Origin of the sequence: Pseudomonas sp. yb_9 (genome assembly GCF_043103635.1) — a bacterium.
GTDB classification, from domain to species: domain Bacteria; phylum Pseudomonadota; class Gammaproteobacteria; order Pseudomonadales; family Pseudomonadaceae; genus Aquipseudomonas; species Aquipseudomonas monteilii.
In genome coordinates this window covers 114,241-223,619 of the sequence record NZ_JBICKA010000007.1, presented here as the reverse complement: position 1 = coordinate 223,619, position 109,379 = coordinate 114,241, and the positions used below count along the sequence as shown (strand labels likewise).

The following is a 109,379-nucleotide window of genomic DNA, read 5'->3' as shown; positions in this document are numbered from 1 at the left end:
GAGGCAGAGGGCGAGGCGGGTCATGGCTCGATCCTCTTGAACTCGACGACCCAGACCCAGGGGTTGCCGTTCCATGATTCATCGCCGTTGATGCTGCTCCAGAGGCACTCGAATAACTGGGCGGCAGTCAGCGTCTCGTCGGCGTCTGGCGCGCGGCGGAGAAAGCCAACACCTTCGGCCTCGGCCTGCTCCTCACTGATGTCCTGCAGCAGCTCGACTCGCACTGCGGTGATTTCCAGCAGGATGCGGCTAGCCCAGCGCGGCATGTGGATCGAGGGGCGCCCTCGGCCCTGCGAGATCATTGCGCAACCTGTCTGCCGGACACTTCCATCGGCAGGGTACATGATGGGCTCGCCCTGGCTCAGGTCGCGCGGTGCGATCGAATCGAGTTGAGCATCTGCCAGCCAAGCCTCGCGAACCCACAGGCGGTCACCGAATTGGCCGTAGGGGCAGACAATCGGGTGCTCAGTACCTTGAGCATCCATGCCGCTCTCGTCAAAAGTGTGCATGGGGCGCCAAGACTCGTCTTCCTGCTGGTGAAGCTCGAAGCTGCTATCAGCGCTCCGCATGCTGGGCTTGATCTCGCGCCGTGTGACAGTCTTCTGGCCGTTTAGGATGGCGCGGACCATATGCCCGCTGAACAGGATCGGGCGTTCCTTTGCTTGAGACATAGCTTCGCCTTGGCCGCCATATCGCGGCAGTGAATAGAGGGGAGAGGGGAAAGGTTTTACTGGAAAATTTGCACGGCTTTAGTAGGCTGACCGAAACGTCAACTCTCCTCCTTCTAGAAGGCCCGGCCATGCGAAAACGCGGTAAGGTTTACTGGGAATGGGCCGATCCCGCGTTGCATTTCCGCAACTACGATGAGCGCCTTCCCTGCGGTACTTTGATCAACATTCAGGTGCGTGTTTCAAAAGAGAACATCACCCAATTGTTCTTCGGTATTTACGGCCCAAAGGGGCTGATGCTTCTCGAGGAAAACTACCCAGAGCGCAAAGGTCAGACGATGACGGCTGCTACGGCTTGGGCGCTGCAGCGCGCCAACGACTGGATAGCTGAGCACGCATCCAACTTTCGATGATCGAATAGAGGGGAGAGGGGTTACAGCTTAGGAGTACAAATGTGCTTCGTGCCGATTACGGAGCTGCCGCTTCGATTTGATGTCACAATGAATGTACAGGGACATCGGCACGTATTCTCGAGCCAGCCCTTTAGGACATCAGTCCAATGCTAAGCAACGAAGATTTTCGCTACACGGCTCATCGGCACCTCCTCGAATTGGATGCCTCAAACTCCAGGCTCAGGTACCTAATTTCTAAAGGCGAGATTGACGGCGTCCCCTGGGATGATGCTGTGGTCTGGCACCAAAATGCATATGACGCATGGGTCATCTTTCTGAGCCAGAAAACACAGCCTTCGTTACTGGTCTGATTCGAAGTCGCAGAGGGATCTGCGATTTTCAGTAGAGGTCCGGCTCAGAACGTTCTGTTAGTGCAGCCCTGGCAATGGAGCCGTCTTCGACGAACCAAGCCTCGGAGTCATGCCACAGCACGTTCGCTGGCTCGCCGCTCACGGTGTCCCAGTCGCTGCCAATGTCCTCAGCGAAGTGGTCCCGGTCGGCGTAGAACTTCAGCGCTTCTCGTAGCCGCTGAACCTCGCCGGTATCGGTCATTGGGCCCAAGCCAATCACAGGTAGGTTCATCTCTGCCGCATCCCTCTCTGCCTCTTCTTTGGTCCACCAGAAGGCAGTACCAACCATCCAGGCTATAGGCTCGGGGTGGGGCTGGGGGACTGGCCGGGCTAACAGAGTAGTCAGCGAATCGATTGAGTCCTTGTTCATGCAGTGCTCGCAGATTGTGCACTGGCAAGTCTTGGAGCATTCGGCGCCGGTGCACTCGTCGGGCATCAGTCCGCATTGAGGGCAAGATTCGCACTCGCACGACTGGAATGCCTGATCTTGGCAGATAACGAGGCAATCGCGGGCCGCTTCCAAGCTGAAGCGCGGCACGCTGACCATCTCTGTGTTGCTGGATCGGTTTTCTGTGGGCATGGGTAACCTCAAGCGATGCGTTCAAGTTGTTATTGGATGCGCCGGCCAATCCAGCGGACGACGAACACGGCCTTGCTGTTGCCGATCGCCTTGTAGCGAGGGCCACCGGGGCATTCATCGGCTGGCTTGCCGCGATATGGGATGCGGGTGTGGTCACCATCAAAGCCCTGGAGCAATTCGCACTCCCGTGGTGTGAGGCGCCGAACTTGGGAGTAGGTATGCACTGCCTGGACTTCAGCCCGAGCCTCCAAGGTGTAAGTGTGCTCGGCTTGTACGCCTACGCCATCTGGCCCGCTGGCTGGATTCTCCCGCAGCGCACCGGCCTGAATAGCGTGGGCCACGATTGGCTGGCCACGGCCGGTGCCGTCCTCGCTTGCGTCGAAACCCTCGGCCTTCAGAGTGTGGGTAATCTCGCCGGTGATGCACACTGCGACCTGGCCACCGGCGTTGGGATGGCTGGAGCCGTGGCCCATGGCACGAAGCGTTGGGGCCAGGTCTCCGGCATCGGCTCCGTGGTCCTTGCAGCTAAAGGCGAGTAGTGCGTTCTCCTGCCCGCTGTTCCTGCCCAGAGGGTGAGCCAGGCCTTTGAGCACATCCGGGTCCTGCGTGCCGTGCACGACCAGCATGCCGTTCTCGGCGTCCTGCTGGGTGGCGCTGCCTGCAGCTTTGCCATTCGCCTGGAGCGTGCCTGATACGACGAATGCCTCGGATTCAAAGTCCATCCTTCCGCTGGCGCTGGCGCTGGCGCATGCGTTGCGAGCTGGTGCCACATCAATTGGCCCGGAAGTGTTGTTTCCACCGAAGACGGTCAGGCGGCCGTCGCGGGCAACCACGACATCCTCATGGCCTGCATCGAGCGCCGGGTCAAAGATAAGTGCGTACTTCAATCGACTGAATGCTCGATCAGGCCGTATTCACGTACTGCGCATCAGCATCCTGGTTGAATGGTTCTGTGGGGTGGCGGCAGTCGCAGCGGTCTCACTGCTGGGGACACTCCCACCCACCCCGCTCAACTGATGCAAGTGATCGCTGTAACGCCAGCGCTTTGGCGTAACAGACCACTCACCAGATAGAACGCAGATCCCTTTTAGAAATCGAAGGTCACCCCGGCATACAGAGCTCGACCGTCACCCGGCGAATGCAGCGAGGCATCGGCGCCATCGGGGTCGTACCAGACGTACTCGTAATAGCGGTTGGTCAGATTCTTCAGTTGCAGGTCTACGCTCATGGTTTCGCTGAGTTTGTAGATGGCACCCAGGTTCATCAGTACGTACCCGCCGTACGTGCCCTGGGTATTCTCACGCTCCAGGTAGTAATTGGTCTGGCCGTTCGCCCAGGCGTTCAGTTGCAGGGCAGGGGTCGCCTGGTAGCTGATGCCGGTGTTCCACAGGTGGTGCGGCACGTGGTCGATTTCCTTGCCTTTGCTGTCGGGCAATGCGCTGCTCGGCTCAAGGATCTTCGAGTATTGCCAGGAGTACGACATCCACATCTCGGTGCGCTCGTTCGGATGCAGGTTGACCTGCAGGTCGTAGCCCCAGCGCCGGGTTTCACCGACGTTGTCCGATTCGCCGCTGGGGTCGTTGAGGCGGCGGCTGACTTCACCGGTGGCGTCCTGGCGCCAGTAGGCCACGCGGCCATCGATCCAGCTGGCAGGTGTGAACTTGACGCCGGTTTCCCAGCCCTCGTTGATCGACGGGTCAAGGTCTTCGTTGCGCGGCGGCACCTTGTAGGCCGCCGCACCGGTACCGACCTGGAAGGTGCGCCCCCAGTTGGCGTAGACACTGGCGAAGCGCCAAGGCGAGTAGACCACGCTGAGCTTGGGCTGCTTGATCAGCCCATAGTCGTTGATGTCGTAGTCCTGCCCGGTCATCTTGTTGGTGAAGTCGCCACTGATCTTGTCCACCCGGTAGGCCGGCACGATCTTCAGTGATTCGAACGGCTCGATCTCTGCCTGCACGTAGGCCCCGACGGTGTTGAAGTCGAAGTCCTGGTCGCGGGTCTGGGCCTGACGCACACGTTCCACGGTGCGATAGCGCTCGCTGCGGTTCTGCTGCTTCTGCACATCGCTGCCGCCTTCCAGGGCGAAGGCGTGCAGCCAGTCCACCTGCGGCCGCCAGGTTAGCGAGGTGATGGCGCCGTACTGGTCTTCGTAGGTGTCGCGCTCCTGCTGTGAGCTGGTGCGCCAGTACTGGGTCCAGCGGCGGTCGTCGAAGGTGTTGAGGTAGGTCTTGGCCGACCAGGACAAGTTGTCGGTCAAGTCCGTGTCGAAGTGCACGCTGACCTGGTTCATCCGCCGTGTGCCTTTGTCCGTGGCGTTGTAGGCGTTGCTCATGCGCGGATGATGGCGGGCATCGTCTTCGGTCAGGTAGCCGGCCTCTTGGGCTTCGGACTCGTAGTGGCGGGCGATCAGGCCAAGGCGGTAGCTGCCATCGTCAGGGGTGTAGAACCACTTGCCGCCGAAGCTGTAGCGCTCGGTGTCGGCATGGTCGCGATAGCCGTCGACCTGCTGGCGACCGAAGAAATAGTTCTGCGTCCAGTTGCTGGTCTCGATGCCCTTGGCCAGTTGCACTTCGCGGGTGTTGAAGCTGCCGTAGCGCACGCGCGCCTTGTTGTAGTTGCCGCCGGTGCGGGTGTTTATGTTGACGTTGCCGGCGATGTTGTTCAGGCCGTAGCGTGGGTCGCTGGTGCCGCGCACCACTTCGATGCTGTCGATGTCCATGGGGAACACCGAGTCGATGAAGGGCATGTTGCCATCGTTGGTGTTGCTGGGGATGCCATCGATCAGCAACTTCACCGCGTTCACTTCGCCTTCGCCATTGAAGCCGCGGAACGACAGTTTGCCCGAGGTGGTGCCCTGGTTGAACTCGGTGAGCATCACCCCGGGCGCGCGGCTGAACAGTTCCCAGCTATAGGTCACGGGCATTTTTTCGAGGATATCGCCGCCCAGGATGTCCACCGAACTGAGCACGCTGCTGGTGGCCAGCGGGCCGCTTTCATTGCCGGTCACGGTGACCGCGCCGAGGGTGAGGGTGGAGTTTTCAGCGGGCAGTGTTTCAGCAATGGCCAGTGACATGGGGCTGAGGCTGTACAAAGCGAGCACGGGCAGAACGGCACGTGCGGTGCAACGGAACGCAGACATGAGTGGTTTCCTGGAAACGGTCGAGCAGGGCTGCACACCGCAGTCACGGGGCAGCTGTGGGCAAGCAACGACGGTTCAGGCCAGGGGGGAGGCGCGTGGGTTCAGCTTTGGCCACTGTTCGCGTGGCAGTGGCAGCCTGTGGCTGTCACCGAGCAGCAGTGCGTCGGGCCAGAAGCGGGGGAACAGGTGGCGATAATAGTCGCTGGCCAGCAAGGCATGCCCGGCGTGTCCGCAACAGCAGTCGCCCGCCTGGTTTTTCGTTGCCGGCTGATCGTCGAGTTGCGGCAACTCGGCCTTGAGTTGGGCCAGCAGTGACTTGGGCAGGCTCTGCGCACCGTGCAGGCTGCAGAAGCTACCGAGGATCAGTGACTGGCTATCGATGCGGGGTGTTTGCAAGGCACGGTCGAGCGGCATCGCCAGCAGGTTGAACAGCACGGCGAAGCAGGCCAGCAGATAGAAGTGTGCGCGAGCACGTGCAGCCATGAAACCCCCGAACGAATGAGGCGTGCATTAAGCCGCATCCCTTGCGGGCTGTAAAAGTTCACGGGTGCGCCATTTTGTCGCAGGCGCACCCGCAAGGGGGGTCAATGAGTGCGCATGCCGGCAGCTAGCATGAACAATCGGATCAGCCAGGCGAACAGGCCCAACGCCGTGACACTGCCAGCCCAGATCAACGCCAGCCAGGCCAGTCTGCGCCACAGAGGCTGCTTCACGCTCGAGGTCATCACCTTATGCTCCTAGTGGTAGCCGTCTTCATGGGTCACCTTGCCGCGGAACACGTAGTAGCTCCAGAACGTGTAGCCGAGGATGATGGGCAGGATGAACAGCGTGCCCACCAGCATGAAGCCTTGGCTTTGCGGCGGCGCTGCGGCATCCCAGATGCTGACCGAAGGCGGGATGATGTTGGGCCACAGGCTGATGCCCAGCCCGCTGTAACCCAGGAAGATCAACGCCAAGGTCAACAGGAACGGGGTGTAGTGTGCATTGCGTGCCACGGCACGCAGCAGCCCGTAGAAGGTGACCACTACCAGGAGGGGCACCGGCAGGAACCACAGCAGATTGGGCATGCTGAACCAGCGGGCGGCGATCTGCGGATAGGCCAGTGGCGTCCACAGGCTGACCACAGCGATGACCACCAGCAATACCAACGCCAGCGGCCTGGCAACATCGTGCATGCGCTGCTGCAGCGGCCCTTCGGTCTTCATCACCAGCCAGGTGCAACCGAGCAAGGTGTAGGCGACCACCAAACCCAGGCCGCAGAACAGGCTGAACGGCGTGAGCCAGTCGAGTGCGCCGCCGGCATACCTGCGCTCGACCACCTTGATGCCTTCGATGAAGGCGCCCAGGGCAACGCCTTGGGAGAAGGTCGCGACCAGCGAGCCGCAGATGAAGGCCTTGTCCCAGAGATGGCGCTTGGCGGGTTTGGCCTTGAAGCGAAATTCGAAGGCTACGCCCCTGAAGATCAGGCCCATCAGCATCAGGATCAGCGGCAGGTAGAGCGCTTCGAGCACCACCGCGTAGGCCAGGGGGAAGGCACCGAACAGTGCCGCCCCGCCGAGGATCAACCAGGTCTCGTTGCCGTCCCAGACCGGGGCGACCGTGTTCATCATCACATCACGGTCACGCTCGTCCTTGACGAAGGGGAAGAGCATGCCGATCCCCAGGTCAAAGCCATCCATCACCACATACATCATCACCCCGAAGATGATGATCACCGCCCAGATCAGTGGAAGGTCGATGCCCATGTCAATTCACCTCTGCCTGGTAATCGTCGGCGGCGGACAGCGGCCGCGCCGGGGTATGTTGCTGGCCGGGACCGCCTGGGGTGTGATGGTCGCCCTCGCCAGGTTTCGGCCCTTTGCGCACCAGGCGCATCATGTAGCCAAGGCCGGTGCCGAACAGGGCGAAATACACCACCACGAACGTCACCAGGGTAATGCTGAGTTGGGTGGCGTCATGGTTCGAGACCCCGTCGGCCGTGCGCAGCAGGCCGTAGACCACCCACGGCTGGCGGCCGATCTCGGTGGTGAACCAGCCTGCAAGGATCGCGATCAGCCCCGACGGCCCCATCCACAGCGTGAGGTAGAGGAACGGCCGCGAGCTGTACAACGTGCCGCGCTTGCGCAGCCACAGGCTCCACAGCCCCACGAAGATCATCAGCAAGCCCAGCCCGACCATGACCCGGAACGACAAGAACACGATGGTCGAATTCGGCCGGTCCTCAGGCGGGAACTCCTTCATCGCCGGCACCTGCTTGTCCAGGCTGTGGGTCAGGATCAGGCTGCCCAACGCCGGAATCTCGATCTTGAAGCGCGTGGTCTCAGCCTTCATGTCGGGGATGCCGAACAGGATCAGCGGGGTTGGCTCACCCGGCACGTTCTCCCAGTGGCCTTCGATGGCGGCGATCTTCACCGGCTGGTGCTTGAGCGTGTTCAGGCCATGGAAGTCACCGATCACCGCCTGGATCGGCGCCACTATCAGCGCCATCCACATGGCCATCGACAGCATCTTGCGCACCGCCGGGTTGTCACGACCGCGCAGCAGGTGCCAGGCCGCCGAAGCGCCGACGAAGAAGGCCGTGGCAACGAACGCAGCGGTGGCCATATGCATCAGGCGGTAGGGGAAGGAGGGGTTGAACACCACCGCAAACCAGTCCACCGGCACCACCCGGCCATCAATGATCTCGTGCCCTTGTGGCGTCTGCATCCAGCTGTTGGACGCCAGGATCCAGAAGGTCGAGACCAGCGTGCCGAGCGCCACCATGCAGGTGGAAAAGAAATGCAGGCCCCGGCCGACACGGTTCCAGCCGAACAGCATGACGCCCAGGAAACCCGCTTCGAGGAAAAAGGCGGTCAGCACCTCATAGGTGAGCAATGGGCCGGTCACGGCGCCGGCAAAGTCGGAGAAGCGGCTCCAGTTGGTGCCGAACTGATAAGCCATGACCAGGCCGGACACCACCCCCATGCCGAAATTGACGGCGAAGATCTTCGACCAGAAGTGATAGAGGTCGCGGTAGACCTGCTGATTCGTTCGCAGCCACAGGCCTTCGAGCACGGCCAGGTAACTGGCAAGGCCGATGGTGATGGCGGGGAACAGGATATGGAAGGAAACGGTGAAGGCGAACTGGATTCGAGCCAGGTCTAGCGCCTCGAGCACGCTCATGATGATGGAGCCTCACAGGGTGGCGCACCTTGGCGCCGTTTTCGGGAAGCAGAGCCCGGGTCCTGGCCGGCTCAGCGTTGCTGTCTGGGGAAATGACACGGGCCATTGCGATGGCGGCGCCACTGTAAGGACGGTGGCGGGTGTGACCAACTGCGACAATCTGTCCCTGAGGGGCACCCGCGCGGGTGAATCGAGGCCTGTTACGTGAGGTGTGACGGCTTGTCGCAGAGAGGGCAGGCCGAGGTTGGTGCTTCTGCGGGGCCTTTTTCGATGCTAAAGTTGCGGCCCATGAACCGCCTGCCTTCAAACCGTCCCCTCATTGCCTGGGCACTGTACTTCTGTGTCCTGTTCAATGTACTTGGCTGTGGCCTTTCCCACGGGCAGGCATTGGGATTGGCGCTGAATGGATTCGGCGGTGCGTTCTGCAGCCTTGGTGGCGATACTGGCCTGCTGAAAGCCAAGCAGGACAACGCCTTGGCGGGCGACCTGAGCATCCCCTTCAGTTGCCCGATGGGGGCGGTGGCCTTTCTAACGCTGGTTTTTCTGATTGCCGTCGCCTGGCTGCTGGCCAGCCGTGAGCGCCGGCCATTGCCGCGCGAAATCCGCAGCCAGGCGCCGCCGCGTTATTGCTGGCCCTCGTCCAACCCTCGCGCTTCACCTCTCTGACGCTACCGGCGCCTTGGCGCCCTGGCGGGCCTGTGCCTGCCCTTAGCACTCCAGACCGGCAGTGCATGCCTTGCATGTAACTGCTGGCTGGTTTGACCGTCGTTGGAGAGAGGCCCTCATGACCTGTCGAATCTCCACGCCCGCGCTACCTGGCGAGGCGTGAACATGCGCCGTTGCGGCCTGTGCGCACGTACCTGGGACAACCTCTGGGTCGCCGCGCTGCTAGCGATGCTGCTCAAGGTGCTGGCATTGCCGATGGCCAGTACCCTGGGCGACCTTAGCCTGCAGCAATTGCTGGCGGGCAGCTACTGCTCGTCGGGCGGCGTACAGCCGGCGATTCCGGACAAGGATGGCAACCTAAGCCCGAAAACGGCCGACCCCGGACATTGCTGCTGCGCCCAGGGCGGCCCGGCACCCATGCCTGCTGCATTGGTCCTGGCAGGCTTTGCCTTGCCTGCGCTGCCTGTCGACCGGCAACCGGCTGTTGGGCTGCGTTCGCCCCGGCACCGCTGGCCATCGATCAACCCCCGTGCCTCCCCGACGGCGATCGCCTGACCTGCAAGGACCCAGGCCGCACCCGCGAAAGGCGGGGCGTCGGCCTGCCGATGGCTAGCCGTACCCAGGAGCACACGATGTCTCGTACCCTGACCGCTTCAGCGCTGCTGGAGCCTTCCGCTCGTCCGTCGCGCAGCGGCGAATTTCTGTTGCCGTTTCCCGACTACCCCTGCAATGCCCGCAGCTTCGTCAACCTCGATGCACGCCTGCTGCCTTACTGGCACACGCTGTTCGATGTCTGCCCAGGGCTGCTCAAGCTTGATCCGCCAGAAGGCCTGGAGTTGTTCCGACGATTCATGACCTGGGCATACCGACACCATCCGGCGCTGGACTGGACCTATTACATCAGCGTTTGCCGTTGGTTACTGAACTCTCCTTACCAGGCACGGGTGACGGAGGAGCATATCGAAGCCTTCATGGTGGCGGCGGCGGCGTTGTGGGTCGCAACTGACGTGTCCCAGGCCCGTGGCCTGGTGCTGGCCTGGCAACCGATGGATGAACGGGTGGTGGAGTGGAAAACCGGCGTTCGCCCGGCGCTACCAACGCCCCAGGCGGATGAAGACTTGCCGCCACCCCCGTGGGAATTTTCCTGGAGCCCGCTGAGCGCCAAGGGCGCGAGCAGCTTCCGGCGTTGGTTGCCGGTGCCCGGCTAAGCCAAGCCAGGACCTGGGCGGCAATACGCCGCCCGTTTCCCACTTCACTGAATACCTAGCGAGATACTGACGATGGACGTACTCCAAGCCATGCGCGCGTTCAGTTGCGTGGTTCAGGCCGGCAGCCTGACCGGCGCGGCCGAAAGTCTGGACACCACGACTGCCAGCGTTTCCCGGATGCTCTCCAACCTGGAAGCGCACTTGCATATTCGTTTGCTCAACCGCACCACCCGCCGCATCGCCCTGACCGAAGCCGGCAACCGTTACCTGAAACGCTGCCGTGTGATCCTCGAACTGGTGGATACGGCGGAGCGCGAGATACACCGCACGCTGGATTTGCTCGCCAACGGGCTGCCTCACACGCGAGCAGGCTCAGCACTGCAACTGGGTGCTTGCTAGTCCGGCAAGTCGTCGCCGCTGGCCAGCGGACGTACCGGTGCATCGACCTTGACTTCGACCTGGGCCAGGGCGGTGATGGCGAAGCTCGTCAACAACATGCCCAACAGCAATCCATTGGCTTTGCGCAAGCCTTTGAACATGAAAGGTTTCATTGGCAGCTCCTTGTTTGATTGATCGCGGCAGCCTTCGTTATCGAGGCTGATAGGCCATTTAGCGTAGTCGCTGCTGTATCGGGCCGCGGCCGGGGTAATGCCGTACGCTGCGGTGCGACAGGCTGCCGCAGTTTTCCCTGCGCCACTGCTGGGCGCCCGTGGGGCCAACGCTTACCACTCACTGCGACGGGCTGTCGCAGTGGGGAGCGCCGCAGGCAACGCCTAGCATGGGCAGAGCCTGCTTTGCCGTTGTCCCATCCACGCTGCACGGCAGGCAACCCACAGCGGCCCTTCTTCGGATGGGCCGCTTTTTTCAGGCTGGGAGAGCCGTCATGGACCACGAACTGCTGAAAATCGTCTGGTGGTTATTGATTGGCGTGATGTTGATCGGTTTTGTGCTGGGCGAAAGTCTGGACGTGGGCGCGCGGGTGCTGGTGCCGTGGCTATCGGGGCAAGGTGCCGAACCGCTGCAGCCGTCTGCGGCCGCGCCTCAGCCTATCAACCTGCTGTGGTTGCTGGCCCTGGGATGCACGCTTGCGCTGGTCTGGCCATCGCTCGGTGGCCTGGCCTGCCTGATGACAGGCTTGGTGAGCCTGCTGATACTGCTGCGCCGATCTGCCTGGCAAGCCGCCCGACCGCGCCAAACCTGGAGAGTGTTGGCAATCGGCCTGCTGCCGGCAGCTCTGTTGGGGGGCATGCTGGGCAACCTGCTCCTTGGGTTGCCATTCAGTCGCTGTGGTCAGGCGGGTATGCAGTTTCACGGCTCTTTGGCCGGTCTCTTCAGTCCGTTCGCCTTGCTTTCAGGTGTCGTGAGCCTGGCGATGGTCTGCCAGTGTGGCGCTACCTGGGTGATGCAGCGTGGTGGCCACTCCCTGTATCAGCCAGCAAGCCGGGTTGCAGGCGTTGCGGGCGTGATGTTCCTGGCCAGTTTCATCGTGGCTGCGATAGGGCTGGCAGCGAACGCACGCGGTTACAGCTTGTGGGCCGTGGAGCGTCCGGCCACCTTGTGCGGGCCTGGCGCGTTCGTGGTGCTGGCCAACAATCCAGGTTGGCTGGCCAATTTTCAGGCCTGGCCTGCAGCCGGCCTGGCACCAGTGCTGGCCTTGTCTGGCACGCTCATGAGCCTGTTCGCCTGCACCCATGCCCGGCCTCGCATGGCGCTGTTGGGCAGTGGCCTGACAGTAGGTGCAACGCTGTGCAGCGCAGGGCTGGCGTTGTTCCCCTTCATCTTGCCTTCCAGCGTGCAACCGTCTGCCAGCATGACCCTATGGAGCGCGGCCAGTGACGAAAGAACCTTGGGTACCCTGCTGATTCTCGCCAGTGTACTGCTCCCGATGTTGCTGGCTTATACCCTGGCTGCCAGCCTCAAGGGTTCGGACCGCTGTGACACACAAGCCGGGCTTGAAAAGCCCCGGCCTGTTCATTAGTGATTCCCGTGGGCAGCGTCCTTGTCGACCTTGACCACGCCCTGGAACAGCGCGAACTGCTTGACCCGCTCGGTTGGCTGTTCACTTTCGGCCTGGCGCACGGCCTGGCTCAGCCGGGCCGCGTCCTGTTCGCCGAGCCCCGCGCTGCGCAGGGTAGCCGGGTCGAGCAACGAATCGCCGGCGCACAACACCACCCGCCAGCCATGAGGCCCCTTGCGAAGCAGCGCGCGGCCGCCGCGCTGGTCCTGCAGCCAGCCGGCCACCGCATGGTCGCCTTCGACAGTCACCGGGCCGACATCCAGCGGTGCGTCGGGGCGTTCGAAGTTGTGCCGCATCAGTTGCTGGATGCTCTGTTGCTCGCTGGCGGTGTCGGCCATGGCCAGCAGCGGGCTGCAGGCCAGCAGCAAGGCAAGGATCGGTGCTTTCATCTGCGTTTTCCTTTATGAGGCTGCCGACGACTGTCGGCAGCGTCCGGTGGCGGGCTCAGAAGCCCATCTTCACACCCAACTGCGCCGAAGTGCCGGGCATCGGGTAGTTGGTGCGGTAGGCGTAGTTTCGGTCGAACAGGTTCTCCACGGCGACGAACACTTCGCCGACCTTGCCCAGCGCCGGCACGGCGTAGCCCACGCGCATGTTGACCACGGTGAAGCTGTCGACCTTGGAGAAGTTGCTGGCACCGGCGGTGCGCTCTTCGGCCAGTACGTACATGTCTTTCTGGTATTGCGCGTCTGCCGACAGGCGCCAGCGGCCGATCTCGTAGGTGGTACCCAACGACAGCGACTTCTGCGGCGCATAGGGCAGGGTCTTGAGCGACGGGTCGAGCCAGGTGAAACCGACGAAGCTGCTCCAGTTGCTGGTCCAGCGCTGCTGCCAGGTGGCTTCGGCGCCCTTGACGTTGTAGTCGCCCAGGTTGATGTAGGACGGGCTCGACACGGTCGGCGGGAAGGCAAACAGGTAGCGGTCCTGCAGCTTGTCCTTGAACACCGCCAGGTCGAGGGTGGCGCTGTCGATCGGGTTGAAGCGCACGCCCAGCTCCTGATGGTCGAGCTTTTCGGGCTTGAGGTCTTTCCAGGTTTCGCCCAGCGCCGGGATCAGGCTCGACATCACCGAGGCCTCCAGGCCCGGATAGTTGATGCCGCGCGAGGCATTGGCGCGGAATTCGACATTGTCCGACGACAGCAGCAGCCCGGCGTGGGGCGCGGTGGCGCTGTCGAAGACATTGTGGTCGTAGGTGCGTACGCCCGCCGATGGCGTCAGGGTCCAGCGGTCGTTGAGGGCGAAGGCATGGCTGACGGCGATATGCGGTGAGGTCACGCGCAGGGTAGGGGCGTCGAACTTCGCCTGCGGCGCTGGGGCAATGCGCTTGAAGTGCACTTCGCCCTTGCTTTCGTCGACGTCCAAGCCCAACGCCACTTCGCCGCCTTGCCAAGGGCGCAGTTGCTCTTCCCAGCGAATGCCCTGAAGGGTGAAGTCGCTGATGGTGTCGCCGTCCAGGCCGGTCTGGTCAAGGGCGGAACCACGGCCCTCGTTATGGTAGAGCTTGAGGCTGCCATTACCCCAATCATGCTCGTGGGCCACAGACAGCGAGGTCAGGGTGCCACGGGTGTTGAATTCGCCGTTCTTGGTCTCTGGCAGGCCTTTTTGGCCGGGATCGGAGACCTGGTTGTTGGCGTGCAGCACCAGCAAGCCGGTGCTCCAGTTGTCGTTCAGGCGATAGCCCAGGCGTGCCATGCCGTTGTTCAGGCGGCCGTCGCCATCGCTGCGGTCACCGTCCGAGTGGGCGGCGCCCTGTGCCAGGAGGTAGTCGAAGTTGCCTTCGCGGCCGATCAGGCTGGCCTGTTCGGTGGCGGTACGGAAGCTGCCACCGGTCAGTTGCAGTTCTCCGTGGTGGTTATCGCCCTGTTCGGCCACTTTGGGCGTGAGGTCGATGGCGGCGAAGGTGTTGCCGAACTTCTGCGGCTGCGGGCCCTTGTACACACTGATGCTCTGCATGGCATTGATCGGCAGCAGGTCCAGCAGCGGGTGGCCCCACACCCCCATGTAGAACGGCACGCCGTCGATGTAGGTCTTGATCTCGCTGCCCGGGCGGCTGGCACCCATACCGCGGATGTACACGGCGCCACCCTCGGCGCCGCCGAACGAACCGACCGGGTTGAAGCGCGACACCACCACGCCAGGGGTGCGGCGCAGGGCGGAGGACAGGTCAAGGGCGTTGAGGTCGCGAATCTGCTCCTGGCCGACCACGGTGGTCAGGCTGCCGAAGCTGTCAACGTTGTTCTGGTCAATGACCGAAGTGCCGACCACTGTGGTTTCCGGCAGCTCTACGCTGTCGGTCTGGGCCAGTGCGGTACCACTGGAAAGGGCAAGTGCGGCGGCGCAGCAAAGCGTCTTGTTCTTCATGCTCTGGGTGTTCCTGTTGCGATAAGTCGAGACGGGCCAGCCCCGCGCGCATGGCGGCATCCCCAGGTGCATAGAGCCAGGGGCGTGGGGCGGGTCAGGGACAACGGATCAGGCCAGGGCAGGCGAGGCGCGGGGGTTGGCTGCGGGCCACAGGCGACGGGGCCAGGCTGCCGGGGCAGCGGGCAGGCGGTCATCGAGCGCAGCGTGTGCGAACGGCAGGTCTGGCAGCAGGGGCGTGAACGCCAGGCCCGCGTGGCTGCACAGTGGACAATCGAGCGTGGTATTGGCGGCCAGGTTCTCGCCTAGCCATTGTTCGAAACCGATGGGGCCAGGCGGCGCACCAGCGTGGCCGCAGAACGCGCTGCCGGCGCCATTGAGCGCCAAGCCGGTGGCCTGACCGTGGCCGATGCCACAGTGCAGCACGGCGAACAGCACGCTGGCATAGAGTATCCAGGCGAAGGCGTGGTGACGTCCTGCTGCTCGATGCATATCCTTTGCTCGATGGCCGCTACGGTTGAATGGGGCGAGGCGCGAGTCTAGCAACGCTGCTCGATTGCGCAGGGTGCGACAGTCTGCCACACCCTGCCGAGGCGACTATTGTTTCGCAACCGCTCGGCAAGGGGTGTGGCGGATTGTCGCAGAAGAGTCTAGAAAGCCTTGTGCGGATTGCCAGGCGAGAATCGCAGTCGGCATCCGCCCACCTCCAACGCCACGGATCCGGTGCATGAACCACCCCCCGACACGACGCGCCATCATTGCCTGGGCCTTGTACTTCAGTGTGCTGTTCAACGTGTTCTCCTGTGGCTTGGGTCATGGGCAGATGCTCGGGTTGGCGCTCAACGGCATCGGCGGGCAGTTCTGCTCGCTCGGCAGCGACACCTCGGCGCTGGCCGTCAAGGACCTTTCGGCCTTGCCCGACAGTGGGTTGGCAACGCCGTTCAGCTGCCCGCTCTGCGCGGCGGGCTTCATGCACCTGGTGTTCCTGGCTGCACTGGCCTGGCTGCTGTCGAACATCGACCGGCGCGCTTTCGCCCGCGCGCCCTTCGGGCATGCGCCGCCTCGCTATTGCTGGCCGTCCTCCAATCCTCGCGCCTCTCCCCGCTGAATCTCACTGCGCCGCACGGGCCTGTGGCCGTGTGCGCGTCTGCGGCCCATGGCAAAGGGTACAGGGCCGAACAGGTGGCTTGCGGGTTGAACGCGCAAGCCGTTAGCCAGCGGAGCGGGTGGCGGGCCAGCAAGGTCGCACGTCGCTTCATGGAGGAGTGCCGGCGATGGACGCTACCTTGCAAGTGGCGAATGAAACGCGTGGCATACGCTAGCGTCGACCTGCGCCGCGTTGCCCCGGATGCCCCGTTGCAGCGCCTGCGCGCCGTGCCGGCGAGCGCGCCACAAACACTGGCCATCGAGGACGACCTGCTGCTGTTGCGCCTCGATGCCAGCCACTCGGGCACCGGCGTGCAGCGCACCTGCGAACTGCTCGGCGGGCCGCTGCTGTGTCTGACGTTCCTGGAGCAGGGCCATGTGCAGTACGCCGACCGCAAAGGCCGCTGTTGGCGTTTCGAGGCGGGGCAGAGCATCGCCCAATTGCTGCACGCGCCACAGCAGGCCAGTCGCTTTAGGTTCGGCAGGGGCGCTTGTGGTCTGCACCTGCTCGTCGGTGAGCGCACCTTGCGCCGTTACCTGGGTGATCAGCAGGCTTGGCGCCTGCTGAATTGCCAGGGCGAGGCGCCGCTGCTGCAGCATGCTACCAGCCGTGATGCGTGTAGCCACGTCCAGGCTCTGGCCACGCGCCTGGCGCAAGGGCAATGCGCGCCACTGGACATCCACATGCATGTGCTGAACCTGTTGAGCCACCCCCTGCGCCAGCTAGCCGTGTCGTCCCAGGCCACGCCGCTGTTGCCTGCTGCTCAGGTCAAGCGACTGGAGCACGCCCGGCAACTGTTGCACGACGAGCTCGACCAGCCCCTGACCGTTGCGTTGCTGTGTCGCCGTGTCGGCCTCAGTGCGGCGAAGCTCAAGCAGGGCTTTCATGCACTGTTCGACACCACGCCTTATCGCATGCTGCTGGACCTGCGCATGCGGCGCGCGCATGTCTTGCTTCAAGAGGGCTGCCAGGTCGCCCAGGTGGCTTACCGGGTTGGCTACAGCCACCCCAGCAATTTCAGCGCGGCCTTCAGTGGCTATTTCGGCTTTGCGCCCAAGGAGGTCGGCAAGCGCGGCGCTGTGCCGACGTAATCCATACGTATCAGAACGCAATTCATATGAATCCAAGCCGTCAACGGATGGGCGCCTCCGTTGGGCTGGCGAACAATAGGCAGGCCCTAAGCCAAGGAGCTTCACGATGAAACTTCCCGCACTGGTTGATGCCTGCGCCCAACTGAGCAGCGAAGAGATTTCCCGCTACAGCCGCCACCTGTTGATTCCCGACGTCGGGCTCGACGGCCAGCGCCGGCTCAAGAGCAGCAAGGTGCTGGTCATCGGCGCCGGCGGGCTTGGCTCGCCGACTTTGCTGTACCTGGCGGCCGCTGGCGTCGGCACGCTCGGCATCGTCGATTTCGACGTGGTCGAGGCGTCCAACCTGCAACGCCAGATAATCCACCGCCAGTCCACCTTGGGTCAGGCCAAAAGCGACAGCGCCGCCCAGGCCATCGCCGACCTCAACCCCTTCGTCAACGTGCGTCGACACACCCTGCGCCTGGAACCGGAAAATGCCTTGGCGTTGTTCGCCGAATACGACCTGATCCTCGACGGCACCGATAACTTCGCCACTCGCTACCTGGTCAATGACGCCTGCGTGCTGGCCGGCAAACCTTATGTCTGGGGTTCGATCTTCCGTTTCGAGGGCCAGGTCACGGTGTTCTGGGAACAGGCGCCGGGCGGCGCGGGCCTCAACTACCGCGACCTTTACCCCGAACCGCCGCCTCCGGAGTTGGCGCCGTCCTGCTCAGAAGGTGGGGTGCTGGGCATCCTCTGCGCGTCGATCGGCTCGATCATGGCCACCGAGGCGATCAAGCTGATCACCGGCATCGGCGACACATTGCTGGGCCGCCTGATGGTCTATGACGCTCTGGACATGAATTACCGCCAGATCCGCCTGCGCCGCGCGCCGGACCGGCTGCCCATTACCCGATTGGAGGACTACCAGGCCTTCTGCAGCGGTGTATCGCAAGCCCCGGTGACGGTGCCGCAGGTCAGTGCCATGGAACTGAGCCGGCTGATGCGCGAAGACCCGGCCGTGATCCTGATCGATGTGCGTGAACAGACCGAATGGGACATCGCACACATCCAGGGCGCACGCCTGATGCCCAAGACCGACCAGTTGGCCGGGCAGCTCAAGGCCCTTTACGCCAGCGATACGCCCCTGGTCGTGCATTGCAAGTCCGGCGCCCGTTCCCGGGCGGTAGTGCTGCAATTGCAGGCACTGGGCTTCACCCAGGTGCGGAATCTGCAAGGCGGCATCCTGGCCTGGATCGATGACGTCGAACCCGATCTGCCACGCTACTGAAAGGAAGGAGCCTCCCATGCTGATCATTTCCAGGGCGTTGCTCGATGCCGCCATTGCCCATGCACAACAGCAACATCCCCTCGAAGCCTGTGGCGTGATGCCCGGCCGGCAAGGCACTGACCGGCCTTCGCGTTGGGTGCCCATGGTCAACCATGCCGGGTCGCAGACCTTCTTCCAGTTCGAGCCTCGCGAGCAGTTGCGGGTGTGGCGCGAAATGGACGCGCAGCAAGAAGAACCGGTGGTGATCTATCACTCACACACGTCCAGCGATGCCTACCCGAGCCGGGCCGACATCGACTTCGCCAACGAGCCGCACACGCACTACCTGATCCTGTCCACCGTCAGCGGTTGCGAATACCCGGTGCGCAGTTACCGCATCGCCAATGGCCAGGTGATCGAAGAGAGCCTGCGCATCGTCGACGTCGATACCCGCGCGGCCTGAGCCGCGCCGCCTCCTTCCTTATTTGATCGGCCATTGGCCGAGGAGTACGCCATGCCGGTTTTTGTCAGTGTTCCGACCCTGTTGCGCAGCTACACCCAGGACAGCAAACGCGTGCAAGCGCAAGGCACGACGGTGCGCGAGGTCGTCGACGACCTCGAACGGCGCTACCCGGGCATTCGCTCACGGCTGATGGATGCGCAGCAATTGCACCGCTTCGTCAACCTGTACCTCAACGACGAGGACATCCGCTTCCTCGACAATCTGGACACCGTCGTGGCCGACCGCGATGAGCTCACCATCCTGCCTGCCGTCGCTGGCGGTGCACAATGAATCAAGCGGCGACGCTGCACGGCTGTCGCCTGCTCGGTGCGTTCGCCGATGAGCATGATCCCTTGCAGCGAGCCCTGGCGATGCAGGCGAGGGCGCTGGGGATTGCCGTCGAGTCTGTATCCGACGCAGGACGCGAACAGATCTATTGCCTGCAAGGTCAGGGGCTGGCCCCCACGCATTGCCGACTCACCGGCTGGGACGACGAAGCGACTCGGGCCATCAGCGAATTCACCCTCCAGGCTGCCTGCGGGCTGATGGCGGTGCACGGCCGGGCCAGTGGGCAGGCCCGGGCCATCGACCTCGACTATCTCGCTCATGTGGTCGCGAGCCTGGCATTGACCGGGTTGATGGCGACGGCGTTGGCGCGTCTGCGCGGTGGCCAGGTGACGGACTGCAGCGTGTCGCTGCCAGGCGCCGGTCTGCAGTGCATCAGCCAGTACCTGGCTGGAGCAACGGCCGAGGAGGGTGCCGAGCGATTGCCAGCGGGGTGCTCGTCTGCCCGCTTGCGGCCACCCTTTGTCAGTGCCGATGGCGTGGTTTTCGAGCTGGAAACCCTGGATGCCGGGCCGTGGCTGGCATTCTGGGACGGCCTGGGCGTTGCCCGGGCCGACAGCAGCAAAGGCTGGCAGGGTTTTCTGCTGCGCTATGCCCGCGCCATTGCACCGATGCCCGAGGCGTTATGTCGGACGCTGGCGAGCCTGCCGTATGCGCAGGTCGTCGAGCACTGCACGGCGGTGGGAATGGCCGTCACGCCAGTCCATCAACCTGGCCAGCGCGATACCCTGACGCCAGTTGGTGATACGCCTTGGGCGTTCAAGCTGCATCCGGTGGCGGTGCCGTCGCGCCCATGCAACCAGACCCTGCCATTGAGCGGCTTGCGCGTCATCGAGTCGTGCCGGCGTATTCAGGGGCCGTTGGCCGGCCATTTGCTGGCGATGCTCGGGGCACAGGTCACCCGCCTGGAAATGCCCGGCGGCGATCCGCTGCGTGGCATGGCGCCGCTGGCGCAGGGCTGTTCGGTACGTTTCGATGCGCTCAACGGCCTGAAGGCAGTGGTCGAACTGGACCTGAAGTCGGCCAGCGAGCGTGAGCAACTGCGTCGGAACATCGCCGAGGTGGATGTGTTCCTGCACAACTGGGCCCCTGGCAAGGCCGAGGAGCTGGCGCTCGATCAAGCGGACCTGGCCCAGGTCAATCCCGCGTTGATCTATGCCTACGCCGGTGGTTGGGGCAATGCCCAGGTGCCCGTCGGGCTACCGGGCACCGACTTCACCGTGCAGGCCTGGTCGGGCATCGCCCACCTGATCGGCCAGGGCGAGGGCAACCCCGGCGGCTCGTTGTTCACCGTACTGGATGTGTTCGGCGGGGTGATCGCCGCCCAGGGCATCGTCGCCGCGCTGCTGGCCCGGCATCTGCACGGCCATGCCGGGCGCGTGGACAGCTCGTTGCTCGGAGCCGCCGATCTGCTGTGCCGCTCGCGGATGACGCGTACACGCCCACTGAGCGCGGGCGTGTTCCGCTGCCAGGACGCCAGCCTGGCGATTGACTGCTGCGCCCCTGAGCACCTTGAAACCCTCGCACGCGTGTTCGACTTCCCCATGCCGTGCGCGTGGCAGACCCTGCGCGAGCCGTTGGCGCTGCAACTGGCCCGGCAGCCGGCCGCCCACTGGCAGGTGCGGTTGCTGGCCGCAGGCGTGCCCGTGGCGATCGTCCGCCAGGACCTTGCCGAACTGCAACAAGACCCACGCTTGGCGCCTTGGCTCGCGCCTGGCCGTTATACCCGCGTGCTTTCCCCATGGAGGTTCACATGAACGAATCCGGCATCATCGATCTGGTCCCCGTCACCGCCAGGCAGGCCTGGCGCGAGGCCGGCTGGTACGCCGACCGGCCATTGTTCGAGTTGTTCGAGGCGCACGTGATGGCCGAGCCCGAGAAACCGGCAGTACTGACCCTGGACGGGCAGGTGAGTTACCGCCAGCTCCACGACCAGGCCCTGCGCCTGGCCCGTGGTCTGCGTGAGCGTGGCGTTGTGGCGGGTGATGTGGTCGCCTATCAACTCGGCAACGGCTGGCAGTGCTGCGCCATCGACCTGGCCGCTGCAGTGCTGGGCGCGGTGGTCGCGCCGTTCCCACCAGGGCGCGGGCGGCTGGATATCGAAGCCTTGCTCAAGCGCTGCTGTGCACGGGCGGTGATCGTCGCGCCTTGCCAGGGCGAGGTAGACCTGTGTGCAGTGGTGGAATCGCTGCGCCCTACCTTGCTGGGCTTGCGCGTGCTGGTGGTCGACGGCGACGAGCGTCAGGGCTGGTCGACCTTGAGCGGGTTGCTGGCGTCGGAACCACTGACGGCGGCCGAGCGCCCCCAGGTATGTCCCGACAGCCCAGCGCGCTTGCTGGTGTCTTCCGGCACTGAGTCCGAGCCCAAGCTGGTGGCCTATTCGCATAATGCGCTGGTCGGTGGACGCGGGCGCTTCCTGCAACGCCTGCATCTAGAGGGGCAGGCTTTACGCGGGCTGTATCTGGTTCCACTGGGCTCGGCGTTCGGTTCCACCGCCACGGCCGGGTGCCTGGCTTGGCTAGGGGGCTCGCTGGCGGTGCTGGCGCACTTTGACGTAGCAGATGCCATCCGAGCCATCGAGCAGTTGCGCCCGACTCATGTGTTCGCCGTGCCAACCATGTTGCAGCGGATCGCCGCCGAGCCGGCACTGACCCAGGCAGATCGACGTAGTCTGGTGGCGCTGGTCAGTGGCGGAGCATTGATCGACGGGCAGAGCATCCGCCGCTGTGTCGAGGCGTTCGGCTGCCCCGTGGTGAGCCTGTACGGCTCGGCCGACGGGGTCAACTGCCACAATCTGCCGGATGACCCGCTGGATGTAGTGTTGAACAGCGTTGGCAAGCCTAACCCCAGCGTCTGCCAGATCAAGATCGTCGATGACGAGGGCCACGAACTGCCTGCGGGCGAAGTCGGCGAGATCAAGGCCCGCGGCCCCTTGAGCCCGATGCAGTATGTCAACGCGCCCGAGCTCGATCAGCGCTATCGCGATGCACAGGGTTGGGTGTGTACCGGCGACCTGGGGCTGATCGATGGGGAAGGACACCTGGTGCTGGCCGGGCGCAAAAAGGACGTGATTATTCGCGGCGGCGCCAATATCAGCCCGGCGCAGATCGAGCGGCTGGCCACCGCGCACCCGGACGTTGTCAGTGCCGCCTGCGTGGCGGTGGCCGATGCCGAACTGGGCCAGCGCGTGTGCATCTGCCTGAGCCTGCGCCAGGGCGCCCGGCGTTTTGCCCTGAAGCACCTGACCGACTACCTGGGCGATCAGGGCCTGGAGAAGAACAAATGGCCGGAGTACCTGCGCTTCTACCGCGAATTGCCCCTGAGCCCCGCCGGCAAGGTGGACAAGAAAGCGTTGGCCGCCGACCTGGCGTTCCTGCAACGCACCCTGAACATTGCCTGCTGAGGAGCGCGCATGCCTGAGCATGATCAACTTCATCCCGTGGCCCGGCGCATTCGCCGGTTCGTGGACCAGCGGCTGTTACCGCTGGAGCCATGCCTGGACGCAGGCGATGCCAAGGCCGAGGACTGCCTGGCGCAACTGCAGCAGGCGGCTCGCGATGCCGGCTTGTGGGGGCAGGCCAACGGCCTGGCGCCAGGCCGGCTGCTCGACTACCTGCCCTTGGCCGAGCAGGAAGGCAGGTCTGAATACGGGCCGGCCGTGTTCGGTGCCGAAGCCGTGCTGGACGGCTACATGCTACGTCACGCCAACCCACGCCTGCAGCGCGAGGTGCTTGCGCCCGTGCTGGCAGGGGAGGCGCTTGCCAGCTATGGCATGTCCGAGCCGAACAGCATCGGCTCGATACCCGCGACGCTGACCACCCGCGCCCGTTGGTGCGGTGACCACTGGCAACTGGACGGCGAGAAGTGGTTCATCTGCCGCGCCGAGCAGGCGGCTTTCATCACCGTGGTGGCGCGTACCGCCGAAGGGCCGGTGGAGCGAGCCCTGAGCCTGTTCGTGGTGCCTGCCAGTACACCGGGGGTGGAGGTTGGTGAGCGGATGAAGGTGCTGGGGCGCTATCAGGGGCAAGCGCCGGTACGCCTGAACGCGGTCCGGCTCGCAGAGGATCAGGTGCTCGGCCAGGTGGGCCAGGGATTCGCGCTGATCCAGGAGCGCCTTGCCCTGGGCCGGCTGCTGCGTGCGGCGCACTGGCTGGGCATGGCCCAGCGCTGCTTCGACCTGATGGGCGCGCGCATCGTCTCGCCCCGTGGTGCCTTGGCGCGGCTGGCGGACAAGCAACTGGTGCGTCTGCGCATGGTCGAGGCGTACCGGGCCATCCATGCCGCGCGGTCGTTGCTGCACGATGCCGCGACCCGGTTCGACCAGGGCCGGAGCAATGACCTGGAGGCCAACCTGGCCAAGCTGGCTGCTTCGCGGGCCTTGAGCCTGAACGTCGATTCGGCGATCCAGATCCACGGCGCCGAAGGCTTGACCGACGGTACGCCACTCTCGGGGATTTACCGGCACGCCCGCGCCACCCACTTCATGGATGGCACCGACGATGCGCTGGTCAGTGCCCTGGGGCGACAGCTGATCGGCGCCTATCAAGAAGGAGGCGGGGTGAATTTTGCCGCGCCTTCTTCGTCTCCCATGAACTGGACAGGTTCAGTGGACGAGGACGGCCCCCATGCAGACTGATCACGTGCTGACCCGCCAGCCTTCCACCTGGCTGTTGCGCAGCTTGCTGGGCGCGGCCATGGCGCTGCCCATGCTGGTGTTCTATGCCATCGGCGCGCTGGGGCCTTTCCTGGTTGCTGACCTGCAGGTACCCGAACACTGGCTGGGTTACCTGACCATGAGCGCTTTTGGCCTGGCTGCGTTACTGTCGTTGGGCGCCGGGGCCATCGTCGAACGGCTGGGCGGGCGTCGGGCGCTGGGGCTGTTATTCGGCTGTTGCGCCGCGGCCTACACCTTGGCTGGCGTATTGCCGGGGTTTCTCGGGCTGGTGCTGGCGCTGGCCGTGTGTGGCGTGGCCCAGGCCTTGGCCAACCCGGCCACCAACCTGCTGATCGCTGAACAGTTTCCCGTGGCCGAGCGGGCCGCGACCGTGGGTTTCAAACAGGCCGGCGTGCAAGTGTCGGCGCTGTTCGCGGGGCTACTCTTGCCGCTGTTGGCCCAGTACCTGGGCTGGCGGGTGGCGCTGGTGCTGTTCGCGCCATTGGCGTTGCTGCTGGGCTGGACGGTCTGGCGTCATCTACCGGGCTTACCGGGCCGTGCTCGCGGCGCCTCGACCACCCTGTGCCGGCCCTCGGCCGGGCTGGCGCTGTTGATGGCCGTGCAGTGCAGCGTGGCCATCGCCCTGTCATCGTTCGTGACCTACCTGGGCGTGTTCGCCCGTGCCCAGGGGGTGCCGGCGGTGCTGGCGGGTTCGTTGGTGGCGGTGTTCGGCGTGATGGGCATCGTCGCGCGGGTGTTGCTGACACCCCTGGCGGCGCGGCTGCGCGACGAGAGCCTGATGCTGGGTGCGCTGTGCGCGTTGGCGGCGCTGGCGGTGTTCAGCCTGAGCCGGGCCACGCCGCAAGCCTGGATCTGGCTCTGGGTCGGCAGCATCGGCATGGGGTTGACGGCGGTGGCGACCAACGCGGTGGCCATGAGCATGGTCCTGCGCGATCGCGCATTCGGCGCGCCGGCGGCTTCGGCGAGCCTGCTGTCGGTGGGGTTCTTTGCGGGCTTCGCGCTGGGGCCGCCGCTGTTCGGCGCGTTGCTGCGAGCTCGGGGCTACGGCCTGGTCCTGGACACGATGATCGTGGCGTTGTTGTTGGGGATGCTGCTGTGCCTGTGGCTAAGGGCCTGGCGCCGGGCGGAGCGCCGTTAGGGGTGTCACCCGTGCGGTGCCGGGCACGGCACGGGTGGCCGCATCACTTGGACATGTAGTCGATCACTGCCTGGTAATCCTCGGCGGTGCAGTCCATGCACAGGCCTCGCGGTGGCATGGCGTTGAAGCCTTCGGTGACATGCTTGACCAGTACGTCGTTGCCCTTGGCCAGGCGAGGCTTCCAGGCTTCCTGGTCGCCCTTTTTCGGGGCCATGGGCAGTTGGCCGTTGTGGCACATCTGGCAGGCGCGGTTGAACACCGCCTCTGGCTCCTGGGCCGCCTGGGCCACGCTGGCGAGTGCCAGGCAGGCAAGCATTGCAAATGTTTTTTTCATGACCGACCTCTCAGGTTTTTTATTCGAAGCCGGAGTCTATGTAAGTGTCGGTAGCTGTCAGGTGCGACAGTATGACTCAGGCCTGGCGCATCGACTGTGCCGGCGTCATCGCTATCAAGGGTGCGGCAGGATGTCGCAGGTCGAGGGTAGTCGAGTGCCGTGCTAATTTGAAATTGGCCCGGTGTTTTGCTCTTGGCAGGGTTTTCACCGGGCCGAAAAAAGCCGGGGCTGGCCACCAGCCCCGGCTTGGTTCTTGCCTCGGTTCATGGCCTTCAGAGCAGGATGTGGTCGCTGAGCTGGCGAATGGTATCGGTGGCGGCCAGCAGGTAACCTGGAGCCACCAACGATACTGCCAACGCCATTGCAAACAGTTTTCGTGCGCTTTTCATGGACCGAACCTCGCAAAATGATTCCAGGTGTGAAAGGGCCGCTCTTGGCTGCTAGCTGCCAGATTTTTCGAGGCAGCGGTTCCTTGCAGGCATAGTGAGCGTCGCACGGACTCTGCGTTCGCATCGAACATCAGATAAGCGCTTGAAATGTGGGGTTCATGGAGCGCTCACAAACCAACCGCCACCCGGCGGTATTTTGTTGCCTGGAGAAAACTCATGCCTTTCATCGTCATCGACACTACCAGAAGCTTAGACAGTCGGGCCTTGGAGTCCGCAACCGATTGGCGGGTTATCTCGAAGTATTTATAAGTGTGATCTGCTCTCGTCTCTATTGCTCCCATTTTTTCGTGGGATGAAATGACTTTTCTCCAGGGCCAGACATCATCCCTCGACTGCACGATGCCAAGGTCAACGGCATGGCCCAGCTTGGTATCAACATCAACGGGATAGAAGAGATCGACGGCGTGCTGTATGCGCAGTCGTGGTGGTGCAGGAAGGAGTGATGGGCGGGCTACCACAGGCCTGGGTGTCCGAACTGGACGACCAGGTGGCCCTGCCCGAGGATCCCGATGGGCGCGCGGCAGTGCTCAGTCAGATGGCCTATGCCTCGCGCCGACGCCGGGAGGTCGTCTAGTCGGCCAGGTAATGGGCGCTGGACGGCGCCGCTCTGTGAGGAGCTGTATGGAGAGATAAGCCAGTCGCCGTTGGGTCTCGCCTTTTGTGCAAGCCTGTCCCAATGGCTTTCATCCACTCCCCAGCCATTGAGCATCGCCTGGCTTGTATCGCGGATCGTCACTCGCTTCGATAATGCCCGCGCGGTCGATGCCTGAACTACCGCCCCCTTCAGCCGCACGCAGCATCAGGCCGGCGACACGATCGCCCGGCTTGACGGGCTGGCTGCTCAGGAGGTTCTCTTCGGGTGCCAGGTCGCGCATATGCAGCCACTTGAACTCGTCGACCACTTGCTGTTGTTGTTTGAACTGCATGGGCTCACCTCATCGGCATGGGTTGCTGAATTGCCGTAAGGCCAAAGTTAGGCAGGACTTGCCAGCCCCGCTTTGTTAGGAAGGCCAACCGTTTGGTTGGAAAAGACAGGGCGAAAACATCCGCTTGCCCACGAACCGCAATGGTGCGGCGCACAACGCCAAACCGGATTTGTGCCCTGAAATGGAGAGGGGAGTTGATGCTGTTAAGAGGTTCGCGCAGAAGCAATCACGGCATAGGCACCTTCGCGCCGACGTCGGCCACTGGCGTGTTTATTGCGTGTACCACCGGCGGTTACAGTGCCCCATTATCTCCCGTAGTTGCATCAAGGTGAGCGCCATCATGGCTGAGACCAACCAGTATTCCACCCTCGCAGTTTCACCCGCTCGTCGCTTCGAGTACTGGCGAGAAGTGGTCTGCCGCCATTGCCTTTCGGCAGATAGCAAACCCTCGTCGCAGAGCGATTTTGAAGGGGTGCTGCAGTTCAACGAAATTGGCCCCCTGGATCTCACCACCCTGTCGTCACCGCTGCACCATTGGGTGCGCTCCGAGCACCATTTGCGCAGCGACCCCGCCGAAGACATCTGGCTCGGTTTGACCCTCGACGGCCACGGCGAAATCGAACAGCACACCCGCAAAGCCAGCCTCACGGCAGGTAATTTGTTTCTTTATGACGCAACCCAACCGTTCCGCTTCAGCCTCGGTGGTACCGAAAACCACCTGATCCGCATCCCTCGCCCACTGCTCGCCCAGCGCCTGCCCCGCATCGGCGAAATTACCGCGCTGGTGCTGGACGAAGCACGGCCCGGCGTTATCCCCTGCGGCAGATGATTGGCCAGGCGGCCAGTTCAGTGGCTCTGCTGGAGGGGGAAGGGATCTCTCAGCGCTATTCCAACACCATTATTGATTTGCTGGTGCTCAGCCTGGAGCTGCAGGACCTAAAAACCACCCATCAAGAGCTGGATTTGTATGGACGGATGATGAGCTACATTCAGCAGCATTTGACTGAGCCGGAGCTGTCCATCGAGACGATTGCTGTGGCGCACCACGTGTCGACGCGGACGGTGACCCGGGCGTTTGCTCGGCATCAGAAGTCGCCGGTTGCCGAGATTTGGAAGGAGCGGCTGAATGCTAGCCGCGCGGCGATTGAGTGTGGGCAGGTTAGGAGTGTGTCGCAGGCCGCGCTGGAGTTTGGATTTACGGATTTTTCGCATTATAGCCATGCGTTTCGGAAGGCTTTTGGGGTGGCGCCGCGTACATTGTTGCGAGGAAGTGGGGGGTAACTATGGCCGCCATCTGTGTTCTAGGCTTTGCAAGAGGCCCCACAAAAGTAAGCGTCCGGTTAAGTCGCCTTGACGAGCGAGAGCCGTGATCTCCAGGTTGGATTTCCGCTCGCATGCTCAGCTAGTCGGGTCTTGCCCCAACACCTTGCTCAACGCCACGCGTGCATCTTCAAGCTGTACCAGCGATGCATGCCGCGCCCCGAGCGCGTCGCCGTTCTGGATTGCCGTAAGGATCGCCTTGTGCCGGGGCAGGGCGAGCTGGTCAAAGTTTGGCCGCTGGTTGGAATAGCGCACCGATTCGCGCAGGGCCATTGACAGCATGTTGCACAGGTAGGCCAGCAGGTCGTTGTGGGTGGCGTCGGCGATGCGGGCATGGAAGTCCAGGTCGGGTTGCAGGCGCTCTTCATGGGTGCGGGCAGCTTCCATGCGCTGGTAGGCCTCGCCGATCGACTCGACATCCTCGGCGGTGGCGTTGGTGGCGGCCAGTGCGGCGGCGGCGGGTTCAATGACCCAACGTACGCTGGACAAGGTGTTGAAGAAGTCTTTTTGCGGGGTGGCCTGCATCAGCCAGTGCAGCACGTCGGGATCGAGCATGTGCCAGTCTTGGCGGGGCCGCACCAGGGTGCCGACCCGCGGGCGGGCTTCGACCAGGCCCTTGGCGGTAAGGGCGCGCATCGCTTCGCGAAACACTGGCCGGCTGATCGCGTAGCTTTCGCACAGGCTGGCCTCGGAGGGCAGCTTTTGCCCAGGTGCGAGTTGGCCGGATACGATTTGCAGGCCGAGGTCCTGGACCAGGGTGGCATGCATGCTTTTGCGCGTGGTGGGCTGGCGGTAGTTCATGGGGGGCGCGGGTGGTCCTTCGGGCGGGGTGGGCATCATAGCATTAGTGGGTGAGGGGCGGCCTTGTGTTCGGGGGGGCGCTGTTTTGAGATGTTCGGGCGGCAGGTGGTTCGACGTGGCATGTGCAGCGCCTGTGAGATCGAGCGCCGCCCGCGCGGCGCATCGCGAGCTGCGCTCGCTCCTACGTTTGTTTCGGGCCAGTAACGCCTGTGACAGGTGCGCGCGACCGCCTTGTTTGTACGACGTGATATCGAGCCATGCGCCAAGGCGTACGCGCGCAAATCCCACAGAAATAATTGGCCCGAAACAAACGTAGGAGCGAGCGCAGCTCGCGATGCGCCGCGCGGGCGGCGCTCGATCTCACAGGCGCAAAGCATCCACAGCCAAACCCTTTGACGCCCCCACCACCCTCAGCCTCAGTGCGAATGCTTGGGCACTGCCGCGCCGCGGCAGCCAACCAGGAAGTCAAAGTCGCACCCTTCATCCGCCTGCATCACGTGGTCCAGGTACAGCTTCGCATAACCGCCGCTGATCAACTGCGGCGGGGCTTGCAGGTCGGCCAGGCGGCCGGCCAGTTCCTCGGCGCAAATGTCCAGGTGCAGCCGGCCTTCCTTGCAATCCAGCTCGATCCAGTCACCTTCGCGTACCACTGCCAATGGCCCGCCTGCCGCCGCCTCGGGCGCCACGTGCAGCACCACGGTGCCGTAGGCGGTGCCGCTCATGCGGGCGTCGGAAATACGCACCATGTCGGTCACGCCCTGGGCCAGCAGCTTGGCGGGCAAGCCCATGTTGCCGACCTCGGCCATGCCCGGGTAGCCCTTGGGCCCGCAGTACTTCATCACCAGCACCGAGTTGGCGTCCACCTCCAGCTCAGGGTCGTTGATGCGTGCCTTGTAGTCCTCGAAGTTTTCAAACACCACGGCGCGGCCACGGTGCTGCATCAGTGCCGGTGTTGCCGCCGATGGCTTGAGTACCGCGCCCTTGGGCGCCAGGTTGCCGCGCAGGATACAGATGCCGCCATCGGCCACCAGCGGTTTGTCGATCGGGCGGATGACTTCTTCGTCATACAGCGGCGCAGCCTGGCAGTTGTCCCACAGGCTCTTGCCGTTGGCGGTCAGCGCGGTTGGGTTGGGCAGCAGGCCATGTTCGCCCAGGCGGCGGATGACCGCCGGCAGGCCGCCCGCGTAGTAGAACTCTTCCATCAGGAAGCGGCCCGAGGGCTGCAGGTCGACCAAGGTAGGGGTGCCACGGCCGACGCGGGTCCAGTCTTCCAGTTGCAGGTCTACGCCAATGCGTCCGGCAATCGCCTTCAGGTGGATCACGGCGTTGGTCGAACCACCAATGGCGGCGTTGACGCGGATGGCGTTCTCAAAAGCTTCGCGGGTGAGGATCTTCGACAGGCGCAGGTCTTCGCGGACCATGTCGACAATGCGCATGCCCGACAGGTGGGCGAGTACATAGCGCCGTGCATCCACCGCCGGGATGGCGGCGTTGTGCGGCAGCGAGGTGCCCAGCGCCTCGGCCATGCAGGCCATGGTCGACGCGGTGCCCATGGTGTTGCAGGTGCCCGCGGAGCGCGACATGCCGGCCTCGGCCGAGAGGAACTCGTTGAGGTCGATCTGGCCGGCTTTATAGGCCTCGTGCATCTGCCAGACGATGGTGCCGGCGCCAATGTCCTTGCCCTTGTGCTTGCCGTTGAGCATCGGCCCACCGGTAACCACGATCGCTGGCACGTCGCAGCTGGCAGCGCCCATCAGCAGCGCCGGGGTGGTCTTGTCGCAGCCGGTCAGCAGCACCACGGCGTCTACCGGGTTGCCACGAATCGCTTCTTCCACATCCATGCTCGCCAGGTTGCGGGTGAGCATGGCAGTGGGGCGCAGGTTGGACTCGCCGCTGGAGAACACCGGGAACTCCACCGGGAAGCCGCCAGCCTCCAGCACGCCCTTTTTCACATGCTCGGCAATCTTGCGGAAGTGGGCGTTGCACGGGGTCAGCTCCGACCAGGTGTTGCAGATGCCGATGATCGGCTTGCCCTGGAATTCGTGGTCCGGGATGCCCTGGTTCTTCATCCAGCTGCGGTACATGAAGCCGTTCTTGTCGGCGGTACCAAACCATTGGGCAGAGCGCAGGGGGTGTTTTTTATCAGACATGGCGGGACACCTAATTAGTATTACTATTTGTCGTTATGTGGCTGACTCTACCGACTAAAAAGGCATCTGTGAAGGGTTGTTGTTTTAAATAGTAATACTATATGATCGATTCGCCAGGTTAGCGGTCTGCCAAAAAGCCCCGGCCAGGTGCTTTGCCCATTACAAGAACAATTGGAGACATCGCCATGATTCAGGAGCAGCGGCTCGTCCGCCTGATCACACTGAAACTCATCCCTTTTCTGGTTCTGCTTTACCTGGTGGCCTATGTCGATCGCTCGGCGGTGGGCTTTGCCAAGCTGCACATGGGCGCCGATATCGGCCTGGGTGACGCTGCCTATGGCCTTGGCGCCGGGCTGTTCTTCATCGGTTATTTTCTGTTCGAGGTGCCGAGCAACCTGTTGCTCGATCGCTTTGGCGCACGTCGGTGGTTCGCCCGTATCCTGGTGACCTGGGGCGCGATCACCGTTGGTATGGCGTTTGTCACCGGGCCTAACGGCTTCTACGTGATGCGCTTCTTGCTCGGGGCCGCCGAGGCAGGCTTCTTCCCTGGCGTGCTGTACTACATCACCCAGTGGTACCCGGTGCGCCATCGCGGCAAGATCCTGGGCTTCTTCATCCTCTCGCAGCCACTGGCCATGCTGATCACCGGGCCGTTGTCCGGCGCGCTGTTGGGGCTTGAGGGCATCTACGGCCTACATGGCTGGCAGTGGCTGTTCATCTGCATCGGCACGCCGGCGGTGTTGTTGGCCTGGCCCACGCTGCGCCTGCTACCGGACGGGCCTGCCAAGGTGCGCTGGCTCAGCGACGAGCAACGCAACTGGCTGCAGGAGCAGTTGGCCAACGACCTGCGCGAGTTCGGCCAGACCCGTCATGGCAACCCGCTGCATGCCCTGAAAGATGGCCGGGTGCTGTTGCTGGCGCTGTTCTACTTGCCGATGACCCTGAGCATTTATGGCCTGGGCCTGTGGCTGCCCACGCTGATCCACCAGTTTGGCGGCAGTGACCTGGTCACCGGTTTTGTCTCGGCGGTGCCCTACCTGTTCGGCATCATCGGCCTGCTGATCGTGCCACGCAGCTCCGACCGCCTCAACGATCGCTATGGCCACCTTGGTCTGCTGTACGCACTGGGTGCCATCGGCCTGTTCTTCAGCGCCTGGCTGACCATGCCTGTGCTGCAGTTGGCCGCGCTGTGCCTGGTGGCGTTCGCGCTGTTCTCCTGCACGGCCATCTTCTGGACGCTGCCGGGGCGGTTCTTCTCCGGTGCTAGCGCGGCGGCGGGCATCGCCTTGATCAACTCGATCGGCAACCTTGGCGGCTACCTTGGCCCGTTCGGCATCGGCGCGCTCAAGGAATACACCGGGCAGCTGTCGTCGGGCCTGTATTTCCTGGCGCTGGTGATGCTGTGCGGGGTGTTGCTCACGGGCGTGGTCTACAACCGCCTGGAGCGCCGCCAGCGCTTGGCTTCCACGCGGGCGGCCGAGGCCTCCCGCTAATTCTTGCAACCGATAAGCGAGCACAAGCATGCGACTGATTCAATTCGAAACCGCTGGCGGCCAGCGCCGTGTGGGCGTGGTGGAAGGCGAGTACGCCCTTGAAGTATCTGGCGCCAACAGCACCCGTGAACTGGCGTTGCAGGCCATTGCCGCAGGTCGTGACCTGGCCAGCGAAGTGCAGGCCGCCGGCCTGGGCGAGCGCCACGACTACTTGGCCCTGTTGGCCGAAGGCCGTGTGTTGCCACCGCTGGACCATCCAGACCCGGCTCACTGCCTGGTTACCGGTACCGGGCTTACCCATCTGGGCAGCGCCGCCACCCGCGACAAGATGCACCAGCAGCAAGCCGAAGGTGCCGTGACCGACAGCATGCGCATGTTCCAGTGGGGGCTAGAGGGCGGGCGACCGCCAGCGGGTGAAGAGGGGGCGCAGCCGGAGTGGTTCTACAAAGGCGACGGCGGCATCGTCGTGCGCCCCGGCGCCGACCTGCCGCTGCCGGCCTTTGCCGAAGATGCGGGCGAGGAGCCAGAGTTGGTCGGGCTTTACCTGATCGGTGCCGACGGCACGCCTTACCGCTTGGGCTACGCCTTGGGCAACGAGTTCTCCGACCATGTTATGGAGCGGCGCAATTACCTGTACCTGGCGCACTCCAAGCTGCGTGCCTGCAGCTTCGGCCCAGAGCTGCGCCTGGGTGCTTTACCGGCCCACCTGGAAGGCACCAGCCGCATCCTGCGAGATGGCCAGGAGCTGTGGAGCAAGCCGTTTCTTTCGGGCGAGCAGAACATGTGCCACAGCTTCGAGAACCTTGAGTTCCATCACTTCAAGTACGGCCAGTTTCTGCGAGCTGGCGATATCCATGTGCATTATTTGGGTACCGCCACGCTGTCGTTTGCCGACGGCATCCAGGCCCGCCCGGGCGATACCTTCGAGGTCAGCCTTGACGCCTTTGGCCAACCGCTGCGCAACGGCATTGCAGCCGCGTCCGGGCAGGTTCGCCCAGGCCTGGTGAAAAGCCTGTAGGAGCGGCTTTAGCCGCGAAGAACCCAGCGCGGTGCATGGCACCGGCTGCGCCGGTGTTCGCGGCTGAAGCCGCTCCTACAAGGGCCTGCATGAAGTGCCTTAGCGCCTTCTTTCTTTGTTACAGGAGTCAACCATGTCTGGAAGCAACTTCATTGGCGGCCAGCGCAGTGCTGCCGGCAGCGTACGCCTGCACAGCCTCGATGCGCGCACCGGCGAAGCATTACCTTTGGCCTTTGCCCAGGCCACCCCTGAAGAGGTGGCTGCCGCAGCACTGGCGGCCGAAGCGGCATTTGCCGAGTACAACGCCTTGGCGCCAGAGCGCCGCGCGCAGTTTCTTGATGCCATTGCCGACCAGCTGGATGCGCTGGACGATACCTTCGTCGCCACCGTGTGCCGCGAGACCGCGTTGCCGGCTGGGCGCATTCAGGGCGAGCGTGGCCGTACCAGCAACCAGATGCGCCTGTTCGCCAAGGTGCTGCGCCGTGGCGACTACCTGGGGGCGCGCATTGATCGCGCGCAGCCACAGCGCCAACCGCTGCCACGCCCCGACCTGCGCCAGTACCGCACCGGTGTGGGGCCGGTGGCCGTGTTCGGCGCCAGCAACTTCCCACTGGCTTTCTCCACCGCCGGCGGCGACACCGCAGCAGCGCTGGCTGCCGGCTGCCCGGTCGTGGTCAAGGCGCACAGCGGCCATATGGCCACTGCCGAGCGGGTGGCCGAGGCCATCGAGCGTGCAGCGGTAGCAACCGGTATGCCTGCGGGTGTGTTCAACATGATCTACGGTGCCGGTGTCGGCGAAGCGCTGGTACGCCACCCGGCGATCCAGGCCGTGGGCTTTACCGGTTCGCTCAAGGGCGGCCGTGCCCTGTGCGACCTGGCGGCGGCGCGCCCGCAACCGATCCCGGTGTTCGCTGAAATGAGCAGCATCAACCCAGTGCTGGTGTTGCCCGCAGCGTTGCAGGCCCGTGGCGAGCAGGTGGCCAAGGAATTGGCCGCCTCGGTGGTGCTGGGTTGCGGGCAGTTCTGCACCAACCCCGGGCTGGTCATCGGCATCGCTGGCGAGGCGTTCAGCGCCTTCGTTGCGGTACTGGGCGCGCAACTGGCTGACCAGCCCGCGCAGACCATGCTCAATGCCGGTACCTTGCGCAGTTATGCCAGCGGCGTGCAGCGCCTGCACCAGCACCCGGGCCTGCGCCACCTGGCCGGTGCCGAACAAGCCGGCGAGCAGGCCCAGGCACAGCTGTTCCAGGCCGATGTAAGCCTGTTGCTCAACGGCGACGAGTTACTTCAGGAGGAGGTTTTCGGGCCTGCCACGGTGGTGGTCGAAGTGGCCGACGAAGCCGAACTGCGCCGCGCTCTGCAAGCCCTGCACGGGCAACTGACCGCCACCCTCATCGCCGAGCCGGAAGACTTCCAGCGCTTTGCTGCGCTGGTGCCGGTTCTGCAGCGCAAGGCGGGGCGCCTGTTGGTCAACGGCTACCCGACCGGTGTCGAAGTATGCGATGCGATGGTACATGGCGGGCCGTACCCAGCCACTTCCGATGCCCGCGGTACCTCGGTCGGTACCCTGGCCATCGACCGGTTCCTGCGCCCGGTGTGCTACCAGGATTACCCGGACGTGCTGCTGCCCGATGCCCTGAAAAACGCTAACCCGCTCGGTCTGCAGCGGTTGGTAGACGGTCAGCACAGCCGTGAGGCGCTTGTCTGACGCAGGCGCTGTCGCGGTATACCTGCCGGGTCCGGCCCGGCGGGATTTCGACCGACGAATCACCCTTTGACAGCGATGAACCCTTCACGCCGCAGCAGCTCGACGTTGCTCGGTTTTATCTGGAGTTGCGACACCTCCTGAATCAGGAACCAGCGACACTCCACTATCTCGTGTGATGGCTGGGGAACCCGGGACGGCGGTACAGCCATCCGATACACCCAGTGCTCCTCCGCTTGAAGCACGTGATGGCCCAGAAACTGGGCATCGCTAAGCGGTAAGCAGGTTTCTTCCTGCAGCTCACGGCGTGCGGCTTCATGCTGGGTTTCCCCAGGGTCGATCTTGCCGCCGGGCAGCGACCATTCCAGTGCCTCTTTGCGTACAAGCAAGACCTTGCCGGCCTGCAGGCAAATGATCGTGGCATGCAGCGCTCTCGATGGGGTCATCACGTGTCCTCCCGTTTCAAGGGAAGGCCGTGCAGGCACGGCAAAGTTCAGCGCAATCGCTCCGAATGAACCCAGCCCGTGCCGGCCTGGTCGCATGTTCACCTTCACCGCAAAAGGAAGTTGGGGATGAAAGCGGTCAGTTCACTGTTCACCGGCGTGGCATTTCGCTGAACGGCCCGCGTCCCTGGCGCGGGCCTTTTGCGTGTGCCCCAAGGCTCAGCCGTCGGACTGCTCTTGCGGCGGTACCTGGCCGTCTGGCCAATCAGGCGCCTCCTGCTCCGGTTCAGGCTTGGGTATCGGTTCGCCAGGGTTGTGTGGCACCTCGTCAACGTACGGGTCGGGATGTTTGGGGTCGATCATGATCGGGCTCCTCGCAAATGGGCTGCACCGCGTTAGGCCGTGTGACCGGGCAGGCTGTTCAATTCGGTTTCTGTCGCCCGTGAGACTATGATGTGGAGCAAGCGACAGAGGTGAGTCATGGATAAAGATGGGATCGACCCGCTGGGCTCACTGCCAGCGGCAGGTGTGCGGTCTGCGAACGAGGGTGTTGCGGAGCATTCGTCCGAACAACTGCGTCTGGTGCTGGACGCCACTGCGGTCGTGGGTATGTGGGTCTGGGATATTCCGAACGACCGGGTAACGGCAGACGAACGCTTCTCCCGGTCTTTCGGCATTCCCGCTCAAAAGTGTGAAGCGGGCATTCCAATCGCTGAAGCCTTTACCTCAATCTACCCGGATGATCGTGAGCGCGTTTCCCGGGATATCCATGACGCGATGTCTCGAGGCGGTACGTTCCGTTGTGAATATCGCGTTCGTAACGAAGCCGGGCTGTATCACTGGATCGAAGCCAACGGGCATGCGGAGCTAGATGCCGAGGGGCAGGCCATACGCTTACCGGGCGTGCTCATGGACATCGAGTCGCGAAGGGCAGCTGAGGCTGAGCGAGATCGCGTATCGGCGTTGTTGCGTACCTTTACTGCCGCAGTGCCTGGGGTTGTGTATGCAAAAGACCTGGAAGGCAGGATGCTCATTGCCAACCATGGGGCAACGCAACTGATCGGCAAACCGCCAGAATTCTACCTGGGTAAGACGGACCTCGAATTCCTCGAAGACAAGGCCCAGGCGCGTCAGGTGATGCAGACCGACCAGCAGATCATGCGTGGCGGCAAGGCTGTGCAGGTCGAAGAGCGGGTCGACATGCCGGACGGTTCTGCAACGACATGGCTCTCCGTCAAGGCCCCCTTGCTCGATGAGGCGGGAAACGTCATAGGGCTCATCGGTTCTTCCATAGACGTTACTGCAAGAAAACAGGCCGAGGCCGCGCTTTTGAACCTCAACCACACGCTGGAAGAGCGCATCAGCGAAGCCGTGGCCCAGCGTGAGGCCGCGCAGGAGGCGCTGCGCCAATCGCAAAAAATGGAAGCGATAGGCCAGCTCACGGGCGGTATCGCACACGACTTCAATAATTTGCTGGCGGGCATCACCGGCAGCCTGGACCTGGCCAGGCTGCGCGGCAAGCAAGGGCGGTTGGCGGACGTCGAGCGTTACATTGGGGTCGCGCACCGGGCAGCGTACAAGGCGGCGGCCCTGACCCATCGGTTGCTGGCATTTTCACGCCGGCAGCCTTTGCAGGCCACCCGTACGGAGGTCAATGGCTTGATAGGCGGCCTGGAGGACCTTGTGCAGCGCACCGTCGGGCCAATGATTCTTCTGAAAGTCGATTTGAAAGCGCAGCTTTCCACCTGCCTGGTAGACCCGGTCCAGGTCGAGAACTCGCTGCTGAACCTCTGCATCAATGCACGGGATGCCATTGGCAAGCGTGCAGGCAAGATCACCATCACCACGGCAAACGAGGCCCTGGAGGCAGGCCCGGGCCTGGATGCCGAGCTGCAGCCGGGTTCGTACCTGGTCATCAGTGTGGCGGACAATGGCATGGGAATGTCGGCCGAAACACTGTCGAAAGCGTGCGAGCCGTTCTTCACTACCAAAGCGATGGGCGAAGGCACAGGGCTGGGGTTGTCGATGGTATATGGCTTTGCCAAGCAGTCGGGCGGGCAAGTCAGGATTGCTTCCGAAGAAGGGGCAGGAACCCGGGTGCAGCTTTTCCTGCCAATCGATCAAGGGCAGCCTGAAAACACCGGCCCGGCAGAGATCCACCCCGATTTTTCAACCCAATGGTCTGACCGCAATGTGCTGATTGTGGATGACGAGCCCTCTGTGCGTTTGTTTGTCAGTGAAGTGCTCAGTGGTTTGGGGTGCACGGTTATCGAGGCCGCTGATAGCCAGGCCGGGCTGCAACTGCTCGCTTCGGACACTCGCATCGACTTGCTGGTGACTGATATCGGCCTGCCGGGAGGGCTCGACGGCCGGGAGATGGCGAAATCCGGGCGACAAACGCGTGAAGGGTTACCGGTCATTTTCATGACCGGTTACACAAGCCCTTCAGTGTTTGACGATGAGGTATTGCGCAACGCATCGGCCGTGTTGATCAAGCCATTCGCAATGGAGGACTTGATCGCCAATGTTCACGCGATGTTTGGCGCTCGAATCAACCAAGGCAAGCCTTCGGTAGCGGCTGACCGAGGTAGCGAGGTGGATTGATCGGGCCATTAGGCACCCAGTGCCCGTTTCAACACGTCATAGACTCTGACGTCCCCTGACTGCGCAACGTTGAACCGCAGAAAATCTCCCGCAGTCATGGACTGGCTAAAGGCATTCCCGGGCGCCAGCACCACGCCTTCATTCAAACAAGCCCTGGCCAGCGTTGCGGCATCCTTGCCTAGCGGCAGCTGGCACCAGGCGTACAGGCCAGCCTGGGGAATGATCCAGGGTTTGATACCAATCGCCTGAAGCCTGGCTACCGTTTTGTCCATTTGCTCGGCCAACCGAAGGCGCACACTCTCCATGTGCTTTCGGTACCCGCTGTCGGTAATCGCGTGGTGGATGATGTCCGCCGCCAGGCGCCCACCGCCGAAGGTGGTCGCAATCTTGAGGTCGACCAGGCCCTCGATCCATTCACCGCGCGCAGCGATGTAGCCGCAGCGGATTGAAGCGGAGATGGTTTTGGAAAAGCTGCCGATCTGGATGACCCTTGAGAGGCCGTCGAACGCAGACAGGCGCGGCGCGGGCGTATGTTCGAAGTCGCTGAAAATGTCGTCCTCGACAATCACCAGGTTGGAGGTGTCGGCCAGCTTCAGCAGCCTGTGTGCGGTGACCGGCGACAGGGTGGCCCCGGTCGGGTTGTGGATGCCGGAATTTGTAATGTACAACCGGGGCGCATGCGCGAGCAGGGCAGCGCCGAATGCATCGATGTCCGGGCCGGTCGGCGTGTAAGGCACGCCCACAACGTTCACCCGGTGTGCTTTCAGCAGTGCGTGAAAGTTGAAATAGCAGGGGTCGTCCACCATCACCGTGTCGCCTGGTTCCAGCAGAAAACGGCAAATCAGGTCGATGGCGTGGGTGCCGGACTCGGTGAGCATGATCTGCTCAGGCGGGGCTTCGACCCCGATGCCTGCCAGCCGTCGCGACAAAAACTGCCGGAGCGGTGGATAGCCAAGCGGTGAAGCGTACTCCGTCAGTTTTGACGCGTCAGAACGGGCAACCATTCGCAGCGCTTTACGCACACCCGCTTCGTACATCCAGGAAGGCGGTAGCCACCCGCAACCGGGTTTCAACGCATCGAGGGAGGTTTCAAGCGATTGGCGCGAGATCCACAGCGGGTCGACGACACGATCCAGTTTGGGGCCAAGTTCGGTCAGTGCCAATGGCGCCACTGGCCCTGCGACGTAAAAGCCGGAGCCGGGGCGAGAGCTGAGTACACCCTCGGCCATTAACCGTTCATAGGCCTCAAGCACGGTAGAAACCGACACCTGCATGGCCTGGGCCATGGCGCGGACGGATGGGATTCTTGCGCCGGGTGTGTAGGTGCGAGAGGCGATCCTGGACTGGATCTCGGCCATGACCGTTCGAATTCGCGTGCCGCTGCGTTTCATCGCACCCTCAACTGTGCTGGATTAATGTGCATAACAGTTCGGTTGAACTGTATTGGATTGTACATGGCCTGGGTGAGCCCGTCAGTGATGTACTGACGCCTGGCTTATCGGGGAATGAATGATGGAAAGAACAACAAGCGGGTGGGTCAACGGCTTCATAGGCGTCGCCATTTTTGCGGGCTCGTTGCCGGCAACCCGCGTGGCCGTGGCGGACTTTGAACCGACGTTTCTGACCTGTGCCAGGGCTACCATTGCCGCCTTGTTGGGTGCGCTGTTTTTGATCGTGCTGCGCCAGCCTCGGCCGAAGCGGGGTGACTTGGCGTCATTGGCGGTAACAGCGCTGGGCGTTGTCATCGGGTTTCCGTTGCTGACGGCACTGGCGCTCCAGCATGTCACCTCTGCCCATTCCATTGTTTTTGTCGGGCTGCTGCCGCTGTGCACCGCCGGGTTTGCCGTTTTGCGGGGCGGTGAGCGGCCTCGGCTGTTGTTCTGGCTGTTCTCGTTCATGGGGGCCGGGCTGGTCGCGGGCTATGCGTTGATGAATGGCGGCGAAGGGTCGTTGGTGGGTGACCTGCTGATGACGGCAGCGGTGGTTGTGTGTGGCCTGGGGTATGCAGAAGGGGCGCGGCTGTCGCGCACATTGGGCGGGTGGCAGGTGATCAGCTGGGCATTGCTGGTGGCGTTGCCGTTCATGCTGCTGCTGACGGTCGTTAATTTTCCGGCACCTGATGCCTTTGCCAAGGTAAGCGCGCCGGCGTGGTTCAGCTTTGGCTACGTTTCGCTGTTCAGCATGCTGATTGGCTTTGTATTCTGGTACCGGGGGCTGGTCCAGGGTGGCATTGCGGCAGTCGGGCAGCTGCAACTGTTTCAGCCGTTCATGGGGCTTGGGCTGGCGGCGTTGCTGCTGCACGAGCAGGTCAGCTGGTTGATGCTGGTGGTGACGCTGGGGGCTGTGATCTGTGTGGCGGGGGCCAGGAAGTACGCCCAATAAGTGAGTACAGCGGTGGCTGGCGCTCGCCTTGGTCGTTGCCCGGTACAAACAGGGCGAGCATACCGCCACACAGCCCGGCACCCACCTGTTCCCGAATGCGCTCAGCAATCCGCTGCAGTTCTTCGCTGTCCTTGACCTGCAAAATCGCGACGAATTCCTCACCCCCATGGCGCACGAGCAGGGCTTTACGCTGCCCGCGATCCATTTCAAGGCGCAGGTCGCGGTTCACCTGTGCCAGGGTGCGCAGTTGCAGATATCCCTCGGCGAGCGTGGCTAGGTTATGGCATCGAGCCATGGGCTACCGGGTAGAGCGGCATTTCTTGCCGCGTGTGTGATTTTTTCCGCTCGACCTTCGTCAAGAAGGCTACCCCTTAGCCGTCGTCTGGGGACTGATACAGGGCCTTCCATGCAAACGCTGTTGAACGAGATTCTTGAAGAAGTACGTCCCTTGATCGGCAAGGGCAAAGTGGCGGATTACATTCCCGCGCTGGCCGATGTGCCGGCGAACCAGTTGGGTATCGCAGTCTATGGCAATGACGGCAGCTATCACTGCGCGGGCGACGCCCTGGTGCCATTTTCGGTGCAGAGTATTTCCAAGGTGTTCAGCCTGGTTCAGGCGATTGGGCACTCCGGTGAAGCCATTTGGGAGCGGCTTGGCCATGAGCCCTCGGGGCAGCCGTTCAACTCGCTGGTGCAGCTGGAGTTCGAGCGCGGTCGCCCGCGCAACCCCTTTATCAATGCGGGTGCGTTGGTGATCTGTGATATCAACCAGTCGCGCTTTGCAGCACCCACGTTGTCGATGCGCGATTTCGTCCGACGGCTCTCGGGCAACCCCCACATCTCGATCGATGCCCGTGTTGCGGATTCGGAATATCAATTTCGCGCGCGCAACGCGGCCATGGCTTACCTGATGCAGTCCTTTGGCAACTTCCATAACGAGGTAGAGGCTGTGCTGCGCAGTTATTTCAGCTACTGCGCGCTGCAAATGAACTGCCTGGATCTGGCCCGGGCGTTCTGTTTCCTGGCCAACGATGGGTTTTGCAAGCACAGCGGTGAGCAGATTCTGACCCGACGCCAGACGCAACAGGTGAACTCGATCATGGCCACCAGCGGGCTGTATGACGAAGCAGGGAACTTCGCCTATCGGGTGGGGTTGCCTGGCAAGAGTGGTGTGGGGGGCGGGATTGTCGCGATCGTGCCGGGGCAATTCACGGTGTGCGTGTGGTCGCCGGAGTTGAATGCGGCAGGCAACTCCCTCGCCGGGATGGCGGCGCTGGAGTTGCTGAGTTCGCGGATTGGCTGGTCGGTGTTTTGATCAGTGGGCGGACGCACAGGGCAACCCTGTAGCCATGCGTGACGAGGCCCGGTAAGGATGCCCCCATGGCCAGAACATCACACCCGACAGCCCTGCTGACTTCGTTGGCAGTGGCATTCGCCGCTGGCCAGACCTTTGCCGACCCAGGTAACGGCAAAGGGCAGGGGCACGGCAAGGCACAGCATGCTCAAGGCCAGGGTAATGCAGGTGGCCATAAGCAGGGTAAGGGCGGTAACGACTGGCATGGTGGCCCGTCCATCGACCGCGGCGATGTGCTGGGCATTCTTGGCGGCCACCGCAGTTACTGGAGCCCGGTGCCTGCATTGCCGCCCGGCATTCAGAAGAACCTGGCGCGTGGCAAGCCACTACCGCCCGGCATCGCCAAGAAGCTGGACGGCCGCCTGCTGGGGCAGTTGCCATCACTACGATGGCTATGAGTGGATGCAGGCGGGTGCGGACCTGATACTTGTCGCTGCGGCAACCGGGATTATCTACGAAGTGTTGAACGGGGCGTTTGACTGAGCAGTGCTGAGCCACCCCACGCAGGCTTGTCAGCGCCGTCGCAATACGGTGGCCAGCCCGACGGTCAGCGCCACGGCGCAGAGCATGGCCAGGCTGATGGCGACGGTAACCCCCCACGTGTCGAGCAACGCTGCCAACACCAGGTGAAACGCAATCACCCCCACCGCCCCAATCGCATTGCCCCGTACCATGGCCGCCATGCCGGCCCGGCCATTCTGCACATGGGCGAACACCACCAGCGGCCAGGCAATCACTGGAATCGGCGCCAGCATCCCGCTGGTTGCCGGGCCCAGCCAGCTGGCCAGGCGGGTGGTGATCATCAGCAGTGACGTGGCAGATACCATTCTGAGCGGGATCTCCCAGTACCGGTACCTGGGGCGGGCCAGGGTATCGGGTTTGGGCTCTTGACCGCTGGCGCGTATCAGTACGCCAATCAGCACTAGCGCCACGGCAATCGACAGGTACAGGTTGCCCCAGTGCGTAAACGCATAGGCAGCCAGCCCGTAAAACAGCAACGCCAGCGGCACGGCCTGGGCGATGCCGAGCCTGCGTGTGGCCAACAGGTAAAACATATAGGTGGCTTGCACCGCCGCCAGGCCGCCCAGCGCGCCGGGCAATGCGCCCAAGGCGAAAGCCGTGCCCTGTTCCAGGCACAGGAAGGTCATCACCAGCGCGGAGGTGATCGGCAGGCCGGACAGCAGCCCACCCAGCAGGCCGCCCCAGCGCCGCGAGGCAAGGGAAATGGCCCACATCAGCAGGGGCGTGACAATTAGCTTGAGGTAGAACAGGGTCATTGCGGGGGTGTCCAGGCTCGGTGAAGGTGCGCCCGCCGTCAGCATTGGGTGGGGCGCGGATGCATCAGGTGCGGCTGGCCTCCAGGGCCTGGGCCAGGTCGGCGATGATGTCGTCGCTGTGCTCGATGCCGATCGACAAACGCACCATGTCCCGTGGCACGCCGGCCCTTTCCAGCTCTTCATCGTTGAGCTGGCGGTGGGTGGTGGAGGCGGGGTGGCAGGCCAGCGACTTGGCGTCGCCGATGTTCACCAGGCGCACCACCAGTTGCAGCGCATCGATGAAGCGCGCACCGGCCGCCTGGCCTCCCTTGATGCCAAATGACAGGATCGAAGCGGGCTTGCCACCGGTGTAGCGTTGGGCCAGTTCATGCTCGGGGTGGTCGGGCAGCCCGGCGTACTTCACCCAGGCCACCTGTTCGTGAGCCTGCAGGTAATGGGCGACCTTCAGCGCGTTTTCGGTGTGGCGTTCCATGCGCAGGGCCAACGTTTCCAGGCCTTGCAGGATCAGGAAGGCGTTGAACGGCGACAGCGCGGCGCCGGTGTTGCGCAACGGCACCACGCGGCAGCGGCCGATGAAGGCGGCGGGGCCGAAGGCTTCGGTATAGGTGACGCCGTGGTAGGAAGGGTCGGGCGTATTGAGCAGGGCGAAACGCTCCTTGTTGTCAGCCCAAGGGAACTTGCCGGAGTCGATGACGATGCCGCCGATGCTGGTGCCATGGCCGCCGATGTACTTGGTCAGCGAATGCACGACGATGTCCGCGCCATGCTCGAACGGTCGGCACAGAACCGGGGTGGCCACGGTGTTGTCGACGATCAGTGGCACACCATGGCGGTGGGCGGCTTCGGCCAGTGCGGCGATATCGACGATATTGCCGGCAGGGTTGCCGATGGACTCGCAGAACACCGCCTTGGTGCGTGCGTCGATCAACGCTTCGAGGGCCGCGATGTCGTCATGGGCGGCGAAGCGGGTATGGATGCCCATGCGTGGCAGGGTATGGGCCAGCAGGTTGTAGGTCCCACCGTACAGCTTGGCCACCGAGACAATGTTGTCGCCGGCCTCGGCGACCGTCTGGATGGCGTAGGTGATGGCTGCCATGCCCGAGGCCACCGCCAGCGCGCCAACCCCGCCTTCGAGGGCGGCCATGCGCTGCTCCAGCACGTCGTTGGTGGGGTTCATGATGCGCGAGTAGATGTTGCCGGCCACCTTCAGGTCGAACAGATCGGCACCGTGCTGGGTGTCGTCGAAGGCGAAGGAGGTGGTCTGGTAAATGGGTACGGCCACCGCCCGGGTGGTTGGGTCGGGGCTGAAGCCTGCATGGACGGCGAGGGTTTCCAGCTTCATGCAATCGTTCCTTGAGCGTGGGTGGAAGCGCTCGAGCATGCGGTGGCGCGAGGGTGTGGGTCAAGGGCGTCGTGCCGGCGCTCACTGGGCCTGGCAGATTGTAAAGATAGGGGGGCATGGCGGTGGCGGTGGCTTTGGTGGCCATCAGGGCGGCGGCCCACGCTAAGCTGACCCCGCGATGAAACGCACTGCCTCGGCCGGGCTGCAACAGTGCACCCGACGCGAGTGCACTCACCACACGATCCGCTCGCCGTCCCAACCCCAAAAGCTTCCGCTCTCTGCCGGCCCAAGCCGCCCTACCTGCTCGATCACGCACTGTGCTGCAAATGCCGGCTCAAACAGCTTCCCCTCCGGCACGTTCCCTTGAAACGGTCGCGACAGTTCGGTATCGGTGGTTCCCGGATGCAGTGTCAACACGGTAGCCGCAGGGTTGAGGCGTTTCAGCTCGATGCTTGCCGTGTGCAGTAGCTGATTCAGCGCCGCCTTGCTCGCACGATAGCTGTACCAGCCACCCAGTCGGTTGTCGCCGATCGAGCCAACCTTGGCCGACAGCGCTGCAAAGGTTGCGGGCTGTTTGCGCAGCAATGGCAGCAGGTGCTTGAGCAACAAGATGGGGGCGAACGCATTGGTGGCGAAGCTGGCCTGCAAACTGGCGAGGTCCAATTGGCCCAGCGACTTCTCGGCTTTCGCCCCCTCCGTGTGGAGGAGGCCGAGTGTGCTGATGACCAGATGAAGGTGCGTGCAGGCAATGCCCACCTCGCTTGCAAGCGCGGTAAGAGCCAGCTCGTCGCGCGCATCGTAGTCCAGCGGTACTACGCGTTCGCCATGTGCCTGGGCAAGTGCAAGCAGCCCGTCAGCGGTGCTGGCGTGCCGCGCCACGGCCCAGACCCGGTTCACATCGTCGCGGGCCAGCAATGCCGTGCACAGCGCCAGGCCAATGCCTCGGCTTGCACCGCAGACCAACACACTGGCTTTGCCGGTCAGTCCGGGGATCAAAGCCATTGAGCGCGCTTCGTGAGACACTTTTGATCACCCTTGCAGGTTCGTTTTAGAGTCCTGCTACTGGAGTGCTGCCTTTCCGGGTCCGAGGTTGTGACGGCTGCGTAGCGCAGCACAGCTAGTCTACGTTGCCCGCAAAATAGTGGCTACTGGCGCATCTTGCGCTGAGTGATCAGCTTGCACAGTTTCAGCAGCTGCCGTGATTGTGTGAGAAAGCTTCGGCGTCGTGTGCCTGTTAGCGACCCCGAATGGCACATGCACCATTGGCAGGTTCCCGGCTGGCGATTGCAAGTGAGAGCGCTGGTCGTCAAAGAACACATGCGGCTTGAGGATCGACAGCACCCTGGGCTTCTCCATCCCGCCTAGAAAGAAGCATTCATCCGGCGACACGCCCCAATCCTTCAAGGTCGTCACTACACGCTCATGTGAGGGAGCGTTGCGCGCCGTGACGATGGCGATGCGCAGAATCCGCTTGTAGTTCGGGTCTTCTGCCAGCTTGCGATCCTCCAGCATGCGAATCAGTGAAAGTTTGCGGTACAAGTCTGCCAAGGGCCCTGGCGAGTGCGGGGTGCCTTTGTGTACGCGCTCATGCTCCTGAAAGTCGTTCAGATTGTCGTTGCGCTTGTACACGCTCTCTGCTTCATCGTCGGCAATCACGCCATCGAAGTCGAAGGCCACCCGTAGCTCTGTGTCTATTTCATCGTCGTAGATGCGTGTAGGCAGCACCCGCCCGGCCGGGTAGTTGGCGTCGATGGCCTTTTGCACATCTTCTTCGTTGGCACTGAGGAACAGTGACGCATTGAACGCCGGGATGTATTCATAGGGCGAGCGGCCCGACATGAACGCCGCGCGGGTAATGTCCAGCTGGTAGTGGCTTATCGAGCGGAACACCCGCAGGCCGGTTGCCGGCGAGTTGCGTGAGAGCAGCACCACTTCCACTGGCAATTGGTCGGGGAAGGCCTGGTTGATGCTCAGGAAGCGGCGAATGAACGGGAACGCCACTCCCCTTGGAAACGGTTCGTCCAGGTTGTCTTCCTGGTGCTGGCGGTAGGCCTCGACCCCTTGGGTCTTGTAGATGTCGTCCGAGACGGTGAGGTCGAACAGCGCACTCGAGGCAACGCCGATGACCAGTTTCTGTTCAATGGGGTAAGGCATGAAGCTGCTCCTGCAAGTGGCCTGGGGCAAGTGTACGCGTGCGTTGTGTGTAAAGCCCTCAGGCCTCCGGGGTCAGCCCGAGGAACACTTGAATCTGGTACTGCAACTGGCTCACATGTTCGCGCTCTGCGCACAGGGCCGCGTGCAATGTGCTGTTCTCCTGTTTGTGGAGACGGGCGGTTTGCTCCAGTTCACGGTCGCTCTGCAACAGGTTCCACATCTCGCCTTGGCGGACGGATTGCAGGCATACAAGCAGCAGGGTGATGCCGCAGACACACAACAGGGAGATTTCCAGCGCTTCCATTTAACGTTTCCTTGGGACGTGGCAACAAGCCGGTAAGCGAGACGATATGTCTATTCTGAATACATGTCGATATTGGTGACTTGTACAGGTAAAGGAATGGTGCAGGTTCTTCGGGGCTTGCCTGGGTGCGGCAGCACGCAAGATCAAGGCAATTTGATATCACGTTTCGGATGCAGCGCCGTTCTGGCAAGGCTTTACCTGCAATCGGCCTGTTGTTGGCAGAAGAAGAGCGGTTTTGCCCAAATATGGCTGGTTAGTTGACATATGCGGAAGGCTTTACTTGGCGGTGAGCAAGCCGGTCAGGCTTCTCAGATGCTGACCAATCACTCAATTGCGCGATGCACCAGTGGATCCGCTGATGCCATTTTGATAGCTTTCCGCCCATTGCCGCTGTATCCGGACAGGAATTGATGAGCCAGCCACACGAACACAGCACTTTGACCCCGCTCGCGGAGCCGACGGTAGACAAGGTGATCGAAAGCACCCCTCAGGCAGATGTTTCGCCTCAGCCGGCCTCCGAGCAAGGCACGTTGCAGGCCAGTATCGATGCACTGAACCAGAAGCTTGTGGCAAGTACCCTGGCCCGGGTGCAGAAGGAGGGGGCTATCCGCAAGCGCCTTGAACAGCACCAGCAACAACTGGCAGAAGGCAACCTGGCCAGGGAGGGCCTGTCGAGCACGGTGACCACGGCGCTGAAGAAGCTCGCACAGGCGACCAACACCCAGGCAGACCGCGTCGACAGCGTGGAGGCGCGGTTGGCCAGCCTGGCCGAACGACAGTGTGAGTGCGAAAGCCAGCAAGCGCACGGTTGGCCAGCGTATCTGGAGCGTCATGCCGTGTCGTTGGTGGCCTTGGCCGTGGCGGTGTTCACGCTGGGGCTGCACGTGCTTGGTTAATGCACCGCTATAGGCGCGTGCGCTGGCTGCCAGACAGCTGCTCTACCAGAAAGTCCACAAACACCCGCACCCGCGCCGGCATCGCCGAGCCGCCAACGAACACCGCATGAATCGGCTCGCGATCGTCAGGGTTGTACGCCTCCAGCAGCGGTACCAGCTGCCCGCTGGCCAGGTCATCGACCACGGTGAAGGTGCCGATGCGCGCTACGCCGGCCCCCAGCCTGGCCAGTTGTGCCAGGGCTTCACCGCTGCTGCATTCGATATTGCCGGTCACCTTCAGTGAAAACACTTCGCCATTGCGCCGAAACGGCCAGTCGGGTGCGGCGCGGCGAAAGTTGAAGCGCAGGCAGTTGTGCCGGGCCAGGTCCTCTGGCACCAATGGGGTACCGCAGCGTTGCAGGTACTCGGGCGAGGCGACCACTACCTGGCCGGTTTCGCCAATGGCACGCGCACTCAACGAGCTGTCTGGCAGGTGGCCGAAGCGCAGCGCTACGTCGGTCTGGCCGCCGAGAATATCGGCAACCTCGTCGCTTAGGGTCAGGTCGACCAGCACTTGAGGATAGCGCGCGCTGAACGCCGCCAGCAGCGGCACCACGGTCAGGCGGCCATGGCCCAACGCAGCGCTTACCCGCAAGCGGCCGCGGGGCACGCCCTGGTCGGTGATGGCGTCCTCGAGTTCCAGCATGTCGGCCAGCACCCGTCGCGCACCGCGCAGGTAGGCCTCACCCTCGGGTGTGAGGGTGATCGCCCGGGTGGTGCGCAGCAGCAGGCGCGTGCCCAGGCGCTGTTCGGTACGGGCGAGGATGCGGCTGACGGCAGAAGGTGTCAGGCCCAATGCCCGGGCAGCGGCGGACAGGCTGCCTTCTTGCGCCACCCTGGCAAAAATCTCCATCTCTCCGGATCTTCCACTGAAGTCCATTTGTGTCTCGCAGGCAAAGGTGATTCGCAAAAACGCAGTCTAGTGCGTTTTTTAAACAGTTTGTAGCATTTGCGGCATAGATAAGGAGCTTGCCATGCGTATCAATCCACCTCTGGTCGCACTCGCCATCGGTGCCTTCGGCATCGGTGTCACCGAGTTCGCCCCCATGGGCATGTTGCCCAGTATCGCCACCGACCTTGGCGTTTCCATTCCTGCTGCAGGGCTGTTGGTCAGTGCCTATGCCATCGGTGTGCTGATTGGCGCGCCATTGATGACCCTGGCCACGGTGAAGATCCCGCGACGATACCTGTTGATCGGGCTGATGGCCATTTTCACCTTGGGCAACCTGATGTCGGCGCTGGCCAGTGACTACGCCAGCCTGATGGTGGCCCGCGTGGTCACTTCGTTGAACCACGGCGCATTTTTCGGCATCGGCTCGATCGTTGCGGCCAGTGTGGTGCCGCCCGAGAAGCGCGCTGGCGCCGTGGCGGCGATGTTCATGGGCTTGACCCTGGCCACCATCGGCGGGGTGCCTCTGGCGACCTGGTTTGGTGAAATGTTGGGCTGGCGCACAGCGTTCTGGGGTATTGCCGGGCTTGGCCTGGTGGCGATGACCACGCTCTGGTATGCGCTGCCCAATGTCGCATTGCCCAAGGGTGACGGCGCCATGGCAGAAATCCGCGTATTGGGCCGCGGGCCGGTATTGGCGGCCTTGCTGCTGACCGTGGTGGGTTCCAGTGCAATGTTTACCGTGTTCACCTACATCGCGCCAATCCTGCAGAACGAGGCGGCGGCGTCTACCACCTTCGTGACAGTCATGCTGGTGCTGTTCGGGGCTGGCCTGACCCTGGGCAATGTGTGGGGTGGCAAGGCAGCGGACCGTTCGATCGATCGCACCCTGATCCTGTCGTTGGCGGTGCTGATTGCGGTCCTGCTGGTGTTTCCGCTGGTTCTGGCCTGGCCACTGCCGACGGCTTTGGCGGTGCTGGTCTGGGGGGCCGCCAGCTTTGCCCTGGTGCCGCCGTTGCAGATGCGGGTGATGGAAGCGGCCAAGGATGCGCCCAACCTGGCGTCGGCGGTGAACATTGGCGCGTTCAACCTGGGCAATGCGATTGGCGCGGCGCTTGGTGGCGCGGTGATCAATGCAGGGTTGGGTTACCCGGCGATTGCCCTGGCAGGCGCGGCGATGGCGGCGTTGGGCCTGGTGATGGTGCTGCTGTTTGCCTGGCGTGGTCGGATGGTGGCGGGCCAGGTTGCGGTGTAACAAGCCTGTATCGCCGGGGCTGCACGCAGCCCCGGCGTCTTCCTTTTCGCTGTCAGGGCGTGCCGTTGCGACCATGCAGGTGATAGGCCGGGCGCTCGCTCAGGCGTTCGTAGTAATCACGTACGGCCGGCAAGTGCGGGTGCTCGAACGGTGTTTCGAACCAGCGGTTGACCGACAGGCCGACAGGGATGTCGGCCAGGGTGAACTGGCTGCCGGCCACATAGGCACCGGTGCTGGCCAGCTGGCGGTCAAGGATGTGCATGTAACGCGACCACTCGGCGCAGCCGGCGGCGAGCGCCTGTGGGTCCTGGTGGGCGGGCGAATGCCTGACCAGCGACATGAATGCATAGCTCCAGGAGCGGTTCAGGTCCGAGGCCTGCCAGTCGATCCACTGGTCGATCCTGGCCCGTGCCTGCGCCTCGCTCGGGTAGAACGCAGTGGCACCGTAGCGGTTGGCCAGGTAGCGGATGATGCTGTTGGACTCCCACAGCGTAAAGTCGCCATCCTGGATCACCGGGATCATGGCGTTGGGGTTAAGCGCAAGGAACTCGGCACGGTCGGTGGGCTGGAAGCCCGAGCCCCAGTCTTCACGCTCGAACGCGACTTCGAACTCGGCACAGGCCCACAGGACTTTCCGCACGTTGATGGAAGAGGCTCGGCCCAGTATCCGTAGCATGGTATTCGTCCTTGTAGAGGGGGAGTTGATCGTCCGCCACTGCCCAGGGGCTGGTCAAGGGGCAGATCAGCGACCGAGCGCCCCTTCAGCCGGGTTCTTGTAGGCCATTTCCGAAAGTAACCCTTTCCACCCCAATGGCCATTGTGGTCGCACCGGCAGCCCCCTAGTCTCGGCACGCTCTTAACCCCGAGGAATGGACATGGACAACGACACGCCCCAAAACAGCAGCAAGCTCAATGTCGTGAGCGCGGCAAGCCGGTTTGGCAATGCCAATGCCGAACTGGTGCAAATGAAACCTCAGCTGCCATTGCGCACCGCACTGATGGAAGCTTCCAGCATCATGGGTTGCATCACCGAAATCACCCGCAAGGCCATCGACAGGCCAGGTGACCGCAAGGCGATGATGCAAGCCACGTTCTATCTGGCAGGCATGGCCAAGGCACTGATCGATGGCCAGTTGCTGCAGATGCGTCAGGCGCGCGAAGGCGAAGGTGACGCCTAGCCAGGCTTGCCTGGGGGCCACGAACTTGGCAACCTTGGGCGGTTTGAATCGCGTATCACCACAGAAGGAAGCATGCATTGAGCTGGGACAAGGTGGGGAAGCTTCTCGTCGCCGTGCTGATTGGCCTGATGGTCCTGTTGGCCGCCTACGCGCTGCTCAGGGGCAACCCGCGCCTGGAGGCGTCACTGACCTATGCCTACCTCACTTACCCCAGCCAGTTCAGCGAGCGTATCAGCAAGGCCAGCGAACAGCTCAAGTACGAGCAGTTGCAGGGGCGTATCAACAGCATCGACCAGGGCGGGCTGAGCCATGACCAGGTCGAGCGGCTGATCGAAATGGCCCAGGCACCGTATGCCCAGCTGTTCGCCAAACCGTTCGAGGCCGGGTTGGTCGATCACCGTACGGGGTTGCTCATCGAGTTGCTCAACAGTGGCGACGCTCAGGTACGCCAGGTGCGCATTCGCTTGCCAGCCAAAGGGCTGGTGCAAGTGCGCGATGCTGCCGGTAACGACACGCTGCTGGAAAACGCCACCGCGCAGGTAGATATCCCGGCCATCGAGCCTGGTGGCACCTGCAAGGTATGGGTGTATTTCGATGCCGACTTTTCGCAGATCCGCCAAGGCGGGGTCAGCATCAGCCACGCCGACGGTGTGGCCAATGTGCAGGTGTACCACCAGGTTATCGGTTTCCCTGCCACGGTGGCCCGCTACAGCCGTGAGCTGATGGTGTTGCTGGGGGGGTTGGGGCTTAGTGTGTTGGGCCTTGGGTATGCCTGCCTCGCGCGACGTCGCGCGGTTTGACTGCGCCGGTCAATATTCGCCATCGTGCAGCGCCAGGCTCTGGCGCAACTGTTCCAGCATGGCCACGCGCAGCACGTGGGGCGCATGCACCCGGATCGAACCGGCTTGGGACAGCAGCCAGGTCATCAGCGCGCGGTTGTCGTCGACACTCGCCTGTAGCGTGGCACCGCCATTTTCTTGTGGCGTCAGTTGCATATCCGTAGACAGTGGCTGCGCTTCCAGGCGCCGGGCCAGTACGTCATCGACCCAGGCGTGCAGTTCAATGCGCGGCGGCGGGACAAGTACGTCGGGCTGCAACTGTTGTGCTTCGTTCAGGTCCAGGCCCGGTTGCCAGTACCAGCCGTAAGGTATGCCTTTGCTGTTGCATTGCAGTGGGAAGAGCGCTGCGAGTTCGACCAGGTCGCGCTCAACGGTGCGTTTGCTGGTGGTATGGCCCACGGTCTTCAGGGCGGCCTGCAATTGGGTGGAGCTCATTCCCGGGTGGCGGCCGGGCAACAACTTGAGGAGCTGCCACTGGCGGGCGATGGTGTGGCGGGTGGGGTGGCTGGGCAAAGGGCTCGTCCTTGAAGCAGGCGCCAAACCTGTCGTGTGATGGCGTATGGCTATTGCCTCAGCATACCCTTTTGCTGAATGGGATCCAAGTTTTCGGTCGAGGCATTCAGTGTCTCTGGATGACCTATAAGCTAGATTTTCTGCCTTCGGCATTAAAGGAGTGGAGCAAGCTTGGCCACACTGTGCGTGAGCAGATCAAGAAAAAACTCGGCGAGCGTTTACAATCGCCGAAGGTACAGGCCGATGCGCTGCGTGACTTGCCGAACCACTACACAATCAAGCTCAGGGCCTCCGGGTATCGCCTAGTGTATCGGGTTGAGGACGAGCGAATCGTTGTCGTAGTGGTTTCGGTTGGTAAGCGCGAGCGCAGTGGGGTCTACCCTGCGGCTCAAAGCGTTAGATGATGGCACGCTGGTGCATTCACAATATGCTCAGCGCCCGCCATACACACTACACCCCACCCCGCCGCACATGCTGCACCAGCACCTTCTCCAGCAACTCCCACATCGCCGGCTCCGTGCTGAACGCCACATTGAACCGCATCCACCCGGTCGCCTTGGCATCCACCATGAACAACTGCCCAGGCCCAAGCATGATGCCTTTCTCAAGCGCATCATCCAGCAGCGCCGCGCTGTCCGGAATGGCCGGGTGGCGGGTCCAGATGTACATGCCTTCATCCGATTCGATGAACAGTTCAAAGCCCAATCGATGCAAATGCCGGCCAACTTCCTGATGCGCCTCGGCCAGGCGTTGGCGCAGGCGCTTGAGGTGTTTGCGCCAACGACCGTCGATGATCGCGGCGTACACCACGCGCTCCATCACCTGTGAGGTGGTCAGGCCCGAACGCATTTTCAGGTGCAACAGTTTCTGCATCAGCTCGGGGTTGGCCAGCATGTAGCCGACCCGCACGTTGGGCGAAATGCTCTTGGAGTAGCTGCCCACGTACACCACCTGCTGCAGGTGGTCGAGGCTGGCCAGGCAGGGCTGCGGTTCGGCGACCATGTCGGCGTACAGGTTGTTTTCCACCAGGCGGAAGCCGTGCTGGCTGGCCAGTTGCAACAGGCGGTGCAACTGCGGCAGCGGGGTGCGGGAGCAGGTGGGGCTGTGCAGGTGCGGCTGGGTGAAGAACGCGGTCGGACGGTGGTGGGTGAGCAAGTGCTCCAGCTGGTTCAGGTCGTAACCGGCCGGGGTGCGTGGCACGCCGACCAGGGTGGCGCCCTGCGTGCGCAGAATGCTCATCAGGTTGGGGTAGCCAGGGTCGTCCACCAGCACCACATCGCCTGGGCGCACCAGCGTGCGGGCGGCCAGGTCCAGGGCCTGGCTGGCGCCGTGGGTGAGCATCAGTTGCGCAGGGTTGGCGACGATCGACAGCTCTTGCTGCAGGTTCTGCGCGGTCAGTGCACGCAGCTCCATCAGGCCCATGGGGTCGCCGTAGCCGGATAATTCCAGCGGGCTGCCGGCCACCTGACGCAGGCCGCGACGCAAGCCGTCTTCGTACATCCAGTCGTTGGGCAGCCACCCGCACCCCGGTTTGTACGGCAACTGGCGGATCTCGAAGATCTGCTGCAGGTACCACTCGGAGTTGAACGTTGGTCGACTGGTATCAGCCTCGGCGTTGTGCGTGTCCAGTAGTTCGCCCGCCGCACGGTTTACGAAGAACCCCGCATTGCCACGGCTTACCAGCAGCCCTTGGGCGACCAGGCGGTCGTAGGCCTCGACCACGGTGAAGGTGCTCACCGAATAGCTCGCGGCAAAGGCGCGGATCGACGGCACCTTGGCGCCTGGCTTGAGGGTCTGGTTGTCGATCAGCTCGCGCAGCCCGTCAATGATCTGGTTGACCAGCGGGGTTGAGGAGTCTGGATGTAATTCGAACATTCGGGGCCTTCAGGGTGCGTATCGCCTGGCGTTTGCAGGGTGTACTGCATGGGCGACCTGTACAGTGCAGTGCGAGTTTCATGCCACTGTGCATGGCTCTCTGCGTCGGACATTTTTACATTAGGTGTCGGATATCGCCACATAAAGCATGTTCAGTTCGCTCCAGGCAGCCGCCCTGGGGCGCGTCAGCAGGCCGCCATGGAAGGCCTGCGTGTGTTCGTTCACACCTTCCTGCCCGCATTAGCACTGATGTACAGGTGAAACCGCCAGCCATCGGGGTTTCACGGTTTTCCTTGGATAAAAAGAAGCACGGGGTACACAACTGATGGACGCAACATCCACAACCACCACCGCGAAAAGCGGGCACGAGAGCAAGCTCAGTGCCTCGCTGAAGTCGCGCCACCTGACGATGATGTCCATCGCTGGGGTTATTGGCGGCGCCTTGTTCGTCGGTTCCGGCAGCGTGATCCACAGCGCCGGCCCAGCCGCTGTCCTGGCCTACCTGGCGGGCGGCATCCTGGTGGTACTGATCATGCGCATGCTGGGTGAAATGGCGACTTCCTCGCCAGACACCGGCTCGTTCTCCACCTACGCCGATCGCGCCATCGGCCGCTGGGCCGGTTTCACCATCGGCTGGCTGTACTGGTGGTACTGGGTCATCCTCATGGCCTGGGAAGCCTATGTGGCGGGCAAGATCCTGCATGGCTTCTTCCCCGACGTCAGCGTCAACGTGTTCGTGCTGGCCACGACCCTGTTGCTGATCACCGTCAACTTCTTCAACGTCAAACACTACGGTGAGTTCGAGTTCTGGTTCGCCTTGATCAAGGTGATCGCGATCGTCTGCTTCCTGATCGTGTGTACCGCTGCCGTGCTGAACGTCTGGCAGTTCGGCGAAGTGCGTGGCATCAGCCACCTTACCGCCGAAGGCTTCATGCCCAATGGCATCACCACCGTGATCGGTGCCTTGCTCGGGGTGATGTTTGCCTTCCTGGGGGCTGAAATCGTTACCATCGCTGCCTCCGAAGCCAAAGACCCGGCCGCGCAGATCGTCAAGGCCACCAACTCGGTGGTATGGCGTGTGTGCCTGTTCTACGTGGGTTCGATCTTCCTGATCGTCTGCCTGGTACCGTGGAACGACCCGCACCTGGGCGTTTCCGGCTATGGCGCCTACCGCCGTACCCTGGAACTGCTGGGCGTGCCGTATGCCGAGCTGCTGATGAACTTCGTGGTGCTGACCTCGGTGAGCAGCTGCCTGATCTCCGGCCACTACACCGCTTCGCGCATGCTGTTCTCCCTGGCTCAGCGTGGCGATGCGCCGTCGTTCTTCAAGATTACCCGCGCCGGCACCGGTGTACCGGTGTACGCGATCATGGGTTCGTGCGCCGTGGCCGTGGTATGTGCGCTGATCAACTTCAGCGAGACCCTGCGCCCGAAAGACGTACTGGAAACCCTGATGAACACCACCGGCATGATTGCCCTGCTGGTGTACCTGGTCATCGCCTTCTCGCAGCTGCGCATGCGCCGCAAGCTGATTGCCGAAGGCAAGGAAGTACGCCTGAAGATGTGGCTGTTCCCGTGGCTGACCTACCTGGTGATCGCGTTCATCGTGGCTGCCCTGGTGACCATGGCCTTCATGCCTGACTACCAGATCCTGGTGATCTCCACCGGTATCGCTGCGGCAGTCGTGGTGGCGATGGGTGTGGTGCACCAGATCCGTTCTGGCAGCAAGCAGCACTAAGCGTCACTCGCTTTTCGAAACGGCCGGCTCCCTAGGGGACCCGGCCGTTTCGCGTTGTTGGGCCTGGGCTTTTTCTGCGGGCATGTGGAAGCGCTGGTTCATCCAGGGCGAGCCGAGCAGGGCGGCGGCGGCAATCAGGGCCAAGATGGCGAGGGCGATGTAGGTTTTCATGGGCGTGCGCATCAATGGACTGACTTCAAGCATAGGTGTCAGTTCCGGCGATAGGGCCCCTACAGTCGACAGATGGCATATGCTAGACACATCGCCCGCCCAAAGGAGCCGCACATGGCCTGGTCCGCCACCCAGTATTCCCTGTTCGAAGACGAACGCACCCGCGCCGTGCGCGACCTGCTCGCTGCCATTCCGACCCCGCCGCGCCCGGTGCGCCACGCCACCGACCTGGGCTGCGGCCCGGGCAATTCCACCGAAGTGCTGCTGCAACGCTACCCCGATGCCCAGGTAATCGCCCTGGACAGCGATCCGGACATGATCGACAAGGCCCGTGAGCGCAAACGACTGTGCATCCCCCGGGTACGCACGGCCATCGCGGACATCGCCGGCTGGTCCGCCCCGGAACCGCAAGACCTGATCCTGGCCAACGCCTCGCTGCAATGGGTACCCGACCACGCCTCGCTGTACCCGCACCTGGTGCGCCAGCTGAGCGAAGGCGCCAGCCTGGCCGTGCAGACCCCGGACAACCTTGACGAACCGGCCCACCGCCAATTGCTCATGATTGCCAGCCAAGGCCCTTGGGCGGCCAAGTTCGCCGATTTCCAGCTGCCACCACGGCACAGCGCGGCGTTCTACTACGACCTGCTCAGCCCGCTGTGCACGCGCGTGGATGTGTGGCGCACCACCTATCACCACCCGTTGCCGGGTGGCGCCGAAGCGGTGGTGGAGTGGTTCAAGGGGTCGGCCCTGCGGCCTTATCTGGCCAGGCTTGATGAACAGGAGCAGGCCGACTTCCTGCAGATGTACCTGCAGGCCATGCAGCGAGACTACCCACCGGCCACCGATGGCAAGGTGCTGCTGCCGTTCCCGCGCTTGTTCGTGATCGCTACCCGCTAGGATGGCGCCAGCGCCAGGCCACGTAACTGTAAACGCCGAGGTTGAGCAGCAGCACAACGCAACCCAGCAGCAGCTGAATGTGCGGCGTCAGCCCGGCGGGGTAGATCAGCGGCCAGATATAGTGCTCGACGAAACCGCCTTGGTAGCCTGCGTCACCGGCTGCGCTACGCATGCGGTTTTCCCAGGTGGTGAGCGGGCAGCCCAGGTGCAGGCATTCCACCGCAAGGCCCCAGGCCAGGGCTGGCAAGTGGATGAGGAGGGCGGGGCGCCACGTGAGCACCAGCAGGCCGCCGAACAGCACCAGCAGGATGAAGGCCAGGTGCATCAGGACCAGGGTGTCGGCGGCAAGGCGGTAGAGCATGGGCAGTGTGCCTAGGTTGAATTTCCCCCAGCATAGTTGGTTGCCTGTGCCGGCCTCTTCACGGGCTTGCCCGCGAAGAGGCCGGCACAGGTTTACATCCCTTCCTCAACCATTTGCAAAAAGGTCGCCACCACCCGCCGCGTTCGCTGCTCGCTCAGGCAGACCAGCGTCTCGGTCAAATGCCGCTGGCAGTCCACAATCGGCAGCGCACACACCCGCGCATCGGCGCCAAACTCTGCCGCCGACACCACCCCCACGCCAATCCCCACCACCACCGCTTCCCGTGCCGCCTCGCGGCCTTCCACCTGGATCGCCGGGCGAATCCGCAGCCCGGCCCGCTGCATTTCTTCTTCCAGGGTCTGGCGCGTCACCGAGCCAGGCTCGCGCAGCACCAGCGGTGTGTCGTCCAGGTCGGCCAGGCTGATCGAACCACGGCTGGCCCACGGGTGGTGGTGGGAAACGAACGCTACCATCGGGTCGCGGCGCAGCGGCAGGCAATGCAGCCGCTCATCGTCCACATCCCGGCCCAGCAGCGCCAGGTCGGCCTGGTAGCTGAACAGCCGGGCCAGCGACTCATCGGTATTGCCGGTCTCGATCTTCACCTGGATGCCCGGGTAGCGCTGGCAGAAGCGGGCGATCTGCGGCAGCACGTGCACCGGCGCATCCACCGCCAGCACCAGGCTGCCGGTGTGCAGGGCCCGCGAATCCTGCAGCAGGTCATGGGCTTCGGCTTCGCAGGCGAACAGGCGCTGGCTGATGCCCAGCAAGCGTTCACCGAGGTCGGTCAACTGCACCGAACGCTTGTTGCGGTGGAACAGCAAAACGCCGAAGCGTTCCTCCAGCTTGCGCACCTGGTCCGACACCGCAGGCTGGGTAAGAAACAGCTTTTCCGCTGCGCGGGTAAAGCTGCCGTGCACGGCCACCGCATGGAAGGCCTTGAGTTGTGCGTGGGAAACCGACATGGCCACCTCAGTAACAAGCTGAGCTTATGTGTGAAATACGATAAATCGATTTTATTTATCTTAGCGCAACTGTTTCCATGCATGTCAGCCCGACGCTGGCACCACGAATGCCGCCAGGGCCATGGTGCCCACACGGTGCCATCTGACCCGATGACAGCCTTGTCATCGCTGTGCGTAACACAAGAACAAGACAGGCGTTTCTTCACATTCTGCCGGCACACTTGAGCAAGAGGTCAGACGTACATGAATCAATCACTAGCCGCGTTCAAACGCTGGCGCATCCAGATTTTCGCCATCACCTGGCTGGCCTACGCCGCCTTCTACTTCACCCGCAAAGCCTTCTCGGTGGCCAAGCTGGGCATCGCCGAAGACCCCAACTTCATGCTCGACAAGGCCGCCATGGCCAACCTCGACGCCATCTACCTGGCCGCTTACGCCGTGGGCCAGTTCACCTGGGGCATGCTCGCCGACCGCTTTGGCCCACGCGTGGTGGTGCTGGGCGGGTTGCTGATTTCCGCCGTGGCGGCGGTGGTGATGGGCAGTTACGCCACCTTCCCGATCTTTGCCACCTGCATGCTGGTGCAGGGCCTGGCGCAGTCCACCGGCTGGGCCGGGTTGTGCAAGAACATCGGCAGCTTCTTCCCGGCTTCGCAGCGCGGGCGAGTACTGGGGTTGTGGAGTTCCTGCTATGCCTTCGGCGGCCTGGTGGCTTCGCCGTTCGCGGGTTGGTGGGCCTACACACTGGTCGGCACCTGGCACGCGGCGTTCTTCTCCAGTGCCGCCGTGGTGGCGCTGGTGGCCGTGCTGTTCTTCATCCTGCAGCGCAACAAACCTGAAGATGTCGGCCTGCCAGCGGTAGAGCCCGAGCCGCAGAGCATGGCCCCGGCCGGCAACCTGTGCAGTGTGTGGGCGCCGCTGAAAGAGATCCTGCGCAACCGCACCGTGCTGACGCTGGGCCTGGCGTACTTCCTGCTCAAACCCGCGCGCTACGCCATCCTGCTGTGGGGGCCGGTGATCGTTTTCGAGCAGATGCCGTCGGTGGGCAAGGTGGGTGCGGCAATCATCCCGACCGCCTTCGAACTGGCCGGGCTGCTGGGCCCGATCATCATTGGCCTGGCCTCCGACAAACTGTTCGGCGCCCGCCGCATGCCGGCTTGCGTGATCAGCCTGGTGTTGCTGACGGTGACCCTGGCGGCCTTCATGGCGGCCATGCACACCGGTAGCGTGATGCTGGTGGTGGCGTTGCTGTTCGTCATGGGCCTGACCCTGTACGGGCCGGATTCGATGATCAGCGGCGCGGCGGCCATCGACTTCGGCACCGCCAAGGCCGGTGCGACTGCAGCGGGCTTCGTCAACGGCTGTGGTTCGGTGGGGGCGGTGCTGGGTGGGCTGCTGCCGGGGTACTTCGATGGTGTCACAGTGTTCATCGTGTTCGCCGGCTGCGCGCTGTTCTCGGCGCTCGTGCTGCTGCCGCACTGGAACAGCCGCCCGGCCAGCACCCCGCAAAGCGCTGACGTGGCACCGAATACCAGCATGGCAATCAAGCCACTGCGTACCTAAAGGAAAGCGAGCGAATGAGACCCTTCTGGCTGCAACAGGCCCTGGATTCGGCGAAGGAGGCGGTGTGCCCACCGCTGCAAGGTGATACCCGTTGCGATGTGTGCATCGTCGGCGGCGGTTACACCGGCCTGTGGACGGCACTGATGCTCAAGGAGGCGATGCCGGCGCTGGATGTCGTGCTGATCGAAGCCGATATCTGCGGCGCCGGCGCCAGTGGCCGCAACGGCGGTTGCGCATTGTCCTGGTCGGCCAAGTACTTCACCCTCGAACGCCTGTTCGGGGTAGCCGAGGCGGTGCGCCTGGTGCGCGAGTCGGAACGCAGCATCGGGGATATCGGTACGTTCTGCGCGGCCAACGGCATCGACTGCGACTACCGCCTGGATGGCACGTTGTACACCGCCACCAACGCCGCTCAGGTCGGCGCCACCGATGCAGTGATCGCGGCGCTGGAGCAGAAGGGCATCAACTCGTTTCGCCGCCTGCCGCTGGACCAAGTCCAGCGGCAGGCGGGTTCGGCACGGCACCTGGAGGGCTGGTTCTCGCCAGCTGCCGCCACGGTGCAGCCGGGCAAGCTGGTGCGTGGCCTGCGGCGGGTGGCGTTAGAGCGCGGCGTGCGCATTCATGAAGGCACGGCCATGAGTGGCCTGGAACACGGCGCCCCGGTGCAGGTGCGTACGGCCCATGGCACGGTGCGCGCCGACCGCGTGGTGCTGGGCCTCAATGCCTGGATGGCGCGGGCCTTCCCGCAGTTCGAGCGCAGCGTGGCGATCGTTTCCAGTGACATGGTAATTACTGAGCCGTGCCCCGAGCTGCTGCGCGAGATCGGCCTGGACAGCGGCATCAGCGTGCTCGACTCGCGCATTTTCGTGCACTACTACCACAACACCTCCGATGGCCGGCTGATGCTTGGCAAAGGCGGCAATACCTTTGCCTATGGCGGGCGCATGCTGCCGGTGTTCGACCAGCCGTCGCCCTACCGGCCGCTGCTGCGCGAAAGCCTGGGCGGGTTTTTCCCGGCCTTGGCCGAAGTGCCGCTGGCGGCCAGCTGGAACGGGCCGTCGGACCGCTCGGTGACCGGCTTGCCGTTCTTCGGCCGGCTGGACGGGCAGGGCAACGTGTTCTATGGCTTTGGCTATTCCGGCAGTGGCGTTGGGCCGTGCCACATGGGCGGGCAGATTCTGTCGTCGCTGGCGCTGGGGCTGGATAACCCATGGACCCGTTCGCCGCTGGTCAAGGGGCCGCTGGGGCTGTTCCCGCCCGAGCCGGTGCGTTACCTGGGTTCGCTGATGGTGCGCAATGCCATCCGCCGCAAGGAGCGCGCCGAAGACCTCGGCATGCGGCCACGACGGCTGGATGTGCGCCTGGCGCGGTTTGCCGCAGCAGCAGGCAAGGCCGATAAAGGCTGATGAGATTTCTTGTCGATCCCATGCGTGAGGGCGTATAAAATGCACCCACTTTTGGCCGGTCGCTTCCTGAACCGGCCGCTGAAACAAGAGAGTCGACATGGGCGCACAGTGGAAAGCCAAACATAGAGAAACAGCGGCCAATGCCAAAGGCAAGGTCATGGGCAAGCTGTCCAAGGAAATCCAGATCGCGGCCAAGTCGGGCGCCGATCCTGACATGAACCCGCGCCTGCGCCTGGCCATCGTGCAAGCCAAAAAGGCCTCGATGACCCGCGAGACGCTGGAGCGTGCGATTCGCAAGGGCGCGGGCCTGGACGGTGATGCCGTGCAGTACCACGCCGTCAGCTACGAAGGCTTTGCACCGCACCAGGTGCCACTGATCGTCGAGTGCCTGACCGACAACGTCAACCGTACCGTCGCGCAAATCCGCGTACTGTTCCGCAAGGGCCAGCTGGGTGCGAGTGGTTCTGTGGCCTGGGACTTCAACCATGTCGGTCTGATCGAAGCCACTCCGGAAGGCGACGCCGACCCGGAAATGGCAGCCATCGAAGCCGGCGCCCAGGATTTCGAGGAAGGTGAAGAAGAGGGTTCGACCTTGTTCATTACCGACACCACCGACCTGGACGCGGTACAGAAGGCCCTCCCGGAACATGGCTTCACCGTGACCTCGGCGAAGATTGGCTACACCCCGAAAAACCCGGTGAGTGCGGCCAGCCTGAGCGCTGAAGCACTGGCTGAGGTTGAAGCGTTCCTTGAAGCGATCGACGAGAACGATGACGTGCAGAACGTGTACGTTGGTCTGACCGCTTAAAAAGCCGGGGCCGCGTTGCGGCCCTTCGCGGGCTTGCCCGCTCCCACAGGTTCACCGCAGCTTTCAATACAGCGATGAATCTGTGGGAGCGGGCGAGCCCGCGAATAGGCCCTTGAATGCCACCGCAGGGAGCCTGCATGAACCCCACCTTCGCCTCCCTCAGCCTCGCCCACCTGCGCACCCTCGACCACCTGCTACAGCTGAAAAACCTCAGCCACGCCGCCGAGCGCCTGGGCGTCAGCCAGTCGGCCCTGAGCCGCCAGCTGGCCCACCTGCGCGAAGCTTTCGACGATCCGCTGCTGGTACGCCAGGGCCGTGGCTACGTATTGAGCGAACACGCCGAAGCCCTTGTCGAACCCCTGCGCCAGGTTCTCGAAGAACTACAGGCTCTGCGTCAGCCCGCGGTGTTCGACCCGGCACGCTGCGAGCGGCGTTTCTGCCTGGCTGCTTCGGACTACGTGGCCGAGCACATGCTGCCGCTGCTGGTGGCCGCGCTGGAGCGTGAAGCACCGGGCGTATCGCTGGAGTACCGTACCTGGCAGGCCGGCCAGTACGCCTTGCTGGCCAGCGGCGAGATTGACCTGGCCACCACCCTGTTCGACGAGTCGCCGCCCAACCTGCACGGGCGTCTGCTGGGCGAGGACCGCGCCGTGTGCCTGATGCGTCACGACCACCCGCTAGCTGCCCATGCCGCACTCAGTCAGGCCGATTACTTGGCGCACAAGCACGTACGTATTTCCGGCGGTGGCGACAAGGACAGCTTCATCGACCGCCACCTGCGCGTCCAGGGCTTGCAGCGGCGGGTCAGCCTGGAAGTGCCGTTTTTCTCCGCCACTGTGCAGGTGATCGCCAACAGCCAGGCCGTGGCAACCGTACCCGAGCACATTGCCCGGCAACTGTGCCGCTTGCATGATCTGGCCTGGCGGCCGCTGGGTTTCATCGACCACAGCCAGCGTTACTGGGTAGTGTGGCACCAGCGCCTGCAGGCCTCGGCCGAGCACCGCTGGTTGCGCAACCGGGTGTTCGAGCTGTGGCGACAGTCGCAGTTTGGCGTGCAGGGTGGGCATGCGGGTTTGCCATAGCAGGTATGCGCAAGGCGGGGTTATTCGCTTTGGCACAGGTACCTAGACTGGGGGCAGTGGAAAAACCACAGGAGCCCCCACGTGACCCCCGAACAATTCCGCCAATACGGCCACCAACTGATCGACCTGATCGCCGACTACCGCCAAACCGTCGGCGAACGCCCGGTCATGGCTCAGGTCGAGCCCGGCTACCTCAAGGCTGCTTTGCCTGACACCGCCCCCCAGCAGGGCGAACCCTTCGAGGCCATTCTCGATGACGTCAACCAACTGGTCATGCCCGGCCTGTCCCATTGGCAGCACCCGGACTTCTACGGCTACTTCCCCTCCAATGGCACCCTGTCTTCCGTATTGGGCGATTTCCTCAGCACCGGCCTGGGCGTGTTGGGCCTGTCTTGGCAATCCAGCCCGGCACTGAGCGAGCTGGAAGAAACCACCCTCGACTGGCTGCGTCAGCTGCTGGGCCTGTCTGGCCAGTGGAGCGGAGTGATCCAGGACACCGCGTCGACCAGCACCCTGGTGGCGCTGATCAGCGCCCGTGAACGCGCCACCGACTACGCCTTGGTACGCGGCGGCCTGCAGGCCGAAGCCAGGCCTTTGATCGTGTATGTCAGTGCTCATGCCCACAGCTCGGTAGACAAGGCCGCGCTGCTGGCGGGTTTTGGCCGCGATAATATCCGCCTCATCCCCACAGACGAAAAGTACGCCTTGCGTCCAGAGGCCTTGCGGGCGGCGATCGAGCAGGACCTGGCTGCCGGCAACCAACCTTGCGCGGTTGTGGCCACCACTGGCACCACGACCACCACCGCCCTTGACCCGCTGCGCCCGATCGGCGAAATCGCCCAGGCCCATGGCTTGTGGCTGCATGTGGACTCGGCCATGGCCGGTTCCGCGATGATCCTGCCTGAGTGCCGCTGGATGTGGGATGGCATCGAGCTGGCCGATTCGGTGGTGGTCAACGCGCACAAGTGGCTGGGTGTGGCCTTCGATTGCTCGATCTATTACGTGCGCGATCCGCAGCACCTGATTCGGGTGATGAGCACCAACCCCAGCTACCTGCAATCGGCGGTGGATGGTGAGGTGAAGAACCTGCGTGACTGGGGCATCCCGTTGGGCCGACGGTTCCGCGCGTTGAAGCTGTGGTTCATGCTGCGCAGCGAGGGCGTTGACGCATTGCAGGCGCGGTTGCGGCGTGACCTGGACAATGCCCGATGGTTGGCGGCGCAGGTTGCGGCGGCGGCTGAGTGGGAGGTGTTGGCGCCGGTGCAGTTGCAGACCCTGTGCATTCGCCATCGACCGGCGGGGCTGGAGGGGGAGGCACTGGATGCGCATACCAAGGGGTGGGCCGACCGGCTGAATGCTTCTGGCGATGCCTATGTGACGCCAGCGACACTGGATGGGCGCTGGATGGTGCGGGTTTCGATCGGTGCGCTGCCGACTGAGCGAGGGGATGTCGAGCGACTGTGGGCGCGCTTGCAGGAAGTGGTTGAAGGTTGAAAGTGCCGGGGCCGCAACGCGGCCCCGGCCATCTGTCAGTGGCTCACTGCCTGAAAGCTGCCTTTACGGCTAGCCTCGTAAGCATCCTTTTCCATCGGCTTGGCGTCTGGGTTACCCAGGTCTTCCATCGCCAGGCGATGGGTTTCCGGGGCAATGTAGGCCGCCAGGGCGCACACGCAGGTAATGAAGAACGCCAGGCTACCCACCACCAGCGGGATGTTGTCCGAGCCGGGCGGTGCGACCAGGGCGAACAGCGCTGGCAGCATGGCGGTCAGCATGGTGCCGATGTTCTGTGCGATGGCCATGGCCGAAACGCGGTAGCGGGTGTGGAACAGCTCTGGGTAGAAGCTTGGGAACACCGCGTTGTAACCCTGGTAAACCATGCCCCACATGATGATCGATGCGGCGAACGCCATGGGCACGTTCTGAATGCTGATTGCATACAGGTAGACGAACGCCAGCAGGCCAGAGCCCAGGCAACCGGCGATCATGGTCGGGCGACGGCCGATCTTGTCCGACAGGTTACCCACGAACGGAATCACCAGCACCGCGACGATGTTGCCGACCACCGGGATCCACAGGTACACGCTCTTGTCGAAGCCGATGCCATAGGCTGGCTGCACCGCGTAGGCCGCACCGAAGATGGTGGCCACCACCGGGATCACGTTCATCAGGGCCATGAACATCACCAGCACCATGTGCTTCCAGCTGTGGCGGAAGGCCTCGCTGATGGGCGACTTGGCAACCTTGTCCTGCTTCTCTTCCTTCACGAACGCCGGAGTTTCGTGCACTTCCTTACGGATGATGAAACCGGCAATCAGCACGATGGCGCTCAACAGGAACGGAATGCGCCAGCCCCATTCGGTGAAGGCTTCGTTAGGCATGAAGTAGGCCAGTGGCAGGAACACCGCCGCTGCCAGTACCTGGCCAGCCTGCACGCCTTGCAGGGTAAAGCTGGCGTAATAGCCTCTTCGGCCGAATGGCGCGTGCTCCATGATCATGGAACTGGCACCGGAAATTTCCCCGGCCACGGCAAAGCCCTGGATCAGGCGCAGCACCACCAGCAAGGCCGGGGCGAGGTAACCGATGTCGTGGTAGGTGGGCAGCAGGCCGACGGCCATGGTCGACAGGCCCATCAGGAACATGCACAGCAGCAGGACGTTCTTGCGCCCGCGAGTGTCACCCCAGTGGCCCAGTACGAAGGCGCCGACCGGGCGCGCCAGGTAGCCCACGCCGTACGTGGCCAACGAGGGAATGATGGCCATTTTCGGGTCGGTATTGGGGAAGAAGATCTGCGGGAAAATCAGCGCAGCGGCCTGAGCGTAGATGAAGAAGTCGTAGTACTCGAGTGCCGAGCCTATCCATCCACTGGCGGTCGCTTTTTTGGCTTGCGAGCTGGAGTGAGCCATCGTTGTCTCCGTTGTTATTGTTGTTTGCGCAGGCTCCGCCATACGTTCGCCAAGGCAGGAGGCAGTGGTCGGTGTGCCTGCGTCTGGGTCTCATGTTGACCCTGGGGCTGCGGTCTAGCAATTCGTTAAATTGGGTTTTGTGCGATAATCGAACGCAAAACTAACCATTCCGTACAAAGAGATTGAAGCGGCGACTTTACCTGCGAATAATCGATCGTGCCATAAACTGTGACAGTGGTTTTTACCTGACTGGCACCGTCATTTTCTAACAACAAGGAACTCCCGCCATGCAGCGTTCGATCGCTACCGTGTCCTTGAGCGGCACCCTGCCGGAAAAGCTCGAAGCCATCGCCGCCGCCGGTTTTGACGGCGTCGAGATCTTCGAAAACGACCTGCTCTATTACGCCGGCAGCCCGCGCCAGGTGCGCCAGATGTGCGCTGATCTTGGCATTGCCATTACCCTGTTCCAGCCGTTTCGCGACTTTGAAGGCTGCCGCCGCGACCGCCTGCAGAAAAACCTCGACCGCGCCGAACGCAAGTTCGACCTGATGCAGGAGCTGGGCACCGACCTGGTGCTGGTGTGCAGTAACGTCCAGGCCGATGCCCTGGGCGAAGAACAGTTGCTGGTCGATGACCTGCGCCTGCTGGCCGAGCACGCCGGCAAGCGCGGCCTGCGCATTGGTTACGAAGCGCTGGCCTGGGGCCGCCACGTCAACACCTACCAGCAAGTGTGGAACCTGGTGCGCCAGGCCGACCACTCGGCCCTCGGGGTGATCCTCGACAGTTTCCACACCTTGTCCCTGAAGGGCGACCCCAGCGCGATCCGCGACATCCCCGGCGACAAGATTTTCTTCGTGCAGATGGCCGACGCCCCGATTCTGGCCATGGATGTGCTGGAGTGGAGCCGCCACTTCCGCTGCTTCCCGGGGCAGGGTGAAATGGACATGGCCGGTTTCCTGGCGCCGATCCTTGCCACCGGTTACCGTGGCCCGCTATCGCTGGAAATCTTCAACGACGGCTTCCGCGCTGCGCCGCCACGGCAAAACGCCGCTGATGGCCTGCGCTCGCTGTTGTATCTCGAAGAGCAGACCCGCCTGCGCCTGGAGCAGGAAAACACGCCGATCGAACCTGGCGTGCTGTTCACCCCGCCAGCGGCAAGCACCTATGACGGTGTGGAGTTCCTCGAATTCGCGGTTGACGAAGCCGTTGGCGCGCGTCTGGCCAGCTGGCTGAAACGCCTGGGTTTTGCCGAAGCCGGCAAACACCGCAGCAAAGAAGTGCAGTTGCTGCGCCAGGGCGATATCAACATTGTGTTGAACGCCGAGCCATATTCCTTCGGCCACAACTTCTTCGAGGCCCACGGCCCGTCGCTGTGCGCCACCGCGCTGCGGGTCAAGGACCAGCAAGCAGCTCTGAAGCGCGCGACTGCCTACCGTGGCCAGCCGTTCCGGGGCTTGGTCGGCCCTAACGAATGTGAAGTACCGGCGGTGCGTGCGCCGGATGGCAGCCTGCTCTACCTGGTAGAGCAGGGCACTGCCGGCCAGACCCTGTACGATACCGATTTCAGCCTGGACAAGAACGCCACCGCCACCGGTGGGCTGCGCCGCATCGACCACATGGCCCTGGCCTTGCCGGCCGAGTCGCTGGACAGCTGGGTCCTGTTCTACAAGAGCCTGTTCGATTTCGCCGCTGATGACGAAGTGGTGCTGCCCGACCCGTACGGCCTGGTCAAGAGCCGCGCGCTGCGTAGTCAGTGCGGCACCTTGCGCTTGCCGCTGAACATTTCGGAAAACCGCAACACCGCCATCGCCCATGCGCTGTCCAGCTATCGCGGCTCCGGTGTTCATCACATCGCCTTCGATTGTGACGATATCTTCCGCGAAGTGGCGCGCGCGAAGCTGGCTGGTGTGCCGTTGCTGGAAATCCCGCTGAACTACTACGACGACCTGGCGGCACGCTTCGACTTTGACGACGAGTTCCTCAGCGAGTTGGCGTACTACAACGTGCTGTACGACCGCGATGCCCAGGGCGGCGAGCTGTTCCACGTGTACACCGAACCGTTCGAAGAGCGCTTCTTCTTCGAGATCATCCAGCGCAAGGGTGGCTATGCCGGTTACGGCGCGGCCAACGTTGCGGTGCGCCTGGCGGCCATGGCCAAAGCCCGCAGCGGGGCGGTGCGCAAGCCAGTGCTCTGAAGCTTGAGCTGGGTGGGGGCTTGAGCGCCTTCAAGGGCGCTCAGCCACCATCAATAAGGACTGCGGCACCGCACTCTGCGGGTGCTGCGGCTCCTGCAGGCTGACCAGCCGAAGCCCCGCCATGTCCATTGCATTCAGCCAGCTGGCCAGGGTACGGAAATACCAGGGCATTGGCTGCCAATCCCCGGCAAACCCGGCAAATGACTCCTCCCGCCAACCATCCTGATAGTCCCCGCCCGCCACGCCCCATGGGTGCAGCGTCTGGATCACCAGCGCACCGCCAGGCACCAGTAGGTCGTGCATCGCTACCAGTAGCGGAATGATGTCCTGGTGCAACAACGCAAAATTGGCACAGATCAGGTCATAACCTTTGCCTACGTAAACGTTGGCCTCGGCCAACTGCGCATAGCTGGCCAGGTGCACCTCGGCCGAGCCCGCAGCCCGCGCGGCATCCACCAAGGTTCTGTCGCCGTCGACGCCCACGGCTTCGATCCCGCGATCACCCAGGGCGCGCAGCAGCCAGCCCTCACCGCAGCCCAGGTCCAGCACCCGTTCGGGCTGGCGGCCAAGAATGGCCAGCAGGATCGCCTGGTCGGTGACCTGGCGGCGGCTTTCGATGGCGCCGCTGCGCACGGCGTCAATCCAGGCTTGCGCGTTGTGCTGCCAACTGTCGAGCAAAGCGTCTTCAGGGTTGGGCATGATCATGGTCCTTTCTTGTTCAGCCGGCTGCGGTCCTCTGTCGCTTGACCTGATACATGTTTCCATCAGCGTGCCTCAGCAATAGGTCGGCATCGTGGCCGTCCTCAGGGAAACAGGCTACGCCGATGCTGCAGGACGGCGCGTCGACGCCGGGCAGTTGGACGCCGAGTGGCTCGGCCATGGCTGCCAGGATGTTGGCGACGTGTTCGGCAATCGCCTCCGGCGACGGGTGATCCGTCAGCAGCACGGTAAACTCGTCTCCGCCCATGCGCGCCACGGTGCCGTTTTTACCTACACAGTCTTCCAGGCGCCGTGCCACTATGCACAGTACCCGGTCGCCCACGCTGTGCCCGTGGTTGTCATTGATCTGCTTGAAGTCATTGATATCAATAAACAGCAACGCCAGCCGATGCTCTTGCTGCCGGGCTGTGGCAAGTGCGTTGCCGAGCCGTTCGTTGAACATGGCCCGGTTGGCCAGTCGGGTCAGCGGGTCGTAATGGGCTAGGAAGCGCAGCGCTTCTTCTGCCTGGTGCAGTGCCGTCACATCCCGCGCCACACCGATGCGCGCTTGCGCCTCATCGGACCAGCTGGCTGCCCACAGGATATGCACGATCTCGCCATCCTTGCGCACATAGCGGTTGCGGAAGTCGTAATGGGGCTGCCCGTTCATCACCCTTACAATCGACGCGCGGGTGATGGCCAGGTCGTCCGGGTGCATGTAGTCGGTGATCGGTGTGCCGATCAGCTCGCGGGCCTGGTAGCCCAGCAGCGCTTCGCAGGCATCGCTGACGAAGACAATCTGGTTGTCCCTGTCGACCACGAACACGGTGTCCAGCATCAGGTGGATCAGCCTGGGGTATAGCGCTTGCAGGTCTACGGGCATGGGGCAGGGTGTCCGCGGAGGGGTGACCGATCATAGCCTGACGCCAATAGACCGGCCACCGCTACCGTGTGTGCTCCGATCAATTGCTTACCATCAGTTCCGGCCCCAGGTAATTGTTGATCTGCTCGATGTCGTCATCGCCCAGGCTACCCACCGACGAGGCCAGCCGCAGCCGCGACATCAGGTAGTTCAGCTTCGCTGGCAGCGACACACTGTTCGGTGACGCTGGCAACGACATCCTGTCGGGTGGTAGCGGCAGTGACTACCTCAACGGTGATGTTGGCGACGATACGCTGGTCAGCATTGGCGCCACCGACGCCATCCGCCTGGTAGGGGGGCGGATGCAACCACAGTAACCGCAGCGGACTTCACCTTGGCCAGTTGAGCAGCCCCAGGGTAAGTTGTTGGCTTCAAATACCGGGGCTGCCGCGCAGCCCCGGTTTATTTGCCGGCCAAACCGGCATGCACGCTCAACTCTTCATCGATGAACGCTGCAATCATCGCCCGATAAACCCGCTCCACCACCTCTGGCGAAGCCCCCGTTTCTTCGGCAATTCCTCTCACCTTGGCAATTACTTGCTCGACCCGTGCGGGTGCGCGGACGTCATCGGTGGTCTTTTTGAAAGTAGCCGCCTGGGCTACCAACTGGCCGCGCTGGGCGAGCAGGGCGACCAGGTTCTGATCGATATGATCGATGCGCGTGCGGACATCTTCGATCGATGTGCAGCGTACGTCCATGTGTGAAGCTCCTTAAGGGGTTGCGGCACAGTACCACAGGTGCTGAGGCTCAGAGGTCGTAGCGTAGGTTCAACGTTGCGTGCCTGGGTGCCCCGTAATGCCCATAGTTCCCCGCCAGGCCTGCTCCCAAGCGCCGCCAGTTTCAGCTGCCAGTCATTGGCAAGCCTTGTCTTGCCGTTCACAACCCGTCAATGCCCCACAAGTTCCCCTAGCAAGCGCTGCTTGTACCTCTGCAGTACCTGGCTATCGCGCTGGCGTGGATGGGGCAGGTCTATACGCAGATCCTCACGAATCCGTCCCGGGTGTGCGTCCATCACGATCACCCGGTCACCGAGGTACAGTGCTTCTTCGATATCGTGGGTCACCATGATCACCGTGCAGCGCTCCTGCACCCAGATGCGCTGCAACTCCTGTTGCAGCCGCACCCGGGTCAGTGCATCCAGCGCGCCGAGTGGCTCGTCCAGCAACAGCACTTTGGGCTTGTTCACCAGCGCCCGGGCAATCGCCGCGCGCTGGGCCATACCACCGGAAAGCTGGTGCGGATAGGCTTGCTCGTAACCGCTCAGACCCACCCGTTCGATGTGCTCGGCCACCAATCGATTCTTCTCGGTCGTCGGCAGTGCATGATTTTTCAACGCCAGGGCGATGTTCTGCTGCAGGGTCATCCACGGGAACAGGCGGTGGTCCTGGAACACGATGCCGCGTTCCAGGCCTGGCCCGCGCACGGGTTGCCCATCCAGCAGGATCTGCCCTTGGTAAGCCTGGTCCAAGCCAACGATCAACCGTAGCAGGGTGGATTTGCCGCAGCCGCTGGCGCCGAGAATGCTGACAAACTCGCCGGGGCGGATGTCCAGGTCGATGCCTTGCAACACCGGTACAGCCTTGCCCTTGAGCGTGTACGCCTTGTTCAGGCCGCGAAGGGTCAGTGCGCCGGTGATGGCGCTGGTGGGTAAAGCATGGGCGATGGCGTTCATGGTCGGGCCTTTCAAGAGGTGGTACGCCAGCGCAGCAGGCGGCGGGTGAGGAGGGTGCTCAGCCAGGACATCAGGTAGCCACACAGGCCGATGCACAGCACGCAGACCACAATGATCTCCATGCGCGCCCCGGCTTCGGCGGTCATCATCAAGCTGCCAAGGCCGGCCCCGGCAGACAGGAACAGCTCGCTGCCCACCGAGGTTACCCAGGCGAACGCCAGGGCCTGCAACACCCCGGCGGCGATGCCTGGCAGGGCGGCGGGTAGCAGGATCAGTCGAAGTTGCTGCCAACGGCTGAGCATCAATACCTGCGCGGCTTCACGGTGCTGACCGGCAACCTGGCGCAGGCTCTCGAACGTGTTCAGCACCATCGGGTACAACGCCGCCAGGCTGACAATCAGCAGCTTGGCGCCTTCGCCGTTCCCCAGCCATAACGCAATCAACGGAATCCAACCCAGCATCGGCACCTGGCGCAGGGCGTGGAACAGCGGGGCGATCAGGCGGTTGGCCGGTGCGGACAGGGCCATCAGCGCGCCCAGGCCAACACCGCCGACAATACCGATGGCCAGGCCGCTGCAGGTGCGCAGCAAGCTGGCCCACAGGTTGACCAGCAATTCACCGCTGCCCAGCAACGCGGCCAAGGCCGTGCCCACCTGCGCCAGCGGCACGAAGGCATAGGCGCCGGCGGCGCCCTGGCGCGAGGCGTACTCCCAGGCGCCGAGCAGCAACAGTGGCAATACCAGACCGCGCAATGTTTGCAGTTTCATCACAGCCTCCTCAGCGGCTTTGCCAGGCAGACAAGCGCCGCTCCACACGGCGCAGGGTGAAATCCAGGGTAAAACCGATCAGCCCAGTCAGCACCACGCCGACCATCACCACATCGATACGCAGCATCTGCCTGCCCATCTCGATCATCTGCCCCAGGCCGCTGTCTGCCGCCAGCAGCTCGCAGGCCACCAGCACCACCCAGGCGCGGGTCAGGGCCACGCGAATGCCGGTGACAATGGCCGGTACTGCAGCGGGCAGGGCAATTCGCCCCACCAGCGTCGGCCAGCGCAAGCGGTACACCGCCGCCACTTCGAAATGGCTGCGTGGGATGGCGCGGATGCCTTCACAGGTGGCCAGTGCCACCGGGAAGAACGCGGTCTTGGCAACGATCACTACCTTGAAGGTTTCGTCGACACCAAACATCAGCACGAACATCGGGATCAGGGCGATGCTCGGCACCTGACGCAGGGTGTGGAACAGCGGGGCGCAGTAGGCCTCCACCGTTTTCGACAGGGCCAGCGCCGCACCGAAGCCGAGGCCCGCCAGTGCGCCGCCGGTGAAGCCCAGGGCCAGGCGCGACAGGCTGCCTGCCAGGTGCGCCTGAAGTTCACCTGTGGTCAGCAGGTCGTTGAGGCTCAGCCAGACCTCTTGCGGCGGGACCAGCAGGTTGGCCGGAAACAGCCCGGCATTGGCCACCACGGCCCAGAGCGTGAGCAGTGCCAGGGGGGAGATGAACCAGGAAAGGGTAGAGAGCACGCGCATGGCAAGCCTTGGGAAAACAGAAGGTGTTGGGGGTATCGCAAGAGCTGTGCCAGGCGGCGCAGGCCCCGGAATGCGGGGCTGAGGGAAGAGGATGGTGCTGGAGACGCAGCAGGGTGCTGCTGCAGCAGCAGTCCGTCAGCAGCATCGATGTTGGCTTTCTCGCGGGCTTGCCCGCGAAGAAGCCAACGCGGTTTCAGCCTAGAAGTCGTAACTCACGCTGGTGTAGTAGAACGCTCCCTGCGCCCCCTCCGGGCTGGTGATGGAGTATTTGGGCACGCCATACAACTGCGCACCCTTGAGCTTGTCCGGGTGGCTGTCGAACAGGTTGATCGCGCCCGCCGACACGGTCAAGCCCAGGTCGAAGCGGTACGACACATCCAGGTCGGTTACCCACTGCGGGCTGAAGGTCTGGTCCAGCGTGGGGTTTGCGGCGTTGCGGTTTTTCCACTCGCCATATCGGCGCTGAGCCACGGTGACGCTCCAGTTGTCATACAGCCAGTTGGCGCTGAGCGTGAGCTTGTCCTTGGGCGTGCCATCCTCGATCAGCCCTTGGGTATTGCGGCCGATGATCTGGTTGCCGGGGATGTTGCCCACATCATCCAGCCCGGTGATGCGGGTGTTGTTGCGCGCATAGCCGCCGTTGAAGTCCACGTGCCCCCAGCGGCCCACGTCCAGCTGATAATGGCCCGCCAACTCGAAACCGTCGGTGCGGGTGTCGGCGATGTTGGTATAGAACGCCGCACTCTGGATGTTGGCGTAGGGGGTGCCGGCGAAGATCGGGCCCACCACCGATGCAGGCAACTGGTCGGACAGGGTGATGCGGTTGTCGATGTCGATGCGGTAAGCGTCAAGGGTGACCGAGGCATTGGGCACCGGCCGCCAGACCAGGCCCACGGAGAAGTTGGTCGACTCTTCCGGCTTCAGCGCCTTGCCACCCAGCAAGGCGGCTTCCGGGCTGTCGGCGCGCAGGGTGCGCTGCTGCACCTCGACCCAGTTGCCACTGCCTGGCGGCTGCTCTACTACTTGCACACTGAACGACGACAGCCCGCTCTGCACCAGCGAAGGCGCACGGTAGCCGGTGCTGGCGCTGGCCCGTGCGGCAATCTGCGGGGTGAAGTCGTAGCGCAGCGACAGCTTGCCGTTGGTGGTGTCACCAAAGTCCGAATAATGCTCGCTGCGCACCGCCACACCGGCCTGGAATTTCTCTGTCAGTTGGGCTTCGACGTCGACATAGGCGCCGATCACGCGACGGTCCAGCGACACGGCATCGACCTGGGTGATGCCCGAGTAATAGCCGGGGATGCGTCGGCCAGAGGCCGGGTCAACGGTATTGAACAGGGGGCCGTTGGACCAGCCGGCGGCGTCGCCCTCGGTCAGGTCGTAGTTTTCCTGACGCCAGGCCAGCCCGGCAGACACTATAAGTGGCTTGAACAGCCAGTCGTTGGCAAAGTCGCGGGTCCAGTCCAGGGTCAGGTTGGTCTGGTCGGCTTCGCGGCGGCCGGTGTAGATCGTCGAGGGGCTCGCCGTCCCCCAGCTGGGGTTGATGGCGTTACGGTCGGTGGATTCGACCCGGTTGTCGCCGTAGTTCAAGGCCAGGTCGAAGTTGCCTACGGTTTCGTCTTCAAGACGCAGGCCGCCGGTGACCGCAAAGTCTTCCAGGCCGTAGCGGGTGACCGGCAGGCGGCCGTCGGCGTAGCGCGCCAGGGCCACGCTGCCGTAGTTGCTGCGCAGGGTGGTGGGCGGGTCGAAGAAGTTCTCGGCGTCGGTGTTCTTGTGCGCGTAGGTGGCAAAACCGTAGGCGCTAAGGCCGTCGCTCAAGCCCATTTCGGCGTTGGCGGTGAAGTTGTACTGGTCCGAGACATTGCCCGAGCCCCAACGCCAGTTGCGGTAGCGGTTGTTTTGCTCACGCGCGGTGTCGATGCTGGTAGAGCCGGGGTAGAAGAGGCGGTTGTCGTCGCGGGTGTCGCTGGCCGGGTCCTGGCTGCCGGCGTCGAAGGCCAGGGTCAGGAAGCCGTCGTTGGGCAGGGCGAAACCCTTCCAGCCACTGAGTTTGCGTTGCAGGCCGTCGCCTTTCTTGTAACCGCCGAAGCGGTAGCCGGCGTTGCCACCTTCGTCGCGCGCCTTGAGCACGATGTTGATCACCCCGGCAATGGCATCCGAGCCGTACTGGGCGGCGGCGCCGTCACGCAGGATTTCCACGCGCTCGATGGCCGACAGCGGGATCAGGCTGAGGTCCACCGCTGCCGCGCCACGGGCGTTGACCAAGCCCTGGCGGGTAACGTTGGCGCTGGTGTGGCGGCGTTTGCCGTTGACCAGCACCAGCACCTGGTCCGAAGCAAGGCCGCGCAGCGAGGCACCTTGGGCGATGGAGCCCGCGAAAGCTCCTTGTGGTGATTGCGGGAAGCTGAACGAGGGCGACAGTGCGGTGAGTGCGGCGGACAGGTCACTGGCGCCGGTTTCCTTGAGTTTTTCGCCGCTCAGTACATCGACCGGGGCGGCGCTTTGCAGGGCGGTCACGTCGCTGCGGTGGGTGCCGACCACGACCACGGTGTCGAGGCGGTCGTTGGGTTCGGCGGCGAAGGCGGGCACGGCGAGGCCGGCGATGGCCAGGGCGATGGCGCTGGCCAAGGGGGGGTGGTGGGGCATGGGGTGTTCCTGCTGAATGATGTATTGGCAGTGCCGGCGATAGGGCCCGGAAGGACAACCTAGAATCGGCTGGTAACGCTGAGCCCGACGGTGCGCGGGTCGCCGTAAGTGATCACGTACTGCCCGGCAGTGCCGTTGGGCCGGCCATGCACCTGGTAGCGGCGGTCGGTGAGGTTGTTGACGAAGCCGGTCACGCTCAGCTTGTCGTCGTGGCTGAACCAGCTCAGGCGGGCGTTGGCCAGGGTGTAGTGGGGCTGGCTGAGGGTGGCGTCGGCACTGCTCTGGCGGTCGGCCAGGAAGTACTCCTTGTCACGGAAGCTCACGTCGCCACCGGCCACCAGCTTGCCGCCCACTTCCAGCGGGATGGTGTAGTCGGCGCCCAGCGACACCACGTTACGCGGCGAGCGCACGAAGCTGTTGCCGCTGTAGTCGCCCGTCACCGCGCCGGTGGTAGGGTTGGTGTTCTTGAAGTCTGTGTATTCGGTGTCGAGGAACGACACCGCCGCGCGCAGGTGCAGGCGCTCGGTCGGCTGGCCTTCGATTTCCAGTTCTGCGCCTTTGACCTTGCCCTTGGCGCCGTTGGTCAGTGCGGTGGTGAGCACGCCGTTGTTCACCGTCAGCAGGTTCACCTGGATGTCGGAGTAGTCGTAGTAGAAGAGGTTGGCGTTGACGGTCAGGCGGCGATCGAACCACTCCGACTTCAGCCCCAGCTCGTAGGCGTCCAGCTCTTCCGGGTCGACCGTGGTCAGCTGTGCCAGGCTGGTCGAAAGCCCGGTGTTGAAACCACCCGAGCGGAAACCGTGGGCGTAGCGGAAGAACACCCGCAGGTTGTCATTGATGCGGTACTCGGGGGTGAGGTCGTAGGTCCAGGCTTCCCAGGTCTTGTCTTCCTGGCGGTTACCGTTGGTGCCCACACCGCCCAGCGGTATCAGCGGGCCGCTGGCGGTGGCGCGGGTCAGTTGCACCAGGTCCAGGTCGATGTCTTTCTTCTCCTGGGTCCAGCGCAGGCCGCCGGTGACGCTGAAGTCATCGGTAAAGTCGTAGGTCAGGTTGCCAAACAGCGCGTAGCTGTCGGTGCGGTGGTCGTAACCCAGGTCGCGGAACGCGGTGGTGCCCACCTGGTTCGAACCGGTGCCGTTGGGCGTCGGCCCGGGGGTGACGATGCGTTGCGCCGAGCTGTCCAGGTCTTCATGGAAGTAGTGCGCACCCACCAGCCAGTGCAGCGGGCGGTCTTCCGGCGATGCCAGGCGCAGCTCTTGCGACCACTGGCGGTAGCTGTTGTCGGTGATGGCCGCGCCGTTGACCTCGTAGGGGGTGTAGTCGGCATCGCTGGTGGAGCGGTTGCGGAGGTAGTCGTAGGCGCTGATCGAGGTCAGGGTGTAATCGCCGAGGTACCAGTTGAAGGTCAGCGAGGCGCCATCGTGGTTCAGGCGATAGTCTTCGTTAACGTTCAGCGAGATATCGCGGCCGTGCGGGCGTTCGTAGCCGACGTTGTAGTAGCGGCCAACCGGCAGCGAGCCGTTGCTGCCATCGCCTTTGAACTGGCGGCTGTGCAGTTTGAGCAGGGCGTCCAGGTCGGGGTTGAGCTGGGCCAGAAACTGCAGACGGATGGCTTTCTTGTTCACATCACCGTAGGTGTTGCCGTCGAAGTCGTTGTTCTGAAAACCGTCACGCTCTTCGGAATACAGCGCGACTCGCCCGGCCAGTTTTTCATCGACCAGCGCACCGCCGATGGCACCGGTGACGATACGCTCGTTCTTGCTGCCGAAGCCGACAGTGCCATAGCCGTCGGTGTCGAAGGTGGGCTTCTTCGAGATCACGTTCACTGCGCCGGCCGTGGTGTTCTTGCCATACAGGGTGCCTTGCGGCCCGCGCAGGATTTCGATGCGTTCCAGGTCGAACAGCGGCCCGCCACCGGCGATGGGCGCGTTGAGGTAGACATCGTCCGCGTAGATGCCCACCGGGAATACGGTTGCCGCGCCAGTATCGCCGGTGCCCAGGCCACGGATATACCAACGAGGGCGGCCGTCGCCGTCGGGGTTCTTGGCCGAGGCGTTGGGCACGAAGGTGGTGATGTCGCCCATCGAGCGCACGCCATCGGCAGTGATGCTGGTGCCCTTGATGGCCGACACCGCAACCGGTACTTCCTGCAAGGTCTGCTCTCGGTGCTGAGCGGTGACCGTTACGGTTTCAAGGGCGGGTTCGTTCTTGTTGTCTTCGTTGGCAGCGATGGCCTGGCTGCCGGTGCCGGCCAGCAGCAGCGCAAGGCTGATCTGGCGGGCCAGTGGGTTGAGCGGATGCATGGTGGATCTCCCCGTATGTAAAGCGTTGTTGGGGAGGGCTAGAGCAGGGACTGTGCCATTTTTTTAAGTTATTGATATATATGATTTTTAATGGATTTCTTCGGCGGTGTTGCAGGTTGGGCAGCAGTCGGGTGCTGGGCGGGTGCTGCTGGGGCAGCAGTGGTGGCGTGCAACCTGTTGCAAGCGTTTTTGCGCCCTGCTCGCTGCCTGCTGGCGCTTAGTCCGGGACGATTGTGCAACCGTTGTTCAGTGCGCGAGCGCGCAGGGCCTCGAAGTGGTCGCGCAGGCACAGGTGCAGTTGTGACACCGCAGGCGTGAGTTGTTTGCGGTGTGGGCAAACCAGGGTTACAGGCACGGATTCACCCAGGTATTCGGGCAGGATGATCTGCAGTTCGCCGGCTGCAATATTGGCGCTTACGTCCAGCCACGATTTGTAGACGATGCCTTCACCTTGCAGGGCCAGACGGCGGATGACGTCGGCATCGTCGCTGACCAGCGGCCCGCTGACCTGCACGTTGCGGTTGCCCACCCGCCACTTGTCGTAGACCCGGTTGTGCTGCATGTACAGCAGGCAGGCATGTTCTTGCAGGGCTTCGGGCGTGACCGGGTGGCCGTGGCGGGCCAGGTAATCGGGCGATGCCACCAGCACTCGGCGGTTCCAGCTGGCCAAGGGCAGGGCGATGTAGTTGGCGTCCTGGTTGAGGCCATAGCGGATGGCCACATCCACCGGGTCACGGTTCAGGTCGGCAATCTGGTCGGACAGAAAAAAGCGCAGGTGCAGGGCCGGGTGCTCCCGGCGAAAGGCGCTCAGCCAGGGCAACAGCATGTTGCGGCCCAAGTCGGAAGGCGCCGACACCTGCAGGGTGCCACGCAGGGTGCCAGGGTTGCCATGCAGGTCTTCGCGCCCCTGGCGAAGGCTCTCCAGCACATTCAGGGCGGTCGGCAGGTAGCGCTCGCCTTCGGCGGTAAGGCGCAGGCTACGGGTGGTGCGGGCAAACAGGCGCACATCGAGGTCGCGCTCGAGGCGTTTGATCGCAGCAGCCACTTGCCCCGGCAGCAGACCGGCTTCATGGGCGGCGGCCGTGAAGCTGCCCAGCACGCTGCTGCGCACGAACAGTTCGAGGTCAGTGATGCGCAGCATCTTCACTCCAGGTGTGAAAGTGTTGCTGCATTGTGCCGGTTTTTCTTTGCGGCAGGAAAGATAAGATGCCTGGCAAATCCCCAGTACATTCCGGAGTTGTTGCATGGATACCGTCTCGCTGGCCAAGCGCCGCTACACCACCAAAGCCTACGATGCCTCGCGCCGCATTCCCCAGGCCACTGTCGACGCCCTGCTCGAGCAACTGCGCCACAGCCCGTCCTCGGTCAACTCCCAACCCTGGCACTTCATCGTCGCCGACACAGCCGAAGGCAAGGCCCGCCTGGCCAAGAGCACCACGGAGCGTTTTGCTTACAACACGCCGAAACTGCTCGATGCGTCGCACGTGATTGTGTTCTGCACCCGTACCGAAATGCCCGAGGCGCACCTCAATGCCGTGCTCGAGCAGGAAGCTGCCGATGGCCGTTTCCGCGATGAACAAGCGCGAGCCGCACAGAACCAGAGCCGCCGTCACTACGTCGACCTGCACCGTCATGACCAGAAGGACGTGCAGCACTGGATGGAGAAACAGACCTATCTGGCATTGGGTACTGCATTGCTGGGGGCTGCGGCACATGGCCTGGACGCCACGCCCATCGAGGGCTTCGACAGCAAGGTCCTGGATGCCGAGCTGGGGCTGCGTGAGCGTGGCTTCACCAGCGTGGTGATCCTCAGCCTGGGCTACCGTGCTGAAACGGACTTTAACGCCGGGCTGAACAAGTCACGCTTGCCGGCGTCGCAGGTGTTCACCTTCCTGTGAGTTTACCGGGGCGCTGGGTGCCCCGGTGACGCCGTGCGGCAGGCCGCGCCAGGGCGCGGCTTACCACAACGTTGCAGATGCTGCTGTCAGTACCCGGGCAAACACGTCGATCGCTTTGTCCACTTCGGCCTCGGTGCTGAAGCGCCCGATGCTCAAGCGCACACTGTTGCGTGCCTGGTGCTCGTCCAGCCCCAGCGCCAGCAGCACATGTGAGGCTGCATGGCTGGCCGAGTTGCAGGCCGAGGTGGTCGATAACGCCAACTCGCTGGCCAGCGCCGCACTGTTGAAGCCCTTGCTGTCGATGCACAGGTTCAGGGTATGGGGAATGCGTTGGCTGGCGCATCCGTTCAGGCTGACGCCGGGCAAGGCCAGCAGGCCTTCGCGCAGGCGCTTTGCCAGTTGCTCCAGGTGCTGGTATTCATTGTCGCCGGGCTGGCCGGCCAAGGCAAAAGCGCTGCCCATGCCCGCGATCTGGTGGGTCGCTAGGGTGCCGGAGCGCAGGCCCTGTTCATGGCCGCCGCCGTGCATCTGCGCACGCATCAGCGCACGGGCGCGTGGTCCGACGTACAGCGCGCCGATGCCTTTTGGCCCGTACACCTTGTGTGCCGAAAACGACATCAGGTCCACGGCCATCGTGTTCAGGTTGATGGCCAGCTTGCCCACGGCCTGCGCCGCGTCCACGTGCAGCAAGGCACCGTGGGCACGCACCTGTTCACCAATGGTGGCAAAGTCAGTGACCGTGCCCAGCTCATTGTTGACTGCCATCAACGATACCAGGCGGGTATCGGGGCGCAGTGCGGCCTGTACGCTGGCGGGCTGGATCAGGCCGACGGCATCCGGGGCCAGGCGGGTAACGTCCCAGCCTTGGCGCTCCAGTTCGACCACGGTGTCGAGCACGGCTTTGTGTTCCAGTTGGCTGGTGATCAGGTGCCCAGGCTGGCCGGCGCCTTGAGCAATGCCTTTTAGCGCCAGGTTGTTGGACTCGGTCGCGCCCGAGGTCCAGACCAGGCGCTCGACGTGTGCGCCGACGCGCTCGGCCACTTGCTGGCGGGCTTGCTCAACGGCTCGTCGGGCAGCCTGGCCGAAGGCATGACCACTGGACGCCGGGTTGCCGAAGTTGGCTTGGCTGCCAAGGCTGGCGAGCATGGTTTCGATGACCCGGTCGTCGACTGGAGTGGTGGCGGCGTAATCAAAGTAGAGCGGGGCGCTTGGCATTGAGGCAGGTCCATGTCTGTCGCCGTGAAATCGGCGATTGATGGCGTAAGCGTATCCGCCATCTGAAAGAAATTTTTTACTTCCCACAGTGGATTTTTGAGCGCTGCCACATAGATTTTCTATCTGCTTGTAGATTTGTAGGATTTTTTTCCTCCGTGGTGCCATGAGCGATCCCTCGTGCGCATCTTCAGGCGGGCTCCAAGGCTCTTTCTTCCTCGGCCACCACGCGTTCGCACAGTTCGGTGATTTGCTCACGCATCCAGCGGTTGGCCGGGTCCTGATCGGTGCTTTCATGCCAGTATAGGTGCGTTTCGAGCGCGGGTACTTCCACCGGCAGGGGGTGATAGCGCAGTTGATGGCGGCGGGCGAAGCGCTCGGGCACGGTCATCGCCATGTCGGTTTGCTGCAATACCTGCGAAGCCATCAGGTAGTGCTGCGAGCGCAAGGCCACTTTGCGCTGTACGCCCATCTTGCCCAGCGCCAGGTCGACATAGCCCAGGCCGTTACGGCGGCTGGAGATATGGATGTGGGTCATGCCCAGGTAACTGTCGAGGGTCAGCTTGCTGTCGGCCAGCGGGTGGCCCTGGCGCAAGGCACAGACATAGCGGTCTTGCATCAGTTTGACGTGGCGTACCTGCGGGTCGGTGTTCAGGGGGGCGTCGATGGCGAAGTCCAGGCGGCCGGCGGCGAGCTCCTTGGTGGTTTCGCGGCGCTTGCACAGGAAACTCTCGATCAGCACCGCCGGCGCCAGGCGGCGCAGGCGCTGGAACAGCGGCGGCAGGATTACCGCCTCGGTCAGGTCGGTCATGCTGATGCGGAAGGTCTTGTTGGCTTGTTGCGGGTTGAAGATACGGCTTTCCTGCACCGACGTACGCAACAGTGCCAGTGCGTTGCGCACCGGGCCGATGATGTTCTGTGCCATGGGCGTGGGCACCATGCCCTGCGCGGTGCGCACGAACAGCGGGTCGTTGAAGGTTTCGCGCAACCGCGAAAGGGCGTTGGACACCGCTGGCTGCGTGATACCTACAATCTGCCCGGCGCGGGTCAGGTTGGCTTCGGTATAGATCGCATCGAACACGATGAACAGGTTGAGGTCGACCTTGCTGAGGTTCATGGGCGCCGCTCTTTGTTGGAGTTATTGGCCGATCATATATCGTTTATGAATGTTTATACACGCGGAAAATAGACTAGGTGGATGGGCGCAGGCTGCTCTAGGCTCTGGCCCATGTACTCCGAACCGTGAAGGTAGCCCCGATGGATTTCGCCTATTCGCCCAAGGTCCAGGCACTGCGCGAGCGCGTCACTGCGTTCATGGACGCCTATGTCTACCCCGCCGAAGCGGTGTTCGAGCGCCAGGTCGCCGAGGGCGACCGCTGGCAGCCCACTGCAATCATGGAAGAGCTCAAGGCCAAGGCCCGCGCCGAAGGGCTATGGAACCTGTTCTTGCCTGAATCGGAATACGGCGCCGGCCTGAGCAACCTGGAATACGCCCCGCTGGCGGAAATCATGGGCCGCTCGTTGCTTGGCCCGGAGCCGTTCAACTGCTCGGCGCCGGACACCGGCAACATGGAAGTGCTGGTGCGTTACGGCAGTGAAGCGCAGAAACGCCAATGGCTGGAGCCGCTGCTGCGTGGCGAGATCCGCTCGGCGTTCGCCATGACTGAGCCGGACGTGGCCTCCTCGGACGCCACCAACATGGCCGCCACGGCCGTGCGTGACGGTGACCAGTGGGTGATCAACGGCCGCAAGTGGTGGACCTCCGGCGCCTGCGACCCGCGTTGCAAGGTGATGATCTTCATGGGCCTCTCCGACCCCGAAGGGCCGCGCCACCAGCAGCACTCGATGGTACTGGTACCCACCGATGCGCCCGGTGTGAAGATCGTCCGCCCGCTGCCGGTGTTCGGCTATGACGATGCTCCCCACGGTCACGCCGAAGTGCGCTTCGAAAACGTGCGGGTGCCGTATGAAAACGTGATTCTCGGTGAGGGCCGCGGTTTCGAGATTGCCCAGGGTCGCCTTGGCCCTGGCCGTATCCACCACTGCATGCGTTCGATCGGCATGGCCGAACGTGCATTGGAACTGATGTGCAAGCGCTCGGTGGAGCGCACCGCCTTTGGCCGGCCGTTGGCACGGCTGGGTGGCAACGTCGACAAGATTGCCGACTCGCGTATGGAGATCGACATGGCCCGGCTGCTGACGCTGAAAGCGGCTTACATGATGGACACTGTCGGCAACAAAGTGGCCCGCAGCGAGATCGCGCAGATCAAGGTGGTGGCGCCGAACGTGGCCTTGAAAGTGATTGACCGGGCGATCCAGATACATGGCGGGGCAGGGGTGAGCGGCGATTTCCCACTGGCCTACATGTACGCCATGCAACGCACCCTGCGCCTGGCTGACGGGCCGGATGAAGTGCACCGGGCGGCAATTGGCAAGTATGAGATTGGCAAATATGTGCCAGTGGAGATGTTGCGTAGCGGGCGGTAATGGCTTCGTCAGCGGCTATTTACCTGTTCGCGGGCGTGCTCGTGAACAGGGACTTTAAGCAAAGCTCGGGTAATCTGTAGGACGCTTCTGATTCTCTGCTCCAAGCGCTTGAAACCGCCTTGCGGGTGCTAGGTTTCGAACCTCAGCCACGCAAAGGGAGCTTATAGATGCGCGTCAGTCTAGAGGGAAAAGGTCAGGCAGTTGACGGCGATATCACCACAACTGGAGCCGTTTGTATTGCGACAGGGGCCGGCTATCTGGACGAAGGCCGAATGGTGCTCCGTGAAGGCGACCAGACCACGCCATGCCCTCTTTGTGGGCAGGTGGGAATGGTCGCCGAAGGTGTGGACCACTTCATTTCCGATGGACAGCGCGTGGCCATGGATGGTGCGTTGGTTGTCTGTGGCTGTTCGCCGGGCAGCAATCGGGTGGTCGCACCGCTGTATCAAGCACCGCCACCCATGCAGCCCCTAGCAGGGCTTGCCAATGCTCACTTTTCCGAGCCGTCAAACGCGGTCTACTCGGAGCGTTTCTCCCAACCTGTAATAGGTGCACTGCCCGGTACGCTGGAGCCTGGCTTCTATGTGGTTCCCCGGCGCATGTCGTTCCCCGAGGTGCTGCTGCAATTGGCCGAGCATGATGCCACGTTACCGATTTCCCGGTTGCAGCGGCTCAATCCGACGTTTGAGCAAGGCTTCAAGGCAGGGGAAATCTTCGTGATCGGTGACCCTGACAATGGAAATGCCTGCACGCACGAAGAGGGAGAACTGATGGCCGCAGCGCAGCATGCGCGGCGTGCGCTGGAAGTGCTCGACTACACCGAAGCGGATTTCATGATGCAGCACCAGGCCGAGATCGCCGGTTTGCTCAGCGATGCCAGCCTGTCCATGGGCGTGGGTAAGGACATGCTGGATCAAGGCTTGAAACAGGTCAGTCATACATTGACGAGTATCGAGCAACTGCACCAGCGGGAGTTCATGCGCCACGGCCACCTGAACAGCCCAGGCTTCTTCCCCGAACGGCGGCGCCTTCTGCAGCAACTGGATGGACAGCTGAAAACAGCATTTTTGAACAAGCAACTGAACCTTGGAAATTATGAGCGCTTGAGGAAAAGCTTGAATATCTCGACCAAGAGCCTCGTGCATCATTGGTCGAAAGCGGGTGGGCCGGGGCAGATTCCCGGGTATGCAACGCATCTGGGTAAGGTGGCGAAGCTTAGCAACTACCTCAAATATGGCGGACATGCCGCAGTAGGGTTGGGCGGCGCTTCGTCTTACTTGAACGTGCAGGAGGTGTGTCAGGCCGGCGAAACTGGAGCTTGCAAGAAGGTTCGTTTTACCGAGGCGAGTAGCTTCGCAGGTGGTCTCGGGGGAGGCATGCTTGGCGCTTGGGGAGGTGGTGCTGCTGCAACCGCTCTATGCGGTGTTTTCGCTCTTGGTACTGGTGGACTTGGCGTTCCGGTATGCGGGATCGTCATCGTTGGCGCCAGCTCTGCAGCAGGCTCTATTGGCCTTGGAACATTCGGAGAGAAGGCGGGAGAGGTGCTTTATGAGGTGATAGATGATTGACTTCGAAAGTTGGCCGCCGCTGCTTAAACTAGCGTTCCTGATTGTTCCGTTTGTCACTGGGCTTTCAGGTCTTGCTATAAATGTGCGAATTGCAATGTCCCGTGATTTTCAAGTCGCCCTGTCAGCTATCACAAGTAACCCCTATCTGGAGCAGATGAAGCCCGTTTGGGGGGGAGGAAGCCTGAGGTCTCGCTGTCTGCTAATGAGCGCGGTGAGCGCTTTGGTCACGTTTCCTAGATTACATCTGCATATGGGCTGGCTGGATGAAGAGGAACTTAAGCATTTTCCGCTGTACTTGAAACGAAAAATGGCTATGGCGCTATGGCTGATATTCATCGCGCTGCTTTGGTCGTTGATGGGTTACTTTATGATTAAAAAGTAAGACGGGATCAGACCCGCAATTGCGGGTCTTCATCCTTGTGCCCATTTGAAGCGTCTCCTGGCTGGGAAGTCTGTACAGCCACCTTCTGCCCCCGCGTCTTCACCAACGAAACCACCACCCCACCCAGCAGCAACCCGAACGTCACCCCCAACGACAGCAACGCCGGCACCTTGCCCACCATGCCGTGGTAGAAAATCTTGCAGCCAATAAAGATCAACACCAACGCCAGTGCGTACTTGAGGTAAACGAACCTGTGCATCAGCGCCGACAGCGCGAAGTACAGCGAGCGCAGCCCAAGGATGGCGAAGATGTTGGAGGTATAGACAATGAACGGGTCCTGGGTAATGGCGAAGATCGCCGGCACGCTGTCGACGGCAAACACCAGGTCGGCCAGTTCGATCAGCACCAGCGCCAGAAACAACGGGGTGGCATAGCGCAGGGCTTTACTGTGCCCAGGCGGGGTCTTGCGCACGAAGAAGTGCGAGCCGTGGATCTGGTCGGTAACCCGCATGTGCCGGCGTACGAACTTGATGATCGGGTTGTTGGCCAGGTCCGGGTGGCTGTCTTCTTTTGACAGCGCCATCTTTACCCCGGTGAACAGCAGGAAGGCGCCGAACAGGTACAGCACCCAGGCAAAGTTCTGCACCAGCGCCGCGCCCACGCCGATCATGATCGCCCGCAGGAACACCACCCCCAGGATGCCCCAGAACAGTACACGGTGCTGGTAGCGGCGGGGGATGGCGAAGTAGCTGAAGATCATCGCCATGACGAACACGTTGTCCATCGACAGCGACTGCTCGACCAGGAAGCCGGTGTAGAACTCCAGCGCCGACTGTGCGCCTAGCTGATACCAAACCCCGGCGCCGAACAGTACACCGACGCTGAAATAGCCCGAATACAGCAGCAGGCTTTCGCGCATTTCGATTTCGCGGTCGTGGCGGTGCAGCACGCCCAGGTCGAGCACCAGCAAACCGATGACGATGGCCATGAATACCAACCACAACCAGGCGCTGGTACCGAGGACGGGGGTGGTGAGGAATGCCTGCAGAGCTGTCATGAGCCCCTCCTTGAATGTCGACGTTGCAAGGCAACAGTGATCCGACATGGCGGCTTGGCAGCCGTCAGAGGGGCCCGGTATCACATGAACTTGAGCCTAGACCCGTTTGCCATGGATGCCGAACGGGGAGCTGTTACATTTCTTTGCCAGGGCCGTAATCACGCCTTCAATACACCCACACCTCTACCCGACGGTTACGCAGGCGCCCTTGCTCCAGTTCATTGCCGGCCACTGGCAGTTCATCGCCCATGCCCGTTACCTCAAGCACCTCCACACCACCGCGTGCCAGCTCGCGGCGCACGGCCTGGGCGCGCAGGCGCGAAAGCAGCGCAGCGCGCCCGGGGGTTTCCTTGGGGTCGCCAAACCCTACCAGCACGGCCTTGCTCTGCAACTTGCCGGCCTGTCGCAGGTATTCGACCACCCGCTGCACATCGCGCAGGGCCTTGTTGTCGAGGCTGGCGCTGCCTTCCTGAAAGCGGAAGTTTACGCTCAGCCGCTGCGCTTGCTGGGCCAGGGTGCGATAGCGTGGCGGCATATCGGCCAGGGGCGGAACAGGCTGGGCCTTGATCTGCTGCGACACGAAACCCTGCTGGGCAACGATCGCCTGGCCAGCCGGGCTTTGGGCGAAATCGGCCAAGGCCTTGGCCTGAGGCTTGGGGTTAGCTGGCAGGTAGAAGTACAGGCGCCGTGACAGCGGGTAGTCTTCGCTGGCCACCAGCGCGCGCTCTGGCAACATGGCCGGTGCGTCGCCTTCGGCCACCGCCAGCACCTTGGCACCGTGCACTGCGGCCAGGCTACTGAAGCCGATGGCCTGACGGTCGGTGGCGACTTGAGAAGCCAGCTCGTCGCTGGACTCGAAGCGCCGCGCCTTGGCTGATAGTTCGTCGTGCAGGGGCTCCAGCACAAGCGCCTTGAACGTCTCGTAGGTGCCGGAGCGGTCGTCACGGGCATAGAGGTGGATGGCGCCGTCAGCAATGCCCAACTGTTCCCAGCGCTGGATCTGCCCGGAAAAAACCTGCGCCAGTTGCTGGGTGGTCAGTTGAGGCAGCGGGTTGTCGGGGTGGACGATGACCGCCACGCCGTCCAGGCCGATGACTTGTTCGGCGCTGGCAGCGCGCAGGTCGCCCAGAGCGCGCAATTGATGCACTTCGCTGTCGTTGATCGGCCGCGAGGCGGCCGCCAGGTCGGCATCGCCACGGCCGAGGGCGACAAAGCCGGTGCTGGACCCGTGAGCGGCAACATCGATGCGTACCGGCTGGCCATGATCGTCCTGCGCGGTGATGACGGTCTCGTTGGCGACGTTGCCCGGTTGCTGGTGGATGGCGGTGGCTTGCTGCGCACGCAATTGCCCCTGAACCAGTGCCGGCAGCAAGGCGGCGCCGATGGTGTTGGAGCCTTGGACGCGCAGGTGAGCGGGCTCGGCCAGGGTCGCTAGCGGTAGCAGGGTGAGCAGCAAGACAAGCAGGCGCAGCATGCCGGGTGGCCTATGGCATAGAGTTGGCCCGCAGATTACGACAGTGACGTGATGATTATGTGACAGTGCTTAGGGGTTGAATCTAAGACCTGGTAGACCGCGTTATTGGGGCCGCAAAGCGGCCCCCCGCGATCTCAATGTGCCCCGGCCGACTTGCTCAAATCACTTTCGGCCCACTCGGTATAGATACATGCATCCGCCACCGCCCAGCGCACTTTCACGCTGTCGCCAGGTTGCATAGGCATACCCGCAGCCGACAGCGCTTTCACCGTCAACTCAGTGCCACCCGCCATTACCACATGGCAGGTCTGGCTCTCACCCAGGAACAGCACTTCGCCAACCTTGGCACTGACTTCGTTCCAGCCCGGCGGCAGCGGCTCGCGTGCAGCCTGTTCGGCTGTGAGGGCCAGGGCTTTTTCCGGGCGTACCATGATCAGGGCATCCTGCGAGGCGGTAAGGCCCGGCGTCAGGCGAATGGCCACCGGCTGGCCCTCGAAACTGCCCGCGCCGTTGCTGCTGGCCTTGATCCGCAGGAAGTTGGAGTTGCCCAGGAACGACGCGACAAAGGCATTCGGCGGGTTCTGGTACAGGTCGTAACCGGTGCCCAGGCCGACGATTTTGCCGTGGCTGAAGATGGCGATGCGCTGGGACAGGCGCATGGCTTCTTCCTGGTCGTGGGTGACGTAGACGATGGTGATACCCAGCCGGCGGTGCAACTGGCGCAGCTCGTCCTGCAGGTCTTCGCGCAGCTTTTTGTCCAGCGCACCGAGCGGTTCATCCATCAACAGGATGCGTGGCTCGTACACCAGCGCTCGGGCAATGGCCACACGCTGTTGCTGGCCACCGGACATCTGCGAAGGCTTGCGGTGGGCGAACTTCTCCAGCTGCACCAGCTTGAGCATGGCATCGACGCGTTTGGCGGTTTCGGCAGCGTTGAGCTTGCGAATGGCCAGCGGGAAGGCAATGTTGTCGCGCACGTTCAGGTGCGGGAACAGCGAGTAGCGCTGGAACACCATGCCGATATCACGCTTGTGCGGCGGCACGTTCACCAGCGACTGGCCATCGACCAGGATCTCGCCGCTGCTGGGCGTTTCGAAGCCGGCCAGCATCGACAGGGTGGTGGATTTGCCCGAGCCGCTTGAGCCGAGGAAAGTCAGGAATTCGCCGTCCTGGATTTCCAGGTCGAGGTTGTCCACGGCGGTGAAATCGCCGTAGTGCTTGTTCAGGCCGCGCAGGCTGATCAGGGTTTTGCCTGGCGCGTTGTCTTTGATTACTGCACTCATTGTTGTTTTCTCCGCGCGCTCAGGCGTTTGTTTCGGTGCGCCGGCGCAAGGCGGCGGCAATGAACATCACAAGCAGCGACAAGCCGATCAGCAGGGTCGAGGCCACGGCGATGACCGGGCTGAGGTCCTGGCGCAGGGTGGTCCACATCTTCACTGGCAGTGTCTGCAGGTCGGGGCTGGCCATCATCACACTCAGCACCACTTCATCCCACGACACCAGGAAGGCGAACAGGCCGCCGGCGATCATCCCCGGGCGAATGGCCGGGAAGGTGACCTTGAAGATGGCCTGCAGGCGCGAAGCACCGCAGATCACCGCGGCATCCTCGATCGATTGGTCGAACAGTTTCAGCGAGTTGATGATCGAGATGATGGTGAAGGGCAGGGCAACGATCACATGGCTGACCACGAAGGCGAACAGCGTGCCGGTGTAGCCGAGCTTGAGGAACAGGGCGTATACCGCGGCGATGATCACCAGTGGCACGATCATCGGCATGGTGAACAGCCCGTACAGCAGCTCGCGGCCCGGGAAGCGGCCACGCACCAGGGCGAATGCGCTGGGCAGGCCCAGCAGCACGGCGGCAATGGTGGTGAGCACGGCCACCTTGAGGCTGGCCAGCGCGGCGTCCATCCACTCCGGGTTGGAGAAGAACTGGCCGTACCACTTGAAGGTCCAGCCCGGTGGCGGGAACACCAGCCACTGGGACGAGCCGAACGACAGCAACACGATGAACACCACCGGCAGCAGCAGGAAGGCCGCAATGACCCCGGTGGTCAGGTACAGGCCCGTGCGCAGCGGGCGGCCCATGGCATTGGGAGACAGGAGCATGGCGGTTTACCTCGCGTTGCCAACCGGGGATTCCGGCTGCAGCTTCAGGTACAGGTAGAAGAGCACCAGGGTGATCACCACCAGCAGTGCGGCGGCGGCGCTGGCCAGGCCCCAGTTGAGGAACGACTGCACCTGCTGGATGATGAATTCGGGCAGCATCATGTTCTGTGCCCCGCCCAGCAGCGCCGGGGTGACGTAGTAACCGAGCGACATCACGAACACCATCAGCGCCCCGGAGAACAACCCCGAGCGGCACAGCGGCAGGAACACCTTCCAGAAGTTGGTCCATGGGCTGGCGCCGCAGATGGAACCGGCCTGCAGCACCATCGGGTCGATGGCGTGCATGGTTGCCTGCAATGGCAGCACGATGAACGGGATCATGATGTAGCTCATGCCGATCACCACGCCGGTGAGGTTGTGCACCATTTCCAGCGGGGCATCGATGATGCCCATGGCCATCAACGCCTTGTTGATCACCCCCGAACTTTGCAGCAGCACCAGCCACGAGTAGGTACGCGCCAGCAGGCTGGTCCACATCGACAGCAGCACGATGTTCAGCAACCAACGGCCCCAGCCCTTGGGCACCAGGGTAATCGCCCAGGCCAGCGGGAAGCCCAGCAGCACGCTGATCAGGGTGACCACGCCGGCCACCGAGAAGGTGTTGAACAGCACCCGTGCGTAGGCCGAGTTGGCGAACAACTGCTCGTAGTTGCCCAGCCCCGGCGTTGGCTCCAGCACCCCGCGCAGCAACAGGCCGACCAGCGGGGCGAAGAAGAACAAGCCAAGGAACAGCAGGGCCGGCAGCAGGTTGCGGCTGCCCTTCCAGCGCTGGCTCAGGCTGGCGCGGCGGGGTGTGCTACCCGAGGCGCCGGTGCCCGTGGGGGCACCTTGCGCGTTATGCAGGGCGTTGATGGCGACTTTCATTTGACCAACCACTCATTCCAGCGGGCCGCGATGGCCTGACCGTTCTTGGCCCAGTAGGCGAAGTCCAGAGTGACCTGGTCCTGGGCGTAGGCAGTGGGCAGGTTCGGTGCCAGGTCTTTGTTCAGCTTGGCCACGCTGTCGACGTTCACTGGCGCGTAAGCGGTCTTGTTGGCGAACTCGGCCTGGCCTTCGGCGCTGCTGGCGTTGGCCAGGAACTTCATGGCCGCGTCCTTGTTTTTGGCGCCTTTGGGGATGACCAGGAAGTCGGCCATGACCAGGTTCTGTTTCCAGCTTACGCCCACTGGTGCGCCATCTTGCTGCAGGGCGTAGACGCGGCCGTTCCAGAACTGGCCGAGCGAAGCCTCACCCGAGGCCAGCAGCTGTTGCGACTGGGCGCCGCCGCCCCACCAGACGATGTCATTCTTGATCGTGTCGAGTTTCTTGAAGGCGCGGTCCAGGTCCAGTGGGTACAGCTTGTCGGGCGCTACGCCGTCGGCCAGCAGGGCCAGTTCCAGCACGCCAGGGCTCGGCCATTTGTACAGGGCGCGTTTGCCGGGGTAGGTCTTGGTGTCGAACAGCGCGGTCCAGTCCACCGGCTTGTTGGCACCGAGCTTGCCTTCGTTGTAGCCCAGCACGAAGGAGAAGAAGAACGAGCCAACGCCGTGGTCGGAAACGAAACGCGGGTCGATCTTGTCACGTTTGATCTGGTTGAAATCGAGGGGCTCCAGCAGGCCTTCGCTGGCGGCACGCAGGGCAAAGTCGGCTTCGACATCGACCACGTCCCACTGCACGTTGCCGCTTTCGACCATGGCCTTGAGCTTGCCGTAGTCGGTAGGGCCGTCCTGGACGACTTTGATGTCGGTGGCTTTGGTGAAGGGGACGGCCCACGCTTCTTTCTGGGCGTCCTGGGTGGTACCGCCCCAGCTGACGAAATTCAGGCTGTCAGCGGCCACGGCGGCTTGACAGGCCAGGGTCAGCAGGCTGGCGGACAGCACTGCGGTTACACGTTTGCTCAACAGCATGGTTACGCCCTCGTTGCTTTTGTTATTCGAGGCGGGGCTTGTGGTGCGCCCGCCAACAGTGTTCGGGGAGCAGCTAAAACAAAGTGTCTGGGTGGCCGTTTGTAATTGTAGGTGCCGGCCTGCAGATTTAAGGTCTACGGGATATCATATTATGGTATTCCAAACTTTTGGCAAGAGGTATGAGGCGACCGGCCATCACTCCGTCCGTTCAGAAACGCTGCGGGGCCCCGCAGGGCCCCGCCAAATCAGATGCTTATGTATTTTCAGCCGAGCATCCCGGGCTCGAAGGGAATGCTCTGCACCACCTCCAGTTCATACCCCGCCAGCCCGGCATACTTCAGCGGAGGCCCCAGATGGCGCAGCTTACCCACGCCCAGGTCCTGCAGAATCTGTGCCCCGGTGCCCACTTCGGAGTACACCTTCGATTGCCCGCGCTGATAAGGGCGCACCGGCTGGGTCAGCTGCGGTACGCGCTCCAGCAGGGCTTGGGAGGATTCATGGTTGGCCAGGATCACCACTACACCAGCCCCTTCCTCGGCCACCTTCTGCAAGGCCGCCCATAACGTCCAGTTGGATGGCCCGGCGTATTCGGCACCTACGAGGTCGCGCAGCGGGTCGATCACATGCACTCGCACCAAGGTCGGCTGCTCGCGGCGGATATCACCCATGACCATGGCCATGTGCACGCCGCCTTCGATGCGGTCCTCATAGGTGACCAGCCGGAAGGTGCCATGCACGGTCGGCAGCTCGCGTTCACCGATGCGCTTGATGGTCTGCTCGGTGCTCAGGCGGTAGTGAATCAGGTCGGCGATGGTGCCGATCTTGATGCCATGCTGCGCGGCGAACACTTCAAGGTCCGGGCGGCGGGCCATGGTGCCGTCGTCGTTGAGCACTTCCACAATCACCGAGGCTGGGCTGAAACCGGCCAGGCGGGCCAGGTCGCAGCCGGCTTCGGTGTGACCGGCACGGTTCAGCACGCCGCCTTCGCGGGCGCGCAGCGGGAAAATGTGGCCGGGTTGCACCAGGTCTTCGGGGCGGGCATCTCGGGCCATGGCCGCAGCCACGGTGCGTGCCCGGTCGGCGGCGGAAATGCCGGTAGTGACGCCAGTGGCCGCTTCGATGGACACGGTAAACGCCGTGCTGAACACGCTGCCATTTGCCGGCACCATCTGCTCCAGGCCCAAGCGCTGGCAGTGTTCGTCGGTCAGGGTGAGGCAGATCAGGCCGCGCGCTTCGCGGGCCATGAAATTGATGGCTTGGGCGTCACAACGCTCGGCAGCGATCAGCAGGTCGCCTTCGTTTTCCCGGTCCTCGTCATCCACCAGCAGGACCATCTGGCCTTGCCGGTAGTCCTCGAGAAGTTCCTCGATGGTGTTGAAAGCCATGTTGCACGCTCACTGTGGTGGGGTAATTTTTATGGTATACCATCATACACAAATATCGCCGTTACAGGAGAGCAGCGCATGAAGGCCTATTGGATCGCCCATGTGGACGTGACCGACCCCGAGCAATACCAGCAGTACACCCAGCGCGCTCCGGCTGCCTTCAAGGCGTTCGGCGGCCGCTTCCTGGCCCGTGGCGGGCGCAGCGAGGCGATGGAAGGGCGGCCTACCCCTCAGCGTAGCGTGGTGATCGAGTTCGATTCGTACGAGCAGGCAGTGGCGTGCTACCGGTCGGCGCTGTACCAGGAGGCCTGCAGCCGTCGCCAGGGCGTGGCCAAGGCTGAGGTGATCATTGTGGAAGGGTTTGAACCCTGATGTAGGTGCTTATGGCCCTATCGCCGCCGTACCAGACGCCTGTTTGTTCCGCAGGAAACAAAAATACCCGCTTGGGCGGGTACTTTTGTATTTCTCAAGCTACTGCAAATGTACTTTCAATTCCCCGGCCGCCTGGCGCATCGCTGCTTTCACCGCTGGCACCTGGCTCAACGGGTTCAACAGCCCATAGTCATGAATCATCCCGTTGTAGCGCACCGAAGTCACGGTCACGCCGGCCGCATTCAGCTTGCGGGCATACGCCTCACCCTCATCGCGCAGCACATCGAATTCGGCAGTCTGCACCAGCGCTGGCGGCAACCCCTTCAGCTGTTCACTGCTGGCCCGCAGCGGCGAAGCGTAGATCTGTGCCCGGGCGTTGGCATCGGTGGTGTAGTTGTCCCAGAACCATTTCATCATCCCGGTGGTCAGGAAGTGCCCTTCGGCAAACTGTTTGTACGATGCCGTCTCGAAGCTGGGATCGGTCACCGGCCACAGCAGCAACTGGAAGCGCAGGGCAGGGGTGCCGGCCTCTTTGGCCTTGAGTGCCACCACCGCAGCCATGTTGCCGCCCACGCTGTTGCCGGCCACGGCCAGGCGCTTGCCGTCAACGCCGATTTCCTTGCCATGCTCGGCCACCCAGCGGGTAGCGGCATAGGCCTGGTTGTTCGCCGTCGGGTAGTGCGCTTCTGGCGAGGGGGTGTAGTCCACGTAGACCGCCACCGCACCTGAGCCGACCACCAGGTCGCGGATCAGTCGCTGGTGGGTCGGGAAGTCACCGAGTACCCAGCCGCCACCGTGGAAGAACATGAACACCGGCAGGTCGCCCTTGACGTTGGCCGGGCGTACCACTTGCAGCCTGATCGACTCGCCGTTGGCCTGGATGGTGCGCTCTTTTACCTCGATACCGGAGAGGTCGACTTTGACCGAAGCCTGGGCGCCGGTGAGCACTGCGCGGGCGTCTTTCGGGCTGAGTTGCTCCAGTGGCTTGCCGCCGCCTTGTTCCAGGGCCTGGAGGAAGGCCTGGGTGTGTTGCTCGACACCTGGGCTGCCAGCGGCGAAGGCGCTGGGGACGGACAGGGCCAGAAGGGAAGCGGTGAGGGCTTTGTGGACAATGTTCATGAGCGAATCCTTCTCTATGCAAGTGTTGGTAATGGGCGTCTTTCCTGGCCTGCTGGGCCATCGCTGCGGCCTGTGCGTAGATTAGGGAGATGCAATGATGGGAAAAAGCCGCTATAAAGCGTTTGACTGTCACCAAGAGCAAGACAATGAACCCTTACGAAGACATGCGGATCTTCGCCCAGGTCATGGAAGCCGGCAGTTTCACCGCCGCTGCCGACCGCCTGGGGATGTCCAAGCAATCGGTCAGCCGGCGCCTGATGCAGCTTGAAGAGCGCCTTGGCGTGCGCCTGCTGAACCGCTCTACCCGGCGGCTGGACGCCACGCCGCTGGGCCAGCACTACTACCAGTCGGCCCTGCGCCTGCTGGGTGAAGTGCAACAGGTGGAGCACGACATCAGTGGCCAGGCCCAGGCGTTGCGTGGCACCTTGCGCCTGAGCGCGCCGCTGTCGTTTGCCATGGCGCACCTGGGTTGCTTGCTGACCGAGTTCCTGCAATTGCACCCTCAGGTGGATGTGGAGGTAGACCTGAGTGACCGGGCCGTCGACCTGATCGGCGAGGGTTACGACCTGGCTCTGCGCATTGGCGCGCTGGAGGATTCCAGCCTGATTGCGCGGCGCATTGCCAGTGTCGAGCGGGTGTACTGTGCGAGCCCGGATTACCTGCAAGCGCGGGGCATGCCGACAGCACCGGATGAACTGGTAGGGCACGACTGCCTGCCTTATGGGCATTCGCGTCAGGTGCAGTGGCAGTTTCGTCAGGGCGGCAAGGCGCAGGCGATTCAGGTGGCCGGGCGGATGCGTGCGAACAACGGTGAGTTGCTAAGGGATGCAGCCATTGCCGGGATGGGGGTGACGTATCTGCCGACCTTCATCGTGGGGCAGGCGTTGGCGGCCGGGCGGTTGGTGAGTGTGCTGGAAGACTGGACGCCACCGGCATTGCAGCTTTCGGCGGTGTATCCGCAACACCGCCAGGTGGCGCGGCCGGTACAGGGGTTTGTCGATTTTCTGCGTGAGCGGCTGGTGCAGTTGTAGCCTGGCCTCAGCCCCGTGCCGCGAAGCGCAAGGCCAGCGGCAGGGCTAGCGCCCAGATCGGGGCTAGAACAAGTGCGGTTCGCAACTGCCCCATGGGCAACTCTATGCCCGCCACGCGAGCCCCGGCCAGGTAAGCCAAGGGGCCGCCCAACATGCCCAGCAGCGCGGCGCGCCAGAGCGGTCGCCCGGCCCATGCCAGGCTGTGGCGCAGCCCGCTGGCCAGTACTAGCCACAGCAATGCCAGCCAAAGCGGCAAGGGCCAGGTTTCGAAGCGCAATACACCCAGCATGCCCAACAGGCTGTCGAGTAAACATCCGGCAATCGCCACGCCCAGCAGGACGCGCCGTTCACTTCCGGGGTGCGGACATAAGCGCAGGTGCACCAGCAGGCCGGCCATCGCGGCCAGCAGCAGCCAGGGTTGGCGTGCTCCCAGCACGCAGGCCCACCAACCCGCTTGCAACCACAGTGCGTTGCCAATCAACCACCCGCGGGCCATGTTCAACGGTCCAGCAGCGGTGCCCGACGCGCCTGTGGTGCGGCCCAGAGCAATTGGGCCACGCCGATGGTCCGCTCCTCGAAACCGCCCTGGCAATAGCACAGATAGAACTCCCACAAGCGCTGGAAGGTCTCGTCATACCCCAGCGCCATCAGCTCTGCACGCGCCGCCCGCAGGTTGTCGCGCCAGTGGCGCAGGGTGCGCGCATAGTCCTGGCCAAAGTCTTCCAGGTGCACCAGGTTCAGGGCGGTCTGGCGGCTGGCGGTATCCAGCAGCACGCTCAGCGAGGGCAAGGCGCCGCCGGGGAAAATGTAGCGCTGGATGAAATCCACTGAACGCCTGGCCTGGGCGTAGCGCTGGTCGCGGATGGTAATGGCCTGCAACAGCATCAGCCCGTCGTCCTTGAGCAGCGAAGCGCATTGGCGAAAGTACGTGGGCAAGTAGCGGTGGCCGACGGCTTCGATCATCTCGATCGACACCAGCTTGTCGAAACGCCCGCGCAGGTCGCGGTAGTCTTCGTGCAGCACGGTGATGCGCTGCTCCAGGCCCAGGGCCTTTACCCGCTGCAGGGTGTGGGCGTGCTGCGCCGCCGAGAGGGTGGTGGTGGTGACCCGGCAGCCATGCTGCTGGGCGGCGTGGATGGCCAGGCTGCCCCAACCGCTGCCGATCTCAAGCAAGTGGTCCTCGGGCTTGAGTTCAAGCTTTTGGCAAATGCGCTGCAGCTTGTTGGTCTGGGCTTGTTCCAGCGTTTGCGCCGGGCTGTCGAACTGCGCGGCGGAGTACATCATGGTGGGGTCGAGCAGGCGCTCGAACAGGTCGTTGCCCAGGTCGTAGTGCGCCAGGATATTGCGCCGCGCGCCGCGCCGGCTGTTGCGGTTCAGGTGGTGCAGCAGGTGCAGAGCCGGACGCGCCAGGCGTGCCAGGCCGCCCTCCATGGCATCCAGCACATCCAGATTGGCCACGAACAACCGGGTGACTGCGGCAAGGTCCGGGCTGCGCCAGTAACCGTGGATATAGCCTTCCCCGGCACCAATCGAGCCATTGCAGGCGACCAGGCCCCAAGCTGCCTCGTCTACGACCTCGACTTCTGCATGCAGCCGGCTGGCGACGTCGCCGAATGTCCATTGCTGGCCTTGGCTGATCAGGCGCAAATTGCCATGGCGCAACTGGCGCAATTGTGCGAGCACTGCATGCTTGGCCAGGCTGCCGAGCAGTGGGGCAATGCTGGTCGATTTGCTAACGCTCATGGTCGGTTCGGGCATGTTCGGGCTCCTCGCATGTGGGTTGGCCGAGTACCAGATCGTGCTGGCTGGCAACGTGGTCGTGCACGGGCGTGCGCTTGAGCAGCAGGCGCAGGGCCTGCCAGTAAATGCCGGTGAGGGTGCGCAGGCTCATCCAGGGGAAGTTGAGGATGTGCCGCTGCAAGCCGGCGCGGTCCAGCGGCTGGCGTAGCAGCGCCAGGTCTGCTTCGAACACCTTGTACCCGGCGCGCCAGTTTTCCATGTGGATGCGCACCCGCTGTGCATCGAGGGCGAAGCGCAGGCGGTACTCCATGTCCAGCGGCATGAACGGTGAAACATGAAAGGCCTTGGCCATGGAAAAGGGTTGCGCCAGGTCACCCTCAACCGGCAGCACATAGTGGAAGCGTTCACGCCATGGGGTGTTGCGTACCTCCAGCAGCACGGCTACCAGCTGGCCCTGTTGGTCATGGCAGAAGTAGGTGCTCACCGGGTTGAAGGACAACCCCCAGCAGCGCGGTTGGGTAAGCAGGTGCACGGCGCCTTCGGGCACCTGGCCAATGGCTTGGCCGACCAGTTGCCGGGCGGCTTCGGCCAAGGGCTTGCCTTGGCGGGTCAGCGCTGGCAGGTAGTCGGTTTCGCGCCAGCACAGGGGCGCCAGCCGTGAGGGCCCAAGCCAGTGACACAGGTTCAGCAGCTGCTGTTGTTCGTTCAGGTCCAGGTAGAACATGCCAACCCGATAGCGAAACGCATGCGGCCTCGGGCTCAGGCGCTTGTGACTGACCCACCCTTGGCACAGGCTGCTGTTCACAGCTGCTCTCCAAAATGCCGGGCCACGTTCAGCGCGCTCAGCACACCGTCTTCGTGAAAGCCGTTGGCCCAGTAAGCGCCGCAGTAATAGCTGTGCAACGGCCCTTGCAGTTCGTGCTGGCGGGCCTGTGCCGCCAACGCGGCTAGGCTGTATTGCGGGTGCGCGTAGTCGAAGCGGGCGAGTATCTGTGTCGGGTCCACCTGTGCCGTCTGGTTGAGGCTGACGCAAAACGTGGTCGGTGCCTGGATGCCCTGGAGGATGTTCATGTTGTAGGTCAGTGCGGCGGGCGCGTGCGCGTTGTCGCCCAGGCGGTAGTTCCAGCTGGCCCATGCTTTACGCCGTTGGGGCAGCAGGCGCGAGTCGGTGTGCAGCACCACATCGTTGCTGGCGTAGCGGATGGCACCCAGGATGGCGCGCTCTGCTTCGCTGGGCGGTGCCAGCAGGGCCAGGGCCTGGTCGCTGTGGCAGGCGAACACGACTTTGTCGAAGCGTTCGCTGCTGCCTGGCCAGGTAACCGTGACGCCGCTTACGTCACGTTTTACCTGTTGTACCGGGCAGCCCAGGCGAATCCGCTCGGCAAACGGTTTGCACAAGGGCGTGAGGTAGGCGCGCGAGCCACCTTCGATCACCTGCCATTGCGGGCGATGGTTGACCGACAGCAAACCGTGGTTTTGACAGAAGCGCACGAAGAACTGCAAGGGGAAGTCCAGCATGCCGGTGGGTGACATCGACCAGATAGCCGCCCCCATCGGCACGATGTAATGGTCGATGAAGCGCCGGCCATAGCCTTGGGCTTGCAGGTAGTCACCAAGGGTGGTGTTGCCATCGATGCGCTGCTGAGCCAGGTCGGCTGGCGCCTGCCGGTTGAAGCGCAGCACATCGCGCAGCATGCCCCAGAACCCGGCAGACAACAGGTTGCGCCGTTGGGCGAACAGGGTGTCCAGATCGTGGCCGTTGTACTCGAACCCCGTGCGCGGGTCATGCACCGAAAAACTCATTTCCGTCGGCCGCCAGGTGACGCCCAACTGCGTGAGCAGGCGGATGAAGTGCGGGTAGGTCCAGTCGTTGAACACGATGAAGCCGGTATCGACGGCATAGTGTTGGCCCTCCCATTGCACATCCACGGTATGGGTATGCCCGCCAACCCGCTGCGCTGCCTCGAACACCGTGACCTCGTTCCGGCGTGACAGCAGGTGGGCGCAGGTGAGGCCGGCAATGCCGGTGCCGATGATCGCGATGCGCATGGGTCAGTCCTGTGAGGGGCGCGCCAGATGGCGGCCCAGCCTGAGGCGCAGGCGTGCCGGCAATGCGCCAAGCAACCGCAGCACCAGGGTGAAGGTGGCAGGGAAGGCAATCTCCAGTGGGCGACGCGGCAGGCGCGCGATGATGTGGCCCGCGGCGCGTTCGACGCTCCACAGTTGGGGCATGGGGAAATCATTGCGGCGTGTCAGGGGCGTGTCGACGAAACCGGGGCTGACCAGGGTGACGTCGATGCCTTCGGCAGCCAGGTCGATGCGCAGGGATTCGACCAGGTAGCGCAAGGCTGCCTTGGACGCGCCATAGGCCCCTGCGCGTGGCAAGGCCAGCCAGCTGACCGAGCTGCCCATGACCACCAGGTGCGGCTGCCGGCCACGGCGCAACAAGGGCAGGGCGGCGGCCAGGCAAAGGCTGGTACCGGTCAGGTTGGTGCGCATTACCCGCTCGACCAGCGCCGGGTCGAAGTGCCCCGGCTCCAGGTACTCGCAGGTGCCGGCATTGAGAATCACCTGATCCAGTGCACCCCAGGCCTGCTCGATCTGCCCGGCCATCTGTGCCACATCCCCCGGCTGGTCGACATCGCCCACCGTCAGCAATACCTGGCCCGGAAACTGTGCGGCCAGTGCGGCCAGCTTGTCCGCCCGGCGTGCCCCCAACGCCACCTGGTGGCCTTGCTCCAGCAATTGCAACGCCATGGCTGCGCCGATGCCGCTGCTGGCGCCGGTTAGCCAGCAACGCCTCATGCCAGCCTGCCTTTGAGCCAGCGAATCGCGCTGCCCATGACGGGCACATGCTCGTAAAGCAGGGCGCCGGCATCGAAGTAATCTTGATGAAAATGCACCCGCTCCTGCCAGCGCAGGTGGCTGCAACCCTGCAGGCTGATCAGTTGCCCACGGGCGAGTTGCGGGTGGCGGTAGTGCAACGTCCAGCGGATGTAGCCATGTCCCGGTTCCAGTTCGTCGGTGCCTTCGAACCGGTAATGCACGTCAGGCACCTTCGCGTACAACTGGGCGAAATAGGCCCGCAGTGCGCGAAGACCCGTGAGCTGGTGCAGTGGGTCGCGGAACGCGACGTCCTCGCTGTACAGGTCGTTCAGCAGGTCGAGGTTGTGCGAATCGAGCGTGGCAAAGCGTTCGGCGAAGTACTGGAGGTAGGTGGACATGCACAATACCTGTACAAAACTAAACTGTTGTACAAGGTATAGTGCAGGTCACTGTATAAAGCTATACAAAAGAAATATTTTGTACAGTTTTGCAGGGGCTACAGGTTCAGACTGCTATCAACCCGATAATGCGCCTAACTCGATCAGCCCGCCATCGAACTCATCCATCGCATCCAGCACCGCCTCACGGAAATACGCCAACGACGCCCGATCGAACAGCAACTGCAAGGCCGGCTGCTCATCACTCCCCACGTTCACCACGATCACATTGATCCGCGCCGCAGAGGTTTGCGCCACGGCACCGATGGGAAATGCCTGTAAACGCAGGTCGACTCCGCACAACTTGGCCATTACCGCACTGCCATCCGCCCCCGACAGCTGCAACCAGGCATGGCTGTCCTGGCGCGGCAGCAGGTAGTTACGCTGGGCATCCTGCACCCACTCGGCCTCTGTGGCGGCCACCCGCGTGCCTTCGTCAGCCAGGCTGCCCAGCAGCAGGTATTCGGTCTGTGACAACCGCGCTACCCAGCCGCCATCGTCCTGGCGCACGGCCTGGTTCGGCTGCTGCGGCAATCGGTAGCCACGTTGCTGCAGGTAGGCGGCGCTGTCGACGCCGCGAAAGCCGGCCCGCGCTACCTCGGTCAGGTCGGTCAACGCGCAGGCGTGCAACAGCTCGGCCCGCGGGCTGCGAGGGATAAACGCTTTGGCTTGCAGACTGGTCATGGTTCAGAGCTCCTGGCGCAGGTTGTCGGGGTCGTGGAACGGCAGTTGCACCACCTTGGCATGCACCATCGCGCCGCCCTCCACGCGGATCGGGATGTGCATGCCGGGGGTGGCCTGGTGGGCGCCGGCATAGGCCAGGCCGATGATCTGCCCCAGGGTTTGCGAGTACTCGCAGGAGGTGACGTTGCCGCTGATGTCTGACCCGTCCAGCACCAGGTGCCCCTCCAGCGGCTGTGGGCTGCCTTTGGGCAGGGTGAAGCCGACCAGCTTGCGCTTGAGCGGCTGTGCTTCGAGGATTTCGATGGAGCGCTTGCCGACGAAGAACGGCTTCTTGCGGCCAATGGCCCACTGCATGTCGATCTCGGCAGGGTGGGTCATGCCGTCGGTGTCCTGGCTGATGATCACATGGCCTTTTTCCAGGCGCAGCAGGCGTTGGGTCTCAACGCCGAACGGGCGAATGCCCAGGCCCGCGCCGGCCTGCATCAGGGCGTCCCACAGGCGCTCGGCATGGCGCGCCGGCACATGCACTTCATAACCCAGCTCACCGACGAAACCGACCCGCAGGATGCGCGCCGGTATGCCGGCCACCTCGCCCTGCCGTACGCCCAGGTACGGGAAGGCCTCGGCCGACAGCGCGACATCGTCACACACCTTGGCCAGCACCTGACGCGACAGCGGCCCGGCCAGGTTGACGGCAGCCAGGGCGGCGGTGACGTTGGTGATGTCCACGTCCAGGCGCCACTGTGCATTCCACTTCAGCATCTGCTGGTAGATGCGGTCGACGCCGCTGGTGGTGGCGGTGACATAGAAGTGCTGCTCGCCCAGGCGCGCACAAACGCCATCGTCGATCACCACACCGTGTTCGTTGGTCATCAGCGCATAGCGGGTGCGGCCGATGGCCAGTTTGGCAAAGCCGAAGGTGTACAGGCGCTCCAGCAGTTCGGCGGCGTCCGGGCCGCGTACGTCCAGGCCACCCAGGGTAGACACGTCGATCAGGCCAACCTGCTCGCGCACATGGCGGGCTTCTTCCTGCATGCAGCGCTCGCGATCTTCGGGTTTGCCGTAATAAGCCGGGCGCTGCCAGATACCGGCCTGCATCATCTTCGCCCCGGCTTGCAGGTGACGGCGGTGCATGGGCGTTTGCCGATAGGGGTCGAAGGCGCGGCCGGCGACATGTGCCAGCTTTTCTGCCTGAAACGGTGGGCGGGCGGTAGTCACTCCGGTTTCGCTGATGCTGCGGCCGGTGGCCTGGGCCACTAGGCGCGCCGTGGGCAGCGCCGAGTGGCGGCCTTGGGAAGGGCCCATGCCGACCGTGGAGAAACGTTTGACCAGTTGCACGTCACGGTAGCCGCTGCGGGTAGCGTTGACGATGTCGCGCACTTGCAGGTCTTCGTCGAAGTCGACGAAATCCTTGCCTTTGGGGTGGGGGAAAATCGGCCAAGGGAAATTGACCTTGGCTTCGGCGCTGAACACCGACTGCGCTGGCGCTTGCAGATCTAGGGCGGCTACCGCTTCAGCGGCCCCGCGTGTGGCATCGGCCAGCACGTTGCCCAGTGCGTGACGGCCGTTCACGGAGCCTGCGACATCCAGCCCGGCCGGCAAGTTGCTGATGGCGAACTCGTCGCGGTTGACGTCATAGGCCAGTTTGCCGCCGGCCTGGCACAGCAACTGGTACACCGGCATGTAGCCCGCCGACATGCACAGCAGGTCGCACGCCAGGCGCAGCCCGTGCGGGCCGACCTTGCCCTGGCCGGTGATCGGGCGAATGTCCACGCCACTGACATGGCGCATGCCCGCTTCATGCAGGGCTTCATACACGGTGCTGCCCAGGTGCACGGGGATATCGCGGCGCTTCAGCTCGGCAGCCAGTGCGGCATCGGCCGGCGCGGCGCGCATGTCGACCACGGTGGCTACGACCACGCCTTGCTCCTGCAGGTCGAGGGCGGCCAGGTAGCCGTCATCGTGGCCGGTGAGGATGACCGCGCGCTGGCCCGGTTTGACCGCGTACAGCTTCATCAGCCGCTGGGCAGCGCTGGTCAGCATCACGCCCGGCAGGTCGTTGTTGCGAAACACCACCGGCTGGTCGAACGAGCCGGCTGCCACCAGGCAACGGGTGGCGCGCACCTTGTACAGCCGCTTGTGCTGAATTACCGGCAGGTAGTTGTCGGTGAACCAGCCGTTGCAGGTGGCCTCCAGCAGCACCTGGATGTTCGGGTGGCCCTCGACGGCGGTCAGCAGTTCCTGGCGCAGGCTGGCGGCGCGGGTGCCGGCGATGTCGAAGCGGGCATAGGTGAGCGAGCCGCCGAGCACCGGCTGTTGCTCGATCAGCAGCACCTTGGCCCCGGCATTGGCCGCATCCAGCGCGGCGCGCAGGCCGGCGGGGCCGGCACCGATCACGGCCACATCTACAAACAGGTAGGCCTTGTCGTAGTACTGCGGTTTGAAACCCAGGTCGAGCACGCCCAGGCCGGCTTTCTTGCGGATCAGCGGCTCCCACACTTTCCACATGCCCTTGGGCTTGTAGAACGAGCGGTAGTAGAAGCCCACTGGCATGAAGCGTGAGAACTTGCCCAGGTAGGCGTCGCGGTCATGCGCCAGGCTGCCGTTGAAGTTCTGCCCTTCGACCACCTGGCCGTCGCGGGCAGCCTCCAGGTCGGCCAGCACGTTGGGTTCGTCGGGCAACTGCACCAGGGTGTTGGCATCTTGCCCGGCCATGCTCAGCGGGCCGCGTGGACGATGGTATTTGAACGAGCGCGACAGCAGCCAGCGGCCATTGCCAAGCAGGGCGCTGGCAATGGTGTCACCGGCAAAGCCCTCGCAGGCCTGGCCGTCGAACTGGAAGCGCACGCGCCGCTCGCGGTCGATCAGCAGGCCCATGGGTGCGGGTAGGCGGGTGTGGCTGTTCATCCGGCAATCTCCGGGGTGGCGGCGGGGGTGAAGTCGACGCGGCGGTCGAACAGTGCTTTCGGGTCGAAGGTGCGCAGCACCTGGTCGCTAACTGTGTGACGCTCGGCCAGGAACCAGTAGCTGGAGGCGTTGTGCAGCCACCATTCGGTCACCACCCCGGCCAGGTTGTCGCTGTTGAACACATAGTCGGCCCACTCGGCATCGCTGCAACTGGCCGGGTCGGGCATGTGCTTGAACTCGCCGCCGTAGGTGAACTCGCTGATATTGCGCGGGCCGTTCAAGGGGCAGGTCAGGATCTTCATCGTCGTGTGCTCCTAGTGGCTGGCCGCCGTGGCGCCCATTTCGTTCACCTGCTGGAAGCGGCTGAAGCGCTCCAGGGCGAAGGGCGCGATCATTTCGGGTACTTTGCCGCCGCTGGCTACCAGCTCGGCCATGGTCTTGCCGCAGATGGGCGTGGCCTTGAAACCCCACGTGCCCCAACCGGCGTCCAGGTAGTAGTTGGTAACCGGCGACAGGCCCATGATCGGGCTGTAGTCCGGGGTCATGTCGGTCATCCCGGCCCACTGGCGCATCAGCTTGGCGTTGGCCATGAACGGGAACATCTCGATGGCGTGGGCCAGCAGGCTTTCCTTGAGGTCGAGGGTGGAGCGGGTGTTGTACAGCGGATAAGGGTCGGAGCCGCCGCCAAAGACGATTTCGCCCCGGCTGGTCTGCTGTACGTAACAATGCAGCGCCGACGAACTGACCAGCGGGTCGAGGAACGGTTTGAACGGCTGGGTAACCATGGCTTGCAACGGGTAGGTGTGGATCGGCGCACGGATGCCGGCCTTGGCCATCAACAGCGAACTGGCACCGGCCACGGCCTGGACCACGCAGCCGCACTGCACGGTGCCACGGTTGGTCTTCACCGCTTCGATGCGGCCATTGCGTATCAGCAGGTCCTGCACCTCGGTCAGTTGATGGATTTCCACACCCCGCTTGGCCGCCTGCTTGGCATAGCCCCAGGCCACCGCGTCGTGGCGTGCAGTGGCGCCGTCGATGTGCCACAGGCCAGCCAGCACCGGGAGGTGGCCGGGGTCGAGGTTGAGGCTGGGCACCCGTTCACGAATCTGTTGGCGGTCGATCATTTCGGTACGGCCGCCGAAGTGCTTGTTGACCTCGGCGCGCTGGCGGAAGGCGCGCACGGTAGCGTCGGTATGCGCCAGCGTGAGCTGGCCGCGCTCGGAATACATGATGTTGAAGTCGAACTCGTTCGACAGGTTCTGGAACATGCGCACCGATTCGGCGTAAAAGCGCACACCCTCGCTGGTGAGGTAGTTGGAGCGGATCACCGCCGTGTTGCGTGCGGTGTTGCCGCCACCCAGGTAAGCCTTTTCCAGCACGGCGACATTGGTGATGCCGTGGTACCTGGCCAGGTAGTAGGCGATGGCCAGGCCGTGGCCGCCGCCGCCGATGATCACCACGTCATAGCGCGGTTTGAGTTCGCACGGTGGCGGCAGGTCGACCTCAACCGGGTAGTCGGCGCTCAGGCCGTATTTCAGCAGGGCGAAAGGCATGCGGTGCGCTCCTGGTGGGCGGCCTGTTGCTGCAGGTCGAGGGCGAGCAGGGTGTTTTTCATCAAATAGGCGATGGTCATCGGGCCGACGCCGCCGGGCACAGGGGTAATGCCGGCCACCTGGGGCAGGGCGGCAGCGAAGTCGACATCGCCGACCAGGCGGCTGTGGCCGCTTTCATCGATGCGATTGATGCCCACGTCGATCACCACCGCGCCAGGTTTCAACCAATCGGCACCGATCAGGCGCGGTTTGCCTACGGCTGCCACCAGAATGTCGGCCTGGCGGCACAGCGCCGGCAGATCACGGCTGCGCGAATGCACCACCGTCACTGTGCAGTCGGCCTGCAGCAGCAGGGCAGCCATGGGTTTGCCGACGATGTTCGAGCGGCCCACCACCACCGCGTGCTTGCCGCGCAGTTCGCCACAGGCGTCACGCAGCAGTCGCATGCAGCCGCTGGGTGTGCACGGGGTGAGCACATCGCGGCCCTGGGCCAAACCACCGACGTTTTCGCTGTGAAAGCCGTCCACGTCCTTCAGCGGGTCGATGGCCTGCAACACGCGGTGCGCGGCGATGTGCGCGGGCAGCGGCAGTTGCACGAGGATGCCGTTCACCTCGGTATCGTGGTTCAGGCGGTCGATCAGGGTCAGCAGTTCGCCCTGGGTGGTGTCGGCGGGCAGGCGATGCTCCAGCGAGCGGATGCCTACTTCGTCGGCGCGCAGCACTTTATTGCGCACGTACACCTGGCTGGCGGCATCGTCGCCCACCAGCACCACGGCCAAGCCCGGTTGCACACCGCCCTGGCGCAGCTCCTGCACCTGTTCGCGCACCTCGGCCAGCACCCGCGCGGCGGTGGCCCTGCCGTCGATCAGCTTGACGCTGGGAATGGCGTTCATTTGAAGATCACCGTGCGGTCGTGGTTAAGGAACACCCGGTGCTCAAGGTGGTACTTCACCGCGCGGGACAGGGCGATGGTCTCGGTGTCGCGGCCGATGGCAACCAGGTCGTCCGGGGCGTAGGCGTGATCCACGCGCTGCACTTCCTGCTCGATGATCGGGCCTTCGTCCAGGTCGCGGGTCACGTAGTGGGCGGTGGCGCCGATCAGTTTGACCCCGCGCTGGTAGGCCTGGTGGTAGGGCTTGGCGCCTTTGAAACCGGGCAGGAACGAGTGATGGATGTTGATCGCCCGGCCTGACAGTTGGCGGCACAGGTCGTCAGACAGAATTTGCATGTAGCGTGCCAGCACCACCAGTTCGGTGCCGGTGTCTTCGACAATGCGCAACAGTGCGGCTTCCTGTTCGGCCTTGGTTTCCTTGGTAACGGGCAGGTAGACGAAGCGGATGCCCTGGCGCTCGGCCATGGGGCGCAGGTCCAAGTGGTTGGATACCACGGCGGTGATCTGCATGTCGAGCTCGCCCTTGGCATGCCGGTACAGCAGGTCGGACAGGCAGTGGTCGAACTTGCTCACCATCAGCAGCACGCGCATCGGCCGGGCGCTGCTGTGCAGGCTCCACTGCATGTCGAAGCGCTGGGCCACGTCGGCAAAGCCCGCCTCCAGCTGCGGTGTGTCCCCTGTGGTACCGGTGTTGTAGCGGAACACTGCGCGCATGAAAAAGCGCCCGTTGTCCTCGTCGTCGAACTGCGCCATCTCGCTGATGTAGCAACCGTGCTCGGCCAAGTAAGTGGTCACCGCAGCGACGATGCCGGACACGGCCGGGCAACTGACGCGCAGGATGAAGTGATCGGGAGCGGGGTGCATGTCGGGTAGGCCTCGTGATGGAGTGGGGCAGGTCGGGCACAAGGGCAAAAGAATCTTCGCGAGCAGGCGAAGTGATGTTTCTTGGTGGGAATATAAATTTCCTTTAGGAGATTTATAGGCGAAGTGAGGGGTGGCGGTCCAGGGGTTTGTGAAATTTTTTATCCTGGCAGGAAAGTTTTTTGAGGCCGCTTTGTAGGGCTATGCTTGCTCCATGACTACGCCACCCCCCTTGCGCCAACCATGCCCCCCTGGTGCCTGCGACTGCGGCCGCGAACATCTGGGCGAGCATCCGCAGGCCGCACAGCGCATCCTGCTACTGACCCGTCAGGAAGAGAAACGCCTGCTCGAACGCCTGGAAAACCTCAAGGACCTGGAGGACCTGCAACGCCTGCAGCAACGGATGTACGACAATCTCGGCATCCGTGTGCACATCGCTCCCGGGTTCAACGAAGTGCGCACCATGCGTGGCATTGTCATCGAACTGGATGACCAGCCGGGGCTGTGCCGCAGGACCCGGCAATCGATCCCGGCGGCGATCCGGCGCGGGCTGGAGCGTAACCCGCAGGTGGCCTTCCGGTTGCTCGATACCCATGACTTGCTGCGGGATGCCTGACGGTGGATCAGGTGTAGAAGCGGGTTTCCCCGCGAAGCTGGCGGCGCGGTACATGGCACCGGTTGCGCCAATGTTCGCGGCTGAAGCCGCTGCTACAGGGATCGCGCCAGCGTTTGGTTTGTGTGCAAGGAAGCCGTTTGCAAAAAGTACGATCCGGTGGATTCACCCCTTCTTCAGCCTGTAGGCGAGGGCAGGGCGGGTCATGCCGAGCAGGCGTGCGGCTTCGGAAACGTTCTGCCCACAGCGCTGCATGGCCTCTTGCATCAGTACCGCCTCGACGGCGTCCAGGCCTGTACCGCTGTCGAGAATCTGCGCCACCCAGCCGGGCGAAGCCTGGTCACTGCCTGCCACCAGTCGGCCATCGCTGCCCAAGCCAATGCTGTCGGTAGCCGGAGGGGCATGCGGGAACAATGCGTCCAGGCCGATACTCTGGTTCTCATCGGTGATGATCACCCCGCGCTCCATGAGGTTTTCCAGTTCGCGGATGTTGCCCGGCCAGTCGTATTGCAGGCACACCTGCATTGCCCGGTCGCTGAGCCCACGGGTTTTCTTGCCGTAGCTGTGGTGCAGGCGGCCGAGGAAGTGCTCGATCAGCAGCGGGATGTCTTCGCGGCGCTCGCGCAGTGCCGGGATGTGCACCGGGAACACGTTCAGGCGGTAGAACAGGTCGGCCCGGA

At 63.3% G+C, this 109,379-nt stretch carries 105 protein-coding genes and 7 pseudogenes (2 of these 112 only partly in view); 45 read left to right on the top strand and 67 right to left on the bottom strand.

Annotated features, from left to right (window positions below; all coding sequences use genetic code 11):
- A protein-coding gene (locus ACF8MI_RS02620) for a hypothetical protein (RefSeq protein WP_164524675.1) crosses the window boundary here: on the bottom strand, window positions 1–24 show its start. Its footprint begins 231 nt before the window's first position; only the first 24 of its 255 coding nucleotides appear in the window; it begins with the start codon at window positions 22–24; its stop codon lies off the left edge, out of view.
- On the bottom strand, window positions 21–671 hold the full coding sequence (locus tag ACF8MI_RS02615) for a hypothetical protein (protein WP_060497293.1): 651 nt from the start codon (window positions 669–671) through the stop codon (window positions 21–23). The genes ACF8MI_RS02620 and ACF8MI_RS02615 overlap by 4 nt, the downstream gene beginning before the upstream one ends.
- 128 nt (window positions 672–799) lie before the next feature.
- Here ACF8MI_RS02615 and ACF8MI_RS02610 point away from each other — a divergent pair, with 128 nt between their 5' ends.
- Window positions 800–1,081, top strand: coding sequence for a hypothetical protein (locus ACF8MI_RS02610; RefSeq protein WP_060497292.1), 282 nt, complete (start codon window positions 800–802; stop codon window positions 1,079–1,081).
- 378 nt (window positions 1,082–1,459) lie between these two features.
- On the opposite strand, the gene ACF8MI_RS02605 is transcribed toward ACF8MI_RS02610, so the two are convergent.
- Window positions 1,460–1,840, bottom strand: a complete 381-nt coding sequence (locus tag ACF8MI_RS02605; protein ID WP_223624033.1) for a hypothetical protein — start codon at window positions 1,838–1,840, stop codon at window positions 1,460–1,462.
- Between the two features lie 239 nt (window positions 1,841–2,079).
- A pseudogene (locus ACF8MI_RS02600) lies at window positions 2,080–2,748 on the bottom strand (DNA cytosine methyltransferase); the annotation flags it as partial.
- Window positions 2,749–2,926: 178 nt separating this feature from the next.
- On the opposite strand from ACF8MI_RS02600, the pseudogene ACF8MI_RS02595 reads away from it, so the two are divergent.
- Window positions 2,927–3,067: pseudogene (locus ACF8MI_RS02595) on the top strand (copper resistance protein CopD); the annotation flags it as partial.
- Window positions 3,068–3,137: 70 nt separating this feature from the next.
- Here ACF8MI_RS02595 and ACF8MI_RS02590 read toward each other — a convergent pair.
- The 5 genes from ACF8MI_RS02590 to ACF8MI_RS02570 form a co-directional block, all read right to left on the bottom strand.
- Window positions 3,138–5,189 (bottom strand): TonB-dependent receptor, encoded by a 2,052-nt coding sequence (locus ACF8MI_RS02590; RefSeq protein ID WP_060497289.1) that lies wholly within the window; start codon window positions 5,187–5,189, stop codon window positions 3,138–3,140.
- A 75-nt stretch (window positions 5,190–5,264) separates the two neighbouring features.
- Entirely contained in the window at window positions 5,265–5,672 is a 408-nt protein-coding gene (locus ACF8MI_RS02585; RefSeq protein ID WP_060497288.1) for a DUF2946 family protein, read from the bottom strand.
- Window positions 5,673–5,773: 101 nt separating this feature from the next.
- Window positions 5,774–5,914 (bottom strand): DUF2474 domain-containing protein, encoded by a 141-nt coding sequence (locus ACF8MI_RS02580; protein ID WP_082426321.1) that lies wholly within the window; start codon window positions 5,912–5,914, stop codon window positions 5,774–5,776.
- Window positions 5,915–5,926: 12 nt separating this feature from the next.
- Entirely contained in the window at window positions 5,927–6,934 is a 1,008-nt protein-coding gene (gene cydB / locus ACF8MI_RS02575) for a cytochrome d ubiquinol oxidase subunit II (protein ID WP_060497287.1), read from the bottom strand.
- 1 nt (window position 6,935) lies between these two features.
- Window positions 6,936–8,351: a cytochrome ubiquinol oxidase subunit I gene (locus ACF8MI_RS02570; RefSeq protein WP_104834501.1), complete on the bottom strand. Its 1,416-nt coding sequence runs from the start codon at window positions 8,349–8,351 to the stop codon at window positions 6,936–6,938.
- 288 nt (window positions 8,352–8,639) lie between these two features.
- Here ACF8MI_RS02570 and ACF8MI_RS02565 point away from each other — a divergent pair, with 288 nt between their 5' ends.
- The 4 genes and pseudogenes from ACF8MI_RS02565 to ACF8MI_RS02550 form a co-directional block, all read left to right on the top strand.
- Window positions 8,640–9,017, top strand: coding sequence for a DUF2946 domain-containing protein (locus tag ACF8MI_RS02565; RefSeq protein WP_060497286.1), 378 nt, complete (start codon window positions 8,640–8,642; stop codon window positions 9,015–9,017).
- A gap of 165 nt (window positions 9,018–9,182) precedes the next feature.
- The gene (locus ACF8MI_RS02560; protein WP_060497285.1) at window positions 9,183–9,572 is read left to right on the top strand and encodes a DUF2946 family protein; all 390 of its coding nucleotides are present in this window, start codon (window positions 9,183–9,185) and stop codon (window positions 9,570–9,572) included.
- 77 nt (window positions 9,573–9,649) lie between these two features.
- Complete coding sequence (locus ACF8MI_RS02555; protein ID WP_200928453.1) at window positions 9,650–10,225, top strand: putative natural product biosynthesis protein; 576 nt, start codon at window positions 9,650–9,652, stop codon at window positions 10,223–10,225.
- Between the two features lie 72 nt (window positions 10,226–10,297).
- Window positions 10,298–10,543, top strand: a pseudogene (locus ACF8MI_RS02550) (LysR family transcriptional regulator); the annotation flags it as partial.
- A 77-nt stretch (window positions 10,544–10,620) separates the two neighbouring features.
- Here ACF8MI_RS02550 and ACF8MI_RS02545 read toward each other — a convergent pair.
- Window positions 10,621–10,776 carry a hypothetical protein gene (locus tag ACF8MI_RS02545; RefSeq protein WP_156342047.1) on the bottom strand — a complete coding sequence of 52 codons (156 nt, stop codon included), beginning with the start codon at window positions 10,774–10,776 and terminating at the stop codon, window positions 10,621–10,623.
- Between the two features lie 332 nt (window positions 10,777–11,108).
- Between ACF8MI_RS02545 and cydB (ACF8MI_RS02540) the strand changes: the two genes are divergently transcribed.
- The gene (gene cydB, locus ACF8MI_RS02540) at window positions 11,109–12,203 is read left to right on the top strand and encodes a cytochrome d ubiquinol oxidase subunit II (RefSeq protein ID WP_200928452.1); all 1,095 of its coding nucleotides are present in this window, start codon (window positions 11,109–11,111) and stop codon (window positions 12,201–12,203) included.
- Here cydB (ACF8MI_RS02540) and ACF8MI_RS02535 read toward each other — a convergent pair.
- The 3 genes from ACF8MI_RS02535 to ACF8MI_RS02525 form a co-directional block, all read right to left on the bottom strand.
- Window positions 12,200–12,631, bottom strand: coding sequence for a copper uptake system-associated protein (locus ACF8MI_RS02535; RefSeq protein ID WP_060497281.1), 432 nt, complete (start codon window positions 12,629–12,631; stop codon window positions 12,200–12,202). The two genes, cydB (ACF8MI_RS02540) and ACF8MI_RS02535, sit on opposite strands and share 4 nt — an antisense overlap.
- A gap of 55 nt (window positions 12,632–12,686) precedes the next feature.
- Entirely contained in the window at window positions 12,687–14,603 is a 1,917-nt protein-coding gene (locus tag ACF8MI_RS02530; protein WP_164524673.1) for a TonB-dependent receptor domain-containing protein, read from the bottom strand.
- A 108-nt stretch (window positions 14,604–14,711) separates the two neighbouring features.
- Window positions 14,712–15,092 carry a DUF2946 family protein gene (locus ACF8MI_RS02525; protein WP_060497280.1) on the bottom strand — a complete coding sequence of 127 codons (381 nt, stop codon included), beginning with the start codon at window positions 15,090–15,092 and terminating at the stop codon, window positions 14,712–14,714.
- A gap of 235 nt (window positions 15,093–15,327) precedes the next feature.
- Between ACF8MI_RS02525 and ACF8MI_RS02520 the strand changes: the two genes are divergently transcribed.
- From ACF8MI_RS02520 to ACF8MI_RS02480, 9 genes are all read left to right on the top strand, one after another.
- The gene (locus ACF8MI_RS02520) at window positions 15,328–15,708 is read left to right on the top strand and encodes a DUF2946 domain-containing protein (RefSeq protein WP_200928451.1); all 381 of its coding nucleotides are present in this window, start codon (window positions 15,328–15,330) and stop codon (window positions 15,706–15,708) included.
- A 200-nt stretch (window positions 15,709–15,908) separates the two neighbouring features.
- The gene (locus tag ACF8MI_RS02515) at window positions 15,909–16,838 is read left to right on the top strand and encodes an AraC family transcriptional regulator (protein ID WP_206520094.1); all 930 of its coding nucleotides are present in this window, start codon (window positions 15,909–15,911) and stop codon (window positions 16,836–16,838) included.
- Between the two features lie 106 nt (window positions 16,839–16,944).
- Window positions 16,945–18,108: a molybdopterin-synthase adenylyltransferase MoeB gene (moeB, locus tag ACF8MI_RS02510; RefSeq protein WP_200928450.1), complete on the top strand. Its 1,164-nt coding sequence runs from the start codon at window positions 16,945–16,947 to the stop codon at window positions 18,106–18,108.
- A gap of 16 nt (window positions 18,109–18,124) precedes the next feature.
- Entirely contained in the window at window positions 18,125–18,550 is a 426-nt protein-coding gene (locus tag ACF8MI_RS02505) for a Mov34/MPN/PAD-1 family protein (protein ID WP_156867909.1), read from the top strand.
- A 51-nt stretch (window positions 18,551–18,601) separates the two neighbouring features.
- A complete protein-coding gene (locus tag ACF8MI_RS02500; RefSeq protein WP_060497275.1) occupies window positions 18,602–18,880 on the top strand; it encodes a MoaD/ThiS family protein in 279 nt (92 codons plus the stop codon).
- A complete protein-coding gene (locus ACF8MI_RS02495; RefSeq protein WP_200928449.1) occupies window positions 18,877–20,691 on the top strand; it encodes a CoA transferase in 1,815 nt (604 codons plus the stop codon). The genes ACF8MI_RS02500 and ACF8MI_RS02495 overlap by 4 nt, the downstream gene beginning before the upstream one ends.
- The gene (locus ACF8MI_RS02490; RefSeq protein ID WP_200928448.1) at window positions 20,688–22,337 is read left to right on the top strand and encodes a class I adenylate-forming enzyme family protein; all 1,650 of its coding nucleotides are present in this window, start codon (window positions 20,688–20,690) and stop codon (window positions 22,335–22,337) included. Before ACF8MI_RS02495 ends, ACF8MI_RS02490 begins: the two co-directional genes overlap by 4 nt.
- A 9-nt stretch (window positions 22,338–22,346) precedes the next feature.
- Window positions 22,347–23,570 (top strand): acyl-CoA dehydrogenase family protein, encoded by a 1,224-nt coding sequence (locus ACF8MI_RS02485; RefSeq protein ID WP_060497272.1) that lies wholly within the window; start codon window positions 22,347–22,349, stop codon window positions 23,568–23,570.
- The gene (locus tag ACF8MI_RS02480) at window positions 23,560–24,747 is read left to right on the top strand and encodes a CynX/NimT family MFS transporter (RefSeq protein WP_104834508.1); all 1,188 of its coding nucleotides are present in this window, start codon (window positions 23,560–23,562) and stop codon (window positions 24,745–24,747) included. The genes ACF8MI_RS02485 and ACF8MI_RS02480 overlap by 11 nt, the downstream gene beginning before the upstream one ends.
- 43 nt (window positions 24,748–24,790) lie before the next feature.
- Here the strand turns inward: ACF8MI_RS02480 and ACF8MI_RS02475 are convergent, their stop codons facing one another.
- A complete protein-coding gene (locus ACF8MI_RS02475; protein WP_060497268.1) occupies window positions 24,791–25,081 on the bottom strand; it encodes a cytochrome c5 family protein in 291 nt (96 codons plus the stop codon).
- 1,044 nt (window positions 25,082–26,125) lie between these two features.
- Window positions 26,126–26,297, bottom strand: a pseudogene (locus tag ACF8MI_RS02470) (oxidoreductase); the annotation flags it as partial.
- Window positions 26,298–26,796: 499 nt separating this feature from the next.
- On the opposite strand from ACF8MI_RS02470, the pseudogene ACF8MI_RS02465 reads away from it, so the two are divergent.
- Window positions 26,797–27,737, top strand: a pseudogene (locus tag ACF8MI_RS02465) (helix-turn-helix domain-containing protein).
- A 117-nt stretch (window positions 27,738–27,854) separates the two neighbouring features.
- Here ACF8MI_RS02465 and ACF8MI_RS02460 read toward each other — a convergent pair.
- Window positions 27,855–28,577 carry a FadR/GntR family transcriptional regulator gene (locus tag ACF8MI_RS02460; RefSeq protein ID WP_060497266.1) on the bottom strand — a complete coding sequence of 241 codons (723 nt, stop codon included), beginning with the start codon at window positions 28,575–28,577 and terminating at the stop codon, window positions 27,855–27,857.
- 416 nt (window positions 28,578–28,993) lie between these two features.
- Window positions 28,994–30,727, bottom strand: coding sequence for an IlvD/Edd family dehydratase (locus ACF8MI_RS02455; RefSeq protein ID WP_060497265.1), 1,734 nt, complete (start codon window positions 30,725–30,727; stop codon window positions 28,994–28,996).
- A 185-nt stretch (window positions 30,728–30,912) separates the two neighbouring features.
- On the opposite strand from ACF8MI_RS02455, the gene ACF8MI_RS02450 reads away from it, so the two are divergent.
- From ACF8MI_RS02450 to ACF8MI_RS02440, 3 genes are all read left to right on the top strand, one after another.
- Window positions 30,913–32,220 (top strand): MFS transporter, encoded by a 1,308-nt coding sequence (locus ACF8MI_RS02450; RefSeq protein ID WP_060497264.1) that lies wholly within the window; start codon window positions 30,913–30,915, stop codon window positions 32,218–32,220.
- A 28-nt stretch (window positions 32,221–32,248) separates the two neighbouring features.
- Entirely contained in the window at window positions 32,249–33,238 is a 990-nt protein-coding gene (araD1, locus tag ACF8MI_RS02445; RefSeq protein ID WP_060497263.1) for an AraD1 family protein, read from the top strand.
- A 133-nt stretch (window positions 33,239–33,371) separates the two neighbouring features.
- Window positions 33,372–34,946: an aldehyde dehydrogenase (NADP(+)) gene (locus tag ACF8MI_RS02440; RefSeq protein ID WP_060497262.1), complete on the top strand. Its 1,575-nt coding sequence runs from the start codon at window positions 33,372–33,374 to the stop codon at window positions 34,944–34,946.
- A gap of 59 nt (window positions 34,947–35,005) precedes the next feature.
- Here ACF8MI_RS02440 and ACF8MI_RS02435 read toward each other — a convergent pair whose 3' ends face one another.
- Window positions 35,006–35,389 carry an NUDIX domain-containing protein gene (locus ACF8MI_RS02435; protein ID WP_060497261.1) on the bottom strand — a complete coding sequence of 128 codons (384 nt, stop codon included), beginning with the start codon at window positions 35,387–35,389 and terminating at the stop codon, window positions 35,006–35,008.
- A gap of 216 nt (window positions 35,390–35,605) precedes the next feature.
- Window positions 35,606–35,749 carry a hypothetical protein gene (locus ACF8MI_RS02430; protein ID WP_156342044.1) on the bottom strand — a complete coding sequence of 48 codons (144 nt, stop codon included), beginning with the start codon at window positions 35,747–35,749 and terminating at the stop codon, window positions 35,606–35,608.
- A gap of 117 nt (window positions 35,750–35,866) precedes the next feature.
- Between ACF8MI_RS02430 and ACF8MI_RS02425 the strand changes: the two genes are divergently transcribed.
- On the top strand, window positions 35,867–37,990 hold the full coding sequence (locus ACF8MI_RS02425; protein WP_392517356.1) for a PAS domain-containing protein: 2,124 nt from the start codon (window positions 35,867–35,869) through the stop codon (window positions 37,988–37,990).
- Window positions 37,991–37,998: 8 nt separating this feature from the next.
- Here ACF8MI_RS02425 and ACF8MI_RS02420 read toward each other — a convergent pair whose 3' ends face one another.
- A complete protein-coding gene (locus tag ACF8MI_RS02420; protein WP_060497259.1) occupies window positions 37,999–39,381 on the bottom strand; it encodes a PLP-dependent aminotransferase family protein in 1,383 nt (460 codons plus the stop codon).
- A 121-nt stretch (window positions 39,382–39,502) separates the two neighbouring features.
- On the opposite strand from ACF8MI_RS02420, the gene ACF8MI_RS02415 reads away from it, so the two are divergent.
- Window positions 39,503–40,372, top strand: coding sequence for a DMT family transporter (locus ACF8MI_RS02415; RefSeq protein WP_060497258.1), 870 nt, complete (start codon window positions 39,503–39,505; stop codon window positions 40,370–40,372).
- A gap of 76 nt (window positions 40,373–40,448) precedes the next feature.
- Here ACF8MI_RS02415 and ACF8MI_RS02410 read toward each other — a convergent pair.
- A pseudogene (locus tag ACF8MI_RS02410) lies at window positions 40,449–40,664 on the bottom strand (diguanylate cyclase domain-containing protein); the annotation flags it as partial.
- A 114-nt stretch (window positions 40,665–40,778) separates the two neighbouring features.
- Between ACF8MI_RS02410 and glsB the strand changes: the two are divergent.
- Together glsB and ACF8MI_RS02400 are read left to right on the top strand one after the other, a co-directional pair.
- The gene (gene glsB / locus ACF8MI_RS02405) at window positions 40,779–41,687 is read left to right on the top strand and encodes a glutaminase B (protein WP_016711224.1); all 909 of its coding nucleotides are present in this window, start codon (window positions 40,779–40,781) and stop codon (window positions 41,685–41,687) included.
- Between the two features lie 65 nt (window positions 41,688–41,752).
- Window positions 41,753–42,209: pseudogene (locus tag ACF8MI_RS02400) on the top strand (anti-virulence regulator CigR family protein).
- A gap of 29 nt (window positions 42,210–42,238) precedes the next feature.
- On the opposite strand, the gene ACF8MI_RS02395 reads toward ACF8MI_RS02400, so the two are convergent.
- The 5 genes from ACF8MI_RS02395 to ACF8MI_RS02375 all read right to left on the bottom strand — a co-directional run bounded on the left by ACF8MI_RS02395 (window position 42,239) and on the right by ACF8MI_RS02375 (window position 46,803).
- Window positions 42,239–43,003: a hypothetical protein gene (locus tag ACF8MI_RS02395; protein WP_392517355.1), complete on the bottom strand. Its 765-nt coding sequence runs from the start codon at window positions 43,001–43,003 to the stop codon at window positions 42,239–42,241.
- Between the two features lie 64 nt (window positions 43,004–43,067).
- Entirely contained in the window at window positions 43,068–44,345 is a 1,278-nt protein-coding gene (locus ACF8MI_RS02390) for a bifunctional O-acetylhomoserine aminocarboxypropyltransferase/cysteine synthase (RefSeq protein WP_025752739.1), read from the bottom strand.
- Between the two features lie 231 nt (window positions 44,346–44,576).
- Window positions 44,577–45,347 carry an SDR family NAD(P)-dependent oxidoreductase gene (locus ACF8MI_RS02385; RefSeq protein ID WP_060497254.1) on the bottom strand — a complete coding sequence of 257 codons (771 nt, stop codon included), beginning with the start codon at window positions 45,345–45,347 and terminating at the stop codon, window positions 44,577–44,579.
- Window positions 45,348–45,467: 120 nt separating this feature from the next.
- Window positions 45,468–46,499 carry a 5'-nucleotidase gene (locus tag ACF8MI_RS02380; RefSeq protein ID WP_060497253.1) on the bottom strand — a complete coding sequence of 344 codons (1,032 nt, stop codon included), beginning with the start codon at window positions 46,497–46,499 and terminating at the stop codon, window positions 45,468–45,470.
- Window positions 46,500–46,557: 58 nt separating this feature from the next.
- Complete coding sequence (locus ACF8MI_RS02375) at window positions 46,558–46,803, bottom strand: hypothetical protein (protein ID WP_392517354.1); 246 nt, start codon at window positions 46,801–46,803, stop codon at window positions 46,558–46,560.
- A gap of 410 nt (window positions 46,804–47,213) precedes the next feature.
- Here ACF8MI_RS02375 and ACF8MI_RS02370 point away from each other — a divergent pair, with 410 nt between their 5' ends.
- Window positions 47,214–47,699 (top strand): hypothetical protein, encoded by a 486-nt coding sequence (locus ACF8MI_RS02370; protein WP_060497251.1) that lies wholly within the window; start codon window positions 47,214–47,216, stop codon window positions 47,697–47,699.
- 7 nt (window positions 47,700–47,706) lie between these two features.
- Here the strand turns inward: ACF8MI_RS02370 and ACF8MI_RS02365 are convergent, their stop codons facing one another.
- Complete coding sequence (locus tag ACF8MI_RS02365) at window positions 47,707–48,618, bottom strand: LysR family transcriptional regulator (protein WP_060497250.1); 912 nt, start codon at window positions 48,616–48,618, stop codon at window positions 47,707–47,709.
- A gap of 94 nt (window positions 48,619–48,712) precedes the next feature.
- Here ACF8MI_RS02365 and ACF8MI_RS02360 point away from each other — a divergent pair, with 94 nt between their 5' ends.
- On the top strand, window positions 48,713–49,882 hold the full coding sequence (locus ACF8MI_RS02360) for an MFS transporter (RefSeq protein ID WP_060497249.1): 1,170 nt from the start codon (window positions 48,713–48,715) through the stop codon (window positions 49,880–49,882).
- Between the two features lie 52 nt (window positions 49,883–49,934).
- On the opposite strand, the gene ACF8MI_RS02355 is transcribed toward ACF8MI_RS02360, so the two are convergent.
- Window positions 49,935–50,558, bottom strand: a complete 624-nt coding sequence (locus ACF8MI_RS02355; protein ID WP_019097826.1) for a glutathione S-transferase family protein — start codon at window positions 50,556–50,558, stop codon at window positions 49,935–49,937.
- A 199-nt stretch (window positions 50,559–50,757) separates the two neighbouring features.
- Between ACF8MI_RS02355 and ACF8MI_RS02350 the strand changes: the two genes are divergently transcribed.
- On the top strand, window positions 50,758–51,060 hold the full coding sequence (locus tag ACF8MI_RS02350; RefSeq protein WP_060497247.1) for a DUF3077 domain-containing protein: 303 nt from the start codon (window positions 50,758–50,760) through the stop codon (window positions 51,058–51,060).
- A gap of 77 nt (window positions 51,061–51,137) precedes the next feature.
- Window positions 51,138–51,860: a hypothetical protein gene (locus ACF8MI_RS02345; protein ID WP_104834510.1), complete on the top strand. Its 723-nt coding sequence runs from the start codon at window positions 51,138–51,140 to the stop codon at window positions 51,858–51,860.
- A gap of 9 nt (window positions 51,861–51,869) precedes the next feature.
- Here ACF8MI_RS02345 and ACF8MI_RS02340 read toward each other — a convergent pair whose 3' ends face one another.
- Window positions 51,870–52,412, bottom strand: a complete 543-nt coding sequence (locus tag ACF8MI_RS02340) for a WYL domain-containing protein (RefSeq protein ID WP_104834511.1) — start codon at window positions 52,410–52,412, stop codon at window positions 51,870–51,872.
- A 119-nt stretch (window positions 52,413–52,531) separates the two neighbouring features.
- On the opposite strand from ACF8MI_RS02340, the gene ACF8MI_RS02335 reads away from it, so the two are divergent.
- Window positions 52,532–52,816, top strand: a complete 285-nt coding sequence (locus ACF8MI_RS02335; protein WP_025752732.1) for a type II toxin-antitoxin system RelE/ParE family toxin — start codon at window positions 52,532–52,534, stop codon at window positions 52,814–52,816.
- Between the two features lie 46 nt (window positions 52,817–52,862).
- Here the strand turns inward: ACF8MI_RS02335 and ACF8MI_RS02330 are convergent, their stop codons facing one another.
- The gene (locus ACF8MI_RS02330) at window positions 52,863–54,287 is read right to left on the bottom strand and encodes a PLP-dependent aminotransferase family protein (protein WP_200928446.1); all 1,425 of its coding nucleotides are present in this window, start codon (window positions 54,285–54,287) and stop codon (window positions 52,863–52,865) included.
- Window positions 54,288–54,612: 325 nt separating this feature from the next.
- Here ACF8MI_RS02330 and ACF8MI_RS02325 point away from each other — a divergent pair, with 325 nt between their 5' ends.
- A complete protein-coding gene (locus tag ACF8MI_RS02325; RefSeq protein WP_060497243.1) occupies window positions 54,613–56,025 on the top strand; it encodes an amino acid permease in 1,413 nt (470 codons plus the stop codon).
- Window positions 56,026–56,028: 3 nt separating this feature from the next.
- On the opposite strand, the gene ACF8MI_RS02320 is transcribed toward ACF8MI_RS02325, so the two are convergent.
- Entirely contained in the window at window positions 56,029–56,208 is a 180-nt protein-coding gene (locus tag ACF8MI_RS02320) for a hypothetical protein (protein WP_028699887.1), read from the bottom strand.
- 102 nt (window positions 56,209–56,310) lie between these two features.
- Between ACF8MI_RS02320 and tam the strand changes: the two genes are divergently transcribed.
- Entirely contained in the window at window positions 56,311–57,093 is a 783-nt protein-coding gene (tam, locus tag ACF8MI_RS02315) for a trans-aconitate 2-methyltransferase (RefSeq protein ID WP_060497242.1), read from the top strand.
- On the opposite strand, the gene ACF8MI_RS02310 is transcribed toward tam, so the two are convergent.
- Both ACF8MI_RS02310 and ACF8MI_RS02305 read right to left on the bottom strand, forming a co-directional pair.
- Window positions 57,083–57,454 (bottom strand): DUF2784 domain-containing protein, encoded by a 372-nt coding sequence (locus ACF8MI_RS02310; RefSeq protein WP_200928445.1) that lies wholly within the window; start codon window positions 57,452–57,454, stop codon window positions 57,083–57,085. The genes tam and ACF8MI_RS02310 overlap by 11 nt on opposite strands.
- A 92-nt stretch (window positions 57,455–57,546) precedes the next feature.
- Complete coding sequence (locus ACF8MI_RS02305; RefSeq protein ID WP_025752728.1) at window positions 57,547–58,416, bottom strand: LysR substrate-binding domain-containing protein; 870 nt, start codon at window positions 58,414–58,416, stop codon at window positions 57,547–57,549.
- A 243-nt stretch (window positions 58,417–58,659) separates the two neighbouring features.
- Here ACF8MI_RS02305 and ACF8MI_RS02300 point away from each other — a divergent pair, with 243 nt between their 5' ends.
- From ACF8MI_RS02300 to ACF8MI_RS02280, 5 genes are all read left to right on the top strand, one after another.
- Window positions 58,660–59,976: an MFS transporter gene (locus ACF8MI_RS02300; RefSeq protein WP_019097816.1), complete on the top strand. Its 1,317-nt coding sequence runs from the start codon at window positions 58,660–58,662 to the stop codon at window positions 59,974–59,976.
- A 14-nt stretch (window positions 59,977–59,990) separates the two neighbouring features.
- Window positions 59,991–61,382, top strand: a complete 1,392-nt coding sequence (locus ACF8MI_RS02295) for an FAD-dependent oxidoreductase (protein ID WP_200928444.1) — start codon at window positions 59,991–59,993, stop codon at window positions 61,380–61,382.
- A 97-nt stretch (window positions 61,383–61,479) separates the two neighbouring features.
- On the top strand, window positions 61,480–62,190 hold the full coding sequence (locus tag ACF8MI_RS02290; RefSeq protein ID WP_060497239.1) for a YebC/PmpR family DNA-binding transcriptional regulator: 711 nt from the start codon (window positions 61,480–61,482) through the stop codon (window positions 62,188–62,190).
- A 137-nt stretch (window positions 62,191–62,327) separates the two neighbouring features.
- Window positions 62,328–63,272, top strand: a complete 945-nt coding sequence (locus ACF8MI_RS02285) for a LysR family transcriptional regulator (RefSeq protein ID WP_060497238.1) — start codon at window positions 62,328–62,330, stop codon at window positions 63,270–63,272.
- Between the two features lie 81 nt (window positions 63,273–63,353).
- Window positions 63,354–64,766 (top strand): DOPA decarboxylase, encoded by a 1,413-nt coding sequence (locus ACF8MI_RS02280; RefSeq protein WP_104834514.1) that lies wholly within the window; start codon window positions 63,354–63,356, stop codon window positions 64,764–64,766.
- Window positions 64,767–64,801: 35 nt separating this feature from the next.
- Here ACF8MI_RS02280 and ACF8MI_RS02275 read toward each other — a convergent pair whose 3' ends face one another.
- Window positions 64,802–66,175, bottom strand: coding sequence for an MFS transporter (locus ACF8MI_RS02275; protein ID WP_392517353.1), 1,374 nt, complete (start codon window positions 66,173–66,175; stop codon window positions 64,802–64,804).
- 287 nt (window positions 66,176–66,462) lie between these two features.
- Here ACF8MI_RS02275 and quiC point away from each other — a divergent pair, with 287 nt between their 5' ends.
- Window positions 66,463–68,370, top strand: a complete 1,908-nt coding sequence (gene quiC / locus ACF8MI_RS02270) for a 3-dehydroshikimate dehydratase QuiC (protein ID WP_060497235.1) — start codon at window positions 66,463–66,465, stop codon at window positions 68,368–68,370.
- A 30-nt stretch (window positions 68,371–68,400) separates the two neighbouring features.
- Here the strand turns inward: quiC and ACF8MI_RS02265 are convergent, their stop codons facing one another.
- The 3 genes from ACF8MI_RS02265 to ACF8MI_RS02255 form a co-directional block, all read right to left on the bottom strand.
- On the bottom strand, window positions 68,401–69,069 hold the full coding sequence (locus ACF8MI_RS02265) for a bifunctional 2-polyprenyl-6-hydroxyphenol methylase/3-demethylubiquinol 3-O-methyltransferase UbiG (protein ID WP_060497270.1): 669 nt from the start codon (window positions 69,067–69,069) through the stop codon (window positions 68,401–68,403).
- Between the two features lie 19 nt (window positions 69,070–69,088).
- Complete coding sequence (locus ACF8MI_RS02260; RefSeq protein WP_060497234.1) at window positions 69,089–69,952, bottom strand: sensor domain-containing diguanylate cyclase; 864 nt, start codon at window positions 69,950–69,952, stop codon at window positions 69,089–69,091.
- Window positions 69,953–70,031: 79 nt separating this feature from the next.
- Window positions 70,032–70,184: a hypothetical protein gene (locus tag ACF8MI_RS02255; RefSeq protein WP_156342042.1), complete on the bottom strand. Its 153-nt coding sequence runs from the start codon at window positions 70,182–70,184 to the stop codon at window positions 70,032–70,034.
- Between ACF8MI_RS02255 and ACF8MI_RS02250 the strand changes: the two genes are divergently transcribed.
- Window positions 70,165–70,308 carry a hypothetical protein gene (locus ACF8MI_RS02250; RefSeq protein WP_110225574.1) on the top strand — a complete coding sequence of 48 codons (144 nt, stop codon included), beginning with the start codon at window positions 70,165–70,167 and terminating at the stop codon, window positions 70,306–70,308. The two genes, ACF8MI_RS02255 and ACF8MI_RS02250, sit on opposite strands and share 20 nt — an antisense overlap.
- An 85-nt stretch (window positions 70,309–70,393) precedes the next feature.
- On the opposite strand, the gene ACF8MI_RS02245 is transcribed toward ACF8MI_RS02250, so the two are convergent.
- The 7 genes from ACF8MI_RS02245 to ACF8MI_RS02215 all read right to left on the bottom strand — a co-directional run bounded on the left by ACF8MI_RS02245 (window position 70,394) and on the right by ACF8MI_RS02215 (window position 79,284).
- Entirely contained in the window at window positions 70,394–70,690 is a 297-nt protein-coding gene (locus ACF8MI_RS02245; RefSeq protein WP_104834515.1) for a chorismate mutase, read from the bottom strand.
- 188 nt (window positions 70,691–70,878) lie between these two features.
- Complete coding sequence (locus ACF8MI_RS02240; protein WP_060497232.1) at window positions 70,879–71,664, bottom strand: ABC transporter ATP-binding protein; 786 nt, start codon at window positions 71,662–71,664, stop codon at window positions 70,879–70,881.
- Between the two features lie 11 nt (window positions 71,665–71,675).
- A complete protein-coding gene (locus ACF8MI_RS02235) occupies window positions 71,676–72,431 on the bottom strand; it encodes an ABC transporter permease (RefSeq protein WP_060497231.1) in 756 nt (251 codons plus the stop codon).
- Window positions 72,432–72,441: 10 nt separating this feature from the next.
- Window positions 72,442–73,194 (bottom strand): ABC transporter permease, encoded by a 753-nt coding sequence (locus ACF8MI_RS02230; RefSeq protein WP_156867387.1) that lies wholly within the window; start codon window positions 73,192–73,194, stop codon window positions 72,442–72,444.
- A gap of 198 nt (window positions 73,195–73,392) precedes the next feature.
- The gene (locus ACF8MI_RS02225) at window positions 73,393–75,840 is read right to left on the bottom strand and encodes a TonB-dependent siderophore receptor (protein WP_200928443.1); all 2,448 of its coding nucleotides are present in this window, start codon (window positions 75,838–75,840) and stop codon (window positions 73,393–73,395) included.
- Between the two features lie 59 nt (window positions 75,841–75,899).
- Window positions 75,900–78,143, bottom strand: coding sequence for a TonB-dependent receptor (locus tag ACF8MI_RS02220; protein WP_104834519.1), 2,244 nt, complete (start codon window positions 78,141–78,143; stop codon window positions 75,900–75,902).
- A gap of 217 nt (window positions 78,144–78,360) precedes the next feature.
- Window positions 78,361–79,284, bottom strand: coding sequence for a LysR family transcriptional regulator (locus tag ACF8MI_RS02215; RefSeq protein ID WP_104834520.1), 924 nt, complete (start codon window positions 79,282–79,284; stop codon window positions 78,361–78,363).
- Between the two features lie 103 nt (window positions 79,285–79,387).
- On the opposite strand from ACF8MI_RS02215, the gene nfsB reads away from it, so the two are divergent.
- A complete protein-coding gene (gene nfsB / locus ACF8MI_RS02210) occupies window positions 79,388–80,041 on the top strand; it encodes an oxygen-insensitive NAD(P)H nitroreductase (protein WP_060497226.1) in 654 nt (217 codons plus the stop codon).
- 60 nt (window positions 80,042–80,101) lie between these two features.
- Here nfsB and ACF8MI_RS02205 read toward each other — a convergent pair whose 3' ends face one another.
- Together ACF8MI_RS02205 and ACF8MI_RS02200 are read right to left on the bottom strand one after the other, a co-directional pair.
- Window positions 80,102–81,256 carry a cysteine desulfurase family protein gene (locus ACF8MI_RS02205; protein WP_164524653.1) on the bottom strand — a complete coding sequence of 385 codons (1,155 nt, stop codon included), beginning with the start codon at window positions 81,254–81,256 and terminating at the stop codon, window positions 80,102–80,104.
- A 187-nt stretch (window positions 81,257–81,443) separates the two neighbouring features.
- Window positions 81,444–82,370 carry a LysR family transcriptional regulator gene (locus ACF8MI_RS02200; protein WP_060497224.1) on the bottom strand — a complete coding sequence of 309 codons (927 nt, stop codon included), beginning with the start codon at window positions 82,368–82,370 and terminating at the stop codon, window positions 81,444–81,446.
- 140 nt (window positions 82,371–82,510) lie between these two features.
- Between ACF8MI_RS02200 and ACF8MI_RS02195 the strand changes: the two genes are divergently transcribed.
- The 3 genes from ACF8MI_RS02195 (at window position 82,511) to ACF8MI_RS02185 (ending at window position 85,690) form a co-directional block, all read left to right on the top strand.
- Window positions 82,511–83,740: an acyl-CoA dehydrogenase gene (locus ACF8MI_RS02195; RefSeq protein WP_060497222.1), complete on the top strand. Its 1,230-nt coding sequence runs from the start codon at window positions 82,511–82,513 to the stop codon at window positions 83,738–83,740.
- A gap of 167 nt (window positions 83,741–83,907) precedes the next feature.
- A complete protein-coding gene (locus tag ACF8MI_RS02190) occupies window positions 83,908–85,308 on the top strand; it encodes a PAAR domain-containing protein (protein ID WP_200928442.1) in 1,401 nt (466 codons plus the stop codon).
- The gene (locus tag ACF8MI_RS02185; RefSeq protein ID WP_060497220.1) at window positions 85,301–85,690 is read left to right on the top strand and encodes a hypothetical protein; all 390 of its coding nucleotides are present in this window, start codon (window positions 85,301–85,303) and stop codon (window positions 85,688–85,690) included. The genes ACF8MI_RS02190 and ACF8MI_RS02185 overlap by 8 nt, the downstream gene beginning before the upstream one ends.
- A 7-nt stretch (window positions 85,691–85,697) precedes the next feature.
- Here the strand turns inward: ACF8MI_RS02185 and ACF8MI_RS02180 are convergent, their stop codons facing one another.
- The 7 genes from ACF8MI_RS02180 to ribBA form a co-directional block, all read right to left on the bottom strand.
- Window positions 85,698–86,747: a TerC family protein gene (locus ACF8MI_RS02180; protein ID WP_060497219.1), complete on the bottom strand. Its 1,050-nt coding sequence runs from the start codon at window positions 86,745–86,747 to the stop codon at window positions 85,698–85,700.
- 166 nt (window positions 86,748–86,913) lie between these two features.
- Window positions 86,914–88,221, bottom strand: a complete 1,308-nt coding sequence (locus ACF8MI_RS02175; protein WP_104834524.1) for a substrate-binding domain-containing protein — start codon at window positions 88,219–88,221, stop codon at window positions 86,914–86,916.
- A gap of 134 nt (window positions 88,222–88,355) precedes the next feature.
- Window positions 88,356–89,504: an ABC transporter ATP-binding protein gene (locus tag ACF8MI_RS02170; RefSeq protein WP_200928441.1), complete on the bottom strand. Its 1,149-nt coding sequence runs from the start codon at window positions 89,502–89,504 to the stop codon at window positions 88,356–88,358.
- A 19-nt stretch (window positions 89,505–89,523) separates the two neighbouring features.
- Window positions 89,524–90,330: an ABC transporter permease gene (locus ACF8MI_RS02165; protein ID WP_392517352.1), complete on the bottom strand. Its 807-nt coding sequence runs from the start codon at window positions 90,328–90,330 to the stop codon at window positions 89,524–89,526.
- A 6-nt stretch (window positions 90,331–90,336) separates the two neighbouring features.
- Complete coding sequence (locus ACF8MI_RS02160) at window positions 90,337–91,254, bottom strand: ABC transporter permease (protein ID WP_060497216.1); 918 nt, start codon at window positions 91,252–91,254, stop codon at window positions 90,337–90,339.
- On the bottom strand, window positions 91,251–92,276 hold the full coding sequence (locus ACF8MI_RS02155) for an ABC transporter substrate-binding protein (protein WP_104834525.1): 1,026 nt from the start codon (window positions 92,274–92,276) through the stop codon (window positions 91,251–91,253). The genes ACF8MI_RS02160 and ACF8MI_RS02155 overlap by 4 nt, the downstream gene beginning before the upstream one ends.
- Window positions 92,277–92,539: 263 nt before the next feature.
- Window positions 92,540–93,661 carry a bifunctional 3,4-dihydroxy-2-butanone-4-phosphate synthase/GTP cyclohydrolase II gene (gene ribBA / locus ACF8MI_RS02150; protein ID WP_060497214.1) on the bottom strand — a complete coding sequence of 374 codons (1,122 nt, stop codon included), beginning with the start codon at window positions 93,659–93,661 and terminating at the stop codon, window positions 92,540–92,542.
- A 78-nt stretch (window positions 93,662–93,739) separates the two neighbouring features.
- Between ribBA and ACF8MI_RS02145 the strand changes: the two genes are divergently transcribed.
- On the top strand, window positions 93,740–94,033 hold the full coding sequence (locus ACF8MI_RS02145; protein ID WP_060497213.1) for a DUF1330 domain-containing protein: 294 nt from the start codon (window positions 93,740–93,742) through the stop codon (window positions 94,031–94,033).
- Between the two features lie 99 nt (window positions 94,034–94,132).
- On the opposite strand, the gene ACF8MI_RS02140 is transcribed toward ACF8MI_RS02145, so the two are convergent.
- The gene (locus tag ACF8MI_RS02140; RefSeq protein ID WP_200928440.1) at window positions 94,133–95,152 is read right to left on the bottom strand and encodes an alpha/beta hydrolase; all 1,020 of its coding nucleotides are present in this window, start codon (window positions 95,150–95,152) and stop codon (window positions 94,133–94,135) included.
- Between the two features lie 146 nt (window positions 95,153–95,298).
- Between ACF8MI_RS02140 and ACF8MI_RS02135 the strand changes: the two genes are divergently transcribed.
- Window positions 95,299–96,183: a LysR family transcriptional regulator gene (locus ACF8MI_RS02135; RefSeq protein WP_060497211.1), complete on the top strand. Its 885-nt coding sequence runs from the start codon at window positions 95,299–95,301 to the stop codon at window positions 96,181–96,183.
- A 7-nt stretch (window positions 96,184–96,190) separates the two neighbouring features.
- Here ACF8MI_RS02135 and ACF8MI_RS02130 read toward each other — a convergent pair whose 3' ends face one another.
- From ACF8MI_RS02130 to purU, 12 genes are all read right to left on the bottom strand, one after another.
- Window positions 96,191–96,679 carry a DUF2878 domain-containing protein gene (locus ACF8MI_RS02130; RefSeq protein WP_156867397.1) on the bottom strand — a complete coding sequence of 163 codons (489 nt, stop codon included), beginning with the start codon at window positions 96,677–96,679 and terminating at the stop codon, window positions 96,191–96,193.
- A 2-nt stretch (window positions 96,680–96,681) separates the two neighbouring features.
- Window positions 96,682–97,941: a cyclopropane-fatty-acyl-phospholipid synthase family protein gene (locus tag ACF8MI_RS02125; protein ID WP_104834527.1), complete on the bottom strand. Its 1,260-nt coding sequence runs from the start codon at window positions 97,939–97,941 to the stop codon at window positions 96,682–96,684.
- Window positions 97,916–98,728 (bottom strand): DUF1365 domain-containing protein, encoded by an 813-nt coding sequence (locus tag ACF8MI_RS02120; protein ID WP_200928439.1) that lies wholly within the window; start codon window positions 98,726–98,728, stop codon window positions 97,916–97,918. The genes ACF8MI_RS02125 and ACF8MI_RS02120 overlap by 26 nt, the downstream gene beginning before the upstream one ends.
- The gene (locus ACF8MI_RS02115) at window positions 98,725–99,972 is read right to left on the bottom strand and encodes an NAD(P)/FAD-dependent oxidoreductase (RefSeq protein WP_200928438.1); all 1,248 of its coding nucleotides are present in this window, start codon (window positions 99,970–99,972) and stop codon (window positions 98,725–98,727) included. Before ACF8MI_RS02115 ends, ACF8MI_RS02120 begins: the two co-directional genes overlap by 4 nt.
- Before the next feature lie 3 nt (window positions 99,973–99,975).
- Window positions 99,976–100,728 (bottom strand): SDR family oxidoreductase, encoded by a 753-nt coding sequence (locus ACF8MI_RS02110; RefSeq protein ID WP_060497206.1) that lies wholly within the window; start codon window positions 100,726–100,728, stop codon window positions 99,976–99,978.
- A complete protein-coding gene (locus ACF8MI_RS02105; protein WP_060497205.1) occupies window positions 100,725–101,147 on the bottom strand; it encodes a nuclear transport factor 2 family protein in 423 nt (140 codons plus the stop codon). Before ACF8MI_RS02105 ends, ACF8MI_RS02110 begins: the two co-directional genes overlap by 4 nt.
- 117 nt (window positions 101,148–101,264) lie before the next feature.
- Window positions 101,265–101,870 (bottom strand): sarcosine oxidase, encoded by a 606-nt coding sequence (locus ACF8MI_RS02100; RefSeq protein ID WP_060497204.1) that lies wholly within the window; start codon window positions 101,868–101,870, stop codon window positions 101,265–101,267.
- A 3-nt stretch (window positions 101,871–101,873) separates the two neighbouring features.
- Window positions 101,874–104,777: a 2Fe-2S iron-sulfur cluster-binding protein gene (locus ACF8MI_RS02095; protein WP_392517351.1), complete on the bottom strand. Its 2,904-nt coding sequence runs from the start codon at window positions 104,775–104,777 to the stop codon at window positions 101,874–101,876.
- Entirely contained in the window at window positions 104,774–105,079 is a 306-nt protein-coding gene (locus ACF8MI_RS02090) for a sarcosine oxidase subunit delta (protein ID WP_028613225.1), read from the bottom strand. Before ACF8MI_RS02090 ends, ACF8MI_RS02095 begins: the two co-directional genes overlap by 4 nt.
- Before the next feature lie 12 nt (window positions 105,080–105,091).
- Window positions 105,092–106,333 (bottom strand): FAD-dependent oxidoreductase, encoded by a 1,242-nt coding sequence (locus ACF8MI_RS02085; protein ID WP_060497202.1) that lies wholly within the window; start codon window positions 106,331–106,333, stop codon window positions 105,092–105,094.
- Window positions 106,315–107,226, bottom strand: coding sequence for a bifunctional methylenetetrahydrofolate dehydrogenase/methenyltetrahydrofolate cyclohydrolase FolD (gene folD / locus ACF8MI_RS02080; protein ID WP_060497201.1), 912 nt, complete (start codon window positions 107,224–107,226; stop codon window positions 106,315–106,317). The genes ACF8MI_RS02085 and folD overlap by 19 nt, the downstream gene beginning before the upstream one ends.
- On the bottom strand, window positions 107,223–108,089 hold the full coding sequence (gene purU / locus ACF8MI_RS02075) for a formyltetrahydrofolate deformylase (RefSeq protein ID WP_060497200.1): 867 nt from the start codon (window positions 108,087–108,089) through the stop codon (window positions 107,223–107,225). Before purU ends, folD begins: the two co-directional genes overlap by 4 nt.
- A gap of 211 nt (window positions 108,090–108,300) precedes the next feature.
- On the opposite strand from purU, the gene ACF8MI_RS02070 reads away from it, so the two are divergent.
- Window positions 108,301–108,702: a hypothetical protein gene (locus ACF8MI_RS02070; protein WP_060497199.1), complete on the top strand. Its 402-nt coding sequence runs from the start codon at window positions 108,301–108,303 to the stop codon at window positions 108,700–108,702.
- A 162-nt stretch (window positions 108,703–108,864) separates the two neighbouring features.
- Here the strand turns inward: ACF8MI_RS02070 and ACF8MI_RS02065 are convergent, their stop codons facing one another.
- Window positions 108,865–109,379: the 3' portion of a sigma 54-interacting transcriptional regulator gene (locus tag ACF8MI_RS02065; RefSeq protein ID WP_392517350.1), read on the bottom strand. It continues 1,162 nt past the right edge of the window; only the last 515 of its 1,677 coding nucleotides appear in the window; its start codon lies off the right edge, out of view — the gene reads right to left on this strand; the stop codon is at window positions 108,865–108,867.

Excerpts from the sequence above, each read along its gene's own strand:
- ACF8MI_RS02615 (WP_060497293.1), bottom strand. The coding sequence starts at position 671 with ATGTCTCAAGCAAAGGAACGCCCGATCCTGTTCAGCGGGCATATGGTC.
- ACF8MI_RS02610 (WP_060497292.1), top strand. The coding sequence starts at position 800 with ATGCGAAAACGCGGTAAGGTTTACTGGGAATGGGCCGATCCCGCGTTG.
- ACF8MI_RS02605 (WP_223624033.1), bottom strand. The coding sequence starts at position 1,840 with ATGAACAAGGACTCAATCGATTCGCTGACTACTCTGTTAGCCCGGCCA.
- ACF8MI_RS02590 (WP_060497289.1), bottom strand. The coding sequence starts at position 5,189 with ATGTCTGCGTTCCGTTGCACCGCACGTGCCGTTCTGCCCGTGCTCGCT.
- ACF8MI_RS02585 (WP_060497288.1), bottom strand. The coding sequence starts at position 5,672 with ATGGCTGCACGTGCTCGCGCACACTTCTATCTGCTGGCCTGCTTCGCC.
- ACF8MI_RS02580 (WP_082426321.1), bottom strand. The coding sequence starts at position 5,914 with ATGACCTCGAGCGTGAAGCAGCCTCTGTGGCGCAGACTGGCCTGGCTG.
- cydB (WP_060497287.1), bottom strand. The coding sequence starts at position 6,934 with ATGGGCATCGACCTTCCACTGATCTGGGCGGTGATCATCATCTTCGGG.
- ACF8MI_RS02570 (WP_104834501.1), bottom strand. The coding sequence starts at position 8,351 with ATGAGCGTGCTCGAGGCGCTAGACCTGGCTCGAATCCAGTTCGCCTTC.
- ACF8MI_RS02565 (WP_060497286.1), top strand. The coding sequence starts at position 8,640 with ATGAACCGCCTGCCTTCAAACCGTCCCCTCATTGCCTGGGCACTGTAC.
- ACF8MI_RS02560 (WP_060497285.1), top strand. The coding sequence starts at position 9,183 with ATGCGCCGTTGCGGCCTGTGCGCACGTACCTGGGACAACCTCTGGGTC.
- ACF8MI_RS02555 (WP_200928453.1), top strand. The coding sequence starts at position 9,650 with ATGTCTCGTACCCTGACCGCTTCAGCGCTGCTGGAGCCTTCCGCTCGT.
- ACF8MI_RS02545 (WP_156342047.1), bottom strand. The coding sequence starts at position 10,776 with ATGAAACCTTTCATGTTCAAAGGCTTGCGCAAAGCCAATGGATTGCTG.
- cydB (WP_200928452.1), top strand. The coding sequence starts at position 11,109 with ATGGACCACGAACTGCTGAAAATCGTCTGGTGGTTATTGATTGGCGTG.
- ACF8MI_RS02535 (WP_060497281.1), bottom strand. The coding sequence starts at position 12,631 with ATGAAAGCACCGATCCTTGCCTTGCTGCTGGCCTGCAGCCCGCTGCTG.
- ACF8MI_RS02530 (WP_164524673.1), bottom strand. The coding sequence starts at position 14,603 with ATGAAGAACAAGACGCTTTGCTGCGCCGCCGCACTTGCCCTTTCCAGT.
- ACF8MI_RS02525 (WP_060497280.1), bottom strand. The coding sequence starts at position 15,092 with ATGCATCGAGCAGCAGGACGTCACCACGCCTTCGCCTGGATACTCTAT.
- ACF8MI_RS02520 (WP_200928451.1), top strand. The coding sequence starts at position 15,328 with ATGAACCACCCCCCGACACGACGCGCCATCATTGCCTGGGCCTTGTAC.
- moeB (WP_200928450.1), top strand. The coding sequence starts at position 16,945 with ATGAAACTTCCCGCACTGGTTGATGCCTGCGCCCAACTGAGCAGCGAA.
- ACF8MI_RS02505 (WP_156867909.1), top strand. The coding sequence starts at position 18,125 with ATGCTGATCATTTCCAGGGCGTTGCTCGATGCCGCCATTGCCCATGCA.
- ACF8MI_RS02500 (WP_060497275.1), top strand. The coding sequence starts at position 18,602 with ATGCCGGTTTTTGTCAGTGTTCCGACCCTGTTGCGCAGCTACACCCAG.
- ACF8MI_RS02495 (WP_200928449.1), top strand. The coding sequence starts at position 18,877 with ATGAATCAAGCGGCGACGCTGCACGGCTGTCGCCTGCTCGGTGCGTTC.
- ACF8MI_RS02490 (WP_200928448.1), top strand. The coding sequence starts at position 20,688 with ATGAACGAATCCGGCATCATCGATCTGGTCCCCGTCACCGCCAGGCAG.
- ACF8MI_RS02485 (WP_060497272.1), top strand. The coding sequence starts at position 22,347 with ATGCCTGAGCATGATCAACTTCATCCCGTGGCCCGGCGCATTCGCCGG.
- ACF8MI_RS02480 (WP_104834508.1), top strand. The coding sequence starts at position 23,560 with ATGCAGACTGATCACGTGCTGACCCGCCAGCCTTCCACCTGGCTGTTG.
- ACF8MI_RS02475 (WP_060497268.1), bottom strand. The coding sequence starts at position 25,081 with ATGAAAAAAACATTTGCAATGCTTGCCTGCCTGGCACTCGCCAGCGTG.
- ACF8MI_RS02460 (WP_060497266.1), bottom strand. The coding sequence starts at position 28,577 with ATGAACTACCGCCAGCCCACCACGCGCAAAAGCATGCATGCCACCCTG.
- ACF8MI_RS02455 (WP_060497265.1), bottom strand. The coding sequence starts at position 30,727 with ATGTCTGATAAAAAACACCCCCTGCGCTCTGCCCAATGGTTTGGTACC.
- ACF8MI_RS02450 (WP_060497264.1), top strand. The coding sequence starts at position 30,913 with ATGATTCAGGAGCAGCGGCTCGTCCGCCTGATCACACTGAAACTCATC.
- araD1 (WP_060497263.1), top strand. The coding sequence starts at position 32,249 with ATGCGACTGATTCAATTCGAAACCGCTGGCGGCCAGCGCCGTGTGGGC.
- ACF8MI_RS02440 (WP_060497262.1), top strand. The coding sequence starts at position 33,372 with ATGTCTGGAAGCAACTTCATTGGCGGCCAGCGCAGTGCTGCCGGCAGC.
- ACF8MI_RS02435 (WP_060497261.1), bottom strand. The coding sequence starts at position 35,389 with ATGACCCCATCGAGAGCGCTGCATGCCACGATCATTTGCCTGCAGGCC.
- ACF8MI_RS02430 (WP_156342044.1), bottom strand. The coding sequence starts at position 35,749 with ATGATCGACCCCAAACATCCCGACCCGTACGTTGACGAGGTGCCACAC.
- ACF8MI_RS02425 (WP_392517356.1), top strand. The coding sequence starts at position 35,867 with ATGGATAAAGATGGGATCGACCCGCTGGGCTCACTGCCAGCGGCAGGT.
- ACF8MI_RS02420 (WP_060497259.1), bottom strand. The coding sequence starts at position 39,381 with ATGAAACGCAGCGGCACGCGAATTCGAACGGTCATGGCCGAGATCCAG.
- ACF8MI_RS02415 (WP_060497258.1), top strand. The coding sequence starts at position 39,503 with ATGGAAAGAACAACAAGCGGGTGGGTCAACGGCTTCATAGGCGTCGCC.
- glsB (WP_016711224.1), top strand. The coding sequence starts at position 40,779 with ATGCAAACGCTGTTGAACGAGATTCTTGAAGAAGTACGTCCCTTGATC.
- ACF8MI_RS02395 (WP_392517355.1), bottom strand. The coding sequence starts at position 43,003 with ATGACCCTGTTCTACCTCAAGCTAATTGTCACGCCCCTGCTGATGTGG.
- ACF8MI_RS02390 (WP_025752739.1), bottom strand. The coding sequence starts at position 44,345 with ATGAAGCTGGAAACCCTCGCCGTCCATGCAGGCTTCAGCCCCGACCCA.
- ACF8MI_RS02385 (WP_060497254.1), bottom strand. The coding sequence starts at position 45,347 with ATGGCTTTGATCCCCGGACTGACCGGCAAAGCCAGTGTGTTGGTCTGC.
- ACF8MI_RS02380 (WP_060497253.1), bottom strand. The coding sequence starts at position 46,499 with ATGCCTTACCCCATTGAACAGAAACTGGTCATCGGCGTTGCCTCGAGT.
- ACF8MI_RS02375 (WP_392517354.1), bottom strand. The coding sequence starts at position 46,803 with ATGGAAGCGCTGGAAATCTCCCTGTTGTGTGTCTGCGGCATCACCCTG.
- ACF8MI_RS02370 (WP_060497251.1), top strand. The coding sequence starts at position 47,214 with ATGAGCCAGCCACACGAACACAGCACTTTGACCCCGCTCGCGGAGCCG.
- ACF8MI_RS02365 (WP_060497250.1), bottom strand. The coding sequence starts at position 48,618 with ATGGACTTCAGTGGAAGATCCGGAGAGATGGAGATTTTTGCCAGGGTG.
- ACF8MI_RS02360 (WP_060497249.1), top strand. The coding sequence starts at position 48,713 with ATGCGTATCAATCCACCTCTGGTCGCACTCGCCATCGGTGCCTTCGGC.
- ACF8MI_RS02355 (WP_019097826.1), bottom strand. The coding sequence starts at position 50,558 with ATGCTACGGATACTGGGCCGAGCCTCTTCCATCAACGTGCGGAAAGTC.
- ACF8MI_RS02350 (WP_060497247.1), top strand. The coding sequence starts at position 50,758 with ATGGACAACGACACGCCCCAAAACAGCAGCAAGCTCAATGTCGTGAGC.
- ACF8MI_RS02335 (WP_025752732.1), top strand. The coding sequence starts at position 52,532 with ATGACCTATAAGCTAGATTTTCTGCCTTCGGCATTAAAGGAGTGGAGC.
- ACF8MI_RS02330 (WP_200928446.1), bottom strand. The coding sequence starts at position 54,287 with ATGTTCGAATTACATCCAGACTCCTCAACCCCGCTGGTCAACCAGATC.
- ACF8MI_RS02325 (WP_060497243.1), top strand. The coding sequence starts at position 54,613 with ATGGACGCAACATCCACAACCACCACCGCGAAAAGCGGGCACGAGAGC.
- ACF8MI_RS02320 (WP_028699887.1), bottom strand. The coding sequence starts at position 56,208 with ATGCGCACGCCCATGAAAACCTACATCGCCCTCGCCATCTTGGCCCTG.
- tam (WP_060497242.1), top strand. The coding sequence starts at position 56,311 with ATGGCCTGGTCCGCCACCCAGTATTCCCTGTTCGAAGACGAACGCACC.
- ACF8MI_RS02310 (WP_200928445.1), bottom strand. The coding sequence starts at position 57,454 with ATGCTCTACCGCCTTGCCGCCGACACCCTGGTCCTGATGCACCTGGCC.
- ACF8MI_RS02305 (WP_025752728.1), bottom strand. The coding sequence starts at position 58,416 with ATGTCGGTTTCCCACGCACAACTCAAGGCCTTCCATGCGGTGGCCGTG.
- ACF8MI_RS02300 (WP_019097816.1), top strand. The coding sequence starts at position 58,660 with ATGAATCAATCACTAGCCGCGTTCAAACGCTGGCGCATCCAGATTTTC.
- ACF8MI_RS02295 (WP_200928444.1), top strand. The coding sequence starts at position 59,991 with ATGAGACCCTTCTGGCTGCAACAGGCCCTGGATTCGGCGAAGGAGGCG.
- ACF8MI_RS02290 (WP_060497239.1), top strand. The coding sequence starts at position 61,480 with ATGGGCGCACAGTGGAAAGCCAAACATAGAGAAACAGCGGCCAATGCC.
- ACF8MI_RS02285 (WP_060497238.1), top strand. The coding sequence starts at position 62,328 with ATGAACCCCACCTTCGCCTCCCTCAGCCTCGCCCACCTGCGCACCCTC.
- ACF8MI_RS02275 (WP_392517353.1), bottom strand. The coding sequence starts at position 66,175 with ATGGCTCACTCCAGCTCGCAAGCCAAAAAAGCGACCGCCAGTGGATGG.
- quiC (WP_060497235.1), top strand. The coding sequence starts at position 66,463 with ATGCAGCGTTCGATCGCTACCGTGTCCTTGAGCGGCACCCTGCCGGAA.
- ACF8MI_RS02265 (WP_060497270.1), bottom strand. The coding sequence starts at position 69,069 with ATGCCCAACCCTGAAGACGCTTTGCTCGACAGTTGGCAGCACAACGCG.
- ACF8MI_RS02260 (WP_060497234.1), bottom strand. The coding sequence starts at position 69,952 with ATGCCCGTAGACCTGCAAGCGCTATACCCCAGGCTGATCCACCTGATG.
- ACF8MI_RS02245 (WP_104834515.1), bottom strand. The coding sequence starts at position 70,690 with ATGGACGTACGCTGCACATCGATCGAAGATGTCCGCACGCGCATCGAT.
- ACF8MI_RS02240 (WP_060497232.1), bottom strand. The coding sequence starts at position 71,664 with ATGAACGCCATCGCCCATGCTTTACCCACCAGCGCCATCACCGGCGCA.
- ACF8MI_RS02235 (WP_060497231.1), bottom strand. The coding sequence starts at position 72,431 with ATGAAACTGCAAACATTGCGCGGTCTGGTATTGCCACTGTTGCTGCTC.
- ACF8MI_RS02230 (WP_156867387.1), bottom strand. The coding sequence starts at position 73,194 with ATGCGCGTGCTCTCTACCCTTTCCTGGTTCATCTCCCCCCTGGCACTG.
- ACF8MI_RS02225 (WP_200928443.1), bottom strand. The coding sequence starts at position 75,840 with ATGCCCCACCACCCCCCCTTGGCCAGCGCCATCGCCCTGGCCATCGCC.
- ACF8MI_RS02220 (WP_104834519.1), bottom strand. The coding sequence starts at position 78,143 with ATGCATCCGCTCAACCCACTGGCCCGCCAGATCAGCCTTGCGCTGCTG.
- ACF8MI_RS02215 (WP_104834520.1), bottom strand. The coding sequence starts at position 79,284 with ATGCTGCGCATCACTGACCTCGAACTGTTCGTGCGCAGCAGCGTGCTG.
- nfsB (WP_060497226.1), top strand. The coding sequence starts at position 79,388 with ATGGATACCGTCTCGCTGGCCAAGCGCCGCTACACCACCAAAGCCTAC.
- ACF8MI_RS02205 (WP_164524653.1), bottom strand. The coding sequence starts at position 81,256 with ATGCCAAGCGCCCCGCTCTACTTTGATTACGCCGCCACCACTCCAGTC.
- ACF8MI_RS02200 (WP_060497224.1), bottom strand. The coding sequence starts at position 82,370 with ATGAACCTCAGCAAGGTCGACCTCAACCTGTTCATCGTGTTCGATGCG.
- ACF8MI_RS02195 (WP_060497222.1), top strand. The coding sequence starts at position 82,511 with ATGGATTTCGCCTATTCGCCCAAGGTCCAGGCACTGCGCGAGCGCGTC.
- ACF8MI_RS02190 (WP_200928442.1), top strand. The coding sequence starts at position 83,908 with ATGCGCGTCAGTCTAGAGGGAAAAGGTCAGGCAGTTGACGGCGATATC.
- ACF8MI_RS02185 (WP_060497220.1), top strand. The coding sequence starts at position 85,301 with ATGATTGACTTCGAAAGTTGGCCGCCGCTGCTTAAACTAGCGTTCCTG.
- ACF8MI_RS02180 (WP_060497219.1), bottom strand. The coding sequence starts at position 86,747 with ATGACAGCTCTGCAGGCATTCCTCACCACCCCCGTCCTCGGTACCAGC.
- ACF8MI_RS02175 (WP_104834524.1), bottom strand. The coding sequence starts at position 88,221 with ATGCTGCGCCTGCTTGTCTTGCTGCTCACCCTGCTACCGCTAGCGACC.
- ACF8MI_RS02170 (WP_200928441.1), bottom strand. The coding sequence starts at position 89,504 with ATGAGTGCAGTAATCAAAGACAACGCGCCAGGCAAAACCCTGATCAGC.
- ACF8MI_RS02165 (WP_392517352.1), bottom strand. The coding sequence starts at position 90,330 with ATGCTCCTGTCTCCCAATGCCATGGGCCGCCCGCTGCGCACGGGCCTG.
- ACF8MI_RS02160 (WP_060497216.1), bottom strand. The coding sequence starts at position 91,254 with ATGAAAGTCGCCATCAACGCCCTGCATAACGCGCAAGGTGCCCCCACG.
- ACF8MI_RS02155 (WP_104834525.1), bottom strand. The coding sequence starts at position 92,276 with ATGCTGTTGAGCAAACGTGTAACCGCAGTGCTGTCCGCCAGCCTGCTG.
- ribBA (WP_060497214.1), bottom strand. The coding sequence starts at position 93,661 with ATGGCTTTCAACACCATCGAGGAACTTCTCGAGGACTACCGGCAAGGC.
- ACF8MI_RS02145 (WP_060497213.1), top strand. The coding sequence starts at position 93,740 with ATGAAGGCCTATTGGATCGCCCATGTGGACGTGACCGACCCCGAGCAA.
- ACF8MI_RS02140 (WP_200928440.1), bottom strand. The coding sequence starts at position 95,152 with ATGAACATTGTCCACAAAGCCCTCACCGCTTCCCTTCTGGCCCTGTCC.
- ACF8MI_RS02135 (WP_060497211.1), top strand. The coding sequence starts at position 95,299 with ATGAACCCTTACGAAGACATGCGGATCTTCGCCCAGGTCATGGAAGCC.
- ACF8MI_RS02130 (WP_156867397.1), bottom strand. The coding sequence starts at position 96,679 with ATGGCCCGCGGGTGGTTGATTGGCAACGCACTGTGGTTGCAAGCGGGT.
- ACF8MI_RS02125 (WP_104834527.1), bottom strand. The coding sequence starts at position 97,941 with ATGCCCGAACCGACCATGAGCGTTAGCAAATCGACCAGCATTGCCCCA.
- ACF8MI_RS02115 (WP_200928438.1), bottom strand. The coding sequence starts at position 99,972 with ATGCGCATCGCGATCATCGGCACCGGCATTGCCGGCCTCACCTGCGCC.
- ACF8MI_RS02110 (WP_060497206.1), bottom strand. The coding sequence starts at position 100,728 with ATGAGGCGTTGCTGGCTAACCGGCGCCAGCAGCGGCATCGGCGCAGCC.
- ACF8MI_RS02105 (WP_060497205.1), bottom strand. The coding sequence starts at position 101,147 with ATGTCCACCTACCTCCAGTACTTCGCCGAACGCTTTGCCACGCTCGAT.
- ACF8MI_RS02100 (WP_060497204.1), bottom strand. The coding sequence starts at position 101,870 with ATGACCAGTCTGCAAGCCAAAGCGTTTATCCCTCGCAGCCCGCGGGCC.
- ACF8MI_RS02095 (WP_392517351.1), bottom strand. The coding sequence starts at position 104,777 with ATGAACAGCCACACCCGCCTACCCGCACCCATGGGCCTGCTGATCGAC.
- ACF8MI_RS02090 (WP_028613225.1), bottom strand. The coding sequence starts at position 105,079 with ATGAAGATCCTGACCTGCCCCTTGAACGGCCCGCGCAATATCAGCGAG.
- ACF8MI_RS02085 (WP_060497202.1), bottom strand. The coding sequence starts at position 106,333 with ATGCCTTTCGCCCTGCTGAAATACGGCCTGAGCGCCGACTACCCGGTT.
- folD (WP_060497201.1), bottom strand. The coding sequence starts at position 107,226 with ATGAACGCCATTCCCAGCGTCAAGCTGATCGACGGCAGGGCCACCGCC.
- purU (WP_060497200.1), bottom strand. The coding sequence starts at position 108,089 with ATGCACCCCGCTCCCGATCACTTCATCCTGCGCGTCAGTTGCCCGGCC.
- ACF8MI_RS02070 (WP_060497199.1), top strand. The coding sequence starts at position 108,301 with ATGACTACGCCACCCCCCTTGCGCCAACCATGCCCCCCTGGTGCCTGC.